A 90,186-nucleotide genomic window follows, 5' to 3' on the forward strand; every position below is an offset into this window, starting at 1 on the left:
ATCACTTCAATGTTTTTATTCTTTAGTGGTGATGAGAGTGCTTATCGTGTAACGCAACATCAGCCGATGAAACTTGCCGCAATGGAGGGTATTTATCACGGGGAGCATAGAGCGGGAATCACTGCATTTGGAATCTTAAATCCCGATAAAAAACCCGGCGATGATAAGGAGGTATTCCTCTTTGATATTACCATTCCTTATGCTCTCTCAATCCTTGGTAATCGCAGTCCAAATAGCTTTGTGCCGGGCATTGAAGATTTGCTCTATGGGAATAAAGAAAGGGGTATTTTGGGCATTGATGAGCGTATAGTGAGTGGCACACACGCCCTCAATGCACTTAAAACCTACAAAGAGACAAAGGCAAAGGGTGATGAGGAGCTTATGAGCCTCTCGCGTGATGTTTTAGAGCATAATATGCCAAACTTTGGCTATGGGTATTTAGAAAAGCCCGAAGATGCTATTCCGCCTATTGCTTTGACATTTTATAGTTTTCACATAATGGTAGCTTTAGGGAGTGCATTTTTTGTGCTTTTTATCGTTGTGCTTTACTTGGCAATGGCAAATAATGTCGTGCAATTCCGCAAGATTCTATGGCTTTGTGTTATTGCCATACCCTTTGGTTATATTGCTGCGGAAGCAGGGTGGATTGTCGCAGAGGTTGGGCGACAGCCTTGGGCGATACAAGACTTGCTCCCTGTGGGCATTGCCGCTACACATCTTTCAAGTGTGCATATTCAAGTATCATTCTTTATTTTTGCGTTTCTTTTTACAACTTTGTTGTGTGCGGAAATTGGCATTATGATTAAAAGCATCAAAAAAGGCTTTGTGGAAGAGCATAGCAGGGTAGATTCTACACATCAAGAAGGGGGCAAGTAATGTTTTTTGGACTTGAATTGAGTGGATTGCAGATTTATTGGTGGATTATTGTCAGTTTGCTTGGTGGGCTTTTGGTATTTATGTTCTTTGTTCAAGGTGGGCAGAGTTTGCTCCATATCATAGCAAAAAGCGAGCTAGAAAAAACAATGCTTGTAAATTCTTTGGGGCGAAAATGGGAGCTTGGATTTACCACATTGGTGCTTTTTGGTGGAGCGTGTTTTGCAGCATTCCCATTATTTTATAGCGTGAGTTTTGGCGGGGCGTATTGGGTGTGGTTAGCCATTTTGTTTTGCTTTATTCTTCAGGCGGTGAGCTATGAATATCGCAAAAAAGAGGGGAATTTACTTGGCTCAAAGGTGTATGAAGTCTTTTTGTGGATTAATGGTGTGTTTGGTGTGTTTTTGATTGGTGTGGCGGTTAGCACATTTTTTAGTGGCTCACATTTTGTGCTAGATGAGCGTAATTTTGTAGAGTGGAGCAAGGCAAGCAGAGGGCTTGAGGCATTGCTTGAGCCGGCAAATTATCTATTAGGTTTAAGTTTAGTGTTTCTAAGCCAGATTCTAGGAGCGAGTTATTTTTTAAATAACATTAATGATGAGAATATTGCAAAACGCGCAAGGAAGGCTATGTTTGTAGCGACTTTGGCATTTTTGCCTTGTATTTTGGGCTTTTTATTGTGGATCTGTCTTAAAAGTGGATTCTATGTGGGTGAAGATGGTAGGGTAAGTTTAGAATCTTATGTGTATTTGCACAATTTTTTATCTCAGCCGTATTTGATTGTGGGATTATTGCTTGGCGTATTAGCGGTGCTATTTGGCATTTTTCTTAATGTTTTTAAGCGTAGCACAAAGGGTATTTTTCCACTTGGTGTGGGCAGTGTGCTTGTGGTGATGATGGTATTTTTAAATGTTGGCTTAGGGGCAAGTGCATTTTATCCTTCCATTGCTGATTTGCAAAGCTCTTTAACAATACAAAATGCTTCATCAAGCTATTATACACTCTCTGTAATGGGCTATGTATCTTTGCTCGTGCCTTTTGTATTGGCTTATATAGCGTATGTGTGGCGTGCTATGGATAGGGTTAAAATCACAAAAGAAGAGATGAGTAATGACACTCACGCCTATTAGAATCTAAAATGAAAAGCTAAGGAGAAACAAAATGGGAACTTCAATTTTTATGCTTATCTTGTGGCCTGTGGTGATTTATGTGTGCTACAAGTTTATTATGCTTAATATCACTCACACTGAGAAGCAAGAAAAACAAGATTAAGATTCTATTTTTCCCCATTCTATTTTATCTTACTAGACTCATTGCTGCTTCAAGTGGCAAATGAACACATCTTTACTCATCTTAATCAATCTTGCCTTTGAAAGTCTATCTTAATACGAAATGTTAGGTTTGAATAGAGTAATTTAGCAATTTATTGTGCATCAAATCTAAGCCTTAAAACTTCTTACTATTTACATCATCTAAAATTTTACTGCGACATTGTTCTAGTGCCGTGCTTATATCGCGTGAATGATTGGCAATTTTGACATTTTGCTGTGTGATACCCTCTAATTGTGAAATGGTGTCATTGATTTGCGTTACACCTTCGGCTTGTTCTTTAATGGATTCTGCCATATCGTTGATACTCTGCACCAAAAGATTTGTATTTGCTTCAATTTCACCCAAACTTCTTTGTGTGCGTTCGGCAAGCTTTCTCACCTCATCAGCAACAACCGCAAAGCCTCTGCCGTGCTCTCCTGCCCTTGCAGCTTCAATAGCGGCATTCAAAGCCAAAAGGTTTGTTTGATCTGCAATATCGCGTATGATACCGATGACATTTTTGATATCTTCGCTTTGTGCGATGACTTCATTTGTGCGATCACTCACGCTTTGCATAGATTGGGCAATCTCTTCTGTGAGAGTGGCAGTTTGTGCAAGTGATGCACTTTGGGTGTTAACACTCTCTGTAAGCTCAAGCACAGAAGATTCTAACTCTTTAGATTTTACTTCAAGCTCGTTGGCATAGTTTTTAGAGGCTGAAAGCATACTCGCCATAGAATCACCCAAGCTATTTATCGCACTCTCAAGCCCTCTAGGGTTTTCTATCCTATCGGTAAAGTCGTTGTTTTTATACGCTTCAAAAACGCGTGCGGCATTGCTAAGATTATCCCCGACAAGATTTAAAAGCGTGTGCGACATTTGATTTATCGCATCTTTTAGCTCATTGATTTGCGGATTTAGACTCGTGTTTTCTATCACAGAGCCAAATCGCCCCTCTTTTGCTTCTGCTACGACACCTAGCACATCACGCACAAGGTTAGAATCTTTTTCTAGCCCTTCTTGTGTGCGTTTGACATTCTCATCAATCGCCTTTGCCATACGCCCAATCTCATCTTTAGAATCTAGTGGGATAGAATCCATTGTTTTGCTCTCGTGGTTGAGATAAGCAAAAAAAGCAAAGACATTATGCTGTAAGTTTAAAATCCCGCGTAAATGTGTGCTGTAAAAGAGCCACATTGATGGGAAAAAGATAAGCAAAAACGCCACCATTGAAATGGCAATATTGCTGTATATCGTTTGAGAGATATTACTCAAAATCCCCTGTGAAGTGGCGTGTGTATAGGTGTCTAGCGTATCAATATACACACCCGTGCCAATCCAAATATTTGCAGTGTTGGGGATAAGCTGTGCATAACTTTTTGCGCATCAACAAACTTTCCATCTGGCAGGGGCTTAGGGAAAACATAATAGACAAATTTACCCCTTTTGCTATCATCTTTTGCGCTCTCAAAAAGATCCCTTATGAAATAAGTGCCATTAATGTCCTTTGTATCCCACAGAGACTTGCCTATAATGTCTGTTTTGTGCGGATAAGCCAAAGCAACCCCTTCTTTATACACAAAATAATAGCTTGATTTATCATCTTCAAAATACATCTTACTAATGGCTTTAGAAATGATTTGTATCTGCTCCTCTTCACTCAATCCTTTAACAATTTCACCAAGCGCACTCGCCATAGAATCTGTGCTAAGCTTGATTTTTGCCTCAATCTCTTGCTGCAACATTGCGATGATTTGCTCTTGTGTAGCTTTAGAGGATTTTTCCTCCCCTAAAATTGTCAGCACCAAAAATATGACAAATGCTATAAAAAAGCCGATAACAAGGCTTAGGAATTTTGATTTAAGTGAGAGATTCTTATAAAACTTCATAACCGCTCCTTTATTGCATTAATGTATGCTTTCACAAAGAGTAGCACAAAATTTTACAAAATCGGTATGCAAAAAGACATAATCTTGCCTATCGTTGCAGAATCTTTACAAATTGCTAGTGATAAAGTCAAACACACTTGGATTCAGATTCAATCTTTGCAAAAGGTTGAAAACTTAGAAATGAGAACTATATAAATATCGTATGAGTATTTCTCTATTTATTATACAAATAGCTCACAAACCCTTGAAGCAATATACCCTTCAAAATCCTTTGGCACATTGGAATCTTTATTGTAATAATACAAAGCCACTGCTATATCTAAGCCTTGAAAATCTAATTTTTTATTACAAAATAATTCTTTAAAGCCTTGCAATTTATCCCTTGCATTTGCTTCAAAGCTTAAGCCCTTAGGATCAACGAAAATAATTTTATATGCCCTGTTTGTTTTATGTCTTAACCAAAAGATAAAATCGGGGTAAAACTTCCTTTGCTCTTGGCTTTGTGTGTCAAAATAAGGGATAAATATAGAATCTAGCTTTTCTACAATCTTGCTAAAGCACCATTCGTAATCTTTAAATGCGTTCTTAGAATCTTGTAAATACGCTTGTAAATCCTTTAAAAATTCTATCTCACTTCTCTCACTAATGGCGTAGTTAATATGGATTGTAGAATCTTTATATGATTCTAAAACCATCGGGCTGTAATAGTGCTTTGCTAGCTCTGCTGTGATAACATAGCTATATTTTTCTACTCTTTGTGTTGGTTTAGCTTGGATTTGCTCGGTGTATTCATCTAGTGAGATTTTACCTTTTTCAAATTCTTTTTTAAGCGTATCTATGCTTTTAGCTTGTTTTATCTGTGCTAGTTCTTTAACCGCTTTATTCATCTCTTTTATAATCGTCTCACTAAGCCCATCGCCACTTAGCATAAAACCATCAAAATGCGTGATACTATTCTCACAAGGCACAAACTTGTCTAATTCCTGCAAAGGTGCGTGGAAAAATCTATCCATACGACGCAGGGCGTTTTGTGCTTTAATCTTTGGCATATTGCCCTTTATCTCTAAAGCCCTGCTTGTTTTATCACGCATTTTTTGCTGTATCTTTTGCAAAGTGCTAAAGCCTAAATCCGCTCTATTTATCCCACTTGATACAAGCAAAATATCTTCATCATAAGATTCTATATATTTGCTTAATCTTTCAAAATCATAATGTGAAATCACAAAGGTTTCATTTTGTTTGTGAGAGTTTTTATAGCTTGGCACAAGCAGTGGTTCTAGCGTTTTATTTCTCTTAAAGCCAGCAAGCTTACTTTGGAATCTAAAGCTTTCAATCCCCTCTAAAATCCCCTGAATCGCTTCGTTTTCTGTCGCCATAATAAACACACTCTCAATGCCTAAACTCCCATCACCTAAAGAATCTTTTTTGTTATACTCTAGCTTATCACTTGCTTTTAGTCGTTTGCGGACATCTTTAAAAGGCTCAATTCTTACCCCTCGTCCTATGGTTTGTAGGACATATTTTTTTGCCTTTTTGCTACCGATATTGATAAAGTTAATGAAATTCACACGATTGCTATCCCACCCCTCGCTAAATACCTTGCTTCCCATCATAATCTGTATAGGCGATTCTATATTATTTAGCCCCTCAAAATACCCCTTTTCTATATCCTCCCCACTCTCAATGCCTAGCACATCAAGATAGCTTTTCTCCCACTCTTTAATGCTACCGATATTTAAAAGCAAAAAGGGCTTTGTCGCATTTTTACTTTTAAAGGCAAGCTCTTTATTATTTCCCTTAATCTTACAGCACTCTAGGCTTGAAGTATGAGAAGCATAAAAGATTTGCTCTCTTAAGTCCCTAGAATCCACTTTTGCAAGTCGCTCTAAAAAGTCTTTATTCATCTCTTTTTCAGCAAAATATATATTGCTAGATTCTAGTTTTTTTGCTAAGTTTTTTGCAATCTCGCTTATATCTTTAGAATCTTGTAAGATTTTCATAATCGCTTCAAAATATAGCTTAATCCCCGCATCTTTGGTATTGACTTTATCAGCCACAGCGATGATTAAAGGATTGTGATAATGCAGGTTTTCAAACTTTGCTTTTAAGCTTTTTAATTCCTGCTTTATCCCCACAAAAAGGATAAAGCTTTCCATTATCCGCTCTAACTTTTCATCGCTAGAATCCACTTTAGAATCTTTAAAGGATTTGAGATTACTATCTAGCACCACGATATTTTTCCCATAGCCATCATTATTAAACTTCTCTAAATTGTAGTTAAAAGCACAAGTAAAAAGCTCTATATCATTATCAAAAGTCGCAGAGAAATTAAAGATAAATCCGTGCGGATAGTCCCCCCTTTCCAGCCCTTTTGCTAAGTCTCTTATATAGCTTTTTCTTATAGAATCTTTGCTATCGCCCTTATGTGCTTCATCAAGCAAGATATACCAGCCCTTTTCACGCATTAAATCATCATAATTTAGTCTTTTAGCCTTAGAATCTTTACCGACATTGTCTTTTATGTCTAGCAAATCACTTCTACCAAGAAATACGATATTTTCAAAATCTAGCAAACTTTGATTATCATACGCTTTTATCTCATTGCAAGTGATTTGTATCGGCTGATACGCATTAAAGCTTTGTATATGCGTTTTAAACTGATCTAAAATCTTATCATTTGGCACAAGTAGCATTATGGGCTTAGATTCTATCTCGCCATTTTGCATAAGGCTTTGCATTAGACTTATAAGCTTTATCATTACAATACTTTTCCCACTGCCTGTCGCCATCCAAAAGCTTGCCATATTGCAAAACTCTTTTATATCTAAGCCTTTTTTAGAATCTAGTTTTATATCATTGTGTTTAAAAGCCTGTTTGTATTCATAGCATAGCTCTTTTGTATCATCTCTATACAGCTTTAAACTACATAATGCCTTTTGCAATGCTGCTACTTGATACTCTTGCAGACTAATAGCGCCATTAAAGCTTATAAAATCAAGGCTTTCAAAAAGATCGCTGAAAGATTGAATCTTTTTGTCTGTAATGTCTTTTAAAATCAGTGATTGCTTTTTAGTCATTTTTTACTCTCGTGTTAAGTGTTTTATAGGTAGATTCTAATATCTCTTCATCTTCTTTTTCTGCCTTTAGCAATGCTTCCTTTTTGCGTTGTGTAGCAAATAGCTCATATTGTTTATAAGCGATTTGCTCCATTTGTGCGTTTGCATTCCTTGAAAGGTAAGCAAAGAATCCACATTTTGCCTCCAAAAATCCATAGTCAAAGTTTGCTTATCTTTCACTCTAAGTTCTGCGGATTCTAAAAACACATTGACTAGACGATTTAAGCTATCTAGCTCCTCTTTTTTTAGATAATTTTTCGCCACAATCACATCGCCTTTACGCACAACGCTACCTTTCCAGCTTGTAAGCCCCATATTGGGATTTTTTGCGTTCGCTCTCTTATAAATCAGCTCTGCGGCAGTTCTATGCGTGATAGCGTATAAAAGCTTGTTTTGCGTCTGTGCGAAAAACATCTGCGTTGCCTTATCGCTAGGATCATAATCTACGCTCAAAGCAAAAAGTTCTCGCACTTTTTGATAAAACCTTTTTTCACTTGCCCTTATATCTCTAATCTGCTCTAACAGCTCATCAAAATAATCACTTCTGCCATTTGGATTCTTAAGTCTATCGCTATCTATTAAAAAGCCCTTTTGTAAATAGGTTTTTAAATGCTCGTTTGCCCAGATTCTAAACTGCACCCCTCTTTTACTGTGGACACGAAAGCCCACAGCTAAAATCATCTCTAAAGCATAAAATTTCACTTTGTATGATTTACCATCACTAGCAGTTGTCAAGTATTCCTTGACAACTGAATTCTCTTGCAATTCCCCTTCCTGTAAGATATTTCTTATATGCAAACTTATATTTTGTTTTGAGGTGTCAAAAAGTTTTGCCATAGAATCTTGATGGAGATATACGCTCTCGCCAAGCTCATAGAGTTCAACCTTGACTTTTTTGTCTTGTGTGGTATAGAGGAGGAGGTTGGGCATATTAGTTGTTCCTATTTTCTATATTTTGTTCTTTGCAGAATAGAACCCTATCTATATAAGCAATAGCTTTTTTAATTTGTGTTGGCATAGAATCCTCTTTGCCTATAAAGTATTGCCTTAATTTCAATAATTGTTCTAGGAGATATTTTTTGTTCTTGTGAATATATTCTTGCTCTAGTCCAATTATAGAATTGCATATATAATTTAAAATAGTTGCAGGTTTAATGTCTTGTTTTGTTTGGATAATCTGCAGCAAGTCTTTTTTGTTTATCAATTCATTTTCATATTTTGTTTTCTTTTTATCATATTCTTGCTGTGGTAGATTTTCTTCTATCAATTTTACTTTCTCGTTAATTTTTTTCTCACTTATATTTTCTTTCCTTAATGATTTAAAAAATTCTTTTAACCTTTCTTTGTTTAAACCTGCTTTTTCTGCATAAAAATATATTGGATACCACTTGCTATTATAGCCACACATTGCTTTTAAGTATACCTTTGGAGAATCTATATTTTCTTGTTTTAAAAAACATTCATAAATTAAGTTATCATCAATATTTTTATCATGTGTTTGATGAACAACAATACCTTCAGCATTGAGAGGCTGCACATTACCCTTTAATATTAAAGTAGGTTTGCCTTTTTTTGCTACAAATTCACCCTCTTTTACAAAAGCAATTTTTGACAATAAACTTTCATCTATTAAAAAATTTCCGCCCTTTCCCTCAACACCACCTGTGCTAAGATTTATTACAGCACTATTTTCTATACCATTTTTTAGAATAGTTTCTATATGAGCATAAAAGGTGTTTTTCAATACTTGAGTTTCTCTATTCTCTAAAATTTTTATTAAATCAAGTTTTTTAATTTTTCTAGTCTCGGCATTATATCTATAATAAATATCTCCATTTTTATTAATAATTGGCTTGTTTTGAGATTCAAGAACTTCTATATAACCCACAACCTTACCAGCAATACTTTCCTTGCCTCTCTCAATCTTAATATTCTCTTCAAAATGTGAGCCAAGTTTCTCGCTAAAATGCTTTTTATCTTGCATTAAGCTATCTATCTCCTTAGCTTCTAAGCCATTAATGATAAATTTCTTGGTTTTTTGCCCTTCCTCTTTGACGCCAAAAACAATAAAACCGCCCTGATTATTTGCCATAGCCTGAATGCTGTGAAGCAATCTATCTTCTTTAATTGATTTAAAAGTTTCTTTAAATTCTAAAATTTCACTTTCTTCATTTTCTAAATACCCATCTTTGACACATAAAAAATTAAGTTTCTTGCTGTTAGGGATATTTCCATATTTCTCCATAAACGCTTTAGCTTTTGCCTCATCACAAGCTTGAATGCCTGCGCCAATTCTTCCCTGTTTTATGTCTGTAATTCTGCCATTATTGATATGATTCTTTACATTTGCGCGAGCATTGTTGATATAGCCTAATATTTCTTGATTGGGTATTTCAAGTTCGAATAATCTCTTAATTAATGCTATTTCATCGCTACTTAAATTAGATTGCCCCATTCCTCTACTCCCACCATATTAGATTTTTCAGTTTTGGGTATTTTGCCAAATCAATAGAATCTCGATTCAAAATCTCTCCATTGTCAAACTCACAAGATTCTATGCCTTTAGAATCTAAAAATAATCGCTTGATTTTTAGTCCTTGCAAGTTTGCTAAAGTGTGGAATAAATCAAATTCCTTTCTATATCCACTCATATCTAGCGTGATTGTTTCGCCCTTATTAAGCTTTTTAATGAGTTTGCGGGATTTTCTGTAATCAATGATTTTTTGTGCTTTTTGATAATCTTTAGCAGGGTAAATCGCTTCAGCGTTATTGTCAGCCATCTTGCTTGTCTTATTCTCACATTGAAAATCTGCAAGCACATATTCACATTCTTTTAATGCTTCTTCATAGGATTCTAACTCGTAGTATCTAAATGCTCCACCACCTTGATAGTCGCATTCTTCGCTAATCCCACTTTGGAATCCTGCAATAACTTTTTTAAGGCGTGGGATAATGACTTTATAAAAATGCTCTCCCATTTCAATGCCAAGCCATTTACGCCCTAGCTTTTGTGCTGCAGCTACACTTGTCCCACTTCCTGCAAAAAAATCTAAAATTATAGAATCTTCATTACTAGCTATTTCACAAATTCTTTTTAATAGCCTTTCGGGTTTTGGGGTATCAAACGCTTTGTCCCCAAATAATGATTTTATTTCTTGTGTTGCATCGGCATTTAATACCAAGTCATACCAAATAGAAGATGGAACCAAATTTGAGCTAATGTCAATATAATGCTTATAATATACTTTATTATTGGATTTAAAAATAATTTCATTGCGTTCCAATCGTGCCAAAAATGTAGATTCTGACATTTTCCATTGATGTTCATTTCCCTTTAAAATTTTGCCATTTGGCAATTTTATGTCATAATGCAATCCTACACTATCCTGCAAAGCTGTATCGTTCAAGGGCTTTTCAATATAAAATCCCTTATCATCTTGTTTATATTTAGATATACTTGGTCTTATAACTCCATTTGTAACCAAAGTATCTGCATTTTTTGCATAAAAACACAGATACTCTTGTTCGTTTGCAATATGACTAGAATCATTGCCTCCACCTGCTCTTTTTCTCCAAATCACATTACTTACAAAATTTTCTTCACCAAACATAGAATCGCAAAGTATTTTAAGCCTTGCTTGTTCGTTATCATCTATGCTTATAAAAATGCTTCCACTATCCTTTAAAAATTCCCTTGCTAATTCCAAGCGATTAGCTATCATTGAAAGCCACGATGCGTGATTAAATTTATCCATATAAACAAAATCGTTGTTGCTCGTGTTGTAAGGCGGGTCAATATAGATTAAATCCACTTTGTTTTGATATTTTGGCATTAGGGAGTTTAGTGCTTGAAAATTATCTGCTTTTATTAGCTCACCATTAAGAATGGATTCTATATCATCAAACACGCTTAGAATCTTGTATTTTGTCTCTTTGCTAAAATGCTTTGTGTCAAGGGGTAGAAATTTATATTTGTCATCACTCAATATCTTTTCGCTTATATTTTGTGCTTGAAAACTCTCATCAATAAGCCCTAAATCCTGCCATTCTTTGATTTGCTTTTCAAAGCCTTTGTCTTTGCATATAGAATCTAAAAGTGCGGTATTTTGCAATTGAGTTTTATTAGAATCTTGGCATTCTAAGGATTGAGATGAGAAAACCAGCGAAGCGGTGCAAGGCGAAGCCACAGCAGGTTTCTTTAGTAAATCAGCGTTTTCAAGTGAGCCAACAAGAAGCTTACTAGTCGTAAGTGCCGCAGTTGGCGAACGCAGAATCGCCGATTTATCACTCAATACTGAATGCCTTAAAATCAAATCAAAGCTAAAGACATAATTTACCGCTTTGACAAATTTAGGCTTTAACCACACAGCCTTTAGCTCATCTTCAAAATCGCCTATAAGCCCTATTATTTCTAAGGCGATATTGCGAATCCTTTGTAAATGTGAAATGGATTTTACACTCCATTCTTGAAACTCGCTGTCTTTATAGAGATAATGATAAAACCACAAGTCAAACTGCTCTTGTAAAAATGCCCTTGCATTTTTATGGATAAAAAAATCAACTTCATTTTGCTTTTTATAACTTGTAAAAAGCTTTTTTATGGTCGCTTCATCTAGGGGGAATTTATGTGCTTTTAGGGATTTTATAAAATCTTCGCTCAACTCATTGCTATTTTCTTTAAACACAGCATTAAGCTCTGGGAATAAATCCTTTTGACTTAAAACCTTGATATAAATGGTGGGTATAGAATCTTGTGTATCTGTGCTTGTTTGCTCTATTTTATCAAGCTTGAAAATAAGCTTTCGCTTGGTATTATCGGCGTTTTGCCTATACTCACTTGTATCAAAGTAGATTTGGGCTAACTCATTTTCATCACTTAAAGTAAGGCTAGTATAAAGCGTATCACTTTTGACATAGTATAAATCTTTTGTTTTATAAAAAAGGCTTGTATCCTTAGAATTGGTATAGACTTTTACATAAATGTTTTTATACAGCGGTGTATCGTGGAAAAATGGCGTGCCTGTTTCATTAAGATAGCTATCAAAGAAAGTATAAAGCTTATTGTAAATATCGTGTGAGTTAAAATCATTGTTTGGGATAGCAGAATCTAAATAAGCTTTTATGTGAGAGAAATACCACTCTTTTATGCTTAAAAGATTGCTAAAACCACTTTGTGTGTTGCTTGTATTGCTTTGTGTATTTTGTGCTGTATGAGCCTTTTCATAGGCTTTTATCTTTGCACCCAGATAACATTCCTCTAATTTGCTATAAAATGCCTTTTTGTAGTCCATTGTTTGCCTTTGTATTTTTATGTGCTTTTGCTAGTCATAAAGTTTAGTAAAACTTCCCCATATCTTGCTTAAACCATTTATCCCATATATCTTTACTTTCTTCCATCTTCTAGCACTTTTAAGTTACCATTAGATTCTATTTCACACACAACATAGGGGAGTCCTTGCTTGTTTAGCTCTTGCATAAATGGGTCGGGGTCATTTTGCTCCATATTCCACACTCCTGCTCCCTGCGTTGCATTTGAGCGATAAATCGCGGATTCTGCGTTGGAGGCTTGGTCATTACCGCTAAGGTAACTCTCTTCGCCCCTAGTTTGAAAACCACGATTTACTAAAGAAACTTCGGCTTTGCCTCGTTTTCTCATCTCAACTGCTGCCGCAAGATTTTCCTTACTATCATTAGAGTCTCCATTTTGCTCCACAAGATTTATAGCATTATCAATCCCCTGATACTCCCCACCTTTTGGCATATCGGCGTTTAGCTTTAGTCGCTCTGTATTGTAGGATTCTATGCTAGATATTTCGCTGCTATGGCAAGGGGTAGAATCCACTTTTTGAGTCAATTTTTGAGAGTCTTGGCATTCTAAGGATTGAGATGAGAAAACCAGCGAAGCGGTGCAAGGCGAAGCCGCAGCAGGTTTCTTTAGTAAATTAGGGTTGTGCGAGTCTTGCCAATGAGACGCACTAAGCGTGCGTTGCAGTGAGCAAGGCGAAGCACTCCCTGATTTATCGCCCAATACTGAATACCCCTTTGGTGTGCCCATACCCCAGATTCCATCTACAATAAGCTTTGCTCCAATCATTGCCGGCACACCTGTAGTATAGCTCACGCCTTGTGCATTGACTTCCTTATAGCAAGCTTCGTGATCGCAAATATTATAGATATAAATCGTGCGTTCTTTCCCATCTTTCACGCCTTTCATATAGCAGCCAATGTGCGTTTGCCCCTTTGTGCGAGAAGCCAAACTTGCGGGATCTGGCAAAAGCGTCTTTAGCACTTCAATAGGCACGATTTTGCCGCCTTTGTGAGAGACTTCATCAATGCGTAAGAAGCCGATGTTTTCTAAGACTTTCATATGTGTGAGATAGCTCTCGCCAAAGGTCATAAAAAAGCGGATTTTCTTTAGTCCCTTAATGTTGCGGATAAGTGATTCTAACTCTTCGTGGTAAAGCAAATAGCTATTTTTCACGCCAACTTCTGGGTAGTCCCACTCTTTCATAAGTGCAAGAGGGGCGATGTCTCGCCACTGCCCTCCTGCGTATAGCGTTGTCTTTGAGCGATAAATCGCGGATTCTACGCTAGGGTCTTGGTCATTACCGCTAAGGTAACTCCCTTCGCCTCCGCCTTGAAAGCCGTGATTTACTAAAGAAACTTCGGCTTTGCCTCGTTTTCTCATCTCAAATACTTCCGCTTCTATGTTTGCATTCTCATCAAAAATCTTAGAATTTTCCCTTTTTTGCTGCTCTCTTTGTGCTTCTTTTGCCTCCACTTCAGCCCTCCAATGCTGCTCCTCTCCCTCAAACTTGCGATAAATGGTGTCTTGCTTTAGGTCAGGGTTTAAGGCTAGGTCAGCTTGTGAAACAAGGCTATTAGATTTTTCGCTATGCTCAAAATGACAATGACTAGAATCCACTTTTTGAGCTTCCATATTGCTAGAATCTTGACATTCTAAGATTGTGCTGCTAGTTTGGGGGTTGTCAAGAAAATCGCGATTGGGCTTACTAGAGGTAAGTGATTGAGCGATTTTCGCAGACTCCGCCGAAATAGCAGTGCAAGCTGAATACCCCTCTCTAACCCAATATCGTGCCTTAGAGCTAACCTCTCGCAAGTTAATCTCTGGATTAAAGTTTGTCGCAAACGCATAGCCGTGATCCCCTGCGTTACAATCCAAAATATCAATGCTATGTATCTCATCAAAATAATGCTTTTGTGCGTAAGCACAAAAGACATTTGTAACACCCGGATCAAACCCACTACCAAGCAACGCAAAAATCCCTGCTTGTTTGTAACGCGTATCATACGCCCACTGCTCTTTATACTCAAAATGCGCAGAATCTGGATGCTCATAATTTGCCGTGTCTAAATAATGCGTTTTTGTTCTAAGACAGGCTTCCATAATTGCTAAATCTTGATAAGGCAGGGCGACATTTACCACAAGCTTTGGGCGATATTTTTCAATCAAAGCTACTACAGATTCCACGCTATCAGCATCTACAGAATCTATCTCAATCTCACCTAAGCCTTTTTGGCGGATAGAATCTGCTATTGCCTTGCATTTATCTATCGTGCGAGAAGCTAAAATAATGCGTGAAAAGCTCCCACGATTGCTCGCCATTTTATGCGCCACTACGCCTCCAACTCCACCTGCACCAATTTGTAAAACACAAGCCATCAAAGTCTCCTTTAGTATATAATATTATCATACGCTTTGCTTAATTATACACAATTTCATTCAATTAAGACTACAAAACCCCATAGCATTAAGATTCAAGCTCTATATAAGTTTGCAATGTTTATGCTATGATTGCACCTTTATTCCACTCTAAAGGATAGCAATGCTTCTCTCTCAAGCCATCAATAGAGCTTTCAAAGGCTATCTTACCTTACAAAATAGCATACAAAATGACTTTGAGCTAAGTGGTATTGCACCATTAGAATCTGCCACTTCCACGCAAATAAGCTACATAGACCAAGATAAATATATATCCTCTCTTGCAGATTCCAAAGCCGGAGCGGTGCTTATTAGAGAATCTTTGCAGGATAAAGTGCCTAAGGGTATTCAACCCCTTGTCGTGGCAAATCCACATCTTGCTTTTGCCTTGCTCTCCGCCCTTTTTATACAAAACGATTTTTCACAATCTAGCTTTGCAGAGATTGCTTCAACCGCATTTGTCTCTCCGTGTGCAAGTCTTGGCGATAATGTCCGCATTGGCGAAGATTCTAAAATTATGCCCGGTGTGGTCATAGGCGATAATGTCCGCATTGGTAAAAACTGCAAAATCTACCCAAATGTTGTGATTTATGGCAATACACATATTGGCAATAATGTCAATATTCACGCTGGAAGCGTTATAGGCTGCGATGGCTTTGGCTATGCACATACCGATAAGGGGGAGCATATTAAGATTGAGCATAGCGGTAGAGTGGTGATTGAAGATGATGTGGAAATTGGTGCAAATAATACCATTGATAGAGCGGTGTTTGGGGAGACGATTATCAAAAAAGGAGCAAAGATTGATAATCTCGTGCAGATTGGGCATAACTGCGTTATTGGCGAACATAGCATTCTTGTTTCACAAGTGGGCTTGGCTGGTTCTACCACAACCGGACGCAATGTTATTTTTGGCGGACAAGCCGGAACGGGCGGACATATTCATATCGGCGATTTTGTGCAAGTGGCTGGAAGAGGAGCAGTTGGTAAAAATCTCCCGCCCCATACCAAATGGGGCGGACATCCGCTTATGGAGCTTGATGAGTGGATGAAATTTTATGTTTCTTTACGCAGAATGTTAAAAAAATCCACGCCACGCTAAATTTTGCACAATCTTTTGAAAAAATTAGAAAAGTAGCAAGATTTCTAGTATAGAATAAACCAAAACTCACTATTAAAGGAGCGTTATGCAAAAATGGAATTCTTTTGATACTCGCTGGATGCTATCACTTTTTGGCACAGCAGTGGGAGCTGGTATCTTGTATCTACCTATCAAAGCTGGTGGCGGAGGCTTTTGGCCTGTTGTGGTGATGTGCTTTGTCATCTTTCCTATGGTGTATTTAAGCCACAGGGCATTAAGTCGCTTTGTCTGCCAAGCTAGTGGCAATGATAGGGACATCACGCACGCCGCAGAAGAATACTTTGGGCGTGGAGTGAGTGTATTTATCTCTATTCTTTACTTCTTTGCGATTTTCCCTATTTGCTTGGCTTACTGCGTGGGGATTACAAACACATTTGAGAGTTTTATTTATAATCAACTTTTGCCCCTGCTAGATTCTAATGGCTCTCTAGCTGGATTTATTAGCTCTATCTATACTCTTGAGACAAATGAAAATGGCACACAAGTAGCACATTTGCTGCCATTATGGCGTGCGATTTTGGTATTTTTGGGTGTGAGTAGCTTTATGCTTATTATGCTTTTTAGCGAAGAGTTTATCACCAAAGTATGTGAATGGCTCGTGTATCCGCTATGTGCGATACTCTTTATCTTTTCACTCTATCTTATCCCGCATTGGAATCTAGGTAGCCTAAGTGAAGTGCCAAATGTTAAAGAGTTTTTGACAATCGTGTGGCTCACACTGCCTGTGCTTGTCTTTAGCTTTAATCACTCTCCAGCGATTTCTACCTTTTCTTTAAGTGTGAAGCGTGAGTATGGGGAGTACTCCGTGGCAAAGGCAAATCAAATCCTCTTCCGCACCGCAACAATGCTACTAATCTTTGTGATGTTTTTTGTCTTTTCTTGTGTGCTATGTCTAAGCCCAGCGGAGCTTGCTGAAGCTAGAGCGCAAAATATCCCTGTGTTATCCTACTTTGCTAACAAGCTTGATAATCCTTTCATCTCTTATGGCGGTCCTTTGATAGCATTTTTGGCTATTTCTAGCTCATTTTTTGGGCATTATTTTGGGGCTAGAGAAGGGGCGTATGGTATCGTGCGTAAATGCTGTAAAATAGCCGGCAATGAGAGTCCAAATCTTAAAGCCATCGCTATTGCAAGCACAAGTGTAATGTATGTGGTAATGCTCCTTGTAGCTTATATCAACCCAAGTGTGCTAGGCTTTATTGAAGACTTAGGTGGTCCAATCATCGCTGCAATCCTTTTCCTTATGCCAATCATCGCTATTTATAGTGTCTCAAAGATGAGGCAGTTCAAAAACCCAGCCCTAGATGCCTTTGTGTTTATCACAGGGCTTTTGACGATATTCACCGTGGCATACAAACTCATCGCTTAATGCTTGTCTCTAGATTCTATGATTGTAGAATCTAGAGAGTTTTTACACAACAATTGCTATCAAACAATATTTGGAAGCATTGAGATTTGTTTTATACGCTAAGAAAGTATATCTTGGCACGATTAAGATGTCCAAAGTATTAGACTGCCAAGATTCTAAGCTGTCAGCTAAATTGCAAAATAAATGCTATTTGCCTAACAAAAATACCTAAATCACAGCAAATAATTCACAGGCTTTAGATTCTATTTTTGCGAGATATGAGAATCTCGCATAAGGGGTTTTTAAAAGAGCAGTTTAGGATTTTGCGTCTTCTACAATGTTAATAATCGTATTTGCTACGCGTCTAGCGGTTTTATCTAAAAACTCAACAGGTGAGGTAAAGCCCACGCAAGAGCAGTTAATCTCGCCTAGCACATATTTATCCTTACCATTTTCATCAGTATCAAGGATAAAATCCGCCGTCCAAATCAAAGGTAAGTCATAGTTGCCAAGCTTAGTCTTAATCTCTGGCAAGTTGGAAAGGAAGTAGCCTACAAGCTCACTCCATTGCTCTGGCTTGTCATAGCGGTATTTTGCCCCACTAAAGAGTGTCGCAGAAAATGCATCTGCCCCTTCAGCAGGTTTTTTATGCACAACATAAATAGGGTCTTTATACAGCATTAGGATTCTAATCTCACCCTCTTTAATACGCGGTAAGAAAGTCATATCCACAAGCATACCATTATCACCTGTTAAATACTTTTCACAAAAGTTCATAAAATCGCCTAGCTTATGCTCTTCTACGTGGTTATCCACTGCTTCTGTGCATCGCACGATGGTATCAAGCGGGATAGAAGAAACTTTGCCATATTGGCTTTGATCTTTTAACTGCACACGCCAGATTCCTTCCCCTGTGCTACCGCGATTTTGCTTTAATACCCGCTCGCCTTTTGCTAGTGTTTTTGGGAAGTTTGCCTTAAAGTCGTGCTCTTCTCCTGCTACCCAATTCACACCAATGCGTTTTGCTTCAGCTGGGTCATAATATGCCAAAGTATCTGTTGGCACAAGCTCTGTGTTGCGAAGTTTTGTCAGTGCGTCTTTTGCCCCATATCCTATCATCGCATCAGGGTGAGGCATACCAATCACGCCGCTATCACAAAGCTTACGCAACACATCAAAGTAAAGCTTCTCTTCTTTCAAATTACCCGGATTCACACGCGATACATACGCATCAGCTACACCCTTGACATATTCAAAAATCTCATTTGTTTTTGCAGAATCTCTTAGAATCTCATCTGTGAAAAACACAACTTCTGCGTTCCAACCAAGCTTTTTGAGATAGTCCATCATCGGCACAGTATCTTTTCTGTGTCCATCTCTGCCCTTATCACTGCCGCCTACTGCTTCAAAAAAAACGATATGTTTTTTCATCACACGCCTCCATTATCAAGATTTAAGACAACCTTATCTTACGCTAAAAAATTGCAAGATAAGCTAAAATAACACAAAAATGCAAGGCTTTTTTACTTTCATTTCAGTTTCTACCCATTTTTACCATCTTTAAAAGCTTTAAAATTTCTTAATCTTAGTGAGTTCAGCACGACAATAATGGAGCTAAGACTCATTGAGAGTGCAGCAAAGAGTGGTATGACTAGCCCAAACAGAGCCAAAGGCACACTCAAAGCATTATAACCTATGCTTAGGGCAATATTTTGCTTGATAGTTTTGTATGTATTTTGTGCGATTACAAGGGCGTTGTGTAGAGTGCTAAGCTTATCATCAAGAATAACAATATCGCTACTCAAAATAGCAATATCACTACCCGCTCCCATAGAAATAGCAATATCACTTTTGTTTAGAGCCGGAGCGTCATTAATGCCATCGCCTATCATCACAAGCACAGAATCTTTATGCTCTTGTTTGTAAGACATAATCCATTGGGCTTTTTGCAAGGGCGAGAAAGAATGCTCTGTTTGCTGTATGCCAAGCTGATTGCTTATAAGATTCACACTCTCTTGCCTATCTCCACTAAGAAGTGCGGTTTTAATGCCATTTTGATGCAGGGCATCTAGAAGCGTTTTGGCATAGGGCTTTGGCTCATCATAAAGCTCAAAAACTTCGCATAATTTTTTTTCTCCATTGTCTATTATCCCATAGGCAAAAAGCATACCTTGAGAGATGTTTAAAGGTGGAATAACAAAGCCTTGTTTTTCTAAAAAGGCAAGATTTCCGCCAACGAGTTTTATGCTTTTCCCACTCTGTGATAAGCTACGAGCAGCAATGCCTTGTGCGTCAAACTGCTGAAAGTTTTCAAGCTCCCACGCAGTCTTTTGTAAATCTGCTTCATTTGTAGAATCTACCAAAAACTCCGCAATGCCTTGTGCCACAGGGTGTTTGCTTAAATGCACAAACTCACGCAAAAGCAACTTGTCATAATCCCCTTGTATGTGGCAGTGCTGCACTTTTGGCTTGCCGATAGTGAGTGTGCCTGTCTTATCAAAAACGACCATATCCGCTTTTGCTAGGCTTTCAAGGAATTTGGCTTGTTTAAATAGCACATTATGCTTATAAGCCTCGCCAATTCCAACGACTGACGCTATGGGGGTAGCGAGAGCTAACGCACAAGGACAAGCAATGATAATCACAGATATGGCTATCATCAGCGATTTTTCCGCTCCAACATCGGCTAGAAAATACCAAAATACAAAGCATAGGGCTGCTAGGCTTAAAATCACGCGTGAAAAATATTGTGAAAGGGCATTAGCAAGATTTTGAATCTGCGGACGATGAGAGAGAGAAGAGCTTACAAGCTCAATAATATGACTCATAAGGCTTTGTGAAAATGCCTTTGTAGCGGTGTAAAAGATTTGATGATGAAGGTTAATATAGCCAGAAAGCACCGCCTCACCCTTTTTAGATTCTAAAGGCAGGGATTCCCCGCTAATTGCCTTGGTATCAAACAGGGCATATTCACTCTCTAAGATTCCATCAATGGCGATTTTATCCCCCGCTCTCACTAGAATCTTATCTCCCACTTTTACACTCTCAAGGCTTCTTTGCTCGTATGTTTCGCCATTGCTTACTTCTACACTTGTAGGCAAAAGATTCTGCAGACTATCAAGGCTATCGCCGGCATTTTTCCTTGCGCGCACTTCTAGGAATTTCCCCACTAGCACAAAGGTAATAATCATACTCACAGATTCAAAGTAAGTCTCGCCACTGCGTGTAATAGCCGCATATATGGAGTAGAGATAAGTTAAGCTTGAGCCTACACTTACAAGCAAGTCCATTCCAATAAAGCCATTTTTCAGCCCATAGTAGCTTGAGCGGTAAAATATCCAGCCAGAATAAAAGAGTGTAGGCGTGCAAAGCACAAATGAAGCGAGATTCAAAATATCCTTTGCATCTGCTTGTATGCCTAGAAAGTATCCGCTATATTGTGCGATAGCCACCCACATAATATTCATCGTGCAAAAAAGGGCAACAATCACGCGGATATAATAGTCTTTCATCTGTGCCTTATCCGCACTCTCTTGGATTCTACTATCATAGACATACGCATCATAGCCAATGGAACGGATAAGGCAGATAATCTTGCTTAAAGGCAAAATCGCATTATCCCAAGTGATAGTGGCTTTATTATTTGTGTAGTTTATAGCCACATCATATATGCCTTGTGTTTGACTTAGAATCTTTTCATTCAGCCAAATACACGCCGCACAATGAATCCCGCTTAGAATCAAATGCACCTGATGGAGTTGTTTATTATCTTTGGTGATGGTGTGAATGTATTTGTCATAAAAGCCTTGCGTGTCAAAATGCGCGCTATCGCTTTGCTGTGTGAGGTTGGGCGGTGTGATGGTGGTATTTAGCTTGTCATAAAAGCTTGTGAGATTGCAAGATTGCAGTAAGTAATACACGCTCTCACAGCCACTACAACAAAAATATAGCTCCTGCCCATCATCGTTTATGCGTTTAAAGAGCTGATTTTTCTCATAGGGTAGCTGACAATGGCTACAACATTGCGTAGAATCTCCCACAGCCCTTAATACTCCGCTAGTTCATTGTAGATAGAATCTCGCTCTATGGCTACAAATCCCGCATCTTTAATCTGCGAGATAAGCTCATCTTTGCTTAACCCACCCTTGCTTTTTGCTCCTGCGGCGGATTGTATAGATTCTAGCTGGATTGTGCCATCCATATCATCAGCACCAAATTCTTGTGCGACAATTGCCATATTCAGCCCCAAAGTCGCCCAATACGCCTTGATATGCGGGATATTATGTAATAAGATTCTAGCAATAGCGATTGTTTTTAGAATCTCCTGTCCGCTTGGAAAATCTTTGATATTAAGGAAGTTATTTTCTTTTTGATATAAAAGCGGGATAAAGGCATTAAACCCGCCCTTTTTGTTTGCCACCTTAGAATCTTCACTTTGAATCTCCCGCAAACGCAGCATATGATCAATCCTATGCTCCCTTTTTTCTATGTGTCCAAAGAGCATTGTAGCATTACTCATTTTGCTCAAACTATGCCAATAAGCGTGGATTTCAAGCCATCGCTTAGAGCTTACTTTGCCCTTACAAATATAGCTCCGCACACTCTCATCAAAAATCTCTGCTCCACCTCCGGGCATAGAATCAACTCCTGCTTCCACCATATCTTCTAACACTTTTTTATAGCCCTTGTTTGAGATTCTATCTATATAATCCACTTCCGCCGCCGTTAGGGCTTTTAAATGCACCTGTGGCAATGCCTTTTTAATCTCCCTAAAAAGTTCAAAATACCACTCATAAGTGTAGTTTGGATTATGAGCGGATACGATATGAAGCTCTTTTGCACCATTTTCATAGGCTTTGTGAGCTTGGGTTAGAATCTCATCAATACTCATTGCATAAGGGTTTGGATTCTTGCGACTTGCTGAAAACGCACAGAATTTACACACATCAGCACAGATATTGCTGGGATTAATATGGCGGTTGTTATTAAAAAACACCTTTTTGCCATAGCGTTTTTCTCGCAGTTCGTTAGCGGCTTTGCCAAGGGTAAAAATATCATACTCATAGAGTTTGCTTAGCTCTTGTGGGGTGAGATTGTGAAAAGATTCATCGTGAGAAGATTTTAGGGCTTTTTGTAAAATATCCATCGTAAATCCTTGTGTAATTGATAAGCAAATAAGAACAACACATTGTAATGTGCTTTTGCTTAGAATCTTATTTGCCTTTATCTATCCGCCTGTGTAGTAAAATGCTCGGGTTGAAAGTAGGCTGGGATTCATATTTTGCTCCCATTGGTTTTTCTCTGGCTTATTTTTTATAGCTTTTTCTAAGAGGCTTTGCAATGCTTTTGTATCCTCTTGTAAGATAGCCTCTCGCAAATTCACGCTTTCTTGATAGTATAGACAAGGGCAAATCACACCATCGCTTGTTAGGCGGATTCTATTGCAGCTTTGACAGAAGTCATCTTCGTGCGGAGAGATAATCCCAAAGGCAAATGCCTTATCATTGCTCCCATTACCAATCGTATAGAGTTTTGCTGGACCAAAACATTCTTTTTTGAGCAAAGTGGTTGTGTATTTTGTATTGATATGGGCTAGAATCTCATTTGCTCTTAAGCCCTTAAGCGTATCTTTTGCGTGGATATTCTCCATAAACTCAATAAATCGCACCCCAAAATGATGAGTTTTAGCAAACTCTAGCATATCCACAATTTCATCTTCATTCACGCTTTTAAGTGGCACCATATTGAGCTTAATGCCAAGTTTGAGTTCATTTGCTTTGTGGATTCCACGCAGGATTTGTGGCAGGGCATCGCGTTTAGAAATATGCTTAATCCGCTCACTTTTTAGTGAATCTAGTGAGATATTTATGCGATTAACTCCCGCATCTTTTAGTCCTTGAGCGTATTTTTCAAGCAAAAAAGCATTGGTTGTAAGGGTGAGTTCAATATGTGGGGCGTAAGCATAAATCCCACCTATAAACTCGCACAAATCCGTTCTTAAAAGTGGCTCTCCACCGGTAATACGGATTTTTTTAATCCCATTATCAATGGCAAGTTTAATAAAAGTTAGCATTTTAGGCAGTGGCAGGGCGGTTTTATCAATAAAATCATCAGGTGTATCTGGCATACAATATTGACAGCGGAAGTTACACTGCTTTGTAACAGACACACGCATATAGTCAATTGTGCGTTGGAATGAATCTATAAGCATATATGTCCCAAGGATTGTAAATTTATTGCTACTTTATTGCTACAATGGGGGATTATACAAAACAAGTTACAATACACCATAAAAAAGTAAGGGTTTTTATGCAAAAGATTACAACACCTTGTGTGATTCTTGCTGGTGGGAAAAGCTCTCGCTTCGGGCAGGATAAGACGCAGATTTGTTTTGGTGGCTATCCGCTTAGTCAATGGCTTTTAAGGCGTTTTGAGAGTATGTGTGAGAATCTGTATATGAGTGCAAAGGAGCGTGATAAGTTTAGCTTTGAGGCACATTTTTTGATAGAATCTAGCCCTATCTATGCTCCGCTTGTAGGTATGATAAATGCCTTTAATACTTTAGATTCTAAAGAGATTATTTTTATAAGTGTGGATACGCCTTTTATCTCTCAAGACACGCTTTTGGCTTTAGATTCAAAAGATTGCCCGATTGTGTATGCACAAGGCGAGTTTAAAGCACATTATTTAATCTCAAAATGGCAACGCTCTACATTAGATTCTCTGCTGTGGGCGTATAAGTCTAAAAGCTATGCCCTGCATCGCATTGTAGAATCTCATCTGCACGAGATTGTCCCTATCAGTGAGGAAGAGAGCTTAAACATTAACACAATGCAGGATTATGAAAATGCACTTCATAAGCTTCATACACTAAAGGGCTAATAAATGGCTGATGAAGAAAAGACCCAAGCCCCCTCCGCACATAAGATTGCCAAAGCACGCGAGGAGGGTAATGTCAGCAAAAGCCCGGAACTAGCGGGATTTTTTATCTTGCTTGTAGGGCTTGGGCTTATGTTTTTGCTTTTGCCCTTTTGGGTAGAGCATAGCCAAAAGATTTTTTTGCATATTAATGCCCTTATTACACAAGATGTTGATGTGCGACTTTTGGGGGATTTGATGTTAAGCATAGGACTTGAAGTGTTCATTATGTTAGCCCCGCTTTTTGTAGCCCTTATGGTAACAGGCGTGATTGCTAATATCGCACAATTTGGATTATTGCTCTCCCCAAAAGCCATTAAGCCAAAGCTCTCAAAAATTAATCCTATTACGGGTATAAAAAATGTCATCTCGCTCAAAAAATTGCTTGATGGATTTATGATTACGCTGAAAGTGTTTGTGGCATTTATTGTGGGATTTGCTGTGTTTGTGAGCTTTTTTAATGAGCTACCTAGCGTATCTATGAGCGGACTGTATGGGCAGATTATGTGGTTTAGACAAAAGGCACTTATTCTTATTGGGGTGCTTTTGATTTTGTTTTTCATTATGGCGGTGAGTGATTATCTTATCAAGCGTTATCAATATATTAAAAGCCTTAAAATGAGTATCAAAGAAGTCAAAGATGAGTATAAGCAATATGAGCAAAGCCCTGAGATTAAAGCTAAAATCCGCCAAATGCAGCAAAAAATTGCAAGTAATCGTATGATGCAAGAGATTCCAAGTGCTTCTGTGGTGATTACAAACCCTACGCATTATGCTGTGGCGTTGCGGTATGGTGAAAAGGAGATTGAAAAAGGTATGCCGCCTGTGGTGGTGGCAAAGGGGATTGATGAGTTGGCTATCCGTATAAAGGGTGTTGCTAGGGAGTATGAGATTAGGATTATTGAAAATCCCCCTTTAGCACGAGAGCTATATCGTCAGCTAGATTTAAATCAAGCAATTCCACACGATCTTTTTGCCGCAGTTGGTCAAGTCTTACAAGAAGTAGCATATCTTGAAAGTTTGGAGGGCAAAAATAGAATGGGCAAAGTTCTTGAAGCTGCTGGAGCAAGGGCAAATCAAGCACAATAATTTGCTTAAAATCTTTCCTAAGAATCTTGCCTATCCCAAAAGCTGATAAACACACAATGCTAAGATTCCGCTTTTATCCCCACAAACAAGCCATAGAGCCTAACTAGGATTAAGAAATATCTGCTAAAATACGACCCTTTTATGTATTGTATCTTTAAAAACGATGGGCGGATAGTATGGATAATAGACGATTGGTTGTAGTCAGTATGGGGATTGTGCTTCTTGTTTTGGTGGGGGTTATTACCTTTAGCTCTATTATTTTTGAGACACAAGAGCCTAGTTTAGAATCTAGCTCTGCCCCAACGCATTGGAATTTGCAAGATGAGATTCAAATAGGCTTTAGTGATGAGAGTGGAATACGCGATTATCGTGTGCAAGTCATATTTGATGGCGAGATTTTGAGCGATGAAAAAGAAGTGATTTTAAATAAACCAAAATCAGTAAAGATTCCACTCCCAAAGCCTTCAATAACGCTTAAAAATGGCACAACAATTCAGTATAAGATTGAAATTACTGATTGGAGTAGTTCGCATTTTTTTACGGGCAATACAGCAAAGGTAGAGCTTAATCTCATTGTGGATACTACCCCTCCTCAAGTTACACCTATTGCCTCATCATATCAAATTGCGCGTGGTGGAAGTGCAGTTGTGGCATTTGAAGTCAAAGATATGGCATTAGAAGATGTGCGTATCAGCAATGGCACAGATGAATTTGAGCTTTTTAAATACCTTGATGAGAATATTTATGTCGGCATTATTGCTTGGCCTTTGAAAAATAAATTTTTCACCGCACAGCTTGTTGCCAAAGATAAAGCAGGGAATGTTACACGGCACAATATTCCGCTTGTGCGTAATATCAATATTCCCTATTATCGTTCAAATATCCGCATTAAAGAAGATTTTTTAAGTGGCAAGCTTGATGAGTTGCTTTCTCAAATTGACAAAAAGCATTTAAGAGATTTTGAGAACGACATAGAGAAGTTTGCATTTTTCAATGAAGAGATTCGTGCTGAAGATGAAAAGAGAATCTTAAAAGCGTGTAGCGATTTAGTATCCACTAAGAGCTTTATTGACGAGAGATTTGCTCCATTTGTGCCGCTTAGAGGCTCAAAGCTTGTGGGGAGTTTTGGGGATTATCGCACTTATTATTTAGATAAAGAAAAAATCAGCGAAGCCACACATTTAGGCATTGATGTAGCAAGTGTGAAAAATGCCCCCATTATCGCAAGTAACAATGCTATAGTGCTGCTTAAAAGTCATCTTGGGCTATATGGGAATACTTTGCTTTTGTATCACGGCTTTGGCGTTTCATCAATCTATGCACATCTTCAAGAGAGCTATGTTGAAGTGAGCGATGAAGTGCATATAGGGCAAGAGATAGGCAAAACCGGTGCGACAGGCTGGGCTTTTGGCGATCATTTGCATTTTGGGATTTTGGTTCAAGGGCATTTTGTGCGTTTGGCTGAATGGCTTGACCAAAAGTGGATTGATGAAAATGTAGTGAGCGTCTTAAGCAAGACGCGTAGCTTTTACCAAACAAGAGTAGTTCCCTAAAAGAGCCTGAATCTATGATAAAGACACATCAACGCACATTAAAACTATTTGAGTTTGAAGCTGGAGCAAGCACGGAAGAATATATTGCTTTTATCACAAAGCATTTGCCACTTTTGCGATACCATACGCTTGGCTTTAAGGGCGAGATAGATTCTGTGTTGAAAGATTTTTTGCAGCACAATCAGCTAAGCTTTAGCACACTTAATACGATCTATACTCATCAAAACACGCAGTCAAAAGAGCCAAAAGATTCTAAGCTTGATGTAGAATCTCAAAAGACTTCATCATCTGTACCGACCTTGTTTGTTTCTAAGGTTGTGCGGAGTGGAGAGGAGATTTGCCATAATGGTGATGTGGTGATAGAAACTCAAGTCAATGATGGCGCAAGAGTAGTAGCAGGTGGGAATCTTACTATATTTGGCGAATGCAAGGGAAGTGTTGAGGTAGGTGGGGAATATATGATTTGCAAAAAGATTCTAGCTTCAGGAGTAATTTTTCAAGATAGGCTACTTGATGAGCCTTTTTTACGCAAAATTAACCAAAGCAGTGCATTATTCAAAATAATTTTAAGAAAAGACGATGATATAATCATAAAGGATTTATTATGAAACAAAAAACGATAAAAAATAAGGTTGAGATTGTAGGGGTTGGGCTACATAAGGGTGTGCCTGTGAGAATGGAGCTTGAGTCATTAGATGTAAATAGTGGCGTGGTGTTTTATCGTAGTGATTTGGGCATAAGCATTGAGCTAAAGCCTGAAAATGTTATTGACACTACAATGGCAACGGTGCTTGGCAAGGGGGAAGCTAGAATCTCTACCATTGAGCATTTGCTTTCAGCTATTCACGCTTATGGGATTGATAATATTAGAATCTGCCTAGATAATGAGGAAGTGCCGATAATGGACGGAAGCTCTATTGGCTATTGTATGCTCCTTGAGGAAGCAGGGATCATCTCGCAAAACGCTCCAAAAAAAGTCATAGCGATTAAAAAGCCCATTGAGATTCAAGATGATAAGAAATTTGTGCGTGTAGAGCCTAGTGAGCGGACAATTTTTGATTTTAGTATTGATTTTAGCCACCCAGCCATTCGTCAGCAGCACTATAAATTTACCTTTAGCACAAAGGCATATAAGGAAGAAATTGCTCGCGCTAGGACTTTTGGATTTTTACACGAAGTAAATTATTTACGCTCTATTGGACTTGCTAAGGGTGGGGATTTGAGTAATTGTATCGTGCTTGATGAGAGTGGGATTCTCAATAAAGATGGATTGCGGTATAAAGAAGAGTTTGTGCGACATAAGATTCTAGATGCTATTGGCGATATGGCGTTGCTTGGAATGCCCCTGCTTGGCACTTATGTCTCTTATGCGGGAAGCCACAAGCTTAATCACTTACTCACAAAACAGCTTTTAAGTGATGAAAAAGCCTATGAGATTATAAGCCTTGAGGATAAGGCTATGGAAGAGGCATTAGAATACGCCTATGAGATGTAATTGTTGAGATGTAAGCCTTAAAAGTTTAAGAGATAAAATTGAAAGAAATTGATATAGCACTTGTGAGTGTTGGTGGGACTATAAAATGTGGATTATATGAGAATAAAGAGCTTTTTGAAGAGATAGTAAGCAATGAGCTAACACTTACCGCCTTGCCTAAAATCTTTGAATCTTTGCTCCCAAATCCTAAGCAAGATTCTCAATACACGGATATGAAAATAAACACAATTTATTATGCCAATGGACCCGGAAGTTTTAGTGCATTAAAACTCACGCATATTTTTTTGCATACACTCAGCCTACTTTATGAAATCAAGCTCCTTGCTACTTCAAGTTTTTATTTCACTCAAGCAAAATATATTAAGGCGTTTGGCACGACCTATTTTTATGAAGATAAACATAATGAGATTGCTCTTGCTTATGGTATAGACAATCCGCAAGAGACAGATTTTTATATGCCAAAGGTTTTAGACCCTCAATGTTTTCATCACAAAACAGAGCCATTATACATATTGCCACCAGTGCAAAGCTAGAATCTAAAGGCTTTCATAAACAAAGCTTAAAACAAAAACATTATAATGCGGTTTTTTGAGCGTCAAATTTGAGTATGGCAGAAGGAGTAGATTTTGGTTGTTCGTGTTCCTGCTACAAGTGCAAATCTTGGACCGGGCTTTGATACGCTGGGTTTGGCTTTGAATCTTTATAATACTTTTAGCGTTACTCCCGCACGACTTAGCAGTATCCATATTGCAGGAGAAGGTGAAGATCGCCCAAAATTACGCGTGGATAATGTGTTTGTTAAAATTTTTAATGAAGTGCTTGAATTTTATGAATATCCGCGGAGACATTATAAGTTTAGCTTTCACAATGATATTCCTATCTCAAGGGGGCTTGGCTCTAGCTCGGCGGTGATTATCGGGGCGATTGTGAGTGCATATCATATAATGCAAAAGCCTTTGGATACAAATGAGATTCTAAACCTTGCCCTTTGCTATGAAAATCACCCTGATAATATTACTCCTGCACTCTGTGGGGGCTTTAACATCGCAATGCTAGAATCTAATAAACAGCCCACCAAAAATACCCATAAAGATTCTATTTTTGGCAGTCAAAAAACAAGGGTTGTGAGTATGCAAACGCTCGTGCCAAATGATATTAAAGCTGTTGTTGTTGTGCCAAATGCGACTATTTCTACAAAATTTTCACGCCGCACATTGCCTAAAAAATACAGCACAAAAGATGCAGTATTTAATCTCTCTCACGCGTGTATGTTAAGCGGGGCATTTATGAAAGGGGATTATACACTACTAAGGGAAGCGAGTCAGGATAGATTCCATCAAGATGTGCGTATGAAGGCTTTGCCGATTTTATTTGCGATTCAAAAACTTGCCCTAGAAAATAATGCCCTTTTAAGCACACTCTCAGGCAGTGGCTCATCGTTTTTAAATATTTGTTACGCTGATGAGAGTAAAAGACTATCAGAAATAATGCAAAAGAGCTTCCCAAAGTTCCGCGTATTTGAGTTAGAATTTGACAATATGGGCGCGACACTGCTAGAATCATAAAACTTTAGGTATAATACAAATGAAACAAGCCAAACAAACGCGTATGTGTGTCAAATGTCGCAAGAGATTTCATCAAAAGGAGCTTTTAAGACTGCAATGTGATGGTTATTTCCTATGTGAATTTAGCGGGAAAGGACGAAGTTTTTATGTGTGTGAGGAGTGCTTAGGGCAGCCAAAAACACTTCAAGTGATATTAAAAATTAACAAACTCAAACCAAGTGAAGAATATGCTTTAAGACTAAAGGAGATAAGCAATCAATGGAAAAAATTAGACTAGCACAAATTGGGCAGGAATTTGGCAAGGACGCTAAATTTGCCTTTGAAAAAGCCAAAGAAATGGGGCTAGGTGTCAAAACACCATCAAGCTCATTGACACAAGAAGAAGCTGCTGCACTATATGAGTTTATGACCACAGGGGTAAATCCAATGCCTCCAAAACTTGAATCTAAAAAGCCAAAGACGAGTAAGGCTAAAGATTCTAGCAAAAAGACTTCATCTCAAACTAAAGATACAAAAGCACAAGTGGAGAAAAAAGACGACAAACGCCCTCAAAGCAAAAAAGAAGATATAAAAATGCAAGATTCACAACCAAAGCTAGATATATCAAAAGCTCAAAAGGTTAGTCCTAAAGAGAGTGAAAGCGAAGATTCTGCTGTGGCTGTGAGCTTAGAGCCAAAGGCTAAGCTGGGCTTGAGGATTGTGCGTAAAAATGACAAGCACCCATCGCCAAGCAAAGAGCAAAGCCCCATTGAATCCAAAAAAGATGAGAGCAAAAAACACGCTCCGAGCTACAAGGAGCTTCTCGCACAAAGTGCTGATGAAGAACATAAAAAGCATAAAAAAGATAAGCATAAGCCAAAGGTAGCCCAAAAACACACAGATCAAAAGATTCATATCCTAGATGATAGGGATATTGGCTTTGATTATGATGATGAGCAAGATGAGATTATGCTTTTTGATTTGAATGAAACGCAGGTGCGTGATGAGGAAGAGGAAAATAAGATTCGTCAAGCTATCACCGATAGAGTTCAGATTCACCGCAAGAATCCGTGGATGAATGAGGGGAGCATTAAACGCGGTGGCAAAAGACGCAAACCGCCAAAAGTAGTAAAAAATGTAGATAAGGTTAAAGGTGCTATCTCTATTCCAGAAGAAATTCGCGTATATGAGTTTGCTGAACTTATTAGGGTGGAGCTAAAAGAAGTGATAAAAGTGCTATTTAATCTTGGGCTTATGGCGACTAAAAATGACTTCCTTGACAGAGATGCTATTGAGATTCTAGCTGATGAGTTTGAGCTAGAGATTTCTATCCACGATGTGAAAGAACATAGTGAAATAGAAATGGAACTAGAAGATGCACCACAGCTTGAGCGTCCGCCTGTGGTTACGATTATGGGGCATGTGGATCACGGCAAAACTTCACTACTTGATTATATCCGTAATTCTCGCGTGGCAAGTGGTGAAGCGGGGGGCATTACCCAACATATTGGGGCATATATGGTGGAAAAAAATGGCAAAAAAATCAGCTTTATTGACACGCCCGGACATGAAGCCTTTACACAAATGCGAAGCCGAGGGGCGCAGGTTACAGATATTGCTATTATTGTCATTGCAGCTGATGATGGCGTAAAGCAACAAACTATAGAGGCACTCAATCACGCTAAAGCGGCAAATGTGCAAATCATCATCGCAATGAATAAAATGGATAAGGAAAATGCAAATCCCGATAAACTTAAGGCTGAATGTGCGGAGCTTGGATTCACGCCTAATGAATGGGGCGGGGAGTATGAGTTTATCCCTATTTCGGCTAAGAGTGGGGAAGGGGTTGAAAATCTCCTAGAGACGATTTTAATCCAAGCTGAAGTGCTAGAGCTTAAAGCTTCTCATCAAGGCAGAGCTAGAGCTATCGTATTAGAGGCGAGTTTGGAAAAGGGCAGGGGTCCTGTGGCGACTATCATCGTGCAGCAAGGGGTGCTAAATGTTGGAGATTCTGTTGTGGCAGATACGGCTTTTGGGCGTGTGAGAGCATTGCTTGATGATAGGGGGCAGAATATCACGCAGCTTTATCCCTCTGGTGTAGCGGTTGTTGCTGGGCTTTCACTTGTGCCAAGTGCCGGAGCGGTGCTTCAAAGTGTGGAAAATGACACGATTGCACGAGAGCACGCACAAAAACGCGCTTTATATTTGCGACAAAAGGAGCTAAGTAAAACTACAAAGGTTACTTTTGATGAACTAGGCGAGATGGTTGCTCAAGGCAATCTTAAAAGTCTGCCGCTTATTGTGAAAGCTGATACGCAAGGTAGCCTTGAGGCAATAAAGGCAAGTTTGGAAAAACTAAGCAAAGATGAGGTGCGTGTCAATATCATTGGCTTTGGTGTTGGTGGGATTAGTGAGAGTGATATAGATTTGTCTGCAACAAGTGAAAATAGTTTGATTCTAGGATTCAATGTTCGCCCAACAGGAAGCGTGAAAGCAAAGGCAAAAGAGCTTGGCGTGGAGATTAAGACTTATTCTATTATTTATTCGCTGCTTGATGATATTAAGGCATTGCTTGGTGGGCTTATGTCGCCTGTGATTGAAGAGGAGAATACCGGACAGGCTGAAGTGCGTGAGACATTTAATATTCCTAAGGTTGGAGTGATTGCTGGGTGTATGGTTGTTGAAGGTAGTATTCAAAGGGGCATTAAGGTGCGACTAATCCGTGATGGCGTGGTGGTGCATACAGGCTCTATTAGCTCACTCAAGCGATTTAAAGATGACGCTAAGGAAGTGTCAAAGGGCTATGAATGCGGTATTATGCTAGAGAATTATAATGATATTAAAGTGGGCGATGTGTTTGAAACATACAAAGAAATTGCTAAGACAAAAACTTTGTAAAGATTATGTAAAATCTACTTATTTTGATTAGAATCTCGCCCACTTCTTTGCAATAGAAGTGTGAAAATGAAAAAGTTAGTTTTTGTTTTGTGTGGATTTTTGTTTTTTGGTATCGCACAAGCTGATGAGCAGACTTATGAGAGAAGCAAAAATAAATTTGTGATTGGTGCATCAGGGAGCTTTGGCTCTATGGAGCGATCATCTGAATATTTTAATACCCAAGGTATGGAGATTGATCAGTTTGATGGTGATAAGAGCTTGAGCGGATTTGGTGGAAGTGCGAGAGTGGGCTATGATGTGTATTTTAAGCCAACACAAGCTATTAGAATCTATGCAGATTATATTGGTGCGAGTTTTGGCAAAGATGAGATTCTAGGCAGAATGAATCTTAATCATATTGGCGTAAATGTGGATTATCGCTATGACTTTTTGAGTGGTTTTGGCGTATTTGCCGGAGCTGGCGCGGTGTATAATATGGGCAAGACAAATCTAGGCGATATAGATGGTATAGGTGCTGGATTTAATGTGGGTGGAGCGTATGTGATTAATGAGTATGTTGAGCTAGAATTGCGTATGAAGTTTATTGTGGCTGAATATTTTAATAACAAAGCGGTGAATCCTGTGAAGCTCCCAAATGGTGCGGGTGCTGGGACTATCACAGCTCAAAATCTTAACCTAGATGCTCCAATGTATGTTATGTTAGGACTGAATGTAAGATTTTAAGCCTTTTTCTTTTTTAATGTATGACGAATGCGTCGCTCTAAGGATTTGAGATAAAATCCAAAGGCACGCAAGGGATAGCTTATCTCAAAGTATTGTGGGAAAGCAAGGATAAGTTTTCTTGCTGGTTTCAAACGGACATATTCATTAAGCAAGGAAAGCCTGTATATAAGCTTCAGTGGGTCTTTTGGGGTTTCAAAAAGTCTAAGTGAAAAACAACAATATGTGCCTTGTATAAGCTTTGTAATATGGGCTTGAACTTGAGAAGACTGCTTTTGCTTGAAGCAATGCAGCTCTTCAAGTTGTAAAAATAAACTCGCACTTCTATAATATTCTCTTGCTACACTTTGATTGCTAAAAGCTTGATAGACTTTTGCAACATACGCGGGATATGTGAGATTCTTATTTTGTGTAAAGTTGCAAATACTATTTGGGCGGATTCTATATAAATAAAGTTTTTCTTTTAACACAAAGATATGAGAGGCTTGAATAAAGAGTAGTGTGCCAAAATTATGATCTTCGTGCAAGGCAAAATCAAGGAAATATACCTGTTTTTTACACAAAAATGCAAAGTCAATTATGCCGCTCCACGCCCAATAAAAAGAGCCTCGTTCCGCACTATCTTCTAGCCATTGCGATGAGGAGATAAGCATAGAATCCGTATAGGAATAGCTCTCTTGCAATGTAGGATACACTTCACTAGGCTGTGCGACATTGTCATAATAGCATTCATAATCACACCACACTACATCAGCTCCCGCTGAATATTGCAAACATTTTTGCAAAAAGGCACTTTGCCACATATCATCAGAATCTAAAAAGCAAATCCAATCAATTTGAGAGGGGGTAGGCACTCTATCTCTATGCGTGATAATGCGAATGTTTTGATATTCATAAATTTCTAAAGCATTGCTTTTGCCCCCCCCCCATTAATTGTTCTATTTGAAAAAAAGCGAGCTTGAAACCAATAAATTCCTGTATTTCTCACATTTGATAAGCCGCCATTGTCTTTATCAATCAAAACAAAGCGTTTATCTCTAGCGACATACTCTTTGGCGATTGCGAGGCTTTGGTCTGTGCTGCCATCATTAACAAGCACAACTTCAAAATTTTGGTAGCTTTGATTTAAAACAGAATCTAAACATTCACGCAAATACTGCTCTACATTGTAGATTGGCACAACAATGCCCACTTTGTGCGTTTGGCTTTTATCCTGCATATTTATCCCTCCAAACTCTCTAGCACTTTTTGGGCGTGTCCTTTGGCTTTGACATTATAAAAGCTTTGTTTAATCACGCCATCTTTGCCAATAACAAAGGTGCTACGGATAATCCCCTGCACCTCCTTGCCATACATCATTTTTGTGCCATACGCCCCATACGCACTTGCCACGCTTTTATCCGTATCGCTAAGCAGTAGAATCTTAAGATTCTGCTTGGCAATGAAGTTTTGATGAGTTTTTGGGCTATCTGGGCTAATGCCTACAATCACATAACCTTTAAGCGCAAAAGATTCTATAAGCTCACTAAAATCTTGAGCCTCAATCGTGCAACCGGGTGTGTTATCCTTGGGGTAAAAATACACAATGACATTTTTGCAAAGCAAATCCTGCAAAGCAAACTCGCTCCCATCACTACTTTGTAGCCTAAAAAGCGGTGCTTTATCTCCTGCTTGAAGTCTCATTTTCACTCTCCTTTTAAAGTTTTAGTCATCAAGTATAAAGCAAGATTCTAGCGTTTTTATAATAATGTCGGTTTAGTTTTGGGATTCAAAGCTCATCACATACATTTTGATACGCTCTAAAATTTGAGAATCTATACTCAAACGCAGCCGCATAACACTTAAATCTAGCCCGCTACCGAAAAGCTTAACTTCATCTTTGCTTGTTACAAGTAATGAAGTGGCGTTATGCTCTTTTATAGAATCTTGCAGGGCTTGTATATCAAAGCGTGAGTGGTCATTAAGGGTAATCTTCCCCACCACAGAATCTGGCAAAAACGCATCAAGCCGTGATGGATTGGCAATAGCAGTGAGTAAAAGCATTCTCTCACTTGGAGATTCTATATTAACCTCTCTTTCATAGTCTATTCCCTCACGCACGAGAATATCAGCGTATTTTAAAGCACTTTTTATCTCACGATAAATACCACTTGGAAGACAAAATGGAAAGTAAGGCTTTAAAAGCGGCTCAAGTACGATATTAAGCTTTTTAAAGTTGAATCTAAATCCATCATCTAAAAATATGACTTTTGCTCCTAGCTCTTTTGCCTTATGCACGGCTTCCACACGATTTTTACATACAATGACACTTGCATTTTTTAGCTCCCTTGCAATGAGATATGGCTCATCGCCCGCTTCTTCTTGTGAGGTTTTAATCTCACCATTTAGACTTGCTATCACAAGCCCTTTAGATGAGCGTTTATAGCCGCGTGAAATAACGCAGACATTTGAAAAATTTTTTGCTACTTCAATGATAAAAGGCGTTTTCCCACTGCCTCCAGCGACAAGATTCCCAACACTAATGATGGGGATATGAAAATCGTGGAATGTAGAGAATCTCCGTCTTATAATTGAACCTATGGCATAGAGTAGTGAGATGGGCAAAAGAGCGATACTTAGGCATTTTTGTAAGAAGTTTGGATTATAAAAATATGAGTCAATAAAACGCATTGTGTTATTCCTTAACTATTGATGTGGAGTGCAAAAAGGACGGCTAAAGGCAAACACGCTTGGCATTGTGCGTTTAAAGGCATTTGCCCAAATTCTTTTGCAAAGTGAGTTGGTCATTTGGTGAGCAAAACCCCTAGATTCTAAAGTCCTTTGAATGCAGTCTCGCTCATCTTTTTGTCTTGCTTTTAAACCACCTAGATTCTCAAAGCATACCAAAAAAGCATCAATGTCTTCATAGCTATATCCTAAGTCATATTCATCACTTTGATTAGCAAATAAATCTGCACTTGGCTTTTTGTCTATAAGATTTTGTGGGAGATTGAGCGTTTTGGCAAGGGTAAAAATTTGTGTCTTATACAGGCTGCCAATAGGGTTTATCGCACAGGCTAAATCTCCAAAAATCGTTCCATAGCCTAACATAAGCTCGCTTTTATTGCTTGTGCCTAGCACAAGGGCATTTTCCGCACTTGCATAATCATAAAGCAATGCCATTCTAAGCCTAGCACAAAAATTCCCCATACGCAACTTTTGCCTATCATCTAGGCTGCCTTCAAGCCCTGTTTGTGCGGCAAAGTGGCTTTGGAATCCTTCAAGATTCACAACTTGAGAGGTGAGATGAAGATTTTGAGCAAGATTGAGTGCATCATCAAAATGAATAGAGCTTGAACTCTTGGAGGGCATTAGCAGAACTTTTAGATTCTCACTCCCCAAAGCTAAAACCCCAAGAGCTGCCACCACAGCTGAATCTATCCCACCGCTTAAGCCCAAAACTCCTTTTTTAAAACCGCGTTGTTTGAATTCTTCTCGTAAAAAAAATACACAAGAATCCACAAAATCTTTCATTTTTCACCTTTTGTTGTTTGTGTCATTTGTTTTCGTGTCGCACATTATAACATACGCTTTCTATAAATCACCCATACACTCGCACCAATATATAATAAGCACAAAAATAGTAGATTCAAAAAATATCCCCAAATACTACTAAACTCCGCACCCATTTGGTTGAGTTCCAAAAGTCCATTAATGCCGTGATAGGCTGGGAGAAACGCGATAATATCACTTGCCCAAGGAGCAATCTGGGCTTTGGGCCATATAAATCCTAGCAAAAAGACAATGGGCATTGAAGCAAGCATAATGATTTGTGTTGAGTAAGCACGCTTGGCTAAAAGTGTGCCAAAAAACACACCAAATGCGGCAGTGGAGAGAATAAAAGCTATGCTAAAAAGCCAAAAATCAAGAATGTGTGCATTGACATTTACGCCATAAAATTCATACGCAAAGCCAAAATAAAATGCAAAAAGCACGACATAGATTCCAAAAAATACAAAAATCTTTGATAGCACGATGAGAAGCGGATTGGCACTTGCATAGTAGTTTCTAATCCCTTGATTATACTGCTGATTTTGCGTCCCACCGATAATCCCAGCTCCAGCTATAAGCGTTTGGTGTAGGATAAAAATCAGCACAGGAGCTAAAGTATAGTTAATATAGCCCATTGATGGATTAAAGAGTGGAATAAGGCGAGGGGATAGAATCTCGTGCTTTTCTATTTTGATTGTAAGATTGGCATTAAATGCACTTATCACATCAGTAGCAGCATTGGCAATAGAGCCATAAATCAGCAAATATGATGCATTTGCCATAATGGATAGAGTGGGTGGAATCTGCTGATAGAGGTGTTTTTCAAAATTATGTGGTATGGTAATAAGCCCATAGATAAGATTAGATTCTATCATCTCTTGAGCCTTGCTTGGATTGTCTAAAACCTCCACAACCTCCAAATGCGGTGAGGCTCTAAAAAAAGTGATAAGTTCCCGCGATGAAGTTGAAGCATCATAATCAAGAATGGCGATTTTTTGCTTAGCAACGACATCATTATAATACGGCGTAGGATACAAAAAAAGATAAAAAAGTGAGCCACCAAAAATAATCAGCATAGCCGATACGGAGGTGAAAATATTTTTTGCCTCAAGCAAGAATATAGAGTAAAAATGCCTCACAATGTAATTTCCCTCATATCACCTATGCGGAGAAACTCGCTATGCACACTAAAGACAAGCATTTGGCGATTAGTTTTTATGGCGTTGTTTTCATCATTAACAAGCACGGAGTTAAAAAACGCCTCTAAGGGTTCTTTTAAACTAAAAAGTGCCCTAATTTGAGAATCTACATCTGCAGCAAGTGCTTGGGATTTAAGCGATTTTAGAGCTTGAAAAAGGGCAATTTCTTCAGGGAGCTTGAGTAAAGATTCATCAATATGCGTTGGCTTAATCTCATCGCTTAAAATATTTGCCACACGCTTAAAAAGGCTGACTAAGGCTTGTTTATCGCTTTTTTCAAAAAACGCATTAAGGGCTTTTGCATTGCGGATAATGCTTTTGAGATTAAGCACCCTTTTGCCATTGATACGAGCATTAAGCACACTGCGGATAATTGAAGGGTTGATTTTGAGCATACCCTCTAATCGCTCGACAAAAAACTGCTCTATGCGTTGCATATCACTTGGCTTGTAGCCCCCTGCTTGATATAATCGTGGCATATCATAAAGCAAGTCAAAGTCTAAGTCATAATGGTTAATGATTTTTATCACACCATTTGCCGCGCGTCTTAGGGCAAAGGGGTCTTTTGAGCCACTTGGAATCTTGTCAATACTAAAAAGGGCAAAAATATTATCAAGCTTAATACTTAGGGCTAAAATCGCACTTAGAATATGGCTAGGCAGGGCAGAATCTTCACCTGTGGGCAGGTATTGCTCCTTAATAGCAAGGGCAACAAGCGGGTGAAAGCAAAAATTTTTTGCATAGTAATAGCCCATAACACCCTGCAACTCGGTAAATTCATACACCATTTCGGTAAGCAAATCCGCCTTAGCATATTTCGTGGCTTGGGTGAGAATCTGCCTTGCTTCATCTTTAGGCATATCTATTGAATCTAAAGCAGGGGCAAAAGATTCTAAAAGGGCGTTAGCTAGGGCAGATTCTCGCTTAGATTTATCAAGCAAAGAGCCTAGATTTTCTACAAAAACAATCTGCTCTAAAAGCTCGGGTGTAAAGCCCTTTTTCAAGTCATTTTCATAGAAAAACATCGCATCAGCAAGTCGTGCTTTGAGCACCTTTTGATTACCCTGCACGATGGGGCTTAAATCTTTAGCCGTGGAGTTAGACACAAGCACAAAGCCATTATGAAGCACAGAATCTTTATAGGTAGCAAAGTAGCGTTGATTTTCTTTCATAGAAGTAATGATAACTTCACTAGGCAAGGCAAGGAAACTAGAATCAAAGCTCCCATACGCCGCTTGCGGATATTCTGTAATAGCTACAATCTCATTTAGCAAATCTATGTCAATTTCAACCTGAATCTTGTGAGCTGATTCAAGCTCGGCGATTTGGCTAAGGATTAGCTCTTTGCGTTTATCTTGGCTAAGAATGACAAAATTTTTCTCTAATGTGTCAAAATACTGCTCTATGGAGGCAATAGCCAAAGGCTCAAAGCTCACATCTCTATGCACGAAAGTTTGTGCTACTTTGCCAAAATGACGATCAAAGGCATTGACACAAATGCTTTGCTCCCCAAGCAAGATAAGGATATTTCTCACAGGGCGGATAAAGCCTTGCTCCACATCGCCCCAAAACATACTTTTGCCAAAATGCAGTGAATCTAGCCACTCCACAACCATAGATTCTAAAAGGCTAGAAGTCGCCACGCCACTTTGTGTAATGGCATAATACAGCACTTCTTTATTATCTTTTATTTTTGTTTCAAGCTCATAATCAAGGGGGAGATTATTTTTTTTATAAAAGCTCTCTCCTGCCTTGCTTAAGCCCTTTATTTTATCCCCATCAATATAGGCAATGCTAAGTGGGGGACCATAAGATTCTATAAGAGAATCTGGACTTTTTGCGGCAAAGCTCTCTTCATACAGCACAAGGCGTCTAGGCGTATAATACAATGTGGGTGAGGAGGTAATATTATGCTTTTTGGCGATAGTTTGCCATTTTTCAACAATATGCGGAAGCTCCTTTAGCAGGGGTAATGCAGGAAGCTCTTCGGTAAGAATCTCAATAAGCAATGGTAGATGTGATTTCAAGGATATTCCTTTTTTTTAGATATGATTGCGTGATTGTAACGGCATTGTCATTAAAAAGTGATTTAAAAGTGATAAGTTTTGTAAAAATTAGGGAGTGATGTGTGAAAAAAATTTGGCTTTATGTGTGTGTTGTGTGTGTGATTTTAGGCGAGATGAGTGCCTTGCCACTACATAAGATAGAGGGCAAGTGCGTTAAACCTAAGAAGTTTAATAAAAATCAAAAGCAAGTCATTTTGAAGGCATTTAAATATGGTGCAAAAGATGGCTTTGGCTATACGATGGCGGCTATTGCGTGGAAAGAATCTTGTGCGGGTGAATATAGGGTAAATTTTACTGATCCATCAGCGGGAATCTATCACGCACATATCCCGGGCATTATTAAAAAATATAAGCAAAAAGATTCTGCATTTATGCGAAATATGGTAGGAGAGCTGCTTATGCGAGATGATGAGTTTGCTTCACAAACCGCACTTGAAGAGTTAGGTTACTGGCACAAGGTGCGGAAGGGGAATTGGTATGAGGTGATAAAGTCTTATAACAAAGGCTTTAGCTGGGAAAAGGACAAAGAGCGTGATAAAATGGCACAGGCGTATTTTGAAGATGTTGCAAAGCGAGTAAAGGAGCTGCAAACCTATATCCCAAAAATCAGCTCAAGTGCATCAAGACTTGCCAAAAAGGACTATGCGTTGGAGTTTTTAAATAATGCCACACAGAGTGTATTAAGTGAAAATAATGCTATGATAAAAGATTCTGTGGCGAGTTATAGGCAAAAGCACAAAAATACAAAAAGCAAAGAAGAGCAAAAGTTTATTATCTTAGAGGAGTAGGTAATTTTAAAACTATTTAATGTAGAATCCTGTCCCTACATTATAAAGAATAAGGAGACATAAATGTGTGGCATACTTGGTAGCATTCCCTGCACAAATAAAACTGATTTTTTAAAGGCTTTACATACACTTCAACATAGAGGACCTGATGATTTTGGTATCCTAAGCGATACAAATATAACACTTGGGCATAGGCGACTTTCTATCATTGATCTAAGCTCAAATGCACATCAACCAATGAGCTTTAAAAATTCTGCTGGGGGGGGGGGGCAATACAGCATTGTCTTTAATGGTGAAATTTATAACTACATTGAAATACGACAAGAATTAAAAGCTAAGGGTTATGTGTTTCACACAGATTCTGATACGGAAGTTGTTTTAGCAAGCTTTGCAGAATGGGGTGAAAAATGTCTCCATAAATTTAATGGTATGTGGGCATTTGCTATTTGGAATCATACAAAACAACAACTTTTCCTTGCCCGTGATCGTTTTGGAAAAAAACCGCTCTTTTATAGTTTTGTTAAAGATGATAATGGTGGAGAAAAACTCGTTTTTGCCTCTGAGATGAAGGCAATCTATCCTTTTTTACAAGAAGTCAAACCATCAAAGAAGTTTCACACCCTTAGCAATATTGTGCATATCTTTGATTACGAACATACAAGCGACACACTCATTGATGGAATCTATCGCTTCCCATATGCTCATTACGCCTTTTATTCACTAGGAGATATGCACATTAAACCCATCCGCTACTACACAATCCTTGATTATCTTATAACACCCATACCTAGCTATCAAGAAAGTGTGGAAAAATTTAGAGCATTGTTTTTAGATTCTGTCAAACTGCGAATGCGTTCAGATGTGAGTATAGGCACAGCTTTAAGCGGTGGGCTAGATTCTAGCGCAACAATTTGTGCTATGGCATATTTGGGAAAAAATGATGTAAGAAAAGATTGGCAACACGCAGTTGTAGCTTGTTTTAAAGATACACCCCTTGATGAAAGTGGATATGCAAAAAAAGTTGTGGATCACATAGGCATCAAAGGGATTTTTGTGGAAATTGAACCCATCAAACATTGGGATAAAATTTATGAATATTTTTATTTGTTTGAAGATCTATACATCACAAGTCCTGTGCCTATGATTGCAGCTTATGGGGCTATTAAACAGAAAGGTGTGAGTGTTACACTTGATGGTCACGGAGCAGATGAGCTTTTTAGTGGATATGGACATTTGATTGAAGCACTTTGGGATAGCAAATTTAATCCAGCAATGGCTTTTGATGTTTTAACAACGCTTAATCAAACGCGAATGCCTACAAGCTCGGCATTTGCACTTGGAAAAGAAGCCTTTATGTATTATGTCAAAAAGACAATCAAGCATCTTATCAAATACAAAATGCCTATCTCGCAAGATTCAAATCATCCAAACTTTCAAGGGCTTGATTACTTTAGCCAACAACTTTATCTCATCTTTAGCGAGACCATTCTACCAACACTCTTAAGAAATTATGATAGATATTCTATGATTAATAGTGTTGAAATTCGTATGCCTTTTATGGATCATAGGCTTGTTGAGTTTGTATTTAGCCTACCATTCTCTTACAAACTTGGCAAAGGCTATACAAAAAAACTAATACGAGATGCACTTTGTCCTTTTATGCCCCCTGAAGTTGTATGGAGAAAAAGCAAAATTGGATTTAACTCGCCCATTATTCAGTGGATTCAAAGAAACAAAGCTCAAGGTGGGCTTAGGGAGTGGTTCTTAGACACGACACATTCTAAAGACTTTGTAGAATGTCCTTTAATAGAAAACGCAGTGGAAATTCAAAATACGGTAGCACATATCATTCAATCACAAAAAGACACCTTCAATGTTGGGGAGCATCTATGGTGTAAGATTAACCCATATTTATGGTATAAGAGTTTGGATCACGCAGTAAGCTTCTAGGTAGAGAGAAGGCACAAGCCAAAAAAAGGTATTGTGCCTAGCAAATATTAAACTTACTGCATTTGGGCGGCGACTTCAGCAGCAAAATCCTCTACTTTTTTCTCAATGCCTTCACCCAATTCAAAGCGGACATATTCAACAATCTCTATATTGTCATTAAGCTCTTGGGATTTAAAATCTAGCACTTGAGCGATTGTTTTTTTATCGTCCATTACATAAAACTGCCCTAAAAGTGTCATTCTTTGATCAAGCAAGGTGCTATCAGCAATAAAACGCTCCATTTGTCCGGGCAGAATCTTATCCCAAATCTGTTCTGGCTTACCTTGAGCTTTTAAATCCTCGCGTAATTGGGCTTCCTTAGCCTTTAGCACAGATTCACTTAATTCACTGCGGCTAATGTATTCTGGAATCTTATGCAATGGCTTACCAAGTCGCTGCAACTCTTCATTCTCTTTTTTTAGCTCCGCGATAATAGCAATCTTCTCTTTTTGGATAAACTCATTATCAAGCTCTGTGTAGCTCAATACTTGAGGCTTCATCGCTGCTGCGTGCATACAAATGCTTTTAGCCAACTCCACACAGGCATTTTTTGAAGAATCCTTGCTATACTTCATAGCAATCAGCACACCCACGCGACCATTAGAATGCACATAACCATTCACAATGCCATTGCCCTTTGCCTCTAAGGTAGTAACACGGCGGACAACGATATTTTCACCAATTTTGGCAATATTTTGTTGGAGATACTCTTCAAACTTTACGCCTTCAACACTCATACTTTGCAAACTTTGAGTGCAAGAAAGGGTATTGTCATACACGACTTTTGCTGTTCTCTCTACAAGCTCTTTAAATGTGTCATTTTTAGCCACGAAGTCTGTTTCAGAATTTATCTCAATCATACTTGCTTTGCTAAAATCACCCGCCACTTCTACACTCACAACACCCTCACTTGCTACCCTATCTGCTTTTTTAGCCGCTTTACTCAAGCCTTTTTCACGCAAATACTCTACGGCTTTTTGTATATCACCATTTGTTTCCACAAGTGCTTTTTTACAATCCATCATTCCCGCGTCAGTCATCTCGCGGAGTTGTTTTACAAGCTGTGCTGGAATATCCGCCATAATTACGCCTCCTCTTGTGTATTGCTTTCTTCAGCTTTTACTTCATCAAGCAATTCTTGCTTTTCAGATTCTGTTGCTGGAATCACTTCGCCTTGCTCATCTTGCAAGTCCTTGTTTTCAGCCCTGCCCTCTAAAATCGCCTCGCTTATCTCCTTACAAAAAAGCTGGATTGAGCGGATAGCATCATCATTACCCGGGATTGGATAATCCACCATATCAGGGTCGCAGTTTGTATCAAGTGGAGCGACAACGGGAATCCCAAGCCTTCTAGCTTCTGCCACAGCGATTTTTTCTTTTGCCGCATCAATGACAAAAATCATATCTGGGGCTTTTTTCATATGACGCACACCGCCCAAATATTTATCAAGCTTTTCTTTTTTGCGTTGGAGCATAAGCTTTTCTTTTTTTGTTAATAGGTCAATTTGTCCGCTATTTTCCATCTCTTCAATAATTTCTAACTTGCGGACTGATTTTTTAATTGTGCTAAAGTTTGTAAGCATACCGCCAAGCCAACGATAATTCACATACGGCGCATTCACAGATTCAGCATAAGTCTTTAGCGTCTCACTTGCTTGCTTTTTTGTCCCTACAAACATAATCACCTTGCCCTCACTTGCAGCTTCTTTGACAATGTTGTAAGTGTAGCGGAAATAACGCAAAGTCTTTTGCAGGTCAATAATGTGGATATTTTTTCTCACACCAAAAATAAAACGCTTCATCTTTGGATTCCAGCGGCGTGTTTGATGCCCAAAATGCACACCGCACTCTAACAGATCTTTCATTGTTACCATAGGTTCTCCTTAAAGTTTTGGTTTGTCCTCCATACCCCTTAGCAAGATTCTCACAATCCGCAGAATCCCGCAACCTAACAAGGATTGGTATGTGTGAATTTTGTTGCTTCCACTTCATTTTAGTTAAGCAAAAGCACACAAAAGGGCAGGATTCTAACCATTTTTGGCTAAAAGTTGGCTTATTTTGAAATGGCAATACGATAGTGACACACCACAATTTAAGCTTTGAGCCTATACACCACAATTATCACCAACACAAAATCAGTGAAATATAGGTCTGCTATCTATGGACTGAATTTGAGTTTGTTTTACGCAGTTTTTGTGCATAATTCCACAATCCACATAGCTTTAATATACTTTTTATAATGAGCTTTAAGGCAGTTGCAAATGGTCTTTGTTCGTGTGCATCAATAAAGCTTTGCAGCCATTTACTCCTTTCTTCCCAAACTTTATAATGTGTCAAATAAAGTGGGGTTTGTGTAGTAGGAAAATCAAAAAGATGAGCCTTGCTTGTATGCACAAATAGTAAAATATTTTGACTATACCAAAATGAGATACTCTCATTATTCCAAATTTGAGAACGGATGCAATCAATACATACATAATCATTTTGTGCAAATAGCTCTGCCCAATATGCTGGTGGCTGTTCATTGACGTGATGAACGCCACCTTGATAAGGAATGGCAGCAGAAAAGAGAATAATATCAGAAAGAGAGATTAAGAGTTTTATAAAATTTGGTGCATATTGTGCATATAAATGCTCGGCGACTTCAAAACTTTGTGCTAATTCAAAGGGTTTATCCGTGCGTTGGGTCCCCCCCCCCCGTTTGTTTGCTAATAAGTTTTGAAGCTACAAGCAAACTTTGTGTGTAATCTTGTGTTAAATCCACCTTGCCATAAGAATCAAGCGGTATATAACGCTCATCAGATTCTACATCATTGCCATCAAGCCCTACAAGTTTGATACTAGAATCTAGCTCTTGCCATACCTTAAGCCAAGTCCCAAGCCCACAACCTATGTCAATAACACTTCTTGGCTTATGCCACTTAGACACCAAGTCCAAAATACACTTTGCAGAGTTATATGCACTCTGCTGGTCGCCATAAAATTCTCTGTCATACACTTTTGTCAATTCCATTATTTTCTCCTTAATTAAAATGTGCTACACACTCTGCACTTTTAACTTACACAACAAATGCAGGGCGGATTCTAGCCCAAGATATATGAATATGAGCTGAAGTGCTTGTGTCCTGCTTGAACTTATCTGCCTTAGAAATCTTGCCTTCAACTCACACTCATTTCATACAATCTTTTACGCTCACTAGAGCTTGCAATATTAAGCTGTTGGCGGTATTTAGTAATCGTCCTTCTTACCATTTTAAGATCAAACTTTTCTTCAACAATTTTTAGAATCTTCAAATCACTCAAAGGCTTTTTTCTATCCTCATTTTTCACAAGATTCAAGATAAAGTCCTTGATTGACGCATTTGATGTGTCTCCATCAATAGCGGCGGTAAAAAAGCTTTTTATAGGGAAAATGCCCCTGTCGCATTCCAAATATTTATTCGCTATGGCACGAGAAATCGTGCTTGGTGCATAGCCCAAATCTTGTGCTATATCTTTAAGCTTCATTGGGCGAATCTCCCCGCCCATAAAGAAATCATACTGATTTTCACGCAAGGCAATGGCAATTTTTAGGATTGTAGCTTTACGCATATCTAGCGCATCAACCAAATCTTTAGCCTCTTTGAGCTTTGTTCTTAAAAACTCCGCACCTTGCCTGTCTTTAAGCTTTAGATTCTCTTCAATAACAATCTTTGGGTAATACGCATCATTAATCGCTACTTCAAGTTCATAAGTGGTATTTTTCAAACTATCGCTTTTTAATCGCTCAAAAATAAAAATATCAGGGAGAATCTCCGCTTCCCTTGGGCTAAACTCAATAGCAGGTGGATTTTTGAAAGTTTTAATAGTTTTCATCACAGCATTATAGTCTTTATGATTTTTATACTTGCTATGATTGTGCAAATCCTTAATAATTTTAAGTGCAAGCTCATAGCTCTCCCCTTCTAAATCGCTATTATTGAGCTGAAAAAGAAAAGATTCTAGCACATCTCTTGCTCCCACACCATAAGGTTCTAAATACGCAAATCGCTGCCTTACCCTCTCAAACTCCTCTTCACTCACATTCATCTCTAAGGCAAGTTCCGCCACCGCCACATCTAAATAGCCTTCATCATTGATATTTTCTAGAATCTTAAAAGCAATGCTTTGGGAAATACTTGTAGGAAAAAGTTTAGAATCTATTTGAGATTCAAGCACTTCATATAAGCTTTGCTCACTGATATAATTTTGTTCAAATCGCTCATTAGACGCACCGCTAGATTGAGCTTTATTTCTTTTAGGTATCTTGGCATTCAGGCTTTGTGTCATTTGGCTTTGCACACTTGCGTAAGGATTTTCATCAGCAATGGCATTAAGCGTTTCTTCAAGATCGGTAACACCACTTTGCAAAATCGGCAACCAGCTTTTTAAAGTCGTAGAAAGCCGAGCTTTAACCTGCAGATTCCCGCGTAATTTCCCCCCTATACTCATACTTTAAAATGCTCTCCCAAATAGTATTTTCTCACAAGCTCATTGGCATAAATTTCTTCAGCATTTCCACTTGCGAGTAATGTGCCACTTTTAATCACATAGGTGCGGGAGCAGACTGAAAGTGTTTCTCGCACATTATGATCTGTGATTAATACCCCTATGCCAAGCTCGGTAAGTTTTAAAATAATATTTTGAATATCACTTACTGCTCGTGGATCCACCCCAGCAAAAGGCTCATCAAGCAAAATAAACTTTGGATCTTTGACTAACGCCCTAGCTATCTCTACGCGTCTTCTCTCCCCCCCACTTAGGCTTACACCCTTTCTCGCACGGATAGGCTCAATATTAAATTCTTCAAGCATACTTTCAATTTTCATTTGCCTATCTTTAGGGCTTTTAATGCTGATTTCAGCGGCTAACATCAAATTTTCCTCAACGCTTAAATCCTTAAAAATACTAGATTCTTGCGGTAGATAGCCAATACCTAGATTTGAACGCTTATGCAAGGGAAGCTTTGTAATATCTGTGTGATTGAGCATTACCTTACCCTCGCTTGGGTGCAAAAGCCCCGTAATCATATAAAAAGTTGTCGTTTTTCCCGCACCATTAGGACCCAAAAGCCCTACTACCTCGCCACTATTGACTTCCAGTGAAACATCTTGCACGATTTTTGTTTTTTTAATCTGTTTGCTAAGATTGTGTGCTGCAAGCTTATTCATACGCTAACCTTATAGATTCTATTGTTTTGCCCTAGCTCTATGTCTATGCTGATGGGGGTAAAACCATTTTGTTTTAATAACTGCTCTAAGTCTAGCTCACCCCATTCCACAAAATGCACCCCTTGAGATTCTAAGCATTCAAGCAATCCTAGCTCAAGCATTTGAGCTAGATCTTTGCGATAAATATCATAATGATAAATTGTGCCATATTTTTGACAGACATAGCCTTGTGATAGGCTAAAAGTCGGTGAGGTTACCTCGCTTGTATCCCCACCACAAGCAGCTACAAAAGAGCGAACAAGTGTTGTTTTCCCACTGCCAAGCTCCCCACGCAAAAGCACAATGGGTGATTGAGCAACGCTCTCTTGCAAAATCTCACACAACCTAAAAAGCTCATTTTCTTGCAGCCTTAATTCACGCATTTCTATCTCCTTGCGTGATCACTTCTTTTATCCCCACACTATCGCGAATTGCCTCAATCACATCGCGATTTTCACTGATAAATCTCTCCCGCTCCTCCTGTGGGTTTTTAATGCCACCTTGTGCTTCTAGTAAATTATGCGAATCTTGTGGGTTAAAACTCTCATTTTCTGCTTGATTGAGATGTTCTTGTCTTGTCTCATCGTGGGCTTGTGGGGCAAAATCTTGGACTTGCTCTATGTGTGTATTTGCTCCAAAAACTTCCCGCACGAGACCTAAGATAATCTTGCCAAACTCACGCAACCTCTCTTTGTGCTCCCCTTGAGCCACGCTCTGCCAACGCAAAAGCGACTTTTCTCTGCTAAACTCCACAAACTTCACATTAGATTCAAATATCTCTCCTAGCTCCGCATTGCGATCTTTAATCTTTTGAATCAAGGTTTGAAAATGCAAAGCCCCTAGCGTTTTTTGTGAATCTAGAGATTGTGTTTGGGCTTGAGCTTGTTGCACTTGTGGGGATTGTGGGGCTTGAGACATAGGCTGTGAAAAACTCGTAGAATCTTGAGCTTGTGGGGCAAGTGATGATTGTAAGTCTTGCGGTGTTTGTAGATTCTGTGAATATGGCGGATTTTGTGGCATTTGTTGAGCCAAGGCAGCGGGACTTATTGTCTTATTTTGATTTGCTCCAAAAATCTCACTTTCTAACTCTTCAATCATAGATTCTATGTCTTTAACCTTAATGGCTTCTTGCATTTTCATCGCACAAAGCAAAAGCACAAATGCTCCATCGGTATTAAGACTTAACAAGCCCTTAGATTCTGTTAGAATCCTAGCAAACCTATCTAGCAGCAAAGGCGGAAAATCACTATCCCTCTGCAAAAGCTTCTCTTTTAAAAAAAGCATCATTTCTTCAATTATCATCTCACATTCATATTCATACAGCACTTGCAAAATCTCACTGACCTTATCGTGCTGATGGTGCAAAATGCCTTGAAAATAATCTCTTAAAACCTGCGGATCTACCACGCCAAGCATATCGCTCACACTTGTAACTTCAATATGATTTTTACAAAAAATAATGGCTTGATCAAGCAAAGTTAGCGTATCTCTTAGGCTGCCTGAGCCGCTACGCGCAATAATCTCAAGGGCTTCTTTCTCATAGCTCACGCCCTCTTTATTCAAAATGCTTGTGATATGCTCTACAACAAGCCTATGGGGAATCTGCTTAAACCTAAAATGCTGTGTGCGACTCAAAATTGTAGCAGGGAGCTTAAGTGGATCGGTTGTCGCAAGGATAAATTTTACAAATTCTGGTGGCTCTTCAAGCGTTTTTAACAGAGCATTAAACGCCTCCTTGCTTAGCATATGCACCTCATCTATAATAAAAATCTTATAGCGTCCAAAGCTAGGGCGGTATTTTGTCTGTTCAATAAGCTTTTTAATATCATCAATCCCCCTAGAACTCGCCGCGTCCATCTCAATAATATCCATATGCCGATTTTCTAGTGCCGCTACACAACTCGCACAACTCCCGCAAGGTGTGCTTGTAGGACCACTCTCGCATTCTAAGGCTCTAGCAAAGATTCTAGCCGAGCTTGTCTTCCCACTCCCACGCAATCCGCTAAAAAGATACGCGTGAGAAATATGCTTAGAATCTAAGGCAAGGGAAAGCGTTTGAGAAATAGCATTTTGCCCAACTAAGTCGCTAAAACTTGCTGGACGATACTTTAGGGCGAGGGCGATTGAACTCATAATATCTTCCTTGTAAAAAAAGCGTTATTGTATAAAAAGAATCTAAAAACTAACATTATTTTCACCCTAGTCCTGCTTGTCTTGCTTTTTTTCACTCTCGTCTTGATAATTAAAAACCGGCAATGAAAGCTTGTAGAAAATCGCCAAAAGTCTAGCCACTACTCCCACAAAAAGTGTAAGGATTGTAACAAGCATAGTATCCATTTTTGCATATTCAAGCAGGGCATAATACATTCCCCCAGCGATGATAGCAATCCCTGCATAAATCTCTTTTTGAAACACAAGGGGAATCCGCATACATAAAATATCACGCAAGATTCCACCAAACACCCCTGTAATAACCGCCGCACTCACTGCGATGATAAAGCCATACTCCTTATCAATCGCCACTTGCGCACCCAAAATACTAAAGACCACTAGCCCCACTGCATCAAGTGTGAGAAACACAGATTCAGATTTTGTAACAACGCGTGGGACTTGTGTGGTAAGCAAAGCCGCCACACAAATAAGAATCACATATTCAGGGTGAGCTACCCAAGTAAGCGGATAGTGATTGAGTAAAATATCACGGATTGAACCACCACCAATAGCCGTAACAAGTGCAATAAACATCACGCCAAATAAATCCATTCTATGCTTTCCAGCAGCAAGAGCACCCGTCATACCCTCTGCAGTAATGGCAATAATATAAAGCGTTGTTAAAAGCATAGCCCACCTTTAAGTCAAAATCACTACAAGCACAAAAGCTAAAAGTCAAAACTATAATAGAATCTAGCTATAAAAGTGCTAAAACTTTTGAGTATGGAATCACTTTTGCTTAAAAACCCACAAATTGCTTCATAAAAGTAACAATTCCACAAGATTGAGACAAAGGATAAAACTATGATGAGATCACTCTACACTGCCACTACCGGTATGCTAGGACAACAAATGCAAATTGACAATACTTCAAACAACATTGCCAATGTCAATACTACGGGCTACAAAAAGCAAAGGGCGGAGTTTGCGGATTTATTCTATCAAGTATTGCAATACGCTGGAACAAGCACAAGTGAGACCACTATCTCGCCCACAGGTATTGAAGTGGGTATAGGTGTGCGACCTGTGGCAGTGCAAAAAATGTTCTCACAAGGACACCCCAAAGAGACTGAAAACAACCTTGATGTCGCAATCACAGGCAATGGATTTTTCCAAATTGAGTTGCCCGATGGCAATATCGCCTACACCAGAGCAGGGAGCTTTAAGCTTGATAATAATGGCAATGTCGTTAATGCGGAGGGCTATAGACTTATCCCCGAGCTTACCATTCCAGAGGGAGCGACACAAATTAATATCGGCACAGATGGCACGGTGAGCGTGATTGAAGGGAATCAAACAGAAGTCAATGTGCTAGGACAAATTGAGATTGTGAATTTTATTAATCCTGCTGGACTTCACTCTTTGGGCGATAATCTTTTTATCAACACAAATGCTTCTGGCGACCCTGTGGCAGGAGTGCCCGGATTAGATGGCTTTGGGCAGTTGCGACAGGGATTTTTAGAGTTAAGTAATGTGAAGCTTGTAGAAGAGATGACAGACCTCATCACAGGGCAAAGAGCCTATGAAGCAAATTCAAAAAGCATTCAAACCGCAGATTCTATGCTACAAACCGTTAATGGCTTAAAACGATAGGTTGAGTAAAAAGCAAGTAAAAGGAGTGAGTGATGTTTGATAATTTTCCAAAGACTAGAAGTCCATTGCCACAAACTTATCAGGCTATCTATGAGCAACATTATAAGAACAATAGAGATGGATAAGGAACGGCAAGTGGCTTAGCCCAAAAATTAGAGCGTTGGCTACATCACAAGGTAGCAAATGATACACAAGGTATTAGCGGATATAAAACGCTAGAAATAGGTGCAGGAACGCTTAATCAAATATCCTATGAAAGCGATTTCACACATTATGATATTATAGAGCCATTCAAAGCCCTTTATAAAGATTCCCCAAAACTCCAACATATCAATGCCATATATAAAGATATTGCAGAAATAGCACAAAGTAGTGATATTAACGGGGGGGGGGGGGGTAAATACAAATGCCGATAAAATAAGTGCATTTGCTAAATCCCACATAGAATCCCCTGCTTCCCTTGAATCCACGCAATCCATTAAATCCCAAATCCAAAGCGCATTTTATGACAGAATCACATCTTGTGCGGTTTTAGAACATATTGCAAACTTGCCTGAAGTAGTAGCACACCCGTGCTTGTTGCTGAAAGATGATGGCGTGTTTTCCGCTGCTATCCCAAGCCAAGCTAGATTCCTATGGACTTTGGCTTACAAACTCTCAACCGGCATAGATTTTAGGCTTAAATACAAGCTAGATTATGATGTCATTATGAATTATGAGCATATCAACACACAAGCTGAAATTGTTGAAATATGCGATTATTTCTTTGATTCTGTGAAAAAGTCGCTTTTTGGCGTGTGTGATGAATTGTCAATCTACACGCACCTTTCTTGCAGAAAACCAAATAGACAAAGGGCAAAAGAGTATCTTATCTCGCTTCAAGCTTAGTCTCAAATCTATTTTAGAATCCACAGCTTGATGAATGTAGATTCTAAAATATAAAGATTATTTCACCCTTTGTAATTCGTAAAAAATCTTATCCGCTACAAGTTTGTAGCCATTTGGCAGTAAATGCACATCGGCTTTGGCTAAGGCGGCTTCCTCCCACTTTTTCTTACCCCCACTTTGATTGATAAAGCCCTCTAAATCAAAGAGCATTGTTTGCTTTTGTTTAGCCACTTTGATAACCGCCTCTCTCACGACCTTAGCGTTTTTACTCATCTTATACACTGCTTTTTTACGCCTTGAGGCATTGCTTACCTTTTGTACCACAGGGGGCGGGGTAAGGAGCAAAATACTAGCAGTTGGATTAGCCTCCCTTATATTGTCAATCAAATCGCTGTAATTTTTCACAAAAAGCGATTCGTTAAAGGTATCATACAACGCGTCATTTGAACCATAGCAAAGGATAACTAAATCCGCAGGAAGAAAACGCATTTGCTGCATAAAAAGTGCCTTATCCCATTTCAGCCATAAATTTGAACGCGCCCCATTTATGCCAAGATTCTCAACAATATTATTTTTCTTATCCCCATTTGTGAGAAAAAATCCACCAAGCAACACTTTTTCATTTAAAACACGGATTGTGGCAGGATAGTCTAAATCTAGGGTGAGAAACTGCCATACAAAAGGGCGTTTAGCATTGATAATAAAGCGTTGATTGCTAGAATCTTCCACGACCAAGGCACTTTCTTTATTTGGAGCTTTAAAGATAATTTTTGTCTGTATTGGTTTTTTAGAATCTTGAGACTTTTCTAAGCTTTTGGGTATAAGGGTAATAGAGGCTGGAAGCTCAAGAGGTCTAGCCACAACGCCACCTAATGGATATTCATCAAGCTCGTGTAGGCGAGAGTTTAGAATCTCAAAATTTTCACTTTCATATTTTAAGGCAATATTTTGATGATAGCTTGGATAAAGCGGATACACAAAGCCTAGCGTGTAGTCTTTAAATAGCAACCCTCTCAACCGATGGGAGAAAAAATCTCCCGCAATATGAGAATCCCCCAAAACACGAATGCTAAGATTCTGCCTCTCTTTAATCTTTTGTTTTAAGGCTTTGGGAATATCAGTTTGATAGTTGATAATGCCTTGTGTGGATTCTAAAAGCTTCTTACTCACATTTGGAATCTTAGGCTCACTTTGCTCACTTATAGCCTTTGTAATGAGTTTGAGCGGATATTCTTCACTCACACTCACACTTACACAAAGCATACAAGCCATAATGATGTTTTTCATTCTACCCCACCTTGTGAAAGCCCCTCTTCACTCTCTTGTGGGGTAGTTTCAAGCGGAAGCACTTCAAGGTTATTGAGCAGAATATTTGCCATTATTTGATAACCCCTTGCAGTGAAATGTACCCCATCATCAGCACGCACCTGCACACTCTTACCCTTAGCGTTTTTGATAAAGGCGGAATATTTTCCACCTTGGGTAATAATGCCATTACTTTGGAAGAAATACTCTCCACTTTGTTTGACTGCTGCTTCATAAAGCGTATTAAGATACATTATCTTATCGTTAAGTGATTTTTCACGCACACTTGGCACTTCATACCACGCTACCCGCACACCATATCCTTGAGCTACTTGTAAAATCTCATCAATGCGTTGGGTATAAATCTCCTCCCACAAAGGACTTTTAAACGCAATATTTTTTTTCATACTCCACGGGTCATTTGCCCCCAAAAGCACAACGACAAGCGAAATGTGCGGATTTTTTTCTAAAGCGTCCCTTGTGGCTACTTCCCAATTAAAATAATGCTTATAAGTCAGTCCCGTGCTATGTTTGCTAAGATTTATCCCCTGAATCTTTGTCTTTTTAAACGCTCTTAGCAAATAGGGTGCAACGCCTTGCATCATAGAATCCCCAATAAGCAAAATACCCTCCCCCTCACTCACTTGGATTCTAGGATTATTAATACTTCTTATGGGCGTATAGCTCTCTTGTACTGGCTGTGGTGGAGGCTGCAAAGTATTTGATTGTGGGATATTTTGAGGCAAAGAGCTTGGCTCAAGCGGTGCGGTATCTTGCGGAGTATTAAAAAGAGAATCTTTAGTGGAGTCTTCCTGCGTATTTGAGGGCAGTGAATCTTGCAAATCTTTGGGCAATGTGGGAGCAGAATCTCCTGTGGTGGCGATATTTTTTAACACTGCTTCTATGGGATTAGAATCTTGGGGATTAGAATCTTGCAAAATAGAATCCTGTGAAGCGGGGTCATAAGGCTTAGAATCTATGCTAGATTCTGCCTTCTCATCTAAAGATGTATCGCGTGAATCTTGCTCGTGATGTGGTGCAATGGAATGCGTGGGAGAATGTGCGGTGGGCTTATGTGGAGATTTATTAGTTTTGCTAGAATCTGTGCTAGATTCTAGTATTATCATATCTTCTGTCTCGCTATTTATCCCATCAAATGTGCCAAAAACTTGCACCCGCAAAGATTCTAGCCTACTCATCAGCATATCACTTGTGGCAAAAAGGAAGTTATCTTTAAGATACAAAGCACTATACATACTTCCCAAAAATTGCATAGCCACATTTTCACTCTCACTAAAATTATGGTATTGCTGCTCCACATAGCTTACAATGGAGCTATGCAAATAAAAAAGCAACTGCAAAAATGTAAAAAGAGCGATGAAAATAAACTGCAACGCACGCATTAAAAACTCGCATAAATAAAATTAGGAATACCACTAGGCATAAAGCCCACAATAAGCATGAATATCACCGCTAGGACAATGGGCTTTAACACAAGGGGAATAACACTAAAAAGGCTTTGTGTAGATTCTATGGCTTTAGACATAAATGGGTAGAGTAAAAATAGCACTACAAAGCCTCCAAGCACACCCCACACATATATGGGCGAAGTGAGCGAAAAATTTTGATACATTGCACGAAAAAAGTTTATTGCCTCATCAAGTGAATGATAATAAAAAAATATCCAACACAAACTCACAAATAAAAATGTCAAACTCGCCCCACCAAAAGGCAGTTTTGGCAATCCTAGCTGCTTGTAGCAATTCAGCACCACAAGCCCAAATCCGTGCAAAAACCCCCAAATGAGAAAAGTCCAAGTATTGCCGTGCCAAATACCTGAAAGCCCAAAGGCAAATAGCACGAGAATCTGTGTCATCACAAAGCCATTTTTGTTGCCTCCAAGCGGAATATAAATATAATCACGGATAAAACTTGAAAGACTGATATGCCATCTATTCCAAAAATCTTTAAGATTCTTTGCCATATAGGGCATATTAAAATTTGGTGGCAAGACAAAGCCAAGCATAAGCCCAAAGGCACATACAAGATTCACATATCCGCTAAAATCACAATAAATCTGCACGCTATACGCAAACATAGCACTAAGCAATTCAAAGCTATGGTAGGAAAAAGGAGTATTTAAAATGGGCGTGGCATACATTTGCGCGTAGTTGGCGATAAGGACTTTTTTTACCACACCAAAAAGTATTAACGCGATAATCAAATCAAGTGAGCCAAGCTCTTTTTTGGCGTGGTATTGGGAAAAGAAAAAATGACTTCGCATAATAGGACCAGCAAGAAAAGTAGCAAAAAATGAAAGGTATGTTGCTAAGGCTACAAAGCTTTGCAGAGCGGGATTTTGCTCCTCATAATATTCATCTCGCATAAGATTCTTGCTCTCTTTATATACTTGATTCAAATAGGTAATGGAATTAAAAGTATAAAAACTCAATCCCAAAGGAAAGATAATATCAGATTCTAAAAAATCAAGCCCAAAGAGTATAAGCAAGGCATCAAACTCATCTTTGATATTTGCATAATATTTAAAAAAACACAAAAATAGCACACATACACCAACACAAGCAAGAAACACAAAACGCACCCTTGCCGTGTCAATAAAAAGAGCTAAAACATACACAAGACAAGTATAAACCCCCACAATGAGTGCAAAATATGGGCTAAAAAGATAAATCACAAGGTAGTTAAACCCTAAAAGCAAAAGATTTTGAATCTTAGAGGACTTCACCGCCCAATAGAGCGAAAAAAACACAAGCAATAAAACGCTAAATTCAATGGAGAAAAAACTCATATTTCTAATTTGCCCTTTTGTGCGAAATCTGTAATTTTGATTTGGAACAGCATTATAAGCAGAGCCATTATGGCAAAACTTATACCACACAATGCAAACAACTTGCATAAGGGGTGTTGCCTTTAAATTTAAAGTTAAGATTCTAAGCGATAAATGCGATTATTAAACCCAAAGACATCATATGCCATAGTGTGAAAGATAAAACCAAACTTCTCGTAGAATCCACATAAATCACTGCAAAGATAGAGGTTTGTAAATCCTGCTTTTTTGCAATCAAGCTTTGCTTTTTCAACAAGCATTCTAGCAATGCCGCTTTTGCGATATGAGTTTTTTTACATAGAGTGCCACTAGAAATGGATAGAGATTTGCACAAGAGACAAAATCTTGCAACGCCACTCCTAAGCAGCCTATCACCCCTCCATTTGGCGTTAAGGCAAACAAAAAATGTGGAATAAACCCATCTACATTAAGATTGCATTGCAAAACTTCTGTATAAAATTGCTTTGACTTCTCATCTGCCCACGCTTTTAACACAAAATCCTTTGCCTTATCAAATAAATACGGATTGTCTTTGAGTGAGCAAATACTTGCTTGCACATCCATTATAAGCCCCTAACCTACAATGTCTTTTTGACTTTTTTAGAAACTTGCGAGATGATAAGAAAGAGCAGAGCCATAAGCCCAAATAACACAAAGGGCAGGACATAAGAGTGCGTGTCAATCTTTTCAAGCAAGGCAATCACCCCACTACTTGCATAATACCCCACTACACCCACAATAACCGCCCACAGCACACAAGAGAGTGCATTGATAACATAGAATCTAGAGAGATTAAAACGACTAAAGCCAATGGCAAGGGGAATGATTGTCTTCACGCCATAGAGATACTTACTTAGCACGATAAGCCACGCATCATAGCGTTTAAGCCAAACTTGTGCGAGGGCAATTTTGCGTCTGTGCTTTTGAAGCATAGTGTTTATATCTTTCTTTTGATACCTTGCAAGATAGGCTAAAAGTGAGCTGCCAACGATATTCCCCGCACACGCAATAGGCACAGCAAGCCACAAGTCCATTTTGCCTAAAGCACTCATTACACCAGCGGTGATAAGCCCTACATATCCACCACCAAGAGAATATACAAACAAAATCACATAACCCAATTCTTCAAGTGAATCTATCACATCCTGCATTGTTTTGCCCTCGTATTTTTTGTTTGAGATTCTAGCATAATTATAATAATAAATCTCATATATATTAGCATTATCCTACAAAAATTAAAACTCACTCCCTCTATTTTACGCGCCTATATGCTGTGCAGAGCCTTGTCATAAAGGCGGTAAGTCCTGCTACAAAGCCTTGCAATCTCCTCATCGTGCGTGGCAAGAATAAGGGCTGCACCATTTGTGCGAACATACGAAAAAAGAATCTCCATCACACGCCAAGCCGTTTGCTTATCAAGATTCCCCGTTGGCTCATCGGCAAAAATAATCTTTGGCTTTTTTGTCAGCACCCTTGCGATAGACAGCCTTTGCTGCTGCCCACCACTAAGCTGCCCAATAGGCTGATGCACGACACTAGCAATATCAAAAGCCTCTAAAAGATTTTCATCAATGCTTTGTTGAGATAAAATGGAGGCAACTTTGAGATTCTCCACTCCGCTGAATCCGCGAAACAAATAATGCGACTGAAACACGATGCCAAGCTCAAGACGCCGCAAAAGGAGTTGTTTTTTTGCAGGGATAGCATAAATATCTTCAATACCTAGCAGGCTCACTCTCCCTGCTTTTGGTGGCAGGAGCGTAGAGAGATTGTTCAAAATTGTAGATTTACCACTGCCACTTACGCCAAGAATAGCTATGCTCTCCCCCGCACCTGCACTGAGACTTAGATTCTCATACAAGGTTGTTTCAAAGCTATGGGCTAGAGATGTGGCATTGAGCAGATTCATAATTATCCTTTTGTGTCGCATTTAAAAGGGTGTATTGTAGCACAAAAAAAGCTTTCATTCTCAAACCCATTTGCTACCAAGCCCAGCTATATAGGCAAAATTTACCCACAATTTAGAATCTAGGAATACAATCAAAATAAGCAAGATATTCTTGCTTAAATCATAAACAAGGAGTCTTTATGAGAAAGATTATTGTTGCTACGGCTTTAAGCGTAGCGTACGGTGCGGCGTTGTTGGCAGTGCCTTATGAGATTGATGCGAGCCATTCATCAGTAGGCTTTGGCGTAAAGCATATGTCTGTGAGCAATGTGAAGGGGAGCTTTGATAAATTCAGCGGCACACTTGATGTTGAGGGCAAGACAATCAAGGCATTAAGCGGGGAAGTAGAAATCTCTTCAATCAATACCAATTCAAGTGCGCGTGATAAGCACCTCAACGCTCCAGATTTTTTTGATTCTAAAAAATTTGGCAAGGCGACTTTGGAGCTTGTAAAACATAATGGCAAAAAGCTTGAAGCAAATATCACAATGCGAGACATTACAAAAAAGGTGGTATTTGATGTAGAGCTTAATGGTCCTGTAAAGCACCCAAAAACAGGCAAAGACTTGGTAGCAATCACATTGCAAGGCAAACTTAATCGCAAGGATTTTGGTGTAGGCACAGACACAGGCAATGCGATGGTAAGTGATAATGTTGATGTGCTTATTGAGCTTGAGGCTATGCAAAAATAGCTTGTTTGGCTTGTCTTCCTAGCCTTAAAATGGCTTAGGGAGATTAGATTCTCTTTTATTGCATTCTTTTTAGAATCTTACTTCACTTCACTCTTTTGTATTCATTTTAAGCTGTTACATTATTCAATGTATTTGTTTTGGTAATAAAAAAATAGATGATAAAGTTGCATAAAATGTAGATTAAAAAGGATTCTAGCAGATTTAACATCTGCTAGAGTAGATAAAGATTAGTGAATCTCACTCCAAATGCGTCTTTTCCATAGATATGCAAGGACACTTAGCACACCAAAGAAAATCATCAAATACACACCTAAAGATTCTCGCTCAGCCTTTTTAGAATCACCCACGGATTCCAAATACGCCACAACTCGCTCTTGAGCCTCGTGTGTCAAGCCTACGCGTGGCATAGAAAGTCCCACAGGCATTACACCAAGCTCTTTTGCTAGATTGCTATAATCTCTATCATCTTGCCATTCACTCTTTTTGTCATTTGCTGGAAGTGAGCCTTCTTTTTTGATGATGGCTTCTTGAATAGCCTTATAAGACACTTTTTGTGGGTCATTGATAAAGTATTCTAGGTAATGCTCTCCCTTGCTGCGAATCATCGTTGATAAATCGGGTGCAGCAGAGCCAAGATACACACCTAGAGATTCTGGAGTTGTGCGAGAACTCACACCATCATACTTCATTGTATGGCAACGAGAACAAGCATTAAGGAAAGTCGCCTTATTTGTAAGACCTTCTTCAAGCTTTGCAATCTCATTTTGCTTTTGTCCCTCTGAAAGAGTTGAATTTTCAATATTACCCTTTTTGGTAACAAACTCTTCAGATTCTAAGACTTGCCTTTTCAAAGACACAGAGCCTATTGACTTGAGATACGCCACGATGTCCGCTACTTCCTGATTTAAATCTCCATCTGTTACATAAGGTGTCATAGGAAAATCACCATTGGGAAACTTATGAGCTAAATGCAGCGTATTTGCAGGGTCAATGATGAGATTTGCCAAAAACTTCTCATCATAAATTGCCCCAGCTGTTGAAAGATCTGGTGTGAAGATAGTCGCTTCCTTATCATCACGGAAATACACTGCCATATCACCCCCAGCAATGCCCACATCATTAAGCGTATGACAAGCCACACAATTTGATTCTACAAGAGCCTTTCCACGCTCGGCATTGCCTTTGCTCACATCAACATTGTGAGATAAATCTTTAAATTCAAAATCTGCCTTTGCTACTTCAGGGTGAAAAGTGGCGTGTGCCAAAGGCTCAACACCCCAATACAGCACACCCACGATAACTACAATAATGCCTAGAATCTTAATCTCTCTCATTGGTGTGCTCCTTTCTTATTTTCAAGTAGGGTTACAATCGGCAATGCCACAAAGATAAGGAACAAAAATCCAATAGATGCAACAAAACCGATGAAGTTATTTGCCCCTTCAGGTGGGAGTTTTCCAAAGATTGTAAGCACAATCATATCTACAATAAGCAGGCAGAACCATACAAAATATCCCGGACGCTTATGTGCAGGAGCAACGACAGAGCTTCTATCAAGCCAAGGCAGGAATAAAAATGCCACTTGTGCGATACCAAAAGCAATAAGCCCCAAATCCGCACTAAAGAAGAATCCTCTTAACACCTCATAGCTCCATAAGAAATACCACTCTGGGTAAATGTGAGCTGGAGTTTTCATATTATTTGCAGGATCAAAGTTAATAGGATCCATAGCAAAGTCAAAGTGGAAGCACACAAGATAGAAAAAGCCTATCATAAATAAGCACACAACAAAAATATCTTTTGATAAGAACACAGGCCAAAAAGGAATAACTTTAGATTCTTTTTTCTTGCCTTCTTCATATTTTTTTGCTTCTGCTTCAAAGTCAATATGCTCACCATCTTCGTTATTGACATGTGGCATTCTCAATGTGTAGAAGTGCAATGCAATCACACCAATAATCACAATAGGCAAAAGGCAAACGTGAAGCATAAAAAAGCGTGTCAAAGTAGAATCTGCAACAACAAAGTTTCCTCGCACCCACTCAACCACATCAGGACCAATAAATGGAATCCCGCCAAAAAGGTTTGTGATAACCGCAGCCGCCCAATAGCTCATTTGCCCCCAAGGAAGCATATAACCACTAAAAGCTTCAGCAGAAAAAAGCACAAATAGCAACATTCCGCCAATCCACACCATTTCACGCCCTTTTTTGAAAGAGCCATAATAAATAGCCACAAACATATGGATATAAATAATCAAAAATATCATACTTGCTGCCACAGCGTGGATATGCCGCCACAACCAGCCAAATGCCACTTCAGTCATAATCGTATGATTGACACTATCAAAGGCGAGATTCACATCAGGCTTATAATACATCAAAAGAAAGAATCCAGACACCACAAGCAATGAAAAAAGCGTTAGCAACACAACGCCCATCGCCCAAAGGAAGTTGATGTTTTTAGGGACCCAATACTTCGTCATCATCACTTCCATTAATTTTCTAATGGCAAGGCGTTGATCAAGCCAATCTACCAAACCTTCAGCTTTTTTTACTTCCATATTTTCTCCTTATGCTTGTTTTATCTCAAGCAGGGCTTTATACTCTTGCCCCTCTTCACCTAGCACCATTTTTGTCCCATCAATCTTAAAAGGTGGAATATCCATAGGACGCGGTGGTGGAGTGCCTGCCTCATTTACACCAGAAGAGTTAAATCTCCCGCCGTGGCACGCACACGCAAACTCTTGTGTGCCTTGATTAAAGCTTGGAATACAACCCAAATGTGTGCAAATCTGAATCCCAACCGTGTAAATCGCACCATCTATCTCAAAATCCCTGCCCGGTGTTTTTTGGCTACCTGCTTGTTTTTTGAGAATATACACAGGTTTGCCTCGCCATTCCACCGTTTGAAGCACACCCTCTTGCAATGCACTCAAATCAAATGTTGTAAATCCAGCTGAAACAACGCTAGGCAATGGATCCCAAGAGCGTTTCATTGCATACAAAGAAGCCACCGCTCCAACAGCTGCAACACCACCTAGAGCCATTCCTAGAAAATCGCGTCTCTTTGTGTCTTGCATCTTTTCTCCTTTCGTGTTTGTTTGAAGTTTAAAAAGCTAATATCGTATGCAAAAAAGGCTTAAATATTGTTTATTTTTGTTAAACTTTTTGTTTATTTTTAGAGTAGCTTTTATTTGGGCTATCTATCAAAGTGAGATTCTAGCTCGTGTATGGTGTTTAGGGATTGGTTGATATTATCCTTAGTGATGAATATGCCAAAATCTTGTGGTGCAGAATCTGGGCGTTGCTGGAAGATTGTTTGCAATGTTAAAGTGTCAATGTCTGGGATATGATGGGTTTCTTCATAATAGTTATAGTCATTTGTGGTTATACTATTGAGATAAGCAAAATGCCAAAATCCATTAGGAAAGCTCTCTGCCATAGCTAAAAGTATAGAATCTACAAGTTTTGGAGAAAATTGCTTGATGGTGCTGTGATGTATAGGGGCTGTGTAGATAATGCAAGTAATATGATGCTTTGCACATAGGGCATTTATATTGTGGAGTGTTTGTTTTAATAGGATAAGTGAGCGTTTGTTTATAGAATCTTGTGGTCTTACAGGAGGCTTATGGAAGCTTGGCTCATTTGCGACATATTCTTGTGGATTTTGCTTTCTTTGTCTTTCACGCGTTATATAGCCCCAAATGCCTGTGTATATATCCTCAAATTGAGGCAGTTCATCATATTTCAATATAGTCTCAAGTTTGTCATAGATACCCTTTGGGAGAAAGCTAAAAATATATGAGGCATAAAAATCACTCGCACTTTTATGTGTTATGTCATAATGCCAAGTGCGTTGCATATCATTTGCTGTGCGGTAGTCAATAGGGTAAATGGCGTGGTCAAGCCCAATTTGTATAATGGCATATTTTATGGGATAAGTTTTTTCTATAAGATATGTAAGAAAGATTTCTGCATCAAGCGGATTGGCACTTGAAAGCCAAGCGTTATAAAATTTGGAATCTGGCAAATAGGATTCTGCAAGTTTTGGCTCTATCAAACCTACTCGTGAGCTGCCTATAAGATAGGCATTAAAGTTGTTATAATTGTGTTTAAGGTATTCAATCTTTTCATATCTTCGCACGTGATGTATGCCCTTTGGTGTGAGTTTGTGGGTAAAGATTTCATAAGGATTAAGTATATAGTTGAGCATAGCGTTGCAAGGGAATAAAAAAGTAATGAGTAGTGCATATAAGCAGTATTTTTTATAGCTCATACTTCACTCCTTAAAAATTAAAATATAAAAATTCAGAGACATTGTTAATGCCATTGAGCGAAAGTGTCAAAAGCACCCAAAAACATATAACATAAAGCCAACTTGGCTTAAAACGATTGAGCCATTCCACACTATTTTTGAAACATAAACACACAATAAAAGCTCCTAGAATCCACCCCCACACTTCATAAGAGCTATCAGTAATAGCACTCGCCCACATATCAAACCTTACATTAAATCCATTAAGCATTTGAGAGATAAAGGACAGGTTGAGTTTTGTTAATATATTCTCTACCACAAGAGGCAATACCACCTCTCCACCAAACATTCCCTTTAACAGATTCACCGCCCCTTGTAAATTTTCAGCCCTAAAGAATACCCAAGCGATATTGACAACATTAAAAGTAAGAATCCAGCACAACACCGCATAGATTCTGCTTTTCATAAAGCGTGTATATAAACTCTTAAAATCCAAATGCCCTGCTTTATCACTGCAAGCACAATCTTTTACTTTAGAATCTAATCTCTTGTATAAGAGCATATAGATTCTATGCACCACCATTGCCAACCCGTGCAAACTCCCCCATATCACAAAGCCCCACCCAGCCCCGTGCCATACTCCGCTTAAAAATGCCACGATAAAAAGATTTCTAAGTGTAAGGAGATTATTTATAGTGGTATAGAATCTGCTTTGTTTATGAGCTAGATTTTGATTACCCCCTAGTGGAATGTATAAATAATCTTTTAAAAATCTCCCCAAAGTGATATGCCACTGCCTCCAAAATGTAGCGATATTGAATGCCTTATAGGGCGAGTTGAAATTGATAGGCAGCACAATGCCAAATAATAATCCTAGTCCTATTGCCATATCACAATAGCCGCTAAAATCAAAATAGAGCTGAAAAGTGTAGCTTAAGCTTGTCGCCCACGATTCAAAAAGATTGAGAATACTTCCACTCTCTACTGCACTAAATCCAGCATTCGCCCACTTTGCAAAGCTATCGGCGATAACGACTTTTTTAAAAAGCCCAATGGAGAATATAAACAAGCCTTTGGCAATGTATTCCCAATTGATTATATTAGGCTTTTTTAGCGATTCAGCTTGTAGTGATAAATGCGGGAGCTGCACAAAAGCCCTGCGGTCATTACCCTTTAGGTAACTCTCTTGTGCTTTTGCTTGCAACCCACATTTCTCATCTACAATCTTAGAATCGCCTACAAGTTGCTTAGATTCTAAATCTTTATCACAAATCTTAGAATCCCTATTCATCGCATAAAATTGTGGCATCATTTCTTTATGATGCACAATAGGTCCAGCGATGAGTTGTGGAAAAAATGTGATAAATAGGCAATAGTCTAAAAAATTGATATGTGGAATTTCTTTAAAAGATTCAGCTTTACTAGAATCTAGCATTGTCTTTTGATATTTTGCATTAGCAAAATCCATACAATCAATGTTGCACACTTTGCGTGTATTCCTACTCTCGCCCGCTTCGTGGTGCATAAAATCGGATTCAAAGGGGGCAGTAGTGTCTCCCGCCGATTTTATGCTAGAAGCGGAAATGGCGAGGCTCTCCCCTTGATTGCAAAAAAGAAAAGCGGTCGCTTTGCTTTTTTGGGCTAAGGGGAGCGGGGAGGGGATAAACCTTTTTTCTTTTGCGGTGGTTGTAGATAAAGTAGTTTGCGTTAGAGAATGCTGAGATTCTCTATTGTTTTTTACATTAGATTCTAAGTCTTTAAATTCTTCCCTCTCTTTACTTTGCTTATAACAATCCACTAAAAACGCAATTTGTTGAAAGGTTACAAATGATAAGGCTAAAGGCAAAAGAATATGAGGCAATGGAATAGCAAAGTCTAAATGTAAAAGTTGCGTAAAAAGATTAAAATTTTCTAAGAAAAAGTCAGTATATTTAAATATACCAAGTAAGCAGAGATTAAAGATAATGCCAAGTGTTAGGAATGTTTTAGGGAGTTGTAGCGTTGTCTTTGTGCGAAAAAGCAGGGAGTTTGTGGCTTGCTGCATCAATAGACTATCAACCTTAGAATTACCTTTAAAATCGCTACTATAATGACTCGAAGCTGAATCTTTACTTACCCCCCCCCCCGTTAAAATCTACACTTATTTGCTCTCTCACATATAAACTTTTTAAAATACCTTTGGCTAAAAAATAATTCACAAGTATTGAGCCAAGTAATATGGGGAGATAAATAAGCTTCCAATACGCATAGAAAAATAAACTTGCTACAACCAAAAAGCCCTTAGCAAGATTCATATAGTGTGTGGAAGCTAATCTTTTAGAGGCTTGTGTACTAGAATCTATGGCTTTAAACTTTATCTCTTTAGATTCTAATGTTTTGGATTTTAATTCTTTAGATTCTAGCTTTTTAGATTTGCAATGAGAATCTTGCCCTTTAGATTCTAAACTCTTAGAATCTAAGCAATGAGATTGTGTTTGCTTAAGCATTTGCCTAGAATCTACTTGTTTAGATTCTATATATTCTTGTTCTGCTTGTCTTATGCTTAATGCCTTTAGGATATGAAACACAACCCAAACAATAGGCAAAAAGCAAAAGATGAAAAGATAGGAGTTGAAGAGCATTTTAGATTCTTCCTACCCCACTTGCTACCGCAGCGTCTGCTACGGCGTTACTTACCACTTCATCAAGTCGCTCATCAAAGGCTGAAGGGATTATGTATTCCTTACCAAAGCTTACTTTTTGTTTCAAAAGTTCTTCAAGTTTTTGTGTGATTGGCTCTCTTGCAAGATTTGCTATCGCTCTAGCAGCGGCAAACTTCATCTCTTCATTAATCTTACTTGCCCTCACTTTTAACGCACCTTTGAAAATATAAGGGAAGCCTAGCACATTATTAATCTGGTTTGGGAAATCACTGCGTCCAGTAGCGACAATCGCATCAGGTCTTGCTTTTTTTACAACATCGGGCATAATCTCGGGCGTTGGGTTGCTTAGGGCAAAAATAAGCGGAGATTCATTCATTCCCATAATGTCTTCAGCCTTTAGCAAATCCCCCTTTGATAGCCCAAGCATCACATCTGCACCATTGAGTGCATCTTTATAGGAGTTGTAATGTTTCTTACAGGCGAATTCTCTTTTTAACGCGTTCAAATCAGTTCTATCTTCAGTAATTGCCCCTTTAGAATCAAACATTACAAGATTCTTAACTCCAAGGGATTTATACATTTTAGCACACGCCACTGCTGCTGCTCCTGCACCAAAGACAACAACTTTAATATTTTCTACTTTTTTATTCACTAAATGCAAAGCGTTGATGATTGCCGCAGTTGAGATAATTGCTGTGCCGTGCTGATCATCGTGCATTACAGGAATATCAAGCTCCTCAATCAAACGCCTTTCAATCTCAAAGCATTCTGGAGCTTTAATATCTTCAAGGTTAATGCCACCAAAAGTGGGAGAAATCGCCTTGACAATACTTACAAATTTATCCACATCTTTTTCATTTACTTCAATATCAAAGGCATCAACTCCGGCAAAAGTTTTAAACAAAATCGCCTTTCCTTCCATTACAGGCTTACTTGCCATTGCACCTATATCGCCAAGCCCAAGCACCGCTGTGCCATTGCTGATGACAGCTACAAGATTGCTCTTTGATGTGTAATCATACGCGCTTAAAGGCTCTGCTTCTATTTGCTTACAAGGCACGGCAACTCCGGGCGTGTAGGCAAGACCTAGCTCATCAATGGAGCGTAGGCGTTTGCGTGGTTGAGTGGTAACTTTACCGCCGATATGGTAGGGAAGGGCTTTTGGGTAGGCTGCTTTGAGGGTTTGTAAATCCATAAGAATCCTTTGTGGAGAATGTCAATGTAAAAAGCAATTTTTAGCACTTTTTTACAAATAAAACATAAAGTTTATGTGATTTTTGGGGCTTTTGCTTGCAAATTGCTATAATCCGCCAAATCGTCTTTGTCGCTCACAAAATTCGCCCATAAGTTTATCTAGTTCATCAGTAGTGAAATTAGGCCAAAGTGTGGGAGTGAAAAATAGCTCGGCATAACTTGCCTGCCAAAGCAAAAAGTTTGAGATTCTCTTCTCCCCACCTGTGCGGATAAGCATATCTACATCTGGGAGTGTAGCAGTATCAAGGTTGGCATTAATAAGCTCTGCAACTTCTTGTGCTGTGAGTTTTGAGAGTTTATTTTGGCTTTGAGAGTTGGCGAGTTTAATAAAAGTGCGTGCAATTTCATTGTGTGAGCCATAATTTAGGGCTAGAATTTGTGTTAGATTCGTGTGATTTTGCGTTAAGTGTTCTAGTTCAAGGATAGCATTTTGAAGTGATGTGCTAAAGGCATTAATATCGCCAATGACGCGGAATCTAATGTTGTTTTTGAGATAAGTTGCCCTCTCTTCTTTGAGATATTTTTCTAATAATTTCATTAGATAGCTTATCTCCATTTTTGGACGCTTCCAATTTTCTGTGGAAAACGCATAGAGTGTAAGATAGGGGATATGACTATTCGCACACCATTGTGTGATTTCTCGCACGACTTTTGCTCCCTCTTTGTGTCCTTGTGTGCGTTTTTTGCCTTGTTGCCTTGCCCAGCGTCCATTGCCATCCATAATAATGGCGATATGTTGAGGCAGGGCGTTGTTAAGATTCATAGTTTTGTCCTTTTGTGGTGTGTTGTGAAATGTGGCGGAGCAAGGAGGCGGGATTGCCAACATAGATTCCACTTTGTGTGATAGAGTGTGTAACAACCGCTCCCGCGCCGATGATGACATTATCACAAATGCTTACAGGCAAAATTGTGGCATTTGAGCCAATGCTGACATTATTGCCAATGCGTGTAGATTCCCATAAATCTTTGCTTGATGCTGGTTTGCCTTCTGTAAATCTATCGTTAATAAACATAACTCCATGTCCTATAAAGCAATCTTGCCCTATCTCTACAAGTGAGCAAATAAAGCTATGAGATTGAATCCGTGTTCTCTTGCCGATTTTGACTTGGGATTGAATCTCACAAAATGGTCCAACAAACACATCATCTTCTAAAATACACTCATAGAGGTTGCTTGGGCAAATGACTTTAACATTTTTGCCATAAATGACATTTTTGAGTTGAGATTCTAGAATCTGCATTCAATCCCTTAGCTTTTTGAGTTGAGATTCTATCTCGCGGAGTTTTAGAGCGTAGTCTTGAATCTTATCAAAAGTCTTTTGGCTTTTTTGGGTGAAATCACGCGGAATGAGAAGATTCTCTAAATCATTGGGACTAAGCCCACCAAGTCGCTCATAAATATTGCCTAATGCCCTTTGCCCATTATGTGAAAACAGATAGCAATAAATCCCTATGGCGATATCCTTGCTTGGTGCGCGAAGTATGACAATACCTGCATTTGCTACGATAGTATGCTTGGCAGCATTAGGGCTAAGAATAGTAAATTTTGGCGTATTGCCGCGTATGGAAATGGCTATATCATAGGGCTTGAGTGCATATTTGCCAATCTTTATTGTATCACCCTTAAAGCGTTGGGTAGAAAACTCATCACAAAATCCAAATTCCGCAAAATCCGCCACACCTAAATCAAAAAAGGTAATTTTTTCATCTTTTTGGCTGCCATAGACACGCTGTCCGCGGAAAATATTCACTTGCAAATCTTTAAGGCATAAGCCATTGGCAAGCTCTTGTTTTGGTTTATGCAGATAATGCCCTACGCTCAAATCGTGCGGATTAATCTGCTCTATGGGTGTGAGACAGGAATATTCACTCGTAGCTTTTTGTTTATAGAGTTCAAGGAGTGCATTAAGATGAATAATGCGGTTATATTTGCCATCTTTTTGGTAAAAATGCGGAGTATTGGCATTGATATGTAGGATAGAATCATTATTTTGTGAAAGCACAATGATTGAAAAATCGTGTGTTTGATGAGGAAGGATATTTTTGGGCAACTCAATAATAGCCTCAATCAGCCTGTCTTCACAAAGTTTTTCACGCAAACGCCCTTCAAGTGAGGATTTGAGCAAAGTCTGTGTGCGGAGGATAAACACCCCCTTGTCCTTGAGATAAGAAAGGGAGTGGATAAGAAAGAGCAATTCAGGGTAGGTTTTAATAAGCGTCTCATAAGAGGCAAACCGCTCATCTTCTTTTAAAAATTGCGTGCCTACGTGGCTGTCAAGCGGAGGGTTACAGATGATTTTATCAAACTTGTGATGTTTAAATTGAGCATTTGTGAGAATATTATTTAGCACGAGATGTTGGGGATTGAGATGTAGAATCTTGCAGGTAATTTTGGCTATTTTTGCTAAAGTAGATTCTAGCTCCTCGCCATAAAGCTCTACATTCTTGGCGTGATTGTGGATAGCAAAAAATAAGCTCCCCATACCATAACAGGGATTATACACGCTCTCTGTCTCTTTAATATCTAAGATTCCTACAAGCAATTCATTAATTTCTAGTGGCGTAGAGTAGGAAAAAAGCCTATGGGTTGTCTTTTTTTGTGTAATGATATGTAAAAACTCTTCAATAGTGCGGTTTGTAATTGTCTGTGTATGAATGACTTTGAGAATCTTTAAAAGATTTGCATTTGGATTAAGAGGGGTGTAAAGCTCACTCCCAAAGGTTTCTTGCAAAGCTTGAGAAAAAGTATCATAAATAGGCTTGCGTTTGTTAGCAAGAATGATGAGTGATTCTATAAGGGGGGTGGAGTGGCGTTTTAACCAAAAAAGCTCAAGCATAATAGCAATAGAATCTAGCATATCAGTATGATAGCGTTTGATGTATTCAAAACAATTTAATAGCTCTTTTGATGCGTGAGAATCCGGCATATATGTTCCTAGAAGTATAAAGATATTTTTTAGAATCTAAGCACGCACGGCAAGTTTAGTAATGGCTTCAGTATTAAGGTCGTCCATATGGCTTTTCATCACTTTAGAATACATATCTACAAGGCGATTTGTTTCTATGAGAGAGCTCATCTCTAGCACGGCATTGACATTGCTTTTTTCTAAAAATCCTTGTGCAATCATAGCACTATTTTGCATAATATCGCGTTCATCAAGCCTATCTTGTGGGTATTCATAAAGATTTTTACCAACTTTTTTAAGATAACGCGGATTTTCAAAGCCAACTACGGCTAATGCACCGATATTGATTTGCTCGGCAATAGCGTCATTATTGATATTTCGCAAATAGAGATTGCCATTATTATCACTCTCTAGGTGCATTCCTGTGGGGATAACAATACCCTCTTGTGAATCTAGCCCATCACGACTTAGCACAGGGTGTCCATCTTTATTGACTAAGTGTCCATCATTGTCTATATTGAAACTTCCATCGCGTGTATAGCGGATACCATCGGGTGTTTTGATGACAAAAAAGGCATTATCTCTTTGCAAGGCAAAATCAAGTGGATTATCCGTTTGAGCAAGGCTGCCTACACTTCTATCGGTATATTCTTCACTGATAATTGGCACACGATCCATCGTTCTATTAAGAAACTTAGCGGCTTTGCGTGTATGGTCATCAATGGGAAGCTGTTCTTTGTGCGTTTCAAATAGTCTTAGATAATCGCCAATTACCACATCATCGCGTTTGAATCCTGTGGTGTTGAGATTAGCAAGATTGTTTGAGATGAGATCAAGCCGATTAAATTGCGTTACCATACCGCCGGTGGTGTTGTAATATCCACTTTGCATACTTTAGCCTTTTGTTTAGAATCTAAAGTGAAAAAAGCAAAAGATATTCCGTAATTGTATTGAGGCTTTTTATCGGTTTTTGGGTATCGATTAGATAGTATGTATTCTTTGAAAAATAAAATACACACCACTTATAGCAAAAGAGATAAGGAAGGCAAAAACAAAAGCCTTGAAAAATCGCTTATACTTCATCTTATTGTCCCATTTGTGTGGGGTTATCGCTTTTAAGCTTGCCCCTTTAGAATCTTATTTGAAAAGATTATTGAGTAGTTTCCCCGCACCCTCTTTTATCTTATCATCTTTTATGTATTTATCTACGGCTTGTTCTGCCCCTTTGCTTAGGGCTTTACTCGCTTCAGCCTTAATCAAATCACTCGCATCAATGCTAAGATTTGGAGATTCTAGATTATCTCTTGCTTTGAGATAGATGTATTTATCTTTAATTTGGAATTTTAAATCCGCCTTAATCTTACCCTTTTGTGCGTCAATGCTCGCCCCTTGTGCATAGATAGCGGTGTTATTACTCTTTAGCCCGATGTCTGTGGTGATGAGTTTTTTATCAATTGTGGCATTTAGCCCAGCATCTTCATATACTTCTTTTGTAATATCAGTCTTAAGGTATTTTTCTACAAGCTGTGTAATCTCATTTGGCATAAGCTTGCCATTGCTTAAAACCGCTTTGAGCGTGCCTTTTTCCGTGAGTGTGTTATAGTTAAAATCCCCATTCATACTTGAGCTAAATACGGGTTTAAGTTGAGCGATACTAAAAAGCTTGAGGGTATTGACATCTTTCAGTGAAGCCAAAAGTGTATTGCCATCAAGTTTAGCATCAATGCTCCCGCCAAGAGATTGTGTGTTAAAGTCCGCATAAAGCGCGTCTTTAAGCTTTGCTGTGCCTTGAGCTTTAAGATCCCCTGCTAATTCCATACCGGTTATGAATTTAAGCTTTTTAAGATTGGGGATAGTAGCAATATATGGGATAGTAAAACTAGAATCTTTAAGATTGATTTGTGTTTTAGAAAGCTCAAGATTGGCAATATCTGAAACTAGTTTTGAGTTGGCTTCACCTATACCTTTGTTGAGTAAAACATTTGAGGCGAGATTGAATTTTGTATTGGGCATATCAAGGTCAAATTCCTTTTTCATCACCGCATTATTTGTTGTCCCGGAGAGTTTCATATCTGTCTGTGTGCTTATGCCTTTATCAAGCTCACTGACAACCGCATTAAGATGCAATCTCATATCTGCATATCGTGGCATATAAATCATCCAAAGCAATGTATCAAGCTTTAAATTACTTATTTGTGCCTTAATAGTATCTGGGGCTAGGTTTTTTAGCAGGGCTTCATAGCTTGTATTTCCGTTTGCAAGATTAGAGCTGCCTTTAATCTCTAAAGATTCCATTCCGCCTTTCACTTCGCCTTTTGTTTCAAAACTACCGCGTATAGGCATACCCACAAGCGGAGTAAAAGCAGAGAGGTCGCTAAGATTTACCGCATAGCTTGTATTTGTGCTAAGTGTTTTAAGGATCGTTTGTCCGCTTGAGTGAATATTGCCAATATTGCCATTAAAGCTAAAATCGTGATTGAGCTTATCCATATCAAAAATGGCATTAAGCGTGGTAACAAAAGTCGTCTTTGGCACATCTATTTCAAAATCTTTTTTAATCAATGTGCTATCCACCAAGCCTTGAGCGATTTGCAAGAGAGCATTACCCTTAAAATTCATATCCTTATCGCCCTTAATGTCTGCCTCAAGGCTAAGTGAGCCACTTGCATATGGCTTTATCCCAGTCATTGCAAGAAACTCTTTAATTTGTGCGTCTTTAATGTTTGCCAAAATGGCTGTAGGTGTAAAATCCTGCAAGGTAACGCGAATATCAGTAAAAGACTTTGCAATATCACTTGTAGTATTGACTTCAAGATGTTTGAGTGATCCTTTTGCCGTTGTATTAATCACAAATGAGCCTTGCAGCGGTGTATCTACAAGTTCACCCAGCACGGCAATATCTCGTGCATCAACTTTGAGGGCTAAATCAAGCGTTTGAGAAAAGAGTGAAAAATCCCCACCAAGTGTGATGATGATAGTATCGTTATGTGCGATTTTAAGCTCAACACTTGAGATTCCAAGCGAGAAAGTTTCAAGCTCAAGTTTGATAGGTGCGTATTTATCAATCTGCCCTTGAATAATAGGTTTAAGCAAAGCATTGCCCGGTGGTGTGAAAAGCACACAAAAAATAAGCACAAATAAAGCTAGGATAATCCCCAAAATCCAAAGGACAATTTTTTTCATACACACCTCCTAAGACATAATTTACAAAGTGCGGATTCTACAATGAGTTTGGTAAGTTTTTGCTTTGTATAGAGAATCTTAAATCTTTTTGTGATGATATAATGAGCGTTAAGATTCTCTATCTTAGGCTATTTGACATTATATTTCTGGCATATCAAGTTTTCTATTCCTGCTTGCTACAAGAATAAAGACAAAGATTCCAATCACCATAATCTTTACCCACAATGGCACAGGCATAGCCTCTCCAGCAGCATAGCTATGCATTCCAGTGAGATAAAAATTCACCCCAAAATATGTCATTAGCACAGAGAAAAATCCTACTACAGAGCTACTCGCAAAGACAAAGGGGAGATTTGTTTTCACCACAAATCTTAAATGCAAAATAATCGCATACACGCCAATGCTGATTAATGCCCAAGTTTCTTTAGAATCCCAGCCCCAGTATCGCCCCCACGATTCATTAGCCCAAATACCCCCTAGGAAATTCCCCACAGTGAGTAAAAATAGCCCTAAAATCATTGCCATTTCATTTAAGGCACTTAAAGATAGGATAGAGCTATCAATGCGTTCTTTTATATTATTTTTTTGTGTAAATTTATCATTCCTTAGGACAAACATAAAGAGTGTAATAAGCCCTAGCATAAAGCATAATCCTAAGAATCCATAACTTGCTGTGATAACAGAGACGTGGATATTAAGCCAATAGGATTTTAAAACCGGCACAAGATTGCCAATTTGTGGGTCCATAAAGCCAAGATGAGCGACAAAAAGCGTGATTCCAGCCATAAAGCTAGACGCACTCAAAGCAAGATTAGAATGTCTAAAAAACACCACACCCGAAGCAATAGCCGCCCACGCGATATATAGCATAGATTCATAGGCATTGCTCCACGGAGCGTGATCACTCACATACCACCTTAATGCCAAACCACAAGTATGCAGCACAAAAAGCAAGAATAAAAGCGTATAAAAAATTTTGTGTGTGCGGGGTTTGAGCGGAGCGTTTTTTAGGATTGAATACAGCACGATAAACAATAGCACAATGCTTATAAGTAAGTAGGGATAGGTGAGCTGATGAAAGGGATTGTAAGTGTTTAGCCAAATTTCAGAATCTATTTTTGCATCGCTAATGAGTGTTGAGCCGCCATTTTCTTTTTGGATTCTATCAATCGCTTCTAGGGCTTTATGAGCTTCTTGCCATTGATTAGAATCTAGCCCCATTTGCATACCCTCTGCAAAACCCTTATATACTTGCATAAGCGTTTTAGCTTTTTGCATATCGCCTTGTGCCACAGCGGAGCTAATGGCTTCAAGCGGGTAGAGCCATTGATTATTTGGAGATTGACTATCAGGGAAGATTCTAAGCACCTGCCCAGTATAGATTAAAAACGCATAGTTAATCCGCTCATCTACACTAATCACATCTTTTTCAAATGTATCACGCAAAGCGGGGTTTTTAAGATTTGCTGCTTCTACATAGTTTTGCAGGATATATTGCCCTTGCGGACTAAAGACATCAACATAGGCAATATATTTTTGATTCTCATCTACACCTAGAATCTGCCTAAGCTTTGGCGATTTGGTCGCTATCATTTGGATAGTCTGCCACTCTTGTGGATAGAAAATCATACCTAAGAAAATTTGTGTGGGATTTAAATCTAAAAATGTGCTTTTTTGCGTGAGTTTATGGATATATTCATCAGCTAGAGTGTGAATGGGCTTTGTGCGTCCGCCAAAATCTTGGACTAAAATTTTATCAAACTGCCCTGCTAGATTTGCGGCATTTTTGAGCGATTTTATCATAGAGGGAATATCTTGCAAGGGTTCATTTTGTGCTTGTTGTGGGCTAAAGCTAGAATCTTGGGTTTGCATTTCTTGTGAATTTGTAGCTTGGGGCGAAGCGTAGCTTTGTGTTGGCAAAGCAAAAAAGCAAAGCCCACACAATAGGGCAATAGATACAAATTGCTGTGTTTTTAAAAATCTGCCAAGACTTAAAAAGCGTCCATTTTTATCAAAAAGTAGCCACAATACGCCAAGAATAAGCATTGTATAGCCTATGTAAGTGGGTGTTTTGCCCGGGTCGTTATTAACGGATAAGATTGAGCCTTTCTCATCTGGGTGATAAGAGCTTTGGAAAAAGCGATAACCGCCATAATCAAGGACATTATTCATAAAGATTCTAAAAGCAAAGGGTGGTTTATCTCCATCAAGCACTTCTACTTGTGAGGCATACGAGGCAGGAGAGTGTGAGCCCGGATAACGCTCAAGCTCAAAGCTTGTAAGCTTAAGTGAAAAAGGCAGGGCAATAGCATCTGTCCCCCACGCAAGGAGAATGGTATAGTCATCTTCGCGTAGCAAGGTAATGCTTTCTTTGCTAGGGGTGCTATCCCCATCACGCAGGATAAGCGTTTCAAAATCTTTATCTAAAAACTTAATATCGGCTTGTAAAACATAGCGTCCCATAGGGGAATCTTCCCTGCTTAGACTGCCTGTGGTAATTTCTAAAGGTTTATCAAAAAAGCTAAAGGTTTGCTTAATGGGGCGGTTAATCTTATCATCAATGTAGGTTGGGATTCTAATATGCTCTACTTCGCCTTGGGGATTTTTCACTTGTATAAAGATGTAATGTGTGTTTGTAGTGATAGTATTAGCACTCTCCCCTTCTCGCAAACTCATAAGTCCCTCAAATCCATAATACCGCGTGATACCAGCTCCTATGATGATGACAATAAATGAGCTGTGTAAAAGCAGTGAAGCGTATTTCTTTCTCTGCCACGCTTTTGAAGTGATAAAACAGCCAATAAGGCAAAGCCCAAGCCAAAGATGTAAAATCTCAAACCAAAAAGCATCATATACCCAAAATCGCGCCGCAAGTGTGCCATCAAACTTTTCAATAAAGGTTGCAATGCCACAAGCAGTGGCGTATAAAGCGATAAGTAATAAAACCATTTTCATAGAACAAAAAAGTGTTTTAAGAAGTTGCATATTTGCTCCTTATATGTAATAAAATCTTGGAATTTATAGAATCTTATTTATCTCACTTGCCACTTGCGTTTGGTCCTTATCCTGCCATTGTTTGCTTTGCATATATTGCAGGATTTTTAATATAGAATCTGCATTCATATAGCCGGGCAATTCAAAAATACTCTCTCCCTTAGGATTCAAAAATATAAGTGTAGGTGTAGGACGCATAGGAGATTTGACATAAGATTCCATAAGGGCAGTGGTGCTTAGCTCCTTTGTAGAATCTATGAAGTTTAAGTTGTGGATTTTAGTGTAGCTGACATTAATGTAATAGGGGATAAAATGGCTTTTTAAATGGCTTTTTATCTCGCTATTTGCTTTTATATCATCTTTAATCTTATCGCAATATATGCAGTTATTTTTCCCAAAGATTAAAAGCGTAGTTTTATCTTCTTGTGTGGAGATGTTTTTTGTGTCTAAAAATATATCTTCTAGCCCCGCATAGCTTTGTTTATCAAGGCTCTCAGCGTGTTCTATGGCGGCGTTATTCTTCCCTTGTGAGATTTTGACTTCATTATCATCACTGCAACCCAAAAGAGTAAATACACAAATGAATCCACAGAGTATAGAGAATCTAGTTTTTTTCATCACTCGCTCCTTGTATGATTTCAATAATGGTGTTAGCAAAGCTTACATCAGCATTAAAGCAGTCACACACACGATAATCTTTTATGCCTAGATTCTGTGCGTGATTGGCGTAGAGAATCTTAAGCTCATAGTCTGTTTCGGAATTATCAAGCGTGAAAGAAAGCGGAAAGATAATAAGCTTTTCATTTTTAAAATGCGTAATAGCATCTTTTGTGCTAGGCTCTAGCCACTTCATTTTGCCGACTTTAGACTGATAGCTAAGGGCGATTTTTTTAAATATAATGCCTTGTTGTTGTAGGGCAGATTCTAGTGTGGCTTTGTTCTCTTGACATTGTTTTTGATATGGATCGCCTTGTTCTATGCGAGATTGTGGGAGAGAATGAGCAGAGAGCAGCAGCACAAAATCTTTAGGATCTTCGCCCTTTAAGGCTTGTTTGATTTTCTCCACAATGCAGGCAATGTAGGAATGGTGCGTGTGATAATGCGAGATTTCAATAAGCTTTGGGGTAAAGTTTAAAGCTTGCAGGGCAGCTTTAGCATCAAGCAAAGAAGAGTGAATGGTTGCGGTGCAAAACTGCGGATACAAGCTAAAAAGCACCACAGATTCTATGTTTTGGCTTTTTAGTTCATCTAAAACTCCATAAGCAAAAGGTGGGGTATAACGCATAGCAAAAGTATAAAGTCGCTTAGAATCTAGAGTATTAAGCGTTTTGACAAGATTTGCAGTGTGTTCTAGCAGGGGGGATTTACCACCGATAGCTTGATAATTTTTTTTTGTATCTTCTAGGCGTTTGTGCGTGATAAAACTTGCCAACATTTTACGAGCAAAGTTGTTTTTAATATCTAAAATCAACGGGTCATTAAACATATTTTTTAAAAAACTCTCCACTTCAAATAGACTGCTCGGTGCGCCCATATTGAGTAATACAACAGCTTGAGATTTGATAACATATCCTTTAGGTTAAAAATTTTTAGTGATAATAAACTATTAAAGTTAATCCAAGGAATTTAAACAAGTCCAAGACAAACAAGTTTAAAGAATAAAGGAGAGAATATGCAGGAGTTTGATTCTAGCATTTTGCAAGATACCTATATGAGCCTTATGCTCTATCATAAAATATTTGCGGCGTTTTTTGCCCTGCCTTTTGTGCTGAATCTTTTGGTGCTATTTTTTGGCTCAAAGAATATTGTGAGAATGAACAAAAAGATTTGGTTTATTGCTCCTATTATTTTCTTTTTGCTCTCAGTAAGCGTGTTAAGCGGTATAAATATTTGGGTATTTGGGAGTTTGAGCTTGAGCTTAGAAATTATTGCGATGATAACATTTTGTGTGTTTGTGCTTGTGGGCGAGATTTACCGCATACGGATTTTAAAAGTAGCAAGACGCACAAACTTAGAGGCGATGCAAAGCTATGTGAGATTTGCTAAAATGCTCTATATGCTAGATTTAGCCTTTTTTGCTGTGCTGTTTTATTTTGTGAGTTAGCTATGCAGTTTTTGTATCAGCCAAATGCTGGGGATTTTCAAGTAGAGATTAGTAATGATGATTTTACCTATATCATTAAGGCAAGGCGTTTGCAGCTAGATTCTGTCATTAAAGTGCGGAATTTACAGGATAAGAAGCTTTATACCTACACTATTGCTGAGATTAAGAAAAAATCCGCCCTGCTTACAAAGATAAGTGAGCAAGATTCCCCAAAGAGCCATTTTAGCCCTTTGCACTTGCTGTGGGCGATTATTGATCCAAAGGTCATAGAAAAAACCCTACCTTTTTTAAATGAGCTTGGAATCTCGCGTATCAGCTTTTTTTATGCGGAGTTTTCACAGCAGCAATTCAGCCTCAATCTACAAAGAATGCAAAAGATTCTTGTCTCTTCTTGCCAACAATGTGGCAGGATAGATTTGATGGAATTAGAAGTGCTAAAGGACTTTGATTGCGTATGTGAGCGATATACACCTTTTTATGCTTTTGATTTTGGTGGAGAGGATATAAGGCAGCATAACCCTTTTAATGAGGGGGCAGAAAATGGCAGTGTGCGTGTGATGGTGGGGGCTGAAGGGGGCTTTAGCCAAAGGGAAAGGCAGAGATTTGCAAAAATCATAACTTTAAATGATACACTTATTTTACGAAGTGAGAGTGCAAGTGTGTTTTTGGCAAGTTTGGCAAAACTCGCTTAAGCTTAAATCAAAATGCAATATAGAATCTTAAAGGTAATGAAAGAATAAAGGAAGGGCAAGGAATGAAAATAGGCATTATCGGGCTTGGGCTAATGGGTGGCTCTATGGGACTAGCATTAAAAAAAGTAGGGCAGATTCAAAATAAGCATATCACACGCATTATTGGCTATGATAAAAACCCCTTGCATTCGCAACAAGCGTTGAATCTTGGGCTTGTTGATGAGTGTGTGGAACTCAAAGAGATTTGGCAATGTGATGTGGTGTTTTTATGTGTGCCGGTTGATGGGATTATTGCCTTAATGGCGGAGCTAAAAGAGGGAGAGCTAAACCCAAAGACTACGCTTATTGATGTAGGTGGAGCAAAGGTAAAGATATTGCAGTCTTTGCCACAATGGCTTAGGATTCACTTTGTGGGCGCACACCCTATGTGTGGGACGGAGTTTTTTGGACCAAAGGCAGCATTTGGCGAGTTATATGAAAATGCCATTGTGATTTTGACAGATTTAGAGCAAAGTGGGGCGTACCAAGCGGAGTTGGCAAAAGATATTTTCATTGCTCTTGGAATGAAGATTCTAAAAATGGATTCAAGATCCCACGATAAGCATATCGCCCTTATCTCGCATATGCCTCATATCATAAGCTATGCTTTGGCAAATGCCACACTCGCACAAGAAAATCCCCAAACCATTCTCGCCCTTGTTGGTGGGGGCTTTCGCTCAATGAGTAGAATCTCTAAAAGCTCTCCATTGATGTGGAAAGATGTCTTTAAGCAAAACAAACATAATGTGCTTGAAGCTATGGCACACTTTCAAGCGGAGTTTGACAAAGCACGAGAGTTGCTAGAAAATGATGATTTTACAGGATTAGAATCTTTTATGGCAAATGCCAATACTTTGCAAAAATTTTTGTGATTTCTCGCTTATTGTGGGCTTGTTAGGATTTTTTATTATAATCACGCTTTTGTTATGAGGAAAAGGAATATATGAAAAAAATTTGCTGTGTTATTGCTCTTTTATTGTGCAATGTCGCTTTTTCAAAGGAGATTAATCAAATTAGATATGAGGGATTAAGCTCAATTTCAAATGTGCTTGCCGATGAGATTATAGGTATTAAAGTTGGCGATACTTTGAGTGTTGAAAAGGTTGATAAAGCTGTGCGTAATCTCTATGCACAAGGGTATTTTGAAGATGTTTATGCGGATTTTGAGCGTGGAGTATTGAGTTTTTATTTTAAGCAAAAGCCAAAAGTGGCAAGTGTGGAGATTAAAGGCTATGGGAGTGAGCAGGAAAAAGAGACTTTATATTCGCAGCTTGGTATCAAAAAGGGCGATAGTTATGATGAGATAAAGCTCAATCGTGCAAAGCTTGTAATAAAAACGATTTTAGAATATCAGGGTTATTATGGCACGGTAGTAGAATCTGAAATAAAAGAAGTGGGCAATGATGGGGCGTATGCCATTACTTTTAATGTCAATCAAGGGGAAAATATTATTATCAAAAATGCCACTTATGATGGGCGAGAGAAGCTCAAAGTTAAAGATTTAGAAGAGCTAAGTGCCAATAGAGCAAGGCAGTTTATGGGCTGGATGTGGGGACGCAATGATGGGAAGCTGAAACTTGCTGATTTAGAGTATGATGGGGCTAGGGTGCAAGATGCGTATATGCGTAAGGGTTATTTAGATGCGAGTGTGTCTCAAGCCTTTGTAGATGCGAATTTTAGCGATTATAGTGCAAATTTGTATTATAAGATAAAAGAGGGAGAGCGGTATAAGGTTTCTGGCATAAAAATTATTCTGCATGTGCCTGTGATTGAAGAATCTGAGCTAAGAAAAGGGCTTAAAGTCAAAAATGGTGAATATTTTAACATAGAAGATGTTCGGGCTGATGTAGAGAGTATCCGTCAAAAGATAGCCGATTTAGGCTATGCTTTTACGCGTGTGAATCCGGATTTGGATAAAGACCCGGATAATGCGGAAGTTAAAGTTGTGTATCTTATACAGGTGGGGCAAAAAGTTAAGATTCACGATGTGATTATCTCTGGTAACTCTCGCACCGCAGATAGAATCATACGCCGAGAGCTGCTTTTAGCTCCGGGCGATACCTATAAACTTACAGATTTAAGAGAATCTGAAAATGCACTCAAAAGGCTTGGGTATTTTGGTAAGGTAAAGATTGAAGAGAGGCGTGTGAGCGAAGATTCTATGGATTTGCTTGTAGATGTGGAGGAAACTCGCACGGGTGAGCTGATGTTTGGTTTGGGCTATGGGAGCTATGATAAGCTTATGGTGAATGCTTCAATTAGGGAGAGGAATCTCTTTGGCACCGGACAAAGCGGACAGCTTTATGCAGATTGGAGCTATCGCCGCCAGCTTGTGAATCTTACTCTTAGCAATCCGCGTGTGCTGGATTCTAAATATAGTGCGTCTTTTAGCGTGTTTCACTCGCTGTATTGGAATTGGGATTATAGGGAGCAGACAACAGGAGCATCTATCACAGGTGGGCGGTTGCTGACAAATACGCTTCGTGCTTCACTTGGCTATACGCTTTCAAGCACACGCGTTTTGGATTATTATGATTCAAATCTAGAGAGGCTATATAAACAATATTTAACAATGGATAATCCGTTAAAATCAGCCATTAGCCCAAGCTTGTATTTTGATAATACAGATGACTACTACTTCCCTAAAAATGGTGCGATTATCTCTGCGTATGTGGAATACGCCGGACTTGGTGGAGATGAAAAATATACCAAGCTTTATGGCAAAATGGCATTGTATTATCATCTTAAATCACTTTTTGGGGTTGATTTAATCGCGCGGTATAAAACTCAAGCGGGAGCTATTTTTGAACAAGGCTATGTGCCTATCACTTCAAAATTCTATATGGGGGGTATTTCAAGTGTGAGAGGGTATCAAATAAGCTCTCTTACCCCGCGAGACTCTTCTGGGCAGATTCGTATCGGGGGGAATTATATGATGACGCATTCTGCTGAACTAAGCTATGGAATCTTGGAAAAAGCCCAAATGCGTTTAGCACTTTTTGCGGATTATGGTATGATAGGTGTGAGCAACTTCAATGAGACAACCCGTGCTTCGTGGGGACTTTCGGTTGAGTGGATAAGCCCTATGGGTCCTATTGTGCTTGTATTCCCACGCCCCATTAATCCACAGCCCGGCGATAGGACTTCAACCTTTGAATTTACGATGGGGACAAGATTCTAAGATTCTAATTTTACAAGAAAGGATAGCAAATGACAGCTCAAGCGGCAAATACACAAAGCACAAATAAACGCGTGAGTAATAGCGAGATTCTAGATCTTATGCGTTATGGGGATTTGCGAGAGCTAGGAGTGATGGCAAGTGCGATTAAGGCTAGGCTTCACCCAAGTAAAACTACAACTTTTGTTGTTGATAGAAATATTAATTACACAAATATTTGCTGGGTGGATTGTAAGTTTTGTGCGTTTAAGCGGCGGCTGGGCGAAGAGGGCGTGTATATTTTGAGCTTTGAAGAGATTGATAAGAAAATTGATGAGCTCTTAGAGATTGGCGGGACGCAGATTCTCTTTCAAGGGGGCGTGCATCCTAAGCTTAAGATTGAGTATTATGAAGAGCTTGTGGGGCATATCGCTAAAAAATATCCTATGATTACCATTCACGGATTTTCTGCCATTGAGATAAACTACATTGCTAAAATCTCTAAACTCTCTATCCCCGAAGTGTTAAAAAGACTACAAAATGCTGGACTTAGCTCAATCCCGGGGGCAGGGGCTGAGATTCTAAGTGATAGAGTGCGAGATATTATCGCACCAAAAAAGCTTGATACACAAGAATGGCTTGAAGTGCATAGACAAGCCCATAAGATTGGTATGAAAAGCACGGCTACAATGATGTTTGGCAGTGTGGAAGATTATGAAGATATTGTGGCACATTGGGATTGTATCCGCTCTTTACAAGATGAGTTTCAAGGCTTTAGGGCATTTATTATGTGGAGCTTTCAGCCTAATAATACGCCTTTGCAAAAGGAGTTTCCAAACCTGCAAAAAGCTTCATCAAATCGTTATCTAAGGCTTTTGGCGTGTAGCAGAATCTACCTTGATAATTTTAAAAATATCCAAAGTAGCTGGGTTACGCAAGGCTCACATATTGGGCAGTTAGCTTTGCTCTTTGGGGCAAATGATTTGGGTAGCACAATGATGGAAGAAAATGTCGTATCTTCCGCTGGTGTGTGTAACTCTATGAATGCACAAGAGATGATAGCTTTGATTAAAGATATAGGCGAAAATCCCGCAAAACGCAATACAGCTTATGAGATTTTGGAGCGGTATTAATGCCAAAATTAACGCATAGGCTATGTTCTCAAATTTTTTCTATATTTATTTTTATGGTTTTGTGTATAGGAGGCAGTATGAATGCGGAGACAAAAATACAGAGTGTGGAGATAAATGGTGTAGCAGTGCCATTGCTTTTTGAGCAAAGCAAGAATATTCCTGTAGGGAGTGTGCAGCTTGTGTTTATCGGTGGAAGTGCCGATGGGGCTAAGGCTGGGCTAGGGGCGTTAAGTGCTAAGATTCTCAATGAAGGCACAAAAGATCTAGGCAGTGTGGAGTTTGCTAAGAAGTTAGAGAGCAAAGCAATTAGCTTGTATGCGAGTGTGGGACTGCAGACTTTGAATCTTGAGCTTTCTTATTTGAAAGAGTTTCAAAATGAGAGTTTCACGCTACTTAATGAGCTTTTAAAACAGCCAAATCTCACGCAACAAGCCCTATCTAAAGTTAAAACGCTAACCCTTAATAAACTTGCCCAGCAAGAAGATGACTTTGATACTATTGCCGAGCAGAATCTTTATAAGATTCTATTCAAAGGCACAGCTATGGCAATCCCACTGCTTGGCGATAAGCAAAGCGTAGAATCTGTAAGTTTGCAAGATGTAGAGCAGTTTTTACAACGCAATCTCGTGTTAAAAAGGCTTATTATCGTGGCTGGTGGGGACTTGCAAGAGAATGAGTTTAAGGCTACTTTGATTAATGCTCTAAGCACTCTACCTGTGGGAGAATCTAAAGAGAAGCTTTCATTTGAAGTGACCAAGCAGCCTGATAGTGTAAGTGTCAAAAAGCCCACGCAACAGGCATTTGTATATTTTGGCTCACGCTTTGATAATGCAGATAAGAGCAAAAACTATATGGCAAGGGTAATGAGCTTTATCCTAGGCGGCAGTGGCTTTGGCTCGCGTATGATGGAGGAAGTGCGTGTGAAGCGGGGCTTAGCCTACTCGGCGTATATGCGTGTAAATGTCGGCGATGCAGCGGAATATACAAGTGGCTATTTGCAAACAAAGCTTGAGAATAAAGATGAAGCGATAAAAGTTGTCAAAGAAGTGATAAAAGAGTTTGTAAATAATGGCGTGAGTGAAGAGGAGCTCAATGCGGCTAAGGCGTTTCTGCTAGGGAGTGAGCCATTGCGTGAAGAGAGCTTATCTCAACGCTTAAATGCGAAGTTTTTAAACTACTTTAGGGATTTGCCTTTGGATCATCACAAGCGGGAGCTGGATCAGATTAAGGACTTAAAGCTAGATGAGCTAAATGCTTACATTAAATCGCATAAAGAGATTTTAGAGCTTAGTTTTAGCGTAGTGGAGTAGAATCTGCCCTTGTCTATTTTGTTACTCCAAGATTTCATATTGGCGTAGTTGTGGCAAACTATAAGAAAAGTGGCGGTAGCCTTACGCTTAAGGCACATCCTTAAGCTGATTAAAATAAAATCGCGTGAAACGCAAACCTATAAAGCGTTATCGGGGTGAGTGGCACGACTGCGAACGATTTTTAAGGGGGAGGGGTGATTTCGCAATTTAAACCCATCCCCCTTAAAGAAAAAAATCTGTTTTTGTCTTATTAGCAAAATAAGTTTGTGAATGACACAATAGAGTATGTAGGACTATGATTGTGTATGTGAATCTTGTATCATCTCAATAGCCTTAATCACGCGTAAAATATGCTCCTCATCGCATTGAGATTGTCTAAGATTATCGCCAAGAACAAGTGAAGCAAAGTAGGCAATGGAATTATCAAGTGCCATTGTGTTTGGCAGAGTGGGCGTTAGCTGTTCGCCTAGCTTATACTCTACCATTTTTTGATAGAGGCTATGCGTATCAAAAGTATCTTTAATCACAACGCCCGTGTCAAAAAGGGTGATTTTATCCCGCTTGGTTTCATCATAAATGGCAGTCTTTTTACTCCCCCCGATAATCATCTCACGCACCTTAATGGGGCTTAGCCACGACACACTAAGTGTTATGATAATACCAGATTCTAATCGCAAATTGATATTAGCTAGAGCATCATTAGGATAGTCTAAATACCGCGTCTTAAAGGTAGAAACCTCCTTGATATGTAGCCCCACAAGGTAATCAATAATGCTTAAATCGTGGATAGCTAAATCCCAAATCACATCTACATTGCTTTGAAATAGCCCTAGATTAATGCGTCTTGCGTTTATATAGACAATCTCGCCAAAACTTTTTATCTGCTTTTTGAGATATTGCACCGCTGGGGAATGCAAAAAAATATGGTCGCAGTATAGGATTTTATTTTGCTTTTTAGCTAGGGCATAGAGTGCTTGAGCTTGTGTGTATTGCGTAGTTAAGGGCTTTTCTACAAAGGTATGTTTGCCCTGCTTTAATGCAGATTCTGCTAGGGCGAAGTGCGTTTGGGGCGGAGTGATGATAAAGACTGCCTGAATGCTAGAATCTGCTAAAATCGCCTCATAGCTTGGGTAGAGTGCAATCTCATAATCCTCTTGTGCTTTTGCTTGTGCGGCTAGGCTTTCATCATAAATGGTATGCAAGGCAAACTCTGTGCTATTACGCAATGCCTTAGCGACATTGCGTCCCCAATATCCATAGCCGATAACCGCACTTCGTATTGACATTTTATTACATCGCCTTTGAGTTAAGATTCTGTGCCGGATGCTTAGAATCTTGAGAGATATTTTGCTTATTTTGAGTGTTTTCTTCACGCATTTGCTTCATTTCAGCGATACTCTCTACTACAACGCCTACAATGAGATTTAGCACAATAAGGCTTACAATGCAAATAAAGCTCACAAACACCGCCCACGCCCAAGGATACACTTCCATAATAGGACGCACAATCCCCATAGACCAAGATTCTAGAGTCATAATTTGAAAGAGTGTATAAAAGCTATCACCCAAATCCCCAAACCACTGCGGGAATGCCTCGCCAAAGAGATTGGCACACAGCACCCCATAGATATAATAAAAGATAATCAAAAGCACCATTATGCTTATCATTGAAGGAATAGTATGCAGCATTGCCACAGAAACTAAACGCATAGTGGGAATGACAGAGAGCAAACGGAAGATTCTAATCACCCTAAATGCCCTAAGCACAGCTAGTCCTCCAACGACAAAGAGACTTACACCCACGATGATAAAATCAAACCAATTCCAACCCCAATCCCTGCCGATGAAAAATTTTAGCCCATACGCGAGAATACGCAAGGCTACTTCTACAACAAAAATCCCAAGGCATATATAATCAATAATGCTAAGAATCTCCCCAAAATATTTATGGATAAACTTAATCGTCTCTAGTCCCAAACACGCGGAGTTTATTAAAATCACACTTGTGATAAACACACTCCAAAGGGTAGATTCTAAAAAGCCTTGAAGTTTGCGTATAAGGCTGGAGAGCATTTTTGTCCTTTTGAAGTGAAATAGGGCTTTTAATAGATTTGAAAGTTGAATCCTGTAAAAACTGCAATTATAAGAAAAGTTATTAAATATGCCGAGTGGATAGATGGGCGATAATCATTTGTGATAAATCTGCCAAAATTTGCAATGAAAATATGAAAAATATATTTAGATTCTCCATAACGATGAAGAATCTAAAGCTCACTATTTCAGCACTTCAGCAATTTTATCTAAGCTTGGCACAGGCTTATCTGTTTTGTATTTTGTATAGCCATTTGAATAAGATTCTTCTAAAACCTTAGCACAAAGAGAGTTTTGGATAAGCTCTAAATCCTGTTTCATACTAGATTCTAACTCATCTATTCTTTTTTGCTGTTTTTGATTCCATATTTGAAGAGCCTTAGCTTCACCGAGATGGTCATTGAACTTAAGCTCTTTGACAATCTCTGTGTAGTTGGGTCTTTGATATTCAAAGCTATTTGTGCTTTTAAGGACATTGTGTATTTCAACAATATCCTTTTTGCAGATAAAGCGAGTATCGCCATAAACCATCTCTTCATCATCTTGCATTATGACTTCCGCACCTAGTGTCAAGCTAAAGGCTAAAGCAGTGATTAACATCATTCTTAACATTTTTTACTCCTTTGCAAAAAATGATTGGCAAATTATTTTGCAATTTGAGCCTCAATCATCAAATCGCCATTGTCGCTAATCTTGTATTTCCACATAAAGTTTGCCTTCATCGGTGTGTTGTGCTGTATATTCAAGAAAGTCTGATGTACTTGTGTCATAAAACATTTCTGGAAAGATTTTAACTTTAACCTTGCAAGTTACCTTTTTGGCATCTTTATTGACATTTTGTGTCATAAAGTCCGAATAGTTTGCCTTATCAACCTTGATACCAATAGCAGAGAAATTTCTTTTGATGATATCCGTCAATAAATCTTTGACTTCCTTATCATCGCAAGAAGGCATACTTGAACAACCACTTAGCATTTCTGCAAATACAACACTCATTATAAATGCACCTAACTTTTTCATTTTTTATCCTTTAATTATTTTAAGATTCCAAGCACTCTGTGCCACTATACGCCAAGCATCATTAATTGCTGGTTGATTTTGTTGAGATTGTCTTTTTTAATCCCTTGCCATACAAAATACAAATCTGCCAACGCCCAAAAAATGCCGATAAAAATAAAAATGGATAGAAACTTTAAGATTCCAAGTCCAATATCGCCTTTGTAGAATCTATCTATGCCAAGAGCACCAAAGAAAAGCCCCAAAATAAGCCCAATAATAGGACTTTTAAGACTAACCATCGCAAGTGAAGAAACTTTACTTTCATCAAGTTTTTCAAGGCGAGATTGAAGCATTAATCCACTGCCTTCAGGGATAGAATCATTCCATTGCGAAAGAAATATTGCTGTTTGATTATTCATACAAACCTCCTTTTACATCAAAGCTTGCATTATTTTTTGGTAGTTAAATTCGCGTGCTCTCTTGCCAACGATAAATAAATCTACCACAAACCACACATATACAATAATCTGTGGCACAAGTGAAAAACCAGCCACCACAGCAGAATCTATTGCCGCCGCTATAATCCATAAAAGTATCCATAAAGCCCATACGCTAAGTTTTGCGATAAATAGTGACATATTTTTCAGCATAAGCCACGCTATACCAAAGAAACCCAGCAAAAAAGCTCCCACCCAAAATACCATTTTAGGATTACAAAGTTCAAGCGTATTTGTTTTAAGCAAAAAGTCTTCTCGCTCTTGCTCATTCATTTTGTCAAATCTCTCTTTGAGTGCGTGAAGCTTCATTTGGTTGTTTGGAAGCTTGTCTTGCAAACTCATAAGTAACATATTTGAATCCATTAGAACCCCTCATTTTGTTATTTTTTAAGGTCGTTGTTGCAACTCCCCACCGCCCTTGAACCAAAAGATTCTGCATTTCAATATCAAAACACAGAATCTACTTTTACACCCCTACACCCAATTTCACGCATAAACTTAATATATGCTTAAAATACTAGAATCAAGGCATAAAAATTCGCATTATGCCCCCCCCCCAGCTTAATGTCTGCTGAAATAAAAAATAAGGCGAATAGGAAAAACAAGGAATGATGAGAGGGTAAAAAATGGGAAAAATGGAAAAAAGTAAGCGTGATTTGTGCCTTAGGATTCTAGAATTTTGTCATTTTGAACTTAAGCGAAAAGGCTTTTTTAGAATCTTTTAGATTCTAAATTGTGAGAATCCTCGCTAAAGGCTCTAATGACAAAGATTACAAAATCACAATACAAAGTAGGCTATTAGCCCAAATGTGTGCTATACGCCTAGAATCATTAATTGCTGGTTGATTTTGTTGAGATTGTCTTTTTTAATCCCTTGCCATACAAAATACAAATCTGCCAACGCCCAAAAAATGCCGATAAAAATAAAAATGGATAGAAACTTTAAGATTCCAAGTCCAATATCGCCTTTGTAGAATCTATCTATGCCAAGAGCACCAAAGAAAAGCCCCAAAATAAGCCCAATT

81 protein-coding genes and 1 pseudogene (1 of these 82 cut by a window edge) are annotated in these 90,186 nt (G+C 38.8%); 26 read left to right on the top strand and 56 right to left on the bottom strand.

Annotated elements, in window-relative coordinates; translation table 11 throughout:
- Both EBF12_RS00975 and cydB read left to right on the top strand, forming a co-directional pair.
- Positions 1-876 carry the 3' portion of a cytochrome ubiquinol oxidase subunit I gene (locus EBF12_RS00975; protein WP_208630929.1) on the top strand. It extends 693 nt beyond the left edge of the window, so the window shows 876 of its 1,569 coding nt (coding positions 694-1,569); the start codon falls outside the window, past its left edge; it ends in the stop codon at positions 874-876.
- A complete protein-coding gene (cydB, locus tag EBF12_RS00980; RefSeq protein WP_121725996.1) occupies positions 876-2,003 on the top strand; it encodes a cytochrome d ubiquinol oxidase subunit II in 1,128 nt (375 codons plus the stop codon). Before EBF12_RS00975 ends, cydB begins: the two co-directional genes overlap by 1 nt.
- 316 nt (positions 2,004-2,319) lie before the next feature.
- On the opposite strand, the gene EBF12_RS12300 is transcribed toward cydB, so the two are convergent.
- Complete coding sequence (locus tag EBF12_RS12300) at positions 2,320-2,760, bottom strand: methyl-accepting chemotaxis protein (RefSeq protein WP_415580020.1); 441 nt, start codon at positions 2,758-2,760, stop codon at positions 2,320-2,322.
- Between the two features lie 731 nt (positions 2,761-3,491).
- A complete protein-coding gene (locus EBF12_RS12305; protein ID WP_415579989.1) occupies positions 3,492-4,073 on the bottom strand; it encodes a cache domain-containing protein in 582 nt (193 codons plus the stop codon).
- A gap of 66 nt (positions 4,074-4,139) precedes the next feature.
- Between EBF12_RS12305 and EBF12_RS12115 the strand changes: the two genes are divergently transcribed.
- Positions 4,140-4,268 (top strand): hypothetical protein, encoded by a 129-nt coding sequence (locus tag EBF12_RS12115; protein ID WP_279629409.1) that lies wholly within the window; start codon positions 4,140-4,142, stop codon positions 4,266-4,268.
- 26 nt (positions 4,269-4,294) lie between these two features.
- On the opposite strand, the gene EBF12_RS00990 is transcribed toward EBF12_RS12115, so the two are convergent.
- From EBF12_RS00990 to EBF12_RS11575, 5 genes and pseudogenes are all read right to left on the bottom strand, one after another.
- Entirely contained in the window at positions 4,295-7,150 is a 2,856-nt protein-coding gene (locus EBF12_RS00990; RefSeq protein WP_121725997.1) for a DEAD/DEAH box helicase family protein, read from the bottom strand.
- Positions 7,143-8,119, bottom strand: a pseudogene (locus tag EBF12_RS00995) (virulence RhuM family protein). Before EBF12_RS00995 ends, EBF12_RS00990 begins: the two are co-directional and overlap by 8 nt.
- Position 8,120: 1 nt before the next feature.
- Entirely contained in the window at positions 8,121-9,644 is a 1,524-nt protein-coding gene (locus EBF12_RS01000; RefSeq protein ID WP_020995976.1) for an ATP-binding protein, read from the bottom strand.
- 4 nt (positions 9,645-9,648) lie between these two features.
- Positions 9,649-12,480 (bottom strand): site-specific DNA-methyltransferase, encoded by a 2,832-nt coding sequence (locus EBF12_RS01005; protein ID WP_121725998.1) that lies wholly within the window; start codon positions 12,478-12,480, stop codon positions 9,649-9,651.
- Positions 12,481-12,572: 92 nt separating this feature from the next.
- The gene (locus EBF12_RS11575) at positions 12,573-14,873 is read right to left on the bottom strand and encodes a saccharopine dehydrogenase family protein (RefSeq protein ID WP_415579984.1); all 2,301 of its coding nucleotides are present in this window, start codon (positions 14,871-14,873) and stop codon (positions 12,573-12,575) included.
- Between the two features lie 163 nt (positions 14,874-15,036).
- On the opposite strand from EBF12_RS11575, the gene lpxD reads away from it, so the two are divergent.
- The gene (gene lpxD / locus EBF12_RS01025; RefSeq protein WP_121725999.1) at positions 15,037-16,014 is read left to right on the top strand and encodes a UDP-3-O-(3-hydroxymyristoyl)glucosamine N-acyltransferase; all 978 of its coding nucleotides are present in this window, start codon (positions 15,037-15,039) and stop codon (positions 16,012-16,014) included.
- An 85-nt stretch (positions 16,015-16,099) separates the two neighbouring features.
- Positions 16,100-17,422 carry an aromatic amino acid transport family protein gene (locus EBF12_RS01030; RefSeq protein ID WP_121726000.1) on the top strand — a complete coding sequence of 441 codons (1,323 nt, stop codon included), beginning with the start codon at positions 16,100-16,102 and terminating at the stop codon, positions 17,420-17,422.
- Positions 17,423-17,716: 294 nt separating this feature from the next.
- On the opposite strand, the gene EBF12_RS01035 is transcribed toward EBF12_RS01030, so the two are convergent.
- The 4 genes from EBF12_RS01035 to moaA form a co-directional block, all read right to left on the bottom strand.
- Positions 17,717-18,832, bottom strand: coding sequence for a Cj0069 family protein (locus EBF12_RS01035; RefSeq protein ID WP_121726001.1), 1,116 nt, complete (start codon positions 18,830-18,832; stop codon positions 17,717-17,719).
- A 110-nt stretch (positions 18,833-18,942) separates the two neighbouring features.
- A complete protein-coding gene (locus EBF12_RS01040; protein WP_121726002.1) occupies positions 18,943-21,441 on the bottom strand; it encodes a heavy metal translocating P-type ATPase in 2,499 nt (832 codons plus the stop codon).
- A 5-nt stretch (positions 21,442-21,446) separates the two neighbouring features.
- Positions 21,447-22,547: an aminofutalosine synthase MqnE gene (gene mqnE, locus EBF12_RS01045; RefSeq protein ID WP_121726003.1), complete on the bottom strand. Its 1,101-nt coding sequence runs from the start codon at positions 22,545-22,547 to the stop codon at positions 21,447-21,449.
- An 81-nt stretch (positions 22,548-22,628) separates the two neighbouring features.
- The gene (gene moaA / locus EBF12_RS01050) at positions 22,629-23,612 is read right to left on the bottom strand and encodes a GTP 3',8-cyclase MoaA (RefSeq protein ID WP_121726004.1); all 984 of its coding nucleotides are present in this window, start codon (positions 23,610-23,612) and stop codon (positions 22,629-22,631) included.
- Between the two features lie 98 nt (positions 23,613-23,710).
- On the opposite strand from moaA, the gene mobA reads away from it, so the two are divergent.
- The 10 genes from mobA to EBF12_RS01100 all read left to right on the top strand — a co-directional run bounded on the left by mobA (position 23,711) and on the right by EBF12_RS01100 (position 33,621).
- Complete coding sequence (gene mobA, locus EBF12_RS01055) at positions 23,711-24,283, top strand: molybdenum cofactor guanylyltransferase MobA (RefSeq protein ID WP_121726067.1); 573 nt, start codon at positions 23,711-23,713, stop codon at positions 24,281-24,283.
- A 3-nt stretch (positions 24,284-24,286) separates the two neighbouring features.
- Positions 24,287-25,408 carry a flagellar biosynthesis protein FlhB gene (gene flhB / locus EBF12_RS01060; RefSeq protein ID WP_121726005.1) on the top strand — a complete coding sequence of 374 codons (1,122 nt, stop codon included), beginning with the start codon at positions 24,287-24,289 and terminating at the stop codon, positions 25,406-25,408.
- 176 nt (positions 25,409-25,584) lie between these two features.
- Positions 25,585-26,961 (top strand): M23 family metallopeptidase, encoded by a 1,377-nt coding sequence (locus EBF12_RS01065; RefSeq protein WP_121726006.1) that lies wholly within the window; start codon positions 25,585-25,587, stop codon positions 26,959-26,961.
- 14 nt (positions 26,962-26,975) lie between these two features.
- Positions 26,976-27,569, top strand: coding sequence for a septum site-determining protein MinC (gene minC / locus EBF12_RS01070; RefSeq protein WP_121726007.1), 594 nt, complete (start codon positions 26,976-26,978; stop codon positions 27,567-27,569).
- Positions 27,566-28,456 (top strand): UDP-3-O-acyl-N-acetylglucosamine deacetylase, encoded by an 891-nt coding sequence (gene lpxC, locus EBF12_RS01075; protein ID WP_121726008.1) that lies wholly within the window; start codon positions 27,566-27,568, stop codon positions 28,454-28,456. Before minC ends, lpxC begins: the two co-directional genes overlap by 4 nt.
- Positions 28,457-28,494: 38 nt before the next feature.
- The gene (locus tag EBF12_RS01080) at positions 28,495-28,989 is read left to right on the top strand and encodes a hypothetical protein (protein ID WP_121726009.1); all 495 of its coding nucleotides are present in this window, start codon (positions 28,495-28,497) and stop codon (positions 28,987-28,989) included.
- A 93-nt stretch (positions 28,990-29,082) separates the two neighbouring features.
- On the top strand, positions 29,083-30,021 hold the full coding sequence (thrB, locus tag EBF12_RS01085; protein ID WP_121726010.1) for a homoserine kinase: 939 nt from the start codon (positions 29,083-29,085) through the stop codon (positions 30,019-30,021).
- 19 nt (positions 30,022-30,040) lie between these two features.
- The gene (locus EBF12_RS01090) at positions 30,041-30,298 is read left to right on the top strand and encodes a DUF448 domain-containing protein (RefSeq protein WP_121726011.1); all 258 of its coding nucleotides are present in this window, start codon (positions 30,041-30,043) and stop codon (positions 30,296-30,298) included.
- Entirely contained in the window at positions 30,280-32,898 is a 2,619-nt protein-coding gene (gene infB / locus EBF12_RS01095; protein ID WP_121726012.1) for a translation initiation factor IF-2, read from the top strand. The genes EBF12_RS01090 and infB overlap by 19 nt, the downstream gene beginning before the upstream one ends.
- A gap of 66 nt (positions 32,899-32,964) precedes the next feature.
- Positions 32,965-33,621 (top strand): porin family protein, encoded by a 657-nt coding sequence (locus tag EBF12_RS01100; RefSeq protein ID WP_121726013.1) that lies wholly within the window; start codon positions 32,965-32,967, stop codon positions 33,619-33,621.
- Here the strand turns inward: EBF12_RS01100 and EBF12_RS01105 are convergent.
- From EBF12_RS01105 to glyS, 7 genes are all read right to left on the bottom strand, one after another.
- Positions 33,618-34,472, bottom strand: coding sequence for a hypothetical protein (locus EBF12_RS01105; RefSeq protein WP_121726014.1), 855 nt, complete (start codon positions 34,470-34,472; stop codon positions 33,618-33,620). The genes EBF12_RS01100 and EBF12_RS01105 overlap by 4 nt on opposite strands.
- A 47-nt stretch (positions 34,473-34,519) precedes the next feature.
- Positions 34,520-34,837 carry a glycosyltransferase family 2 protein gene (locus tag EBF12_RS01110; RefSeq protein ID WP_121726015.1) on the bottom strand — a complete coding sequence of 106 codons (318 nt, stop codon included), beginning with the start codon at positions 34,835-34,837 and terminating at the stop codon, positions 34,520-34,522.
- A gap of 2 nt (positions 34,838-34,839) precedes the next feature.
- The gene (gene bcp, locus EBF12_RS01115; RefSeq protein WP_121726016.1) at positions 34,840-35,301 is read right to left on the bottom strand and encodes a thioredoxin-dependent thiol peroxidase; all 462 of its coding nucleotides are present in this window, start codon (positions 35,299-35,301) and stop codon (positions 34,840-34,842) included.
- Between the two features lie 72 nt (positions 35,302-35,373).
- Positions 35,374-36,288, bottom strand: a complete 915-nt coding sequence (locus EBF12_RS01120) for a tetraacyldisaccharide 4'-kinase (RefSeq protein WP_121726017.1) — start codon at positions 36,286-36,288, stop codon at positions 35,374-35,376.
- Positions 36,289-36,303: 15 nt separating this feature from the next.
- On the bottom strand, positions 36,304-37,131 hold the full coding sequence (locus tag EBF12_RS01125) for an NAD+ synthase (RefSeq protein WP_121726018.1): 828 nt from the start codon (positions 37,129-37,131) through the stop codon (positions 36,304-36,306).
- Between the two features lie 44 nt (positions 37,132-37,175).
- The gene (locus EBF12_RS01130) at positions 37,176-38,288 is read right to left on the bottom strand and encodes an ABC transporter permease (RefSeq protein ID WP_121726019.1); all 1,113 of its coding nucleotides are present in this window, start codon (positions 38,286-38,288) and stop codon (positions 37,176-37,178) included.
- Complete coding sequence (glyS, locus tag EBF12_RS01135; RefSeq protein WP_121726020.1) at positions 38,285-40,375, bottom strand: glycine--tRNA ligase subunit beta; 2,091 nt, start codon at positions 40,373-40,375, stop codon at positions 38,285-38,287. Before glyS ends, EBF12_RS01130 begins: the two co-directional genes overlap by 4 nt.
- A gap of 101 nt (positions 40,376-40,476) precedes the next feature.
- Here glyS and EBF12_RS01140 point away from each other — a divergent pair, with 101 nt between their 5' ends.
- Both EBF12_RS01140 and asnB read left to right on the top strand, forming a co-directional pair.
- Entirely contained in the window at positions 40,477-41,202 is a 726-nt protein-coding gene (locus EBF12_RS01140; RefSeq protein WP_121726021.1) for a hypothetical protein, read from the top strand.
- Between the two features lie 63 nt (positions 41,203-41,265).
- Entirely contained in the window at positions 41,266-43,152 is a 1,887-nt protein-coding gene (asnB, locus tag EBF12_RS01145; protein ID WP_121726022.1) for an asparagine synthase (glutamine-hydrolyzing), read from the top strand.
- Positions 43,153-43,205: 53 nt separating this feature from the next.
- Here the strand turns inward: asnB and tsf are convergent, their stop codons facing one another.
- From tsf to EBF12_RS01190, 9 genes are all read right to left on the bottom strand, one after another.
- Positions 43,206-44,273 (bottom strand): translation elongation factor Ts, encoded by a 1,068-nt coding sequence (gene tsf / locus EBF12_RS01150; RefSeq protein ID WP_121726023.1) that lies wholly within the window; start codon positions 44,271-44,273, stop codon positions 43,206-43,208.
- Positions 44,274-44,275: 2 nt separating this feature from the next.
- Positions 44,276-45,064, bottom strand: coding sequence for a 30S ribosomal protein S2 (gene rpsB, locus EBF12_RS01155; RefSeq protein WP_121726024.1), 789 nt, complete (start codon positions 45,062-45,064; stop codon positions 44,276-44,278).
- A gap of 797 nt (positions 45,065-45,861) precedes the next feature.
- The gene (locus EBF12_RS01165) at positions 45,862-46,203 is read right to left on the bottom strand and encodes a hypothetical protein (RefSeq protein ID WP_121726026.1); all 342 of its coding nucleotides are present in this window, start codon (positions 46,201-46,203) and stop codon (positions 45,862-45,864) included.
- 24 nt (positions 46,204-46,227) lie between these two features.
- Positions 46,228-46,353 (bottom strand): hypothetical protein, encoded by a 126-nt coding sequence (locus EBF12_RS12120; protein ID WP_279629410.1) that lies wholly within the window; start codon positions 46,351-46,353, stop codon positions 46,228-46,230.
- A complete protein-coding gene (locus tag EBF12_RS01170) occupies positions 46,350-47,660 on the bottom strand; it encodes an RNA polymerase factor sigma-54 (protein WP_121726027.1) in 1,311 nt (436 codons plus the stop codon). Before EBF12_RS01170 ends, EBF12_RS12120 begins: the two co-directional genes overlap by 4 nt.
- Entirely contained in the window at positions 47,657-48,379 is a 723-nt protein-coding gene (gene lptB, locus EBF12_RS01175) for an LPS export ABC transporter ATP-binding protein (RefSeq protein ID WP_121726028.1), read from the bottom strand. The genes EBF12_RS01170 and lptB overlap by 4 nt, the downstream gene beginning before the upstream one ends.
- Entirely contained in the window at positions 48,376-48,801 is a 426-nt protein-coding gene (gene tsaE, locus EBF12_RS01180; RefSeq protein ID WP_121726029.1) for a tRNA (adenosine(37)-N6)-threonylcarbamoyltransferase complex ATPase subunit type 1 TsaE, read from the bottom strand. The genes lptB and tsaE overlap by 4 nt, the downstream gene beginning before the upstream one ends.
- Positions 48,794-50,551, bottom strand: a complete 1,758-nt coding sequence (locus tag EBF12_RS01185; RefSeq protein ID WP_121726030.1) for a DNA polymerase III subunit gamma/tau — start codon at positions 50,549-50,551, stop codon at positions 48,794-48,796. The genes tsaE and EBF12_RS01185 overlap by 8 nt, the downstream gene beginning before the upstream one ends.
- Before the next feature lie 66 nt (positions 50,552-50,617).
- Entirely contained in the window at positions 50,618-51,259 is a 642-nt protein-coding gene (locus EBF12_RS01190; protein ID WP_121726031.1) for a trimeric intracellular cation channel family protein, read from the bottom strand.
- A 174-nt stretch (positions 51,260-51,433) separates the two neighbouring features.
- Here EBF12_RS01190 and flgG point away from each other — a divergent pair, with 174 nt between their 5' ends.
- Together flgG and EBF12_RS11580 are read left to right on the top strand one after the other, a co-directional pair.
- On the top strand, positions 51,434-52,222 hold the full coding sequence (gene flgG / locus EBF12_RS01195; protein ID WP_002956170.1) for a flagellar basal-body rod protein FlgG: 789 nt from the start codon (positions 51,434-51,436) through the stop codon (positions 52,220-52,222).
- Between the two features lie 372 nt (positions 52,223-52,594).
- Entirely contained in the window at positions 52,595-53,110 is a 516-nt protein-coding gene (locus tag EBF12_RS11580) for a class I SAM-dependent methyltransferase (protein WP_244196288.1), read from the top strand.
- 57 nt (positions 53,111-53,167) lie between these two features.
- Here EBF12_RS11580 and EBF12_RS01205 read toward each other — a convergent pair whose 3' ends face one another.
- From EBF12_RS01205 to EBF12_RS01230, 7 genes are all read right to left on the bottom strand, one after another.
- Positions 53,168-54,397, bottom strand: coding sequence for a GDSL-type esterase/lipase family protein (locus EBF12_RS01205; RefSeq protein ID WP_121726032.1), 1,230 nt, complete (start codon positions 54,395-54,397; stop codon positions 53,168-53,170).
- Positions 54,394-55,818 carry an SGNH/GDSL hydrolase family protein gene (locus tag EBF12_RS01210; protein ID WP_121726033.1) on the bottom strand — a complete coding sequence of 475 codons (1,425 nt, stop codon included), beginning with the start codon at positions 55,816-55,818 and terminating at the stop codon, positions 54,394-54,396. The genes EBF12_RS01205 and EBF12_RS01210 overlap by 4 nt, the downstream gene beginning before the upstream one ends.
- A complete protein-coding gene (locus EBF12_RS01215; protein ID WP_121726068.1) occupies positions 55,818-57,224 on the bottom strand; it encodes an MBOAT family O-acyltransferase in 1,407 nt (468 codons plus the stop codon). The genes EBF12_RS01210 and EBF12_RS01215 overlap by 1 nt, the downstream gene beginning before the upstream one ends.
- Before the next feature lie 134 nt (positions 57,225-57,358).
- Entirely contained in the window at positions 57,359-57,523 is a 165-nt protein-coding gene (locus tag EBF12_RS11585; RefSeq protein ID WP_244196289.1) for a hypothetical protein, read from the bottom strand.
- A 1-nt stretch (position 57,524) separates the two neighbouring features.
- On the bottom strand, positions 57,525-57,827 hold the full coding sequence (locus EBF12_RS11590; protein WP_244196290.1) for a hypothetical protein: 303 nt from the start codon (positions 57,825-57,827) through the stop codon (positions 57,525-57,527).
- A 14-nt stretch (positions 57,828-57,841) separates the two neighbouring features.
- Entirely contained in the window at positions 57,842-58,414 is a 573-nt protein-coding gene (locus EBF12_RS01225) for a DedA family protein (RefSeq protein ID WP_121726034.1), read from the bottom strand.
- Between the two features lie 113 nt (positions 58,415-58,527).
- Positions 58,528-59,166 (bottom strand): ABC transporter ATP-binding protein, encoded by a 639-nt coding sequence (locus tag EBF12_RS01230; RefSeq protein WP_208630930.1) that lies wholly within the window; start codon positions 59,164-59,166, stop codon positions 58,528-58,530.
- Positions 59,167-59,351: 185 nt separating this feature from the next.
- Between EBF12_RS01230 and EBF12_RS01235 the strand changes: the two genes are divergently transcribed.
- The gene (locus tag EBF12_RS01235) at positions 59,352-59,903 is read left to right on the top strand and encodes a YceI family protein (RefSeq protein ID WP_121726036.1); all 552 of its coding nucleotides are present in this window, start codon (positions 59,352-59,354) and stop codon (positions 59,901-59,903) included.
- A gap of 227 nt (positions 59,904-60,130) precedes the next feature.
- Here the strand turns inward: EBF12_RS01235 and EBF12_RS01240 are convergent, their stop codons facing one another.
- From EBF12_RS01240 to hemH, 15 genes are all read right to left on the bottom strand, one after another.
- Entirely contained in the window at positions 60,131-61,237 is a 1,107-nt protein-coding gene (locus tag EBF12_RS01240) for a c-type cytochrome (RefSeq protein ID WP_121726037.1), read from the bottom strand.
- Positions 61,234-62,466 carry a cytochrome b gene (locus EBF12_RS01245; protein ID WP_121726038.1) on the bottom strand — a complete coding sequence of 411 codons (1,233 nt, stop codon included), beginning with the start codon at positions 62,464-62,466 and terminating at the stop codon, positions 61,234-61,236. Before EBF12_RS01245 ends, EBF12_RS01240 begins: the two co-directional genes overlap by 4 nt.
- A 9-nt stretch (positions 62,467-62,475) precedes the next feature.
- Positions 62,476-62,985 carry a ubiquinol-cytochrome c reductase iron-sulfur subunit gene (petA, locus tag EBF12_RS01250; protein ID WP_121726039.1) on the bottom strand — a complete coding sequence of 170 codons (510 nt, stop codon included), beginning with the start codon at positions 62,983-62,985 and terminating at the stop codon, positions 62,476-62,478.
- Between the two features lie 119 nt (positions 62,986-63,104).
- Positions 63,105-64,181, bottom strand: a complete 1,077-nt coding sequence (locus EBF12_RS01255; RefSeq protein WP_121726040.1) for a hypothetical protein — start codon at positions 64,179-64,181, stop codon at positions 63,105-63,107.
- 10 nt (positions 64,182-64,191) lie between these two features.
- Positions 64,192-66,204, bottom strand: a complete 2,013-nt coding sequence (locus tag EBF12_RS01260; RefSeq protein WP_167444777.1) for an MBOAT family O-acyltransferase — start codon at positions 66,202-66,204, stop codon at positions 64,192-64,194.
- A gap of 64 nt (positions 66,205-66,268) precedes the next feature.
- A complete protein-coding gene (locus EBF12_RS01270) occupies positions 66,269-66,781 on the bottom strand; it encodes a hypothetical protein (protein WP_121726041.1) in 513 nt (170 codons plus the stop codon).
- A 1-nt stretch (position 66,782) separates the two neighbouring features.
- Positions 66,783-67,997: a malic enzyme-like NAD(P)-binding protein gene (locus EBF12_RS01275; protein ID WP_121726042.1), complete on the bottom strand. Its 1,215-nt coding sequence runs from the start codon at positions 67,995-67,997 to the stop codon at positions 66,783-66,785.
- Positions 67,998-68,102: 105 nt separating this feature from the next.
- The gene (locus EBF12_RS01280) at positions 68,103-68,819 is read right to left on the bottom strand and encodes a di-trans,poly-cis-decaprenylcistransferase (RefSeq protein WP_121726043.1); all 717 of its coding nucleotides are present in this window, start codon (positions 68,817-68,819) and stop codon (positions 68,103-68,105) included.
- Positions 68,809-69,297, bottom strand: coding sequence for an acyltransferase (locus EBF12_RS01285; RefSeq protein ID WP_121726044.1), 489 nt, complete (start codon positions 69,295-69,297; stop codon positions 68,809-68,811). The genes EBF12_RS01280 and EBF12_RS01285 overlap by 11 nt, the downstream gene beginning before the upstream one ends.
- The gene (locus EBF12_RS01290; protein WP_121726045.1) at positions 69,298-70,983 is read right to left on the bottom strand and encodes an N-6 DNA methylase; all 1,686 of its coding nucleotides are present in this window, start codon (positions 70,981-70,983) and stop codon (positions 69,298-69,300) included.
- A gap of 36 nt (positions 70,984-71,019) precedes the next feature.
- Positions 71,020-71,853: a flagellar hook-basal body protein gene (locus EBF12_RS01295; protein ID WP_121726046.1), complete on the bottom strand. Its 834-nt coding sequence runs from the start codon at positions 71,851-71,853 to the stop codon at positions 71,020-71,022.
- 246 nt (positions 71,854-72,099) lie between these two features.
- Positions 72,100-74,145: a translocation/assembly module TamB domain-containing protein gene (locus EBF12_RS01300; RefSeq protein WP_121726047.1), complete on the bottom strand. Its 2,046-nt coding sequence runs from the start codon at positions 74,143-74,145 to the stop codon at positions 72,100-72,102.
- A 138-nt stretch (positions 74,146-74,283) separates the two neighbouring features.
- Positions 74,284-77,130 (bottom strand): cytochrome c biogenesis protein CcsA, encoded by a 2,847-nt coding sequence (gene ccsA, locus EBF12_RS01305; RefSeq protein WP_121726048.1) that lies wholly within the window; start codon positions 77,128-77,130, stop codon positions 74,284-74,286.
- 33 nt (positions 77,131-77,163) lie between these two features.
- Positions 77,164-77,757 carry a SoxW family protein gene (locus EBF12_RS01310; protein WP_121726049.1) on the bottom strand — a complete coding sequence of 198 codons (594 nt, stop codon included), beginning with the start codon at positions 77,755-77,757 and terminating at the stop codon, positions 77,164-77,166.
- Positions 77,744-78,673, bottom strand: a complete 930-nt coding sequence (hemH, locus tag EBF12_RS01315; RefSeq protein WP_244196291.1) for a ferrochelatase — start codon at positions 78,671-78,673, stop codon at positions 77,744-77,746. The genes EBF12_RS01310 and hemH overlap by 14 nt, the downstream gene beginning before the upstream one ends.
- A gap of 138 nt (positions 78,674-78,811) precedes the next feature.
- Here hemH and EBF12_RS01320 point away from each other — a divergent pair, with 138 nt between their 5' ends.
- The 6 genes from EBF12_RS01320 to EBF12_RS01345 all read left to right on the top strand — a co-directional run bounded on the left by EBF12_RS01320 (position 78,812) and on the right by EBF12_RS01345 (position 85,574).
- A complete protein-coding gene (locus EBF12_RS01320; RefSeq protein ID WP_121726051.1) occupies positions 78,812-79,243 on the top strand; it encodes a hypothetical protein in 432 nt (143 codons plus the stop codon).
- Between the two features lie 2 nt (positions 79,244-79,245).
- A complete protein-coding gene (locus tag EBF12_RS01325) occupies positions 79,246-79,935 on the top strand; it encodes a 16S rRNA (uracil(1498)-N(3))-methyltransferase (RefSeq protein ID WP_121726052.1) in 690 nt (229 codons plus the stop codon).
- 62 nt (positions 79,936-79,997) lie between these two features.
- Complete coding sequence (locus EBF12_RS01330; RefSeq protein WP_015453211.1) at positions 79,998-80,846, top strand: prephenate dehydrogenase; 849 nt, start codon at positions 79,998-80,000, stop codon at positions 80,844-80,846.
- 71 nt (positions 80,847-80,917) lie between these two features.
- The gene (gene bamA, locus EBF12_RS01335) at positions 80,918-83,155 is read left to right on the top strand and encodes an outer membrane protein assembly factor BamA (RefSeq protein WP_121726053.1); all 2,238 of its coding nucleotides are present in this window, start codon (positions 80,918-80,920) and stop codon (positions 83,153-83,155) included.
- Between the two features lie 29 nt (positions 83,156-83,184).
- Positions 83,185-84,264: a dehypoxanthine futalosine cyclase gene (locus EBF12_RS01340; protein ID WP_121726054.1), complete on the top strand. Its 1,080-nt coding sequence runs from the start codon at positions 83,185-83,187 to the stop codon at positions 84,262-84,264.
- A 77-nt stretch (positions 84,265-84,341) separates the two neighbouring features.
- A complete protein-coding gene (locus EBF12_RS01345; protein ID WP_121726055.1) occupies positions 84,342-85,574 on the top strand; it encodes a M16 family metallopeptidase in 1,233 nt (410 codons plus the stop codon).
- A 293-nt stretch (positions 85,575-85,867) separates the two neighbouring features.
- Here EBF12_RS01345 and EBF12_RS01350 read toward each other — a convergent pair whose 3' ends face one another.
- From EBF12_RS01350 to EBF12_RS01380, 7 genes are all read right to left on the bottom strand, one after another.
- Positions 85,868-86,860, bottom strand: a complete 993-nt coding sequence (locus EBF12_RS01350; RefSeq protein ID WP_121726056.1) for a Gfo/Idh/MocA family protein — start codon at positions 86,858-86,860, stop codon at positions 85,868-85,870.
- A gap of 4 nt (positions 86,861-86,864) precedes the next feature.
- A complete protein-coding gene (locus EBF12_RS01355) occupies positions 86,865-87,647 on the bottom strand; it encodes an ion transporter (RefSeq protein ID WP_121726057.1) in 783 nt (260 codons plus the stop codon).
- A 201-nt stretch (positions 87,648-87,848) separates the two neighbouring features.
- Positions 87,849-88,277: a hypothetical protein gene (locus EBF12_RS01360; RefSeq protein WP_121726058.1), complete on the bottom strand. Its 429-nt coding sequence runs from the start codon at positions 88,275-88,277 to the stop codon at positions 87,849-87,851.
- A 75-nt stretch (positions 88,278-88,352) separates the two neighbouring features.
- Positions 88,353-88,685 carry a hypothetical protein gene (locus tag EBF12_RS01365; protein WP_121726059.1) on the bottom strand — a complete coding sequence of 111 codons (333 nt, stop codon included), beginning with the start codon at positions 88,683-88,685 and terminating at the stop codon, positions 88,353-88,355.
- A 44-nt stretch (positions 88,686-88,729) separates the two neighbouring features.
- A complete protein-coding gene (locus EBF12_RS01370) occupies positions 88,730-89,083 on the bottom strand; it encodes an NINE protein (RefSeq protein WP_121726060.1) in 354 nt (117 codons plus the stop codon).
- Positions 89,084-89,095: 12 nt separating this feature from the next.
- Positions 89,096-89,524 carry a hypothetical protein gene (locus EBF12_RS11595; protein ID WP_244196292.1) on the bottom strand — a complete coding sequence of 143 codons (429 nt, stop codon included), beginning with the start codon at positions 89,522-89,524 and terminating at the stop codon, positions 89,096-89,098.
- Between the two features lie 451 nt (positions 89,525-89,975).
- Positions 89,976-90,186, bottom strand: a 211-nt coding sequence (locus EBF12_RS01380) for an NINE protein (RefSeq protein ID WP_121726071.1), incomplete at its 5' end; no start/stop codon positions are given.

It is taken from the genome of Helicobacter labetoulli (assembly GCF_003670275.1).
In the GTDB taxonomy this organism is placed as follows: domain Bacteria; phylum Campylobacterota; class Campylobacteria; order Campylobacterales; family Helicobacteraceae; genus Helicobacter_C; species Helicobacter_C labetoulli.

Coding starts and splice junctions, on each gene's coding strand:
- EBF12_RS01090 (WP_121726011.1), top strand. CDS start 30,041: ATGAAACAAGCCAAACAAACGCGTATGTGTGTCAAATGTCGCAAGAGA.
- EBF12_RS01185 (WP_121726030.1), bottom strand. CDS start 50,551: ATGAGTTCAATCGCCCTCGCCCTAAAGTATCGTCCAGCAAGTTTTAGC.
- EBF12_RS01360 (WP_121726058.1), bottom strand. CDS start 88,277: ATGTTAAGAATGATGTTAATCACTGCTTTAGCCTTTAGCTTGACACTA.
- EBF12_RS01300 (WP_121726047.1), bottom strand. CDS start 74,145: ATGAAAAAAATTGTCCTTTGGATTTTGGGGATTATCCTAGCTTTATTT.
- cydB (WP_121725996.1), top strand. CDS start 876: ATGTTTTTTGGACTTGAATTGAGTGGATTGCAGATTTATTGGTGGATT.
- EBF12_RS01365 (WP_121726059.1), bottom strand. CDS start 88,685: ATGAAAAAGTTAGGTGCATTTATAATGAGTGTTGTATTTGCAGAAATG.
- EBF12_RS11575 (WP_415579984.1), bottom strand. CDS start 14,873: ATGGCTTGTGTTTTACAAATTGGTGCAGGTGGAGTTGGAGGCGTAGTG.
- rpsB (WP_121726024.1), bottom strand. CDS start 45,064: ATGGTAACAATGAAAGATCTGTTAGAGTGCGGTGTGCATTTTGGGCAT.
- flhB (WP_121726005.1), top strand. CDS start 24,287: ATGGCTGATGAAGAAAAGACCCAAGCCCCCTCCGCACATAAGATTGCC.
- EBF12_RS01310 (WP_121726049.1), bottom strand. CDS start 77,757: ATGAAAAAAACTAGATTCTCTATACTCTGTGGATTCATTTGTGTATTT.
- EBF12_RS01320 (WP_121726051.1), top strand. CDS start 78,812: ATGCAGGAGTTTGATTCTAGCATTTTGCAAGATACCTATATGAGCCTT.
- EBF12_RS01260 (WP_167444777.1), bottom strand. CDS start 66,204: ATGCAGCAAGCCACAAACTCCCTGCTTTTTCGCACAAAGACAACGCTA.
- EBF12_RS01370 (WP_121726060.1), bottom strand. CDS start 89,083: ATGAATAATCAAACAGCAATATTTCTTTCGCAATGGAATGATTCTATC.
- EBF12_RS01255 (WP_121726040.1), bottom strand. CDS start 64,181: ATGAGCTATAAAAAATACTGCTTATATGCACTACTCATTACTTTTTTA.
- EBF12_RS01290 (WP_121726045.1), bottom strand. CDS start 70,983: ATGCCGGATTCTCACGCATCAAAAGAGCTATTAAATTGTTTTGAATAC.
- EBF12_RS12305 (WP_415579989.1), bottom strand. CDS start 4,073: ATGAAGTTTTATAAGAATCTCTCACTTAAATCAAAATTCCTAAGCCTT.
- EBF12_RS01165 (WP_121726026.1), bottom strand. CDS start 46,203: ATGGAATTGACAAAAGTGTATGACAGAGAATTTTATGGCGACCAGCAG.
- EBF12_RS01100 (WP_121726013.1), top strand. CDS start 32,965: ATGAAAAAGTTAGTTTTTGTTTTGTGTGGATTTTTGTTTTTTGGTATC.
- mobA (WP_121726067.1), top strand. CDS start 23,711: ATGCAAAAGATTACAACACCTTGTGTGATTCTTGCTGGTGGGAAAAGC.
- EBF12_RS01235 (WP_121726036.1), top strand. CDS start 59,352: ATGAGAAAGATTATTGTTGCTACGGCTTTAAGCGTAGCGTACGGTGCG.
- EBF12_RS01190 (WP_121726031.1), bottom strand. CDS start 51,259: ATGCTTTTAACAACGCTTTATATTATTGCCATTACTGCAGAGGGTATG.
- EBF12_RS01035 (WP_121726001.1), bottom strand. CDS start 18,832: ATGAAAAAACATATCGTTTTTTTTGAAGCAGTAGGCGGCAGTGATAAG.
- EBF12_RS11585 (WP_244196289.1), bottom strand. CDS start 57,523: ATGCTTGTTGAAAAAGCAAAGCTTGATTGCAAAAAAGCAGGATTTACA.
- EBF12_RS11595 (WP_244196292.1), bottom strand. CDS start 89,524: ATGGATTCAAATATGTTACTTATGAGTTTGCAAGACAAGCTTCCAAAC.
- EBF12_RS01120 (WP_121726017.1), bottom strand. CDS start 36,288: ATGCGTTTTATTGACTCATATTTTTATAATCCAAACTTCTTACAAAAA.
- EBF12_RS01110 (WP_121726015.1), bottom strand. CDS start 34,837: ATGCAGGATAAAAGCCAAACGCACAAAGTGGGCATTGTTGTGCCAATC.
- tsf (WP_121726023.1), bottom strand. CDS start 44,273: ATGGCGGATATTCCAGCACAGCTTGTAAAACAACTCCGCGAGATGACT.
- EBF12_RS01170 (WP_121726027.1), bottom strand. CDS start 47,660: ATGAGTATAGGGGGGAAATTACGCGGGAATCTGCAGGTTAAAGCTCGG.
- infB (WP_121726012.1), top strand. CDS start 30,280: ATGGAAAAAATTAGACTAGCACAAATTGGGCAGGAATTTGGCAAGGAC.
- moaA (WP_121726004.1), bottom strand. CDS start 23,612: ATGCTTATAGATTCATTCCAACGCACAATTGACTATATGCGTGTGTCT.
- EBF12_RS01030 (WP_121726000.1), top strand. CDS start 16,100: ATGCAAAAATGGAATTCTTTTGATACTCGCTGGATGCTATCACTTTTT.
- EBF12_RS01350 (WP_121726056.1), bottom strand. CDS start 86,860: ATGTCAATACGAAGTGCGGTTATCGGCTATGGATATTGGGGACGCAAT.
- tsaE (WP_121726029.1), bottom strand. CDS start 48,801: ATGCGTGAATTAAGGCTGCAAGAAAATGAGCTTTTTAGGTTGTGTGAG.
- minC (WP_121726007.1), top strand. CDS start 26,976: ATGATAAAGACACATCAACGCACATTAAAACTATTTGAGTTTGAAGCT.
- EBF12_RS01275 (WP_121726042.1), bottom strand. CDS start 67,997: ATGGATTTACAAACCCTCAAAGCAGCCTACCCAAAAGCCCTTCCCTAC.
- EBF12_RS12115 (WP_279629409.1), top strand. CDS start 4,140: ATGCAAAAAGACATAATCTTGCCTATCGTTGCAGAATCTTTACAAATT.
- lptB (WP_121726028.1), bottom strand. CDS start 48,379: ATGAATAAGCTTGCAGCACACAATCTTAGCAAACAGATTAAAAAAACA.
- asnB (WP_121726022.1), top strand. CDS start 41,266: ATGTGTGGCATACTTGGTAGCATTCCCTGCACAAATAAAACTGATTTT.
- hemH (WP_244196291.1), bottom strand. CDS start 78,673: ATGGGCGCACCGAGCAGTCTATTTGAAGTGGAGAGTTTTTTAAAAAAT.
- EBF12_RS01240 (WP_121726037.1), bottom strand. CDS start 61,237: ATGAGAGAGATTAAGATTCTAGGCATTATTGTAGTTATCGTGGGTGTG.
- EBF12_RS01330 (WP_015453211.1), top strand. CDS start 79,998: ATGAAAATAGGCATTATCGGGCTTGGGCTAATGGGTGGCTCTATGGGA.
- flgG (WP_002956170.1), top strand. CDS start 51,434: ATGATGAGATCACTCTACACTGCCACTACCGGTATGCTAGGACAACAA.
- EBF12_RS01340 (WP_121726054.1), top strand. CDS start 83,185: ATGACAGCTCAAGCGGCAAATACACAAAGCACAAATAAACGCGTGAGT.
- EBF12_RS01295 (WP_121726046.1), bottom strand. CDS start 71,853: ATGCAAAGTGGATATTACAACACCACCGGCGGTATGGTAACGCAATTT.
- EBF12_RS01245 (WP_121726038.1), bottom strand. CDS start 62,466: ATGGAAGTAAAAAAAGCTGAAGGTTTGGTAGATTGGCTTGATCAACGC.
- petA (WP_121726039.1), bottom strand. CDS start 62,985: ATGCAAGACACAAAGAGACGCGATTTTCTAGGAATGGCTCTAGGTGGT.
- EBF12_RS12300 (WP_415580020.1), bottom strand. CDS start 2,760: ATGCAAAGCGTGAGTGATCGCACAAATGAAGTCATCGCACAAAGCGAA.
- EBF12_RS01280 (WP_121726043.1), bottom strand. CDS start 68,819: ATGAATCTTAACAACGCCCTGCCTCAACATATCGCCATTATTATGGAT.
- EBF12_RS01125 (WP_121726018.1), bottom strand. CDS start 37,131: ATGAAAGATTTTGTGGATTCTTGTGTATTTTTTTTACGAGAAGAATTC.
- EBF12_RS01000 (WP_020995976.1), bottom strand. CDS start 9,644: ATGGGGCAATCTAATTTAAGTAGCGATGAAATAGCATTAATTAAGAGA.
- EBF12_RS01215 (WP_121726068.1), bottom strand. CDS start 57,224: ATGAGTTTTTTCTCCATTGAATTTAGCGTTTTATTGCTTGTGTTTTTT.
- EBF12_RS01005 (WP_121725998.1), bottom strand. CDS start 12,480: ATGGACTACAAAAAGGCATTTTATAGCAAATTAGAGGAATGTTATCTG.
- EBF12_RS01270 (WP_121726041.1), bottom strand. CDS start 66,781: ATGCTCTTCAACTCCTATCTTTTCATCTTTTGCTTTTTGCCTATTGTT.
- EBF12_RS00990 (WP_121725997.1), bottom strand. CDS start 7,150: ATGACTAAAAAGCAATCACTGATTTTAAAAGACATTACAGACAAAAAG.
- EBF12_RS01205 (WP_121726032.1), bottom strand. CDS start 54,397: ATGAAAAACATCATTATGGCTTGTATGCTTTGTGTAAGTGTGAGTGTG.
- bcp (WP_121726016.1), bottom strand. CDS start 35,301: ATGAGACTTCAAGCAGGAGATAAAGCACCGCTTTTTAGGCTACAAAGT.
- EBF12_RS01325 (WP_121726052.1), top strand. CDS start 79,246: ATGCAGTTTTTGTATCAGCCAAATGCTGGGGATTTTCAAGTAGAGATT.
- EBF12_RS01225 (WP_121726034.1), bottom strand. CDS start 58,414: ATGCAGGATGTGATAGATTCACTTGAAGAATTGGGTTATGTGATTTTG.
- lpxD (WP_121725999.1), top strand. CDS start 15,037: ATGCTTCTCTCTCAAGCCATCAATAGAGCTTTCAAAGGCTATCTTACC.
- EBF12_RS11590 (WP_244196290.1), bottom strand. CDS start 57,827: ATGGATGTGCAAGCAAGTATTTGCTCACTCAAAGACAATCCGTATTTA.
- bamA (WP_121726053.1), top strand. CDS start 80,918: ATGAAAAAAATTTGCTGTGTTATTGCTCTTTTATTGTGCAATGTCGCT.
- EBF12_RS01345 (WP_121726055.1), top strand. CDS start 84,342: ATGAATGCGGAGACAAAAATACAGAGTGTGGAGATAAATGGTGTAGCA.
- mqnE (WP_121726003.1), bottom strand. CDS start 22,547: ATGGATATTTTACAAAAAGCCCTAAAATCTTCTCACGATGAATCTTTT.
- EBF12_RS01210 (WP_121726033.1), bottom strand. CDS start 55,818: ATGCGTGCGTTGCAGTTTATTTTCATCGCTCTTTTTACATTTTTGCAG.
- EBF12_RS01285 (WP_121726044.1), bottom strand. CDS start 69,297: ATGCAGATTCTAGAATCTCAACTCAAAAATGTCATTTATGGCAAAAAT.
- EBF12_RS01065 (WP_121726006.1), top strand. CDS start 25,585: ATGGATAATAGACGATTGGTTGTAGTCAGTATGGGGATTGTGCTTCTT.
- ccsA (WP_121726048.1), bottom strand. CDS start 77,130: ATGCAACTTCTTAAAACACTTTTTTGTTCTATGAAAATGGTTTTATTA.
- EBF12_RS01355 (WP_121726057.1), bottom strand. CDS start 87,647: ATGCTCTCCAGCCTTATACGCAAACTTCAAGGCTTTTTAGAATCTACC.
- lpxC (WP_121726008.1), top strand. CDS start 27,566: ATGAAACAAAAAACGATAAAAAATAAGGTTGAGATTGTAGGGGTTGGG.